At 68.6% G+C, this 115343-nt stretch carries 100 protein-coding genes and 4 tRNA genes (1 of these 104 running past the window's edge); 68 read left to right on the forward strand and 36 right to left on the reverse strand.

Translation table 11 applies throughout. The features are described from left to right. The first annotated feature begins 128 nt into the window (after positions 1-128). From coaE to ACP15J_RS00620, 4 genes are all read left to right on the forward strand, one after another. Positions 129-731 (forward strand): dephospho-CoA kinase, encoded by a 603-nt coding sequence (gene coaE, locus ACP15J_RS00605; RefSeq protein WP_424935944.1) that lies wholly within the window; start codon positions 129-131, stop codon positions 729-731. Between the two features lie 302 nt (positions 732-1033). Beyond that, a complete protein-coding gene (locus tag ACP15J_RS00610) occupies positions 1034-1591 on the forward strand; it encodes a hypothetical protein (RefSeq protein WP_424935943.1) in 558 nt (185 codons plus the stop codon). 79 nt (positions 1592-1670) lie between these two features. Continuing rightward, positions 1671-3749 (forward strand): excinuclease ABC subunit UvrB, encoded by a 2079-nt coding sequence (gene uvrB, locus ACP15J_RS00615; RefSeq protein WP_424935942.1) that lies wholly within the window; start codon positions 1671-1673, stop codon positions 3747-3749. Between the two features lie 158 nt (positions 3750-3907). After that, complete coding sequence (locus ACP15J_RS00620; RefSeq protein WP_424935941.1) at positions 3908-5932, forward strand: glycosyltransferase; 2025 nt, start codon at positions 3908-3910, stop codon at positions 5930-5932. A gap of 18 nt (positions 5933-5950) precedes the next feature. Here ACP15J_RS00620 and ACP15J_RS00625 read toward each other — a convergent pair whose 3' ends face one another. Continuing rightward, positions 5951-6199: a hypothetical protein gene (locus tag ACP15J_RS00625; protein ID WP_424935940.1), complete on the reverse strand. Its 249-nt coding sequence runs from the start codon at positions 6197-6199 to the stop codon at positions 5951-5953. 43 nt (positions 6200-6242) lie between these two features. On the opposite strand from ACP15J_RS00625, the gene ACP15J_RS00630 reads away from it, so the two are divergent. The 11 genes from ACP15J_RS00630 to ACP15J_RS00680 all read left to right on the forward strand — a co-directional run bounded on the left by ACP15J_RS00630 (position 6243) and on the right by ACP15J_RS00680 (position 18243). Continuing rightward, entirely contained in the window at positions 6243-6683 is a 441-nt protein-coding gene (locus ACP15J_RS00630) for a MarR family winged helix-turn-helix transcriptional regulator (protein ID WP_424935939.1), read from the forward strand. Positions 6684-6732: 49 nt separating this feature from the next. Beyond that, entirely contained in the window at positions 6733-9675 is a 2943-nt protein-coding gene (gene uvrA, locus ACP15J_RS00635) for an excinuclease ABC subunit UvrA (RefSeq protein ID WP_424935938.1), read from the forward strand. Further along, positions 9675-11681 (forward strand): excinuclease ABC subunit UvrC, encoded by a 2007-nt coding sequence (gene uvrC, locus ACP15J_RS00640; protein ID WP_424935937.1) that lies wholly within the window; start codon positions 9675-9677, stop codon positions 11679-11681. Before uvrA ends, uvrC begins: the two co-directional genes overlap by 1 nt. A gap of 25 nt (positions 11682-11706) precedes the next feature. Continuing rightward, a complete protein-coding gene (gene rapZ / locus ACP15J_RS00645) occupies positions 11707-12579 on the forward strand; it encodes an RNase adapter RapZ (RefSeq protein ID WP_424935936.1) in 873 nt (290 codons plus the stop codon). An 86-nt stretch (positions 12580-12665) separates the two neighbouring features. Continuing rightward, positions 12666-13643, forward strand: coding sequence for a DNA-binding protein WhiA (gene whiA, locus ACP15J_RS00650; protein ID WP_424935935.1), 978 nt, complete (start codon positions 12666-12668; stop codon positions 13641-13643). A gap of 152 nt (positions 13644-13795) precedes the next feature. Continuing rightward, positions 13796-14422: a superoxide dismutase gene (locus tag ACP15J_RS00655; protein ID WP_424935934.1), complete on the forward strand. Its 627-nt coding sequence runs from the start codon at positions 13796-13798 to the stop codon at positions 14420-14422. Positions 14423-14523: 101 nt separating this feature from the next. Beyond that, positions 14524-15534 carry a type I glyceraldehyde-3-phosphate dehydrogenase gene (gene gap, locus ACP15J_RS00660; protein ID WP_424935933.1) on the forward strand — a complete coding sequence of 337 codons (1011 nt, stop codon included), beginning with the start codon at positions 14524-14526 and terminating at the stop codon, positions 15532-15534. Positions 15535-15543: 9 nt separating this feature from the next. Continuing rightward, on the forward strand, positions 15544-16770 hold the full coding sequence (locus ACP15J_RS00665; protein ID WP_424980819.1) for a phosphoglycerate kinase: 1227 nt from the start codon (positions 15544-15546) through the stop codon (positions 16768-16770). Further along, positions 16761-17567 (forward strand): triose-phosphate isomerase, encoded by an 807-nt coding sequence (tpiA, locus tag ACP15J_RS00670; RefSeq protein ID WP_424935932.1) that lies wholly within the window; start codon positions 16761-16763, stop codon positions 17565-17567. Before ACP15J_RS00665 ends, tpiA begins: the two co-directional genes overlap by 10 nt. A 74-nt stretch (positions 17568-17641) precedes the next feature. Continuing rightward, complete coding sequence (gene secG / locus ACP15J_RS00675) at positions 17642-17890, forward strand: preprotein translocase subunit SecG (RefSeq protein WP_424935931.1); 249 nt, start codon at positions 17642-17644, stop codon at positions 17888-17890. Beyond that, entirely contained in the window at positions 17890-18243 is a 354-nt protein-coding gene (locus ACP15J_RS00680) for an RNA polymerase-binding protein RbpA (RefSeq protein WP_424935930.1), read from the forward strand. The genes secG and ACP15J_RS00680 overlap by 1 nt, the downstream gene beginning before the upstream one ends. Positions 18244-18346: 103 nt before the next feature. Here ACP15J_RS00680 and ACP15J_RS00685 read toward each other — a convergent pair whose 3' ends face one another. Both ACP15J_RS00685 and ACP15J_RS00690 read right to left on the reverse strand, forming a co-directional pair. Then, positions 18347-19570 (reverse strand): hypothetical protein, encoded by a 1224-nt coding sequence (locus ACP15J_RS00685; RefSeq protein WP_424935929.1) that lies wholly within the window; start codon positions 19568-19570, stop codon positions 18347-18349. Positions 19571-19713: 143 nt separating this feature from the next. Beyond that, positions 19714-19784: transfer RNA gene (locus ACP15J_RS00690), tRNA-Gly, on the reverse strand. A gap of 99 nt (positions 19785-19883) precedes the next feature. Here ACP15J_RS00690 and ACP15J_RS00695 point away from each other — a divergent pair. The 10 genes from ACP15J_RS00695 to clpX all read left to right on the forward strand — a co-directional run bounded on the left by ACP15J_RS00695 (position 19884) and on the right by clpX (position 29265). Beyond that, positions 19884-19957, forward strand: a tRNA-Pro gene (locus ACP15J_RS00695). Between the two features lie 68 nt (positions 19958-20025). Next, positions 20026-21525, forward strand: a complete 1500-nt coding sequence (gene tig / locus ACP15J_RS00700) for a trigger factor (protein WP_424935928.1) — start codon at positions 20026-20028, stop codon at positions 21523-21525. A gap of 64 nt (positions 21526-21589) precedes the next feature. After that, positions 21590-22075, forward strand: a complete 486-nt coding sequence (locus ACP15J_RS00705; RefSeq protein ID WP_424935927.1) for a tetratricopeptide repeat protein — start codon at positions 21590-21592, stop codon at positions 22073-22075. Positions 22076-22155: 80 nt separating this feature from the next. Continuing rightward, the gene (locus ACP15J_RS00710; protein ID WP_116242966.1) at positions 22156-22746 is read left to right on the forward strand and encodes an ATP-dependent Clp protease proteolytic subunit; all 591 of its coding nucleotides are present in this window, start codon (positions 22156-22158) and stop codon (positions 22744-22746) included. A gap of 13 nt (positions 22747-22759) precedes the next feature. After that, entirely contained in the window at positions 22760-23410 is a 651-nt protein-coding gene (locus tag ACP15J_RS00715; RefSeq protein ID WP_424935926.1) for an ATP-dependent Clp protease proteolytic subunit, read from the forward strand. A gap of 190 nt (positions 23411-23600) precedes the next feature. Next, a complete protein-coding gene (locus ACP15J_RS00720) occupies positions 23601-24551 on the forward strand; it encodes a sugar-binding transcriptional regulator (RefSeq protein ID WP_424935925.1) in 951 nt (316 codons plus the stop codon). Continuing rightward, the gene (gene deoC / locus ACP15J_RS00725) at positions 24548-25549 is read left to right on the forward strand and encodes a deoxyribose-phosphate aldolase (RefSeq protein WP_424935924.1); all 1002 of its coding nucleotides are present in this window, start codon (positions 24548-24550) and stop codon (positions 25547-25549) included. The genes ACP15J_RS00720 and deoC overlap by 4 nt, the downstream gene beginning before the upstream one ends. 34 nt (positions 25550-25583) lie before the next feature. Further along, a complete protein-coding gene (locus ACP15J_RS00730; protein WP_424935923.1) occupies positions 25584-27026 on the forward strand; it encodes an aldehyde dehydrogenase family protein in 1443 nt (480 codons plus the stop codon). Then, complete coding sequence (locus ACP15J_RS00735) at positions 27023-27874, forward strand: aldehyde dehydrogenase family protein (protein ID WP_424935922.1); 852 nt, start codon at positions 27023-27025, stop codon at positions 27872-27874. Before ACP15J_RS00730 ends, ACP15J_RS00735 begins: the two co-directional genes overlap by 4 nt. A gap of 122 nt (positions 27875-27996) precedes the next feature. Beyond that, positions 27997-29265, forward strand: coding sequence for an ATP-dependent Clp protease ATP-binding subunit ClpX (gene clpX, locus ACP15J_RS00740; protein ID WP_424935921.1), 1269 nt, complete (start codon positions 27997-27999; stop codon positions 29263-29265). A 66-nt stretch (positions 29266-29331) separates the two neighbouring features. On the opposite strand, the gene ACP15J_RS00745 is transcribed toward clpX, so the two are convergent. From ACP15J_RS00745 to ACP15J_RS00755, 3 genes are all read right to left on the reverse strand, one after another. Then, complete coding sequence (locus tag ACP15J_RS00745) at positions 29332-29832, reverse strand: GyrI-like domain-containing protein (protein ID WP_424935920.1); 501 nt, start codon at positions 29830-29832, stop codon at positions 29332-29334. Positions 29833-29907: 75 nt separating this feature from the next. Then, positions 29908-31962, reverse strand: a complete 2055-nt coding sequence (locus ACP15J_RS00750) for a M3 family metallopeptidase (RefSeq protein WP_424935919.1) — start codon at positions 31960-31962, stop codon at positions 29908-29910. A gap of 9 nt (positions 31963-31971) precedes the next feature. After that, entirely contained in the window at positions 31972-32907 is a 936-nt protein-coding gene (locus ACP15J_RS00755; protein ID WP_424935918.1) for a LysR family transcriptional regulator, read from the reverse strand. An 87-nt stretch (positions 32908-32994) separates the two neighbouring features. Here ACP15J_RS00755 and tdh point away from each other — a divergent pair, with 87 nt between their 5' ends. Next, complete coding sequence (gene tdh / locus ACP15J_RS00760) at positions 32995-34038, forward strand: L-threonine 3-dehydrogenase (protein ID WP_424935917.1); 1044 nt, start codon at positions 32995-32997, stop codon at positions 34036-34038. A 35-nt stretch (positions 34039-34073) separates the two neighbouring features. Then, positions 34074-35252, forward strand: coding sequence for a glycine C-acetyltransferase (locus ACP15J_RS00765; protein ID WP_424935916.1), 1179 nt, complete (start codon positions 34074-34076; stop codon positions 35250-35252). A 35-nt stretch (positions 35253-35287) separates the two neighbouring features. On the opposite strand, the gene ACP15J_RS00770 is transcribed toward ACP15J_RS00765, so the two are convergent. After that, the gene (locus ACP15J_RS00770; RefSeq protein WP_424980858.1) at positions 35288-35503 is read right to left on the reverse strand and encodes a hypothetical protein; all 216 of its coding nucleotides are present in this window, start codon (positions 35501-35503) and stop codon (positions 35288-35290) included. Continuing rightward, the gene (gene valS / locus ACP15J_RS00775; RefSeq protein WP_424935914.1) at positions 35503-38109 is read right to left on the reverse strand and encodes a valine--tRNA ligase; all 2607 of its coding nucleotides are present in this window, start codon (positions 38107-38109) and stop codon (positions 35503-35505) included. The genes ACP15J_RS00770 and valS overlap by 1 nt, the downstream gene beginning before the upstream one ends. 177 nt (positions 38110-38286) lie before the next feature. Here valS and ACP15J_RS00780 point away from each other — a divergent pair, with 177 nt between their 5' ends. Genes ACP15J_RS00780 through ACP15J_RS00795 form a run of 4 tightly spaced genes read left to right on the forward strand, consistent with a single transcriptional unit; the run spans position 38287 to position 43337 of the window. Further along, positions 38287-39894, forward strand: a complete 1608-nt coding sequence (locus ACP15J_RS00780) for an ABC transporter substrate-binding protein (protein WP_424935913.1) — start codon at positions 38287-38289, stop codon at positions 39892-39894. Between the two features lie 49 nt (positions 39895-39943). After that, complete coding sequence (locus ACP15J_RS00785; protein ID WP_424935912.1) at positions 39944-40909, forward strand: ABC transporter permease; 966 nt, start codon at positions 39944-39946, stop codon at positions 40907-40909. Then, positions 40906-41730, forward strand: a complete 825-nt coding sequence (locus tag ACP15J_RS00790; protein WP_424935911.1) for an ABC transporter permease — start codon at positions 40906-40908, stop codon at positions 41728-41730. Before ACP15J_RS00785 ends, ACP15J_RS00790 begins: the two co-directional genes overlap by 4 nt. Beyond that, positions 41727-43337, forward strand: a complete 1611-nt coding sequence (locus tag ACP15J_RS00795; protein ID WP_424935910.1) for an ATP-binding cassette domain-containing protein — start codon at positions 41727-41729, stop codon at positions 43335-43337. The genes ACP15J_RS00790 and ACP15J_RS00795 overlap by 4 nt, the downstream gene beginning before the upstream one ends. On the opposite strand, the gene ACP15J_RS00800 is transcribed toward ACP15J_RS00795, so the two are convergent. Continuing rightward, positions 43272-43919, reverse strand: coding sequence for a pentapeptide repeat-containing protein (locus ACP15J_RS00800; protein WP_424935909.1), 648 nt, complete (start codon positions 43917-43919; stop codon positions 43272-43274). The two genes, ACP15J_RS00795 and ACP15J_RS00800, sit on opposite strands and share 66 nt — an antisense overlap. 353 nt (positions 43920-44272) lie before the next feature. Here ACP15J_RS00800 and ileS point away from each other — a divergent pair, with 353 nt between their 5' ends. From ileS to ndk, 4 genes are read left to right on the forward strand one after another with little or no spacing between them, the layout of a single operon-like run. Beyond that, positions 44273-47641, forward strand: coding sequence for an isoleucine--tRNA ligase (ileS, locus tag ACP15J_RS00805; protein ID WP_424935908.1), 3369 nt, complete (start codon positions 44273-44275; stop codon positions 47639-47641). Further along, a complete protein-coding gene (locus ACP15J_RS00810; RefSeq protein WP_424935907.1) occupies positions 47638-48993 on the forward strand; it encodes a bifunctional folylpolyglutamate synthase/dihydrofolate synthase in 1356 nt (451 codons plus the stop codon). Before ileS ends, ACP15J_RS00810 begins: the two co-directional genes overlap by 4 nt. Then, positions 48990-49391 carry a DUF4233 domain-containing protein gene (locus ACP15J_RS00815; RefSeq protein ID WP_424935906.1) on the forward strand — a complete coding sequence of 134 codons (402 nt, stop codon included), beginning with the start codon at positions 48990-48992 and terminating at the stop codon, positions 49389-49391. The genes ACP15J_RS00810 and ACP15J_RS00815 overlap by 4 nt, the downstream gene beginning before the upstream one ends. A 43-nt stretch (positions 49392-49434) precedes the next feature. Further along, complete coding sequence (gene ndk / locus ACP15J_RS00820; protein ID WP_424935905.1) at positions 49435-49851, forward strand: nucleoside-diphosphate kinase; 417 nt, start codon at positions 49435-49437, stop codon at positions 49849-49851. Positions 49852-49974: 123 nt separating this feature from the next. Here the strand turns inward: ndk and ACP15J_RS00825 are convergent, their stop codons facing one another. Next, a complete protein-coding gene (locus ACP15J_RS00825; RefSeq protein WP_424935904.1) occupies positions 49975-50589 on the reverse strand; it encodes a vitamin K epoxide reductase family protein in 615 nt (204 codons plus the stop codon). 299 nt (positions 50590-50888) lie between these two features. On the opposite strand from ACP15J_RS00825, the gene ACP15J_RS00830 reads away from it, so the two are divergent. Then, a complete protein-coding gene (locus ACP15J_RS00830; protein WP_424935903.1) occupies positions 50889-53429 on the forward strand; it encodes an Rne/Rng family ribonuclease in 2541 nt (846 codons plus the stop codon). On the opposite strand, the gene ACP15J_RS00835 is transcribed toward ACP15J_RS00830, so the two are convergent. Further along, positions 53403-53666 carry a DUF4031 domain-containing protein gene (locus tag ACP15J_RS00835; protein ID WP_424935902.1) on the reverse strand — a complete coding sequence of 88 codons (264 nt, stop codon included), beginning with the start codon at positions 53664-53666 and terminating at the stop codon, positions 53403-53405. The genes ACP15J_RS00830 and ACP15J_RS00835 overlap by 27 nt on opposite strands. 242 nt (positions 53667-53908) lie before the next feature. Here ACP15J_RS00835 and rplU point away from each other — a divergent pair, with 242 nt between their 5' ends. From rplU to rsfS, 9 genes are all read left to right on the forward strand, one after another. Then, positions 53909-54217 (forward strand): 50S ribosomal protein L21, encoded by a 309-nt coding sequence (gene rplU, locus ACP15J_RS00840; protein WP_424935901.1) that lies wholly within the window; start codon positions 53909-53911, stop codon positions 54215-54217. 19 nt (positions 54218-54236) lie between these two features. After that, on the forward strand, positions 54237-54494 hold the full coding sequence (rpmA, locus tag ACP15J_RS00845; protein WP_424935900.1) for a 50S ribosomal protein L27: 258 nt from the start codon (positions 54237-54239) through the stop codon (positions 54492-54494). 73 nt (positions 54495-54567) lie between these two features. Then, positions 54568-56091: a GTPase ObgE gene (obgE, locus tag ACP15J_RS00850; RefSeq protein WP_424935899.1), complete on the forward strand. Its 1524-nt coding sequence runs from the start codon at positions 54568-54570 to the stop codon at positions 56089-56091. Then, a complete protein-coding gene (gene proB / locus ACP15J_RS00855; protein ID WP_424935898.1) occupies positions 56088-56879 on the forward strand; it encodes a glutamate 5-kinase in 792 nt (263 codons plus the stop codon). The genes obgE and proB overlap by 4 nt, the downstream gene beginning before the upstream one ends. Positions 56880-57004: 125 nt before the next feature. Then, the gene (locus ACP15J_RS00860; protein WP_424980859.1) at positions 57005-58264 is read left to right on the forward strand and encodes a glutamate-5-semialdehyde dehydrogenase; all 1260 of its coding nucleotides are present in this window, start codon (positions 57005-57007) and stop codon (positions 58262-58264) included. 49 nt (positions 58265-58313) lie between these two features. Continuing rightward, positions 58314-58541: a hypothetical protein gene (locus ACP15J_RS00865; protein ID WP_197219825.1), complete on the forward strand. Its 228-nt coding sequence runs from the start codon at positions 58314-58316 to the stop codon at positions 58539-58541. Between the two features lie 9 nt (positions 58542-58550). Further along, the gene (gene nadD, locus ACP15J_RS00870; RefSeq protein ID WP_424935896.1) at positions 58551-59147 is read left to right on the forward strand and encodes a nicotinate-nucleotide adenylyltransferase; all 597 of its coding nucleotides are present in this window, start codon (positions 58551-58553) and stop codon (positions 59145-59147) included. After that, the gene (locus tag ACP15J_RS00875) at positions 59144-60649 is read left to right on the forward strand and encodes a hypothetical protein (RefSeq protein ID WP_424935895.1); all 1506 of its coding nucleotides are present in this window, start codon (positions 59144-59146) and stop codon (positions 60647-60649) included. The genes nadD and ACP15J_RS00875 overlap by 4 nt, the downstream gene beginning before the upstream one ends. Continuing rightward, a complete protein-coding gene (rsfS, locus tag ACP15J_RS00880; protein WP_424935894.1) occupies positions 60649-61023 on the forward strand; it encodes a ribosome silencing factor in 375 nt (124 codons plus the stop codon). Before ACP15J_RS00875 ends, rsfS begins: the two co-directional genes overlap by 1 nt. Before the next feature lie 92 nt (positions 61024-61115). Here the strand turns inward: rsfS and ACP15J_RS00885 are convergent, their stop codons facing one another. The 4 genes from ACP15J_RS00885 to ACP15J_RS00900 all read right to left on the reverse strand — a co-directional run bounded on the left by ACP15J_RS00885 (position 61116) and on the right by ACP15J_RS00900 (position 64731). After that, positions 61116-61961 (reverse strand): hypothetical protein, encoded by an 846-nt coding sequence (locus ACP15J_RS00885; RefSeq protein ID WP_424935893.1) that lies wholly within the window; start codon positions 61959-61961, stop codon positions 61116-61118. A gap of 17 nt (positions 61962-61978) precedes the next feature. Beyond that, a complete protein-coding gene (locus ACP15J_RS00890) occupies positions 61979-62899 on the reverse strand; it encodes an ABC transporter ATP-binding protein (RefSeq protein ID WP_424935892.1) in 921 nt (306 codons plus the stop codon). Between the two features lie 102 nt (positions 62900-63001). Further along, a complete protein-coding gene (locus ACP15J_RS00895) occupies positions 63002-64588 on the reverse strand; it encodes a hypothetical protein (protein ID WP_424935891.1) in 1587 nt (528 codons plus the stop codon). Between the two features lie 70 nt (positions 64589-64658). Continuing rightward, positions 64659-64731 (reverse strand) — tRNA-Ala (locus ACP15J_RS00900). 193 nt (positions 64732-64924) lie between these two features. Between ACP15J_RS00900 and ACP15J_RS00905 the strand changes: the two genes are divergently transcribed. Continuing rightward, the gene (locus ACP15J_RS00905; protein ID WP_424935890.1) at positions 64925-66049 is read left to right on the forward strand and encodes an NAD(P)-binding domain-containing protein; all 1125 of its coding nucleotides are present in this window, start codon (positions 64925-64927) and stop codon (positions 66047-66049) included. Here the strand turns inward: ACP15J_RS00905 and ACP15J_RS00910 are convergent. The 3 genes from ACP15J_RS00910 to ACP15J_RS00920 are packed head-to-tail and all read right to left on the reverse strand — an operon-like array spanning position 66018 to position 69246. Beyond that, positions 66018-67283 carry a threonine/serine exporter family protein gene (locus tag ACP15J_RS00910; RefSeq protein WP_424980820.1) on the reverse strand — a complete coding sequence of 422 codons (1266 nt, stop codon included), beginning with the start codon at positions 67281-67283 and terminating at the stop codon, positions 66018-66020. The two genes, ACP15J_RS00905 and ACP15J_RS00910, sit on opposite strands and share 32 nt — an antisense overlap. Positions 67284-67327: 44 nt before the next feature. Next, positions 67328-68206 carry a 3-methyladenine DNA glycosylase gene (locus ACP15J_RS00915; RefSeq protein ID WP_424935888.1) on the reverse strand — a complete coding sequence of 293 codons (879 nt, stop codon included), beginning with the start codon at positions 68204-68206 and terminating at the stop codon, positions 67328-67330. A gap of 11 nt (positions 68207-68217) precedes the next feature. Continuing rightward, on the reverse strand, positions 68218-69246 hold the full coding sequence (locus ACP15J_RS00920; RefSeq protein WP_424935887.1) for an App1 family protein: 1029 nt from the start codon (positions 69244-69246) through the stop codon (positions 68218-68220). Positions 69247-69398: 152 nt separating this feature from the next. Between ACP15J_RS00920 and leuS the strand changes: the two genes are divergently transcribed. The 4 genes from leuS to holA all read left to right on the forward strand — a co-directional run bounded on the left by leuS (position 69399) and on the right by holA (position 76471). Then, on the forward strand, positions 69399-71981 hold the full coding sequence (leuS, locus tag ACP15J_RS00925) for a leucine--tRNA ligase (RefSeq protein ID WP_424935886.1): 2583 nt from the start codon (positions 69399-69401) through the stop codon (positions 71979-71981). A 176-nt stretch (positions 71982-72157) separates the two neighbouring features. Next, positions 72158-72835, forward strand: coding sequence for a ComEA family DNA-binding protein (locus ACP15J_RS00930; RefSeq protein ID WP_424935885.1), 678 nt, complete (start codon positions 72158-72160; stop codon positions 72833-72835). Beyond that, positions 72832-75294: a ComEC/Rec2 family competence protein gene (locus tag ACP15J_RS00935; RefSeq protein ID WP_424935884.1), complete on the forward strand. Its 2463-nt coding sequence runs from the start codon at positions 72832-72834 to the stop codon at positions 75292-75294. The genes ACP15J_RS00930 and ACP15J_RS00935 overlap by 4 nt, the downstream gene beginning before the upstream one ends. Before the next feature lie 127 nt (positions 75295-75421). Continuing rightward, on the forward strand, positions 75422-76471 hold the full coding sequence (gene holA, locus ACP15J_RS00940; protein ID WP_424935883.1) for a DNA polymerase III subunit delta: 1050 nt from the start codon (positions 75422-75424) through the stop codon (positions 76469-76471). Positions 76472-76508: 37 nt separating this feature from the next. Here holA and ACP15J_RS00945 read toward each other — a convergent pair whose 3' ends face one another. Together ACP15J_RS00945 and rpsT are read right to left on the reverse strand one after the other, a co-directional pair. Beyond that, positions 76509-77213: a hypothetical protein gene (locus tag ACP15J_RS00945; RefSeq protein ID WP_424935882.1), complete on the reverse strand. Its 705-nt coding sequence runs from the start codon at positions 77211-77213 to the stop codon at positions 76509-76511. 192 nt (positions 77214-77405) lie between these two features. Beyond that, positions 77406-77666, reverse strand: coding sequence for a 30S ribosomal protein S20 (rpsT, locus tag ACP15J_RS00950; protein WP_424935881.1), 261 nt, complete (start codon positions 77664-77666; stop codon positions 77406-77408). A 354-nt stretch (positions 77667-78020) separates the two neighbouring features. Between rpsT and ACP15J_RS00955 the strand changes: the two genes are divergently transcribed. Continuing rightward, positions 78021-79199, forward strand: coding sequence for an MFS transporter (locus ACP15J_RS00955; protein WP_424935880.1), 1179 nt, complete (start codon positions 78021-78023; stop codon positions 79197-79199). On the opposite strand, the gene ACP15J_RS00960 is transcribed toward ACP15J_RS00955, so the two are convergent. The 5 genes from ACP15J_RS00960 to ACP15J_RS00980 form a co-directional block, all read right to left on the reverse strand. Next, positions 79144-79896 (reverse strand): alpha/beta fold hydrolase, encoded by a 753-nt coding sequence (locus ACP15J_RS00960; RefSeq protein ID WP_424935879.1) that lies wholly within the window; start codon positions 79894-79896, stop codon positions 79144-79146. The two genes, ACP15J_RS00955 and ACP15J_RS00960, sit on opposite strands and share 56 nt — an antisense overlap. A 70-nt stretch (positions 79897-79966) precedes the next feature. Continuing rightward, a complete protein-coding gene (locus tag ACP15J_RS00965; RefSeq protein WP_424935878.1) occupies positions 79967-81676 on the reverse strand; it encodes an ABC transporter family substrate-binding protein in 1710 nt (569 codons plus the stop codon). Between the two features lie 102 nt (positions 81677-81778). Then, entirely contained in the window at positions 81779-83833 is a 2055-nt protein-coding gene (locus tag ACP15J_RS00970) for a dipeptide ABC transporter ATP-binding protein (RefSeq protein WP_424935877.1), read from the reverse strand. Beyond that, complete coding sequence (locus ACP15J_RS00975) at positions 83830-84750, reverse strand: ABC transporter permease (protein WP_424935876.1); 921 nt, start codon at positions 84748-84750, stop codon at positions 83830-83832. Before ACP15J_RS00975 ends, ACP15J_RS00970 begins: the two co-directional genes overlap by 4 nt. A 1-nt stretch (position 84751) precedes the next feature. Further along, a complete protein-coding gene (locus tag ACP15J_RS00980; RefSeq protein ID WP_197220494.1) occupies positions 84752-85735 on the reverse strand; it encodes an ABC transporter permease in 984 nt (327 codons plus the stop codon). 300 nt (positions 85736-86035) lie between these two features. Here ACP15J_RS00980 and lepA point away from each other — a divergent pair, with 300 nt between their 5' ends. Genes lepA through hemW form a run of 4 tightly spaced genes read left to right on the forward strand, consistent with a single transcriptional unit; the run spans position 86036 to position 90277 of the window. After that, complete coding sequence (lepA, locus tag ACP15J_RS00985; protein ID WP_197220493.1) at positions 86036-87889, forward strand: translation elongation factor 4; 1854 nt, start codon at positions 86036-86038, stop codon at positions 87887-87889. A 3-nt stretch (positions 87890-87892) separates the two neighbouring features. Then, positions 87893-88396 carry a DUF1990 family protein gene (locus tag ACP15J_RS00990; RefSeq protein ID WP_424935875.1) on the forward strand — a complete coding sequence of 168 codons (504 nt, stop codon included), beginning with the start codon at positions 87893-87895 and terminating at the stop codon, positions 88394-88396. A 10-nt stretch (positions 88397-88406) separates the two neighbouring features. Then, a complete protein-coding gene (locus ACP15J_RS00995; protein WP_424935874.1) occupies positions 88407-89060 on the forward strand; it encodes a DUF1990 family protein in 654 nt (217 codons plus the stop codon). Further along, entirely contained in the window at positions 89060-90277 is a 1218-nt protein-coding gene (hemW, locus tag ACP15J_RS01000; protein WP_424935873.1) for a radical SAM family heme chaperone HemW, read from the forward strand. Before ACP15J_RS00995 ends, hemW begins: the two co-directional genes overlap by 1 nt. A gap of 37 nt (positions 90278-90314) precedes the next feature. Here hemW and ACP15J_RS01005 read toward each other — a convergent pair whose 3' ends face one another. After that, positions 90315-90506 (reverse strand): hypothetical protein, encoded by a 192-nt coding sequence (locus ACP15J_RS01005; protein WP_424935872.1) that lies wholly within the window; start codon positions 90504-90506, stop codon positions 90315-90317. A gap of 48 nt (positions 90507-90554) precedes the next feature. Between ACP15J_RS01005 and hrcA the strand changes: the two genes are divergently transcribed. The 8 genes from hrcA (at position 90555) to era (ending at position 97671) form a co-directional block, all read left to right on the forward strand. Then, positions 90555-91589, forward strand: a complete 1035-nt coding sequence (hrcA, locus tag ACP15J_RS01010; protein WP_424935871.1) for a heat-inducible transcriptional repressor HrcA — start codon at positions 90555-90557, stop codon at positions 91587-91589. Positions 91590-91638: 49 nt separating this feature from the next. Next, positions 91639-92742: a molecular chaperone DnaJ gene (gene dnaJ, locus ACP15J_RS01015; RefSeq protein WP_424980860.1), complete on the forward strand. Its 1104-nt coding sequence runs from the start codon at positions 91639-91641 to the stop codon at positions 92740-92742. Positions 92743-92744: 2 nt separating this feature from the next. Next, the gene (locus tag ACP15J_RS01020; RefSeq protein ID WP_424935869.1) at positions 92745-93473 is read left to right on the forward strand and encodes a 16S rRNA (uracil(1498)-N(3))-methyltransferase; all 729 of its coding nucleotides are present in this window, start codon (positions 92745-92747) and stop codon (positions 93471-93473) included. Positions 93474-93554: 81 nt separating this feature from the next. After that, positions 93555-93902 (forward strand): HIT domain-containing protein, encoded by a 348-nt coding sequence (locus ACP15J_RS01025; RefSeq protein ID WP_424935868.1) that lies wholly within the window; start codon positions 93555-93557, stop codon positions 93900-93902. Between the two features lie 40 nt (positions 93903-93942). Next, a complete protein-coding gene (locus ACP15J_RS01030) occupies positions 93943-94992 on the forward strand; it encodes a PhoH family protein (protein WP_424980861.1) in 1050 nt (349 codons plus the stop codon). Next, complete coding sequence (gene ybeY, locus ACP15J_RS01035; RefSeq protein WP_424936065.1) at positions 94986-95453, forward strand: rRNA maturation RNase YbeY; 468 nt, start codon at positions 94986-94988, stop codon at positions 95451-95453. The genes ACP15J_RS01030 and ybeY overlap by 7 nt, the downstream gene beginning before the upstream one ends. Beyond that, complete coding sequence (locus tag ACP15J_RS01040) at positions 95450-96745, forward strand: hemolysin family protein (protein ID WP_424935866.1); 1296 nt, start codon at positions 95450-95452, stop codon at positions 96743-96745. The genes ybeY and ACP15J_RS01040 overlap by 4 nt, the downstream gene beginning before the upstream one ends. Beyond that, entirely contained in the window at positions 96742-97671 is a 930-nt protein-coding gene (gene era, locus ACP15J_RS01045) for a GTPase Era (RefSeq protein ID WP_424935865.1), read from the forward strand. The genes ACP15J_RS01040 and era overlap by 4 nt, the downstream gene beginning before the upstream one ends. A 39-nt stretch (positions 97672-97710) precedes the next feature. Here era and ACP15J_RS01050 read toward each other — a convergent pair whose 3' ends face one another. Together ACP15J_RS01050 and thrC are read right to left on the reverse strand one after the other, a co-directional pair. Beyond that, positions 97711-99507, reverse strand: coding sequence for a DUF2207 family protein (locus ACP15J_RS01050; RefSeq protein ID WP_424935864.1), 1797 nt, complete (start codon positions 99505-99507; stop codon positions 97711-97713). A 54-nt stretch (positions 99508-99561) separates the two neighbouring features. Beyond that, positions 99562-100974, reverse strand: a complete 1413-nt coding sequence (gene thrC / locus ACP15J_RS01055; protein ID WP_424935863.1) for a threonine synthase — start codon at positions 100972-100974, stop codon at positions 99562-99564. A gap of 257 nt (positions 100975-101231) precedes the next feature. Between thrC and leuA the strand changes: the two genes are divergently transcribed. From leuA to ACP15J_RS01070, 3 genes are all read left to right on the forward strand, one after another. Next, on the forward strand, positions 101232-102986 hold the full coding sequence (gene leuA, locus ACP15J_RS01060) for a 2-isopropylmalate synthase (RefSeq protein ID WP_424935862.1): 1755 nt from the start codon (positions 101232-101234) through the stop codon (positions 102984-102986). 91 nt (positions 102987-103077) lie between these two features. Beyond that, positions 103078-103151, forward strand: a tRNA-Ile gene (locus ACP15J_RS01065). A gap of 515 nt (positions 103152-103666) precedes the next feature. Then, entirely contained in the window at positions 103667-104632 is a 966-nt protein-coding gene (locus ACP15J_RS01070; RefSeq protein ID WP_424935861.1) for an alcohol dehydrogenase catalytic domain-containing protein, read from the forward strand. A gap of 145 nt (positions 104633-104777) precedes the next feature. Here the strand turns inward: ACP15J_RS01070 and ACP15J_RS01075 are convergent, their stop codons facing one another. The 5 genes from ACP15J_RS01075 to ACP15J_RS01095 form a co-directional block, all read right to left on the reverse strand. Further along, a complete protein-coding gene (locus ACP15J_RS01075) occupies positions 104778-105392 on the reverse strand; it encodes a TetR/AcrR family transcriptional regulator (protein WP_424935860.1) in 615 nt (204 codons plus the stop codon). A gap of 55 nt (positions 105393-105447) precedes the next feature. Continuing rightward, positions 105448-107520: an MDR family MFS transporter gene (locus ACP15J_RS01080; RefSeq protein WP_424935859.1), complete on the reverse strand. Its 2073-nt coding sequence runs from the start codon at positions 107518-107520 to the stop codon at positions 105448-105450. A gap of 255 nt (positions 107521-107775) precedes the next feature. Continuing rightward, positions 107776-108429 (reverse strand): hypothetical protein, encoded by a 654-nt coding sequence (locus ACP15J_RS01085; RefSeq protein ID WP_424935858.1) that lies wholly within the window; start codon positions 108427-108429, stop codon positions 107776-107778. Between the two features lie 89 nt (positions 108430-108518). Further along, positions 108519-109775, reverse strand: a complete 1257-nt coding sequence (locus ACP15J_RS01090) for an alpha/beta fold hydrolase (RefSeq protein WP_424935857.1) — start codon at positions 109773-109775, stop codon at positions 108519-108521. Then, positions 109775-111775, reverse strand: coding sequence for a DUF262 domain-containing protein (locus tag ACP15J_RS01095; protein WP_424935856.1), 2001 nt, complete (start codon positions 111773-111775; stop codon positions 109775-109777). Before ACP15J_RS01095 ends, ACP15J_RS01090 begins: the two co-directional genes overlap by 1 nt. A gap of 205 nt (positions 111776-111980) precedes the next feature. Here ACP15J_RS01095 and ACP15J_RS01100 point away from each other — a divergent pair, with 205 nt between their 5' ends. Both ACP15J_RS01100 and ACP15J_RS01105 read left to right on the forward strand, forming a co-directional pair. Continuing rightward, positions 111981-112754, forward strand: coding sequence for a hypothetical protein (locus tag ACP15J_RS01100; RefSeq protein ID WP_424935855.1), 774 nt, complete (start codon positions 111981-111983; stop codon positions 112752-112754). Between the two features lie 211 nt (positions 112755-112965). Beyond that, the gene (locus ACP15J_RS01105; RefSeq protein ID WP_197220705.1) at positions 112966-113469 is read left to right on the forward strand and encodes a DUF3145 domain-containing protein; all 504 of its coding nucleotides are present in this window, start codon (positions 112966-112968) and stop codon (positions 113467-113469) included. Between the two features lie 193 nt (positions 113470-113662). On the opposite strand, the gene ACP15J_RS01110 is transcribed toward ACP15J_RS01105, so the two are convergent. The 3 genes from ACP15J_RS01110 to ACP15J_RS01120 all read right to left on the reverse strand — a co-directional run. Further along, on the reverse strand, positions 113663-114904 hold the full coding sequence (locus ACP15J_RS01110) for a beta-ketoacyl-[acyl-carrier-protein] synthase family protein (RefSeq protein ID WP_424935854.1): 1242 nt from the start codon (positions 114902-114904) through the stop codon (positions 113663-113665). Between the two features lie 82 nt (positions 114905-114986). Further along, positions 114987-115235 (reverse strand): acyl carrier protein, encoded by a 249-nt coding sequence (locus tag ACP15J_RS01115; protein ID WP_197220148.1) that lies wholly within the window; start codon positions 115233-115235, stop codon positions 114987-114989. A 64-nt stretch (positions 115236-115299) separates the two neighbouring features. Further along, a protein-coding gene (locus ACP15J_RS01120; protein ID WP_424935853.1) for a beta-ketoacyl-ACP synthase III crosses the window boundary here: on the reverse strand, positions 115300-115343 show its 3' portion. It continues 955 nt past the right edge of the window; 44 of the gene's 999 nt are visible here — the last part of the coding sequence; its start codon lies beyond the right edge, outside the window; the stop codon is at positions 115300-115302.

Raw genomic sequence — 115343 nt, forward strand, 5'->3', positions numbered from 1 at the left:
AACGCCTCCCCCGTCGGCGGGCGGCCCGGCGGGCGGGGGCGGCCCCCCGGGGGGGGCGCCCCGCTCCGCGCGTCCAGAGGCTTCCGGACGTCCCGGCCCGCAGAGGCGACCGTGCCAGGATGGTTCCCATGCCTCTCATCGCGCTGACCGGCGGTATCGCGTCGGGGAAGTCCACGATCGCCGCCCGGCTGGCGGCGCAGGGGGCTGTGATCGTCGACGCGGATCGGATCGTCCGGGAGGTCCAGGAGCCTGGAACTCCCGTCCTCGCGCGTATCGCGGAGGAGTTCGGCCCGGAGGTGATCCGGGCCGACGGATCGCTGGACCGCGCCGGGCTCGGCGCGCGCGTCTTCGGCGATCCCGACGCTCTCGCACGGCTCAACGCCATCGTGCATCCGGCCGTGAGGGCAGAGTCCGCGCGCCGATTCTCCGAGGCCTTCGTCAGGGACCCGGGCGCGGTCGTGGTCTATGACGTCCCGTTGCTCGTGGAGGCACGTGTCGATGACCCGTGGGACCTCGTCGTGGTCGCCGACGCGCCGGCCTCTGTGCGGGAACGGCGCCTGGTGGAGATTCGCGGGATGGACGTCTCTGAGGCGCGCAGGCGCATCGCTGCGCAGGTGACTGACGCACAACGTCGCGCGATCGCCGACATCGTGATCGACACCTCTGGATCCATCGCCGAGACCGAGCGTCAGACGGACGAGCTGTGGCGAGTCCTTCGCGGCGGGGACTGACTTTGCTGTCGGTCTCCACAGATCTCGCGAGGGATACGGCGGCTGTCTCGGTGATCCTACGATCTCAGAAACATTCTGACGTATATGTATAGGGTCTATACTAAACCTGGTACAGTGAAGCTGCTGGGGAGCGACCCGCCTGCTGGGACAGGCGTGGGCTCGGGCCTTTCACGGCTGTAAGAGCGAGGCTCGCGGCGGTGTCTCATCCGTCGCCCGATGGTGTGCCCGGCATCCCCATCCCCCTGTAGCGGAGCGCGAGCACCCGAAAGCCCGCTCCGCTGCGCCTACCCAAAGGAGCCCCCATGGCGGAGCTGAACCTTCTCCCGCGCCGGACGATCGTGAAGGGCGTGGTGTGGTCCGTGCCCGTGATCGCCGCCGCGCTCGCCGTGCCGTCCGCGACGGCGAGCGGCCCCGGCCAGCCGCGCAGCGTCGGCTCGCTGGTGGAGTCCTCGCCGAACATCAAGGACACGGTGCTCTCCGCATCGTCCTCGCGCGTGGAGTCCTGCTTCCCGAGCGACGTCTTCAGCGCCGACTTCTCCTTGACCGCGACGGTCACCTACACCGGCGGCGACCCTGCGTTCAGCCTCGCCGGAAGCACGGTCACTTCCGCCGGAGCCGTGTGGCGGATCGTCTCGGCGACGCGGAAACAGGTCACGATGACCGCCACGCAGCGGGTGTCCTGCTACGCCGGCATCACGGGCTTCGACCTCGCGTACAACGCCGAGGGCTGCGTGCCCTCGCTGAACACGGTCGCGCTCGACATCTCCGGCGTGAGCATCGACGGCGAGCGGCAGATCGACGACCTCATCTCGGCGCTCGACGGGGGTGCCGTCGTCGGCCCGCGGGTGCACGACGCCTGAGCGGGCTCGCGGCGATCGGGGTGGGCGTCGGGCTCTCGGCGCCTGCCCCGATGTCGGTGGACCGTCCTAGGCTGAAGGGATGCAACCTACGCGCAGCGTCCGTCCTTTCGAGGTCGTCAGCGAGTACGCCCCTGCGGGGGATCAGCCGCAGGCGATCGCCGAGCTGGCGGCCCGGATCAATGCGGGGGAGACCGATGTGGTGCTCCTTGGCGCCACGGGTACCGGGAAGTCGGCCACGACGGCCTGGCTCATCGAGCAGGTGCAGCGTCCCACGCTCGTGCTGGCACACAACAAGACGCTGGCCGCGCAGCTCGCCAACGAGTTCCGCGATCTCATGCCGCACAACGCGGTCGAGTACTTCGTCTCGTATTACGACTACTACCAGCCCGAGGCATACGTCCCGCAGACCGACACCTTCATCGAGAAGGACTCCTCGATCAACGCCGAGGTGGAGCGCCTGCGCCACTCGACGACGAACTCGCTGCTCAGCCGGCGAGATGTCGTCGTGGTCTCGACGGTGTCCTGCATCTACGGCCTCGGAGCCCCGGAGGAGTACCTTCGCGCGATGGTGGCGCTGCAGGTCGGCGAGCGGTATGACCGCGACGCCCTCATCCGGCAGTTCATCTCGATGCAGTACAACCGCAACGACGTGGACTTCTCGCGTGGCAACTTCCGGGTCCGGGGCGACACGATCGAGATCATCCCGGTCTATGAGGAGCACGCGATCCGGATCGAGCTCTTCGGGGATGAGATCGAGGCGCTCTACTCGCTGCACCCCCTCACCGGCGAGGTGATCGCCCGACTCGACGCCGTGCCGATCTTCCCCGCCTCGCACTACGTCGCGGGCACGGACGTGGTCCAGCGCGCCATCGGGACGATCGAGACCGAGCTCGCCGAACGCCTGGCCGAGCTGGAACGTCAGGGGAAGCTGCTCGAGGCGCAGCGTCTGCGCATGCGCACGACGTTCGACCTCGAGATGCTGCAGCAGCTCGGCTTCTGCTCGGGGATCGAGAACTACTCCCGACATCTCGACGGCCGCGAGGCCGGCGAGCCTCCCCACACGCTGCTCGACTTCTTCCCCGACGACTTCCTGCTCGTCATCGATGAGTCCCATGTGACAGTGCCTCAGATCGGGGCGATGTACGAGGGCGACGCCTCTCGCAAGAGGACACTGGTCGACCACGGCTTCCGGCTGCCGAGCGCGATGGACAACCGCCCGCTGCGCTGGGACGAGTTCACCCGGCGGATCGGTCAGACCGTCTACCTCTCGGCAACGCCGGGCAAGTACGAGATGGGGATCGCCGACGGCATCGTGGAGCAGATCATCCGTCCCACAGGGCTCGTCGACCCCGAGATCGTCGTGAAGCCCTCGAAGGGCCAGATCGATGACCTCCTCGAGGAGATCCGTCTGCGTGTGGAGCGCGACGAGCGCGTGCTGGTGACGACGCTGACGAAGAAGATGGCGGAAGAGTTGACGGACTTCCTCGGCGAGCACGGGGTCAAGGTCCGTTATCTGCATTCCGATGTCGACACGCTGCGCCGGGTGGAGCTCCTGACCGAATTGCGGGCCGGCGTCTACGACGTGCTCGTCGGCATCAACCTGCTCCGCGAGGGGCTCGACCTGCCTGAGGTCTCGCTGGTGGCGATCCTGGACGCCGACAAAGAAGGCTTCCTCCGCTCCGGGACCTCGTTGATCCAGACGATCGGACGTGCCGCGAGGAACGTCTCGGGCCAAGTGCACATGTACGCCGACAACATGACCGACTCGATGCGCAACGCGATCGAGGAGACCGAGCGTCGACGCGAGAAGCAGATCGCGTACAACAAGGCCAACGGGATCGATCCGCAGCCGCTGCGCAAGCGGATCGCGGACATCACCGAGGTTCTCGCCCGGGAAGGGGCCGACACCGCGGAGATGCTGTCGGGACGGGGGAAGGCGGGAAAGAGCGGCAAAGGCAAGTCGCCGACGCCGAACCTGCGACGGGAAGGCATCGCCGCCGAGGGGGCAGAGCAGCTCGAGGCGACCATCGCCGACCTGTCCGGCCAGATGCTGGCGGCCGCGGGCGAGCTCAAGTTCGAGCTCGCGGCCCGGCTTCGCGATGAGGTGCAGGATCTGAAGAAGGAGCTGCGCGCCATGGAGCGCGCCGGTCACGCCTGAGCACGACCTCCCGAGGTGACGGCGGCCGAATGGTCGGTTTTCTCTCGTTTTATGGCGGTTATCAGTCATTGCGGGGTGAACTGACCTCCGTCGTCGCCGTCAACGGCTAGCGTCAGACGCCTGGGGAACGCGGCTTTATGCCGCACAGGGGGAATGACGTGTCTGCAAGAAGGGGGAGTCCTGTCGCGCCCGCGATCAGGACAGCGCTGCGGGAAGAGACGGAGCCGCAGCGGGCGGCGACGCGGTCTGGCGGCCCGAACGAGGCGACTGCGCACGACACGCTCGGCGCGCTCGTCGCGAACGGAGTGCTCAGCGAAGCGGAGATCGAGCGGGCGGTCCGGGCGAGCGAGAACGACGGTCTTGCGCCGGCGATGCACCTGTTGCATCAGGGGGCGATCACACGCCCTCAGCTCTACCGGATCATGGCCCGGCGCTGGGGGAGGGAGTTCGTCGACCTGGTGGAGGAGCCCGCGGATCCGCGGTTGATCCGTGCCGTCCCGGCGGAAGCGCTCGTCGGCGAGCGGTGGACGCCGTGGCGCCGCACGGCGGACGGTGTCCATATCGCGGCCGCGGCCGAGCCCGATGCCGCGATGCTCGCGCGCGCCTCGTGTGCCGTCGGGGCGCCGATCGCGGGCGCTGTGATCGCGACCGACGCCGCGGTGGAGGAGTCCATCACCCGTGCGATCGGCCCGCACCTCGTCGACGAGGCGGCGAACCGGTTCGCTGACGAGCAGCCGGAGGAGTCCGCCCGGTCGGGGCTGCGCGTCTGGCAGCGTCTGCTTCCGCTTTTCTTCCTTCTCGCCGTCTCGTCGACGTTCCTGGCGGGACCGGCCACCGGGCTGACCGTCGTGCTCGTCGTCGTCAACCTCGCACTGTTCGGCATGGTCGCGGTGAAGGTCGTAGCCGGTCTCGGAACGATCTGGGTGCGAGTCCGGCGAGGTCGTGGCGAATGGAAGCGTCTTCTCGTCGCCCGTCGTCGGGACTCGGCCCTTCCGGTGTACACGATCCTCGTACCGGCCTATCGTGAGGCCAACGTGATCGGGAAGCTGCTCGCCTCGATCGATCGGCTCGACTATCCGCGTTCGAAGCTCGACGTGATCCTCCTGCTGGAGGCGGATGACGACGAGACGCAGCGCGCCGTACGCGAAGGGAGCCTGCCGGCTTACGTCCGTACCCTCGTCGTGCCGCCCGGCGTGCCACAGACCAAGCCACGTGCCTGCAACTACGGTCTGCGCTTCGCTCGGGGCGAGTACCTGGTCGTCTACGACGCTGAGGACCGTCCGGAGCCCGGTCAGCTCCGCCACGCGGTGGATGCATTCGAGCGTCCGCTGCGCAACCGGCGTGACACGCGTCCGATCGGTGCGCTGCAGTGCGGCCTGCACTACTTCAATGCCCGTCACAACGCGCTGACCCGACTCTTCGCGGTCGAGTATGCCTTTTGGTTCGACGCGATGCTCCCCGGGCTGCAGCGCCTGCGTCTGCCGGTCCCGCTCGGCGGGACGTCGAACCACTTCCGGGTGGATCTCCTGCGCGAGATCGGCGGCTGGGACGCCTACAACGTGACCGAGGACGCGGATCTGGGCCTCCGCGTCGCCTCGCGGGGGTATCGGATCGACGTGCTCGACTCCGTGACCTGGGAGGAGGCCTGCGCGCAGGTGCCCGCCTGGGTCCGACAGCGCACTCGGTGGATCAAGGGGTACATGATGACCGGCGCGGTGAACAGCCGCCACCCCGTCCGATGGGTCCGGCGCAACGGGGCCAGGGCGCTCGCCTCGCTGCTGCTGCTCATCGCGGGGACGCCTGTGGCCTTCCTCGCCTATCCGCTGCTGTTGCTCGCGTCCGCCGCCATGCTGGTCCCGCCGATCGCGCAGGCGGTCTCGCTGCCGTCCTGGTTCGTCGTCTCGGCGTTCGCGGTCGCGGCGGCGTCCCACGTGCTCATGATCGGTGCGTCGATGCACAGTGCGTGGCGTCGGCACGACGCCGGCGTCGCCCTGGCCGCCCTTCTGGCTCCTGTGTACTGGCTGCTGCACTCGCTCGCGGCCTATCGTGCGCTGTGGCAGTTGTATGTCTCTCCCTTCCACTGGGAGAAGACGCCGCACGGGCTGACGGCGAGCGACGAGGAGGGAGCGGTCGAGCGAGAGCTCCATGAGCGGCTGCGAGGGGATCTGGCACTCGCCCCGTGAACTGCGGGCTCCTGTCTCTCAGGGGCAATGCATGAGCGGCTTGGGGCCAGAGCGGTCGATCTCGTGCGCCGTCATCGGCGCGCCGCAGAGCGGGCAGGCGCGTTGGGCGCGCTCCTCCGCCGAAGGCGGCGGTGTCGCCTCGTACGGGCCGACGGAGGCGGGACCGGCGAAGCGGATGAGGGTGGTGTTGAACCAGGCGTAGAGGCCGCCGGCCTCCCTGATGCGGTCCCGGAGCGGTGGTCGGGGAATGTCCTCTGGTGCAGCCATATCATTAGTGTACTAATTATTAGGGTAGAGGTACCATCAATGAGTGGAATCGACTCCGGACGAGCTGTTGCGCCTCGAGAACCAGCTCTGCTTCGCGTTGGTGACGGCCGCGCGGAACGTCGTGGCGGTCTATCGTCCGATCCTCGAGCCGCTCGGGCTCACCCACCCGCAGTACCTCGTCATGCTCGCGCTCTGGGAGGAGTCGCCTCGATCGCTCGGTGACCTGGCGGACGCTCTCGCGATGGAGCCGGCGACGGCCTCGCCGCTCGTGAAACGGCTCGAGGCCGACGGCCTGATCGAGCGTCGTCGCAGCAGCGCCGACGAGCGACGGCTCGACATCGCGCTCACCCCTGCGGGGCACGGACTGCGCGAGAGTGCGCGCGCTGTTCCGGCCCAGGTGATGACCCGTCTGGGAATGTCCGTTTCCGAGGTCGAAGGCGTCCGCGACGGTCTGCGGCGCTTCGCCGGTCGCGTCTCGCTTTGAGGCGTGCAGGGCCGGAGCCGATGTCGGTGGCCCCTCATAGACTTGTCTGGTGCCCATCGTTCCCGTCGCCAGTCCAGGAAAACTCAGTGTCCGCGGTGCCCGCGTGCACAACCTCAAGAACGTCGACCTCGAGATCCCGCGTGACTCGCTCGTCGTCTTCACAGGCCTCTCCGGCTCTGGGAAATCGAGTCTCGCATTCGACACGATCTTCGCCGAGGGGCAGCGTCGCTACGTCGAGTCCCTGAGCGCCTATGCCCGACAGTTCCTCGGGCAGGTCGACCGGCCGGACGTCGACTTCATCGAGGGACTGAGCCCCGCCGTCTCGATCGATCAGAAGTCGACCAACCGCAACCCGCGTTCGACGGTCGGCACGATCACCGAGATCTACGACTACATGCGACTGCTCTGGGCACGCATCGGCGTGCCCCACTGTCCCGAGTGCGGGGAACGGATCCAGCGGCAGACCGTTCAGCAGATCGCGGACCAGCTCATGGAGCTGCCGGAACGCACCCGCTACCAGATCGTCGCGCCCGTGATCACGCAGAAGAAGGGCGAGTTCGTCGACCTGTTCCGCGAGCTCGCGGCCAAGGGGTACGCCCGCGCGATCGTCGACGGTGACATGGTCCAGCTCGCCGAGCCGCCGGCACTGAAGAAGAGCTACAAGCACGACATCGCCGTCGTCGTCGACCGTCTGGTCGCGTCTCCCGACATCCTGGGGCGTGTCACCGACTCGGTCGAGACCGCGCTCGGCCTCGCCGGCGGGGTGATGCAGGTCAACTTCGTCGACGAGAGCGGCGATGATGCCTGGCAGTCGTTCTCCGAGAAGCTCGCCTGCCCGAACGGACACGCGATCACGCTCACCGAGATCGAGCCGCGGACGTTCTCGTTCAACGCGCCGTTCGGCGCCTGCCCGGCCTGCTCCGGTCTCGGGACGCGCATGTCGGTGGACGTCGACCTCATGCTCGGCGACGAGGACCTCTCGATCCGTGAGGGCGTGATCCTGCCATGGACCACGCAGGGGAAGGGTCTCTTCCAGTACTACGAGCGTCTGCTCGAAGGGCTCGCTCGTGATCTCGACTTCTCTCTGGACACCCCGTGGAACAGGCTGCACTCGGACGTGCGTGAGGCTGTCCTCCGCGGTGAGAACTACAAGGTCACGGTGAAGTGGAAGAACCGTTACGGCAGGGAGATGCGCTACTCCTCAGGCTTCGAGGGCGTCGTGCCGTACATCGAGCGGCAGTACCTGCAGGCTGAGAGCGACACACAGCGGAGCCGCTGGGGGGAGTACCTGCGCGAGGTTCCGTGCCCGGTCTGCAACGGCGACCGGCTCAAGCCCGAGGTGCTTGCGGTCCAGGTGCACGGGCACTCGATCGCGGAGGTCTCGCACCTGAGCCTCGCCGAGGCGAGGGAGTTCATGCAGCGGCTCGACCTGACCGAGCGCGAGGCCAAGATCGCAGCGCAGGTGCTGCGCGAGATCCGGTTGCGCCTCGACTTCCTGCTCCAGGTCGGGCTGTCCTATCTCAACCTCAGCCGATCCGCCGGCTCGCTCTCCGGCGGCGAGGCCCAGCGCATACGGCTCGCGACACAGATCGGCTCCGGGCTCACCGGCGTGCTGTACGTGCTGGACGAGCCGTCGATCGGGCTTCATCAGCGCGACAACCGCCGGCTGATCGAGACGCTGCTCACCCTCCGAGATCTCGGCAACACCCTGATCGTGGTCGAGCACGACGAAGAGACGATCGAGGCGGCGGACTGGGTCGTCGACATCGGCCCCGGCGCGGGTGTCGGCGGCGGACTCGTCGTCCATTCCGGCCCTTACCCGGCGCTTCTGGGCGACACCGCCTCGATGACAGGGGACTATCTGGCAGGGCGGCGATCCATCCCCACGCCCGGCCGGCGGCGCAAGATCGACCGAAAGCGGATGTTGAGTGTGGTCGGCGCGAAGGAGAACAACCTCCGCAACGTCACCGCGGACTTCCCGCTCGGTGTGATGACAGCGGTCACCGGCGTGAGCGGGTCGGGCAAGTCGTCGCTCGTCAACGACATCCTCTATCAGGTGCTCGCGTCGCGTCTGAACGGCGCCCGCACGGTGCCGGGCAAGCACACCAGGGTGACCGGACTCGACAACCTCGACAAGGTCGTCCATGTCGACCAGGCGCCGATCGGGCGCACGCCGCGGTCCAATCCGGCCACCTACACCGGGGTGTTCGATCGCATCCGCACCCTGTTCAGCGAAACCCCCGAGGCGAAGGTGCGCGGCTACCAGCCGGGCCGGTTCAGCTTCAACGTCAAGGGCGGCCGTTGCGAGGCATGCTCGGGCGACGGCACGATCAAGATCGAGATGAACTTCCTCCCCGACGTCTATGTCGACTGCGAGGTCTGCCACGGCAAGCGGTACAACCGTGACACCCTGGCGGTGCACTACAAGGGCAAGAACATCGCCGAGGTCCTGGAGATGCCGATCGAGGAGGCGGCCGAGTTCTTCGAGCCGATCCAGGCCATCCATCGCTACATGAAGACCCTCGTCGACGTCGGCCTCGGCTATGTCCGCCTGGGGCAGTCCGCCACGACCCTCTCCGGCGGCGAGGCCCAGCGGGTGAAGCTCGCCACGGAGCTGCAGCGTCGGAGCAACGGCCGCAGCATCTACGTGCTGGACGAGCCGACGACCGGCCTGCATTTCGAGGACGTCCGCAAGCTGCTCGAGGTCTTGAACGGTCTCGTGGACAAGGGGAACACGGTGATCGTGATCGAGCACAACCTCGACGTGATCAAGTCGGCGGACTGGGTCATCGACCTCGGCCCCGAGGGAGGCTCGGGAGGCGGGCAGATCATCGCGACCGGCACCCCTGAGCAGGTCGCTCGCGTGGAGGAGAGTCACACCGGCCGGTTCCTCGCCGAGATTCTCGCACCGAGTGGGCGTCGGCCCGCCGCCGCGACGGCGAGGAGCGTCGAGGCCGAGGTGGGAAGCGACCGCGCGCGCAAGGCGAGCTGATGGCCCAGGAGCTTCCCTACAAGCCGCGAGCGGGGGAGATCCCGACCGACCCCGGCGTCTACCGATTCCGGGACGCGCAGGGGCGCGTGCTCTACGTCGGCAAGGCGAAGAACCTGCGCCAGCGGCTGTCGAACTACTTCGCGCCGTTGCGGACATTGCACGAGCGCACCAGGCGCATGGTCACGACGGCGACCTCTGTGGAGTGGACCGTCGTGCCCACCGACGTCGACTCGCTCCAGCTGGAGTACATGTGGATCAAGGAATACGATCCGCCTTTCAACGTGCGCTACAAGGACGACAAGTCCTACCCGTTCATGGCCGTTACCCTCGGCGACGAGGCTCCGAGGGTGCTCGTGACCCGGAATCGGCGGATCCCCGGGGCGAAGTACTTCGGGCCGTTCCCCAAGGTGTGGGCTGTGCACGAGACCATCGACCTGATGATCAAGGCGTTTCCGATCCGCACGTGCAGTGACGCCAGCTACAAGCGGGCGATGCAGACAGGCCGCCCGTGCTTCCCTGGGCAGATCGGGAAATGCGGCGGCCCCTGTTCCATGACCGTCACGATCGCGGAGCACCGCGCGATGGTGGATGACTTCGTCGCTTTCATGGAGGGCGGCGACGAGCGTTTCACCCGGGAGCTCACCCGACGGATGCGTGAGGCGTCGGCGGCCATGGACTACGAGAACGCCGCGCGGTATCGCGACAAGCTCGCCTCGATCGAGGCGGTGCTCGGGAAGAGCGCTCTCGTGCTCCCACAGGACGAGGACGCCGATCTTCTCGGGATCGCCGAGGACGAGCTCTCCGCGGCGGTCCAGCACTTCGTGATCCGCGCCGGACGCGTACGCGGTGTCAGGGCGACGACGATCGAGAAAGAGATCGACATCTCCGGGGGCGAACTGGTCGATCAGCTGCTCCAACGCGCCTATGGCGATGCCGAAGGGGAGGATGTGCCGCGGCGGGTGATCGTGCCGACGCTGCCCGACGACGCCGCAGAGCTCGAGGAGTGGTTACGTGACCGTCGGGGGAGGAAGGTCGAGATCGTGGTCGCGCAACGGGGACAGCGCGCCGAGCTCATGCGCAATGCGACGGTGAACGCGCAGCAGGCGCTCATCCGGCACAAGACAAGGCGGTCGAGCGACTACGTCACCCGGACGCAGGCGCTCACGGACCTTCAGGACGCGCTCGGGCTCGACGAAGCGCCGTTGCGGATCGAGTGCTACGACATCTCTCACCTCGGCGGCACGAACGTCGTGGGCTCGATGGTCGTGTTCGAGGATGGTCTGCCGCGCAAAGACCAGTACCGTTCCTTCGGCGTCGCGGAGACCACCGACGACACCGATTCGATGTACCAGGTGCTACGTCGCCGCCTTGCGCATCTCGACGCACCGGACGGCATGGTCACCCTTCCTGCCGAGCCGCTCCTCCCAGCGAGACCTGGAGCGGTGGAACAGACGGCTGGCGAGGCGGATACGGCAGGTGCCGAGGCGCAGGACGGTGAAGCGGTCGTCGGCGCTCGGCGTCGACGGTTCGCCTATCCGCCGCAGCTCCTTCTCGTCGACGGCGGACGACCCCAGGTCGAGGCTGCGGCACGGGCTCTGCGCGACGCAGGGCACACCGAGATCGGTCTATGCGGCATCGCCAAGAGACTGGAAGAGATCTGGCTCCCGGGAGAGGAGTATCCGGTGATCCTGCCGCGGACGAGCGAGGCGCTCTACCTGCTGCAGCGCCTCCGGGACGAGGCTCACCGTTTCGCGATCACGCATCAGCGCAAGAGGCGTAAACGTGACATCACCACGGTGCTCGCCGAGGTGCCCGGGCTCGGCGCGGCACGGATCAAGGCGCTGCTGCGTCATTTCGGATCGGTCTCGGCCCTGCGGAGGGCGACGCCGGAGGAGATCCAGCAGATCCCGGGCATCGGACCTGCCCTTGCGGCGAACGTCCATGCGCATCTCGTCTCGGGGGCGATCTCCTCAGGGGCGGCCTCCTCGACGCCCGGCGCTCGATAGGCTGTTGTCGAGCGAGGGAGGCTGCATGAGCGTCGGCGACCAGGGGGAGTTCCTGATCGTTACCGGGATGTCGGGTGCCGGGCGCTCGACGGTGGCGAACGCGCTCGAGGATCTCGGGTGGTACGTCGTCGACAATCTCCCGCCGCAGATGCTCCGTCCGCTGCTGGACCTCGCAAACCTCGGGGGCGCGGCCCTGCCCCGGGTGGCCGCGGTGGTCGACGTCCGAGGGCGGAACCTCTTCGACGACTTCCCCGGCGCGGCCAGGGCGCTCAGAGAGCACGGCTCCGTGCGCATTCTCTTCCTCGACGCCTCCGACGACGTCCTCGTCCGGCGTTTCGAGTCCGTCCGGCGTCCGCACCCGCTGCAGGCGGACGGGACCATCCTGGACGGGATCCGTATCGAACGCGCTCGCGTGGCGCCGTTGCGCGAGGGGGCCGATATCGTCATCGACACCTCGGCGCTCAACATCCACCAGCTCGCCACCAAGGTGATGGAGCTGTTCGTCGAGGAAGGTGCCGCGCGCCACCGCCTGACGGTCATGAGCTTCGGATTCAAGTACGGGCTCCCCGCCGACGCCGATCTCGTGGCGGACATGAGGTTCCTGCCCAATCCGTTCTGGATCGACGAGCTTCGTGACTCGACGGGGCGGGACGAGTCGGTGAGCGAGTACGTCCTGTCCCGCGAAGGCGCCCAGGAGTTCCTCGATGCCTACGTGCATGCCCTCGGCCCCGTCCTGGCGGGGTATCAACGGGAGAACAAGAGCCACTCCACGATCGCTGTGGGCTGTACCGGGGGCAGGCATCGCTCGGTCGCGGTGGCGGAGGAGCTCGCACGGCGGCTCGCCTCGGCGCCGGGTGTCGCGGTGACCGTCCGCCACCGCGATCTCGGCCGGGAGTAGCGTCGTCGTCGTGCGTACGCGGGGCCCGGGACGAGTAGGCTAGTCCTTCGCGTCGCGACCCGACGCCAGGAATGCGAAGGAGTCTCGTGTCACTCACCACCGACGTCAAGGCAGAGCTGGTCAGCATCCGCAACGCGCCGCCGTCGGTGCGCGTCGCCGAGGTGACGGCTGTGCTGAGGTTCGCCGGAGGACTGCATTCGATCGCCAACCGGGTCGCTGTCGAGGCGGAGGTGGACGCGGAGCTGCTTGCTCGCCGTGTGGCCAGGGACCTCGCCGAGATCTTCGGCGTCCGTCCTGAGATCGCCCAGGTCCAGGGGGCCTCCGGTGGCGAGGGCGCCCGATATGCGGTCCGCGTGATCGCCGCCGGAGAGACGCTCGCGCGTCAGACCGGACTGCTCGACCAGCGCCGCCGCCCGGTCCGGGGTCTCCCGAACCGGCTCACCACGGGCTCGCGCGAGGAGTTGTCGGGTCTGTGGCGGGGAGCGTTCCTTGCTGCGGGCTCGCTCAGCGAGCCAGGGCGTTCCGCGGTGCTGGAGGTCGCCTGCCCGTCCTCGGAGGCCGCGATGGCCCTCGTCGGCGCCGCGCATCGCCTGGGCGTCTCGGCCAAGGCCAGGGAGGTGCGAGGGATGCCGCGCGTCGTGGTCAGAGAGGGGGAGGCGATCCGTTCGCTCCTCAGCCTGATGGGCGCGGAGCGGACCGCTGCGGCCTGGGAGGAGATGCGTCAGCGCCGCGAGGTCAGGGCCGGGGTGAACCGTCTCGTGAACTTCGACGATGCGAACCTGCGACGTTCGGCGCAGGCAGCCGTGGCGGCCTGCGCCAGGGTCGAGCGCGCCCTCGAGATCCTCGGCGACGAGGTGCCAGACCATCTCCGTACAGCGGGGGAGCTTCGGCTCGCTCATCGCGACGCGAGTCTCGACGAGCTCGGCCATCACGCTGACCCGCCGCTGACCAAGGACGCGGTGGCCGGCCGGATCCGCCGCCTGCTGGCCATGGCGGACAAACGTGCCGTGGCGGACGGCGTCCCCGGCACGGAGTCCGCGGTCCCGGCGGGCATCGAGGTCTGAGGCCTCGGTCGTCTCCGGAGCGGGAGGTCTTCGAACCGCCCCGCCAGGAGCGTTCCTCACTAGGATAGGAGGCGTCCGCCTCGCCTTGCCGCTCGGCGAAGCGAGGGACCGGCAAAGCGCCGCGTGCGCGGCGCGGATTGGATGAATTCGACATGGCGATCTACACGCTCCCCGACCTTCCCTATGACTTCGCGGCGCTCGAGCCGCACATCAGCGGCAAGATCATGGAGTTGCATCACGACAAGCACCACGCCGCATATGTGAACGGCGCGAACACTGCGCTGGAGCAGCTCGCCGAAGCCCGCGAGAGCGGAAACCTGGCGAACGTGAACAAACTCGAGAAGGACCTCGCGTTCAACCTCGGGGGTCACGTGAACCACTCGATCTTCTGGACCAACCTGTCGCCGACCGGCGGTGGGCAGCCCGAGGGCGAGCTCAAGGCGGCCATCGACGAGTTCTTCGGCTCGTTCGAGAAGTTTCAGGCGCACTTCACCGCCGCGGCGACGGGTATCCAGGGGTCGGGCTGGGCTGTTCTCAGCTGGGACCCGATCGGCGCCCGCCTGATCATCCAGCAGCTCTTCGACCAGCAAGCGAACACCGCTCAGGGCACGGTTCCCCTCTTCCAGCTGGACATGTGGGAGCACGCCTTCTACCTGGACTACCTCAATGTGAAGGCCGATTATGTCAAGGCGGTGTGGAACATCGTCGACTGGGGGAACGTGGCCCAGCGACTCCAGACAGCTCGCGAGAAGACGAACGGTCTGCTGGTACTGTCATAAGCAAGACGGGCGTCCCGATGGGCGAAACGCCCGTCGGGACGCCGTTGTCCATCCCTTCTCTGAACACAAAGCGCAGCGCGCACGAGAATCAGGAGACCTGAGTGTCTGTCAAGATCGGCATCAACGGCTTCGGCCGAATCGGACGCAACTACTTCCGCGCGGCCCTCGAGCAGGGCGCGGACATCGAGATCGTCGCGGTCAACGACCTCACCGACAACAAGACCCTCGCCCATCTGCTGAAGTACGACTCGGTCGGCGGCGTCCTCGGGGCGAACATCAGCTACGACGACGACAGCATCACCGTCGACGGCAAGCAGATCAAGGCGTTCGCGGAGCGGGACCCCGCGAACCTGCCCTGGGGCGAGCTGGGTGTGGACATCGTCATCGAGTCGACCGGCTTCTTCACCAAGGCGGAGCTGGCCAAGAAGCACATCGACGCCGGTGCCAAGAAGGTGCTGATCTCCGCGCCCGCCACGGGCGACGACGCGACCATCGTGATGGGCGTCAACGAGGAGACCTACGACCCGGCGAACCACCACATCATCTCCAACGCCTCCTGCACCACGAACTGCCTCGCGCCGCTGGCCAAGGTGTTCAACGACGAGTTCGGCATCGTCCGCGGCTTCATGATGACCGCGCACGCCTACACGGCCGACCAGAATCTGCAGGACGGTCCGCACGGCGACCTGCGCCGCGCGCGCGCCGCCGCGATCAACATCGTCCCGGCCTCGACCGGCGCGGCCAAGGCCATCGGCCTGGTCCTGCCCGAGCTCAACGGCAAGCTGAGCGGCTCCTCTTACCGTGTCCCGGTACCTACCGGATCGATCGTCGACCTCACGTTGATCACGGACCGTGACGACCTCACGGCCGAGCAGGTCAACGCGGCCTACAAGAAGGCTGCCGGCGAGGGGCGCCTCGCCGGGTACCTGCAGTACAACGAGGACCAGATCGTCTCCAGCGACATCCAGGGCAACCCGTTCTCGTCGATCTTCGACTCGACTCTCACCAACGTCTCCGGCAACCTCATCAAGGTCTCCAGCTGGTACGACAACGAGTGGGGATACTCGAACCGACTGGTCGACCTGACCGAGTACGTCGCCGAGCGTCTCTGAACTCGAACCATGACCCTGCGCACCCTCGACTCCCTCGCGGAGGCAGTCGGTACGCTCGACGGCACGCGCGTCATCGTCCGTTGTGACCTCAACGTCCCTCTCCGGGACGGGGTCATCACGGACGATGGCCGCGTCCGTGCGTCGCTGCCGACTCTGAACGTTCTCGTCAACGCCGGCGCACGTGTGATCGTGTGCTCGCACCTCGGTCGTCCCGACGGCGTTCCTGACCCCCGGTACAGCCTCGCGCCGGTGGCGCAGCGTCTGTCCGAGCTCCTCGGCAAGCCCGTGGCGTTCGCGCGTGACACGGTGGGGGAGTCGGCGCAGGAGGCGGTCGCCGCGCTCGAGGACGGCGGGGTCGTCGTCCTCGAGAACCTCCGATTCAACCCTGGCGAGACGGTGAAGGACGACGCTGAGCGACGGGCGTTCGCCGAGCAGCTCGCCGCCCTCGGCGACGCGATGGTCTCCGACGGCTTCGGCGTGGTGCATCGCAAGCAGGCGAGCGTCTACGAGCTCGCGCAGATCCTTCCTTCGGCCGCCGGGCTCCTCATCGAGACCGAGCTGGATGTGCTCGACCGGCTCACCGAGAACCCCGAACGGCCTTATACCGTCGTTCTCGGCGGGTCGAAGGTGTCGGACAAGCTGGGTGTCATCTCGCACCTCCTCCCGCGTGTCGACCGCCTGCTCGTCGGCGGAGGCATGCTGTTCACCTTCCTTGCCGCTGAGGGCCATGCGGTCGCGTCGAGCCTTCTCGAGAAGGACCAGCTCGACACCGTGCGCGGATACATCGCCGAGGCCGGGGAACGCGGCGTGGAGCTCGTGCTCCCCACCGACGTCGTCGTGGCTGAGAGGTTCGCCGCGGATGCCGCCCACGAGGTCGTGGCCGCGGACGCCATCGAGCAGAGCGCGTTCGGTGCGGCAGGCATCGGTCTCGACATCGGCCCCGACACGGCGGCCCGTTTCGCCGAGGCCATCCGAGGGTCCCGAACCGTCTTCTGGAACGGTCCGATGGGCGTGTTCGAGTTCCCCGCGTTCGCGTCCGGCACGAAGGCGGTCGCGGAGGCGCTGGCGAGCGTCGACGGTCTCGGCGTCGTCGGCGGGGGCGATTCCGCCGCCGCGGTGAGACAGCTCGGCTTCGCCGACGATCGATTCGGCCACATCTCGACGGGCGGGGGCGCCAGCCTCGAGTTCCTCGAGGGCAAGAGACTACCCGGGCTGACAGTCCTCGGATGGGAGTGAACGTGGTGACCACGAACAAGCGCACACCGCTGATCGCCGGCAACTGGAAGATGAACCTCGACCACCTCCAGGCGGTGGCGTTCGTGCAGAAGCTGCACTGGACGCTCAAGGACGCCAAGCACGAGGACGACTCGGTCGAGGTGGCGGTGTTCCCGCCGTTCACGGACCTGCGCAGCGTGCAGACGCTGATCGACGCCGACAAGATCCCCTTCGCGCTCGGTGCGCAGGACCTCTCGGCGCACGACGCCGGTGCGTTCACAGGCGAGGTGTCCGGCGCGTTCCTCGCCAAGCTCGACGCGCGATACGTGATCATCGGTCATTCCGAGCGGCGCGAGTACCACGCAGAGAGCGACGAGGTCGTCGCCGCGAAGGTCAAGGCCGCCCTCAAGAACGCTCTTGTCCCGGTGATCTGCGTCGGGGAGACGTCCGAGGATCTGGAGAGGTTCGGTGCGAGCGCGGTCCCTGCGGGCCAGCTGGAGGCCGCGCTCCAGGGGCTGCCCTCGTCCGCGGAGATCGTCGTGGCCTATGAGCCGGTCTGGGCGATCGGCTCGGGACAGGCAGCGACCCCGCAGCAAGCGCAGGACGTGTGCGCCGTGCTCCGAGGTGTCGTGGCGAGGACGTTGGGGGAGGAGACCGCGGCGCGGACCCGTATCCTCTACGGCGGGTCGGTGAAGGCGGCGAACATCGCCGGTTTCATGCGCGAGCCCGACGTCGACGGCGCCCTCGTCGGAGGTGCGAGCCTGGTCGTGGACGAGTTCGCGTCGATCATCCGGTTCCAGAAGCACGTCGGAGTGTGAGCGGACGGCCTTCCGCGCCCTCCGTCGTATAATCGATCCTTACGCGGGCTCCGAGTCCGAGCGAAAGGCAATCCGTGGATATTCTCCAGTTCGTCCTGCAGGTGCTGCTGGGCATCACCAGCGTGCTGCTGACGCTGCTCATCCTCCTCCACAAAGGACGCGGCGGCGGCCTGTCCGACATGTTCGGCGGCGGCATGACCTCGGCTGTCGGCTCGTCCGGGCTCGCGGAGCGGAATCTGAACCGCTTCACCATCGTCCTGGCGCTGGTGTGGTTCGTCTCCATCGTCGCCCTTGGGCTCATCACGAAGCTGGAGGTGCTCTGATGGCTGCCGGCGGAAACGCGATCCGGGGAACCAGAGTCGGCTCCGGGCCGATGGGGGAACAGGATCACGGCTACCACGCGGACCGGATCGCGGTCTCTTATTGGGATGGTCTCGGCAACGAGACGATCCGTTACTTCGCAGCGGGTCTTCCCGAGGAAGAGATCCCCGAGGTCATCGACCACCCGCACTCCGGGCTGCCCGCCGGGCGCGACAGGAGCAACCCTCCGGCGATCGCCAAGGCGGAGCCATACAAGACGCATCTGGCTTACGTGAAGGAGCGTCGCACCGACGAAGAGGCCGAACAACTTCTCGAGGACGCGCTCCAGCAGTTGCGCGAGCGTCGCGGGCAGTAGCCGCCCCGCCCATCGATCAGGCCCCCGTCCGGAATGGCGGGGGCCTGATCGTGTCGCCGTGAGGATCGACGACGATGTCGGCTCCGGGGCGGAGCGGGCGGGATCACCGGCAGGTGGCCGCCGTGTCGACGAGTGTCTGCGGCGGATGGCCGTAGAGCCACACGCCATTCGCGTCCTCTGTCTCGCCTTTCCCAATCGCCCACGCGGTGGCCCAGCTCTCGTTGGCCGCTCTGTCCTTCCAATCGAACAGGGCATGACACTTCGCGGAGATCGCGTGACCGACCTCATGGACGACGAGGGCACGGGAGCTGTCGGCCGGCCAGATCTCGGCGACGGAGTTCGAGAGCGTGATGGTCGCGAACCCGCCGGCGCCGTCGCCGGCGTTCCAGGACGTCAGGCCGCCGATGCCGTCGGCTCCGCCGAAGCCGTTGACCACGGGCGCCCAGTCGAAGTCGAGGAGCACCCCGCCGGCGATGGAGCGCGCGAAGTCCTCGATCTCCAGGCGCGTCGGCATGAGCGGCCCGGCCTTCTCTGCGAGTTCGGCCTCGTGGGAAACGCGGACGCGCGCCACGGCGGACTCCAGGGACGTGAACGCCGTCGCCGTGTCCTGGCCGACCTCTGTGGCGCTTCTCGCCAGTGCGGCCGCAGCCTTGCGGAGCGCGATGACATCGCCGGTGCGGGCGGAGACGAAGCGGGCCTCGAGCGTGGTGGCCCGTTCGCTCACCGTGATCACGGCGGAGGACACGCTCATGCGGAGCGCTTCGACGGCGGCCTTGAGCGCATCCCCTCTGTCGCGTATCGACTGAGCGTTCTTCTCTCTCGCCCCGGCCTCATGATCGAGCCGTGCGGCTTCTGCGGCGAGTTCCCAGGGGACGAGAGGGCGGGCACCCGTGTCCGCCGTCGGCGACGGTCGGAGACGCCCGGCCTCGGCGCGGAGCTCTGTGACCCGAGCGGAGGCGTCGTTCACCGAGACGCGTTCCTCGGACGTGACCAGTGCCTCGTCGCCGCTCGCTCCGACGCGAGAAGCGACAGGGACGAGGGCGTCCGCCTCCTTCTGAGCCGCATCGAGTCGCGCGGCGGACGAGCGTTCTTGCGTCGAGGCGGCGTCGTATGCCGCTCGGGAGTCGTCGTAGGCGGATGAGGCGGTCACCTGGACGAGCCCGACCCCCACCGCGACGACGAGCGCGACGATCAGCGCGATCGTGATGGCGTGACCGGGGCCGCGTCGGGCACGGCGGCCTGTCGCGGTGACGCCGCTCGAGAAATCGCCCGGCAGAGCGCGTCGTCCACCGGGGAGGGCCGAGGGCGGCGGGGCGTTGTCGGTCATCCGGGACTCCGGTCGGGCGGAACGCGTGACGTGCGCTCCGACGGGCTGTGGATGAAGCCTAGGGGAGGCCGCAGGGCGGACCGGCAGCGATGTTCCGTCTCCCGACCGTGTTTGTCTTTCGAGACAGAAACGGCCGTACGCAGAGGGGGCGACGGGAATCGAACCCGCACAACCAGTTTGGAAGACTGGGACTCTACCATTGAGCTACGCCCCCGGATCCTCGGATCGGGACGTCTTCGATTATAGCGGACGGTCGAGGCTGCTCCTGTCCGTTAGACTCGACGGGGCCGTTCCCGCGTGCGCGGGTCCTACCCGGGGCGTAGCTCAGCTTGGTAGAGCGCCCGCTTTGGGAGCGGGAGGTCGCAGGTTCAAATCCTGTCGCCCCGACGTTGGTCACACCACGTCGCAGCCGCGCCACGATCCGCGCGGGTCATTCACAAGGAGAACACACCAGCATGGCGAACAGCACCGTCGAGAAGCTTGCCCCGACCCGGGCCAAGCTCTACATCACGGTCACCCCGGAAGAACTCAAGCCCAGCCTCTCGCACGCGTACGAGCACATCGCCCAGGACGTGCAGATCCCCGGTTTCCGCAAGGGCAAGGTTCCCGCTCCCATCATCGATCAGCGCATCGGCCGCGGTGCGGTCATCGAACACGCCGTGAACGAGGGGCTGGACCGTTTCTTCCAGGAAGCCGTCGTGGAGCACAAGCTCCGCATCGTCGGGCGTCCTTCGGCCGAGGTGGTCGAATGGCCGAACGAGAAGGACTTCTCGGGCGATCTCAAGGTCGAGGTCGAGGTGGACGTCCGTCCGGAGATCGAGACCCCGTCGTTCGAGGGCATCACCGTCACCGTCGACGCGGTGGAGACCGATGAGGCAGCGCTCGATGAGGAGCTGGACCGCCTGCGTGCCCGCTTCGGCACGCTCGTCCCCGTGGATCGCCCCGCCGCCAAGGGCGATTTCGTCGAGCTCGACCTCGTCGCCGCGATCGACGGCGCCGAGATCGATCGCGCCGAGGGCGTGTCCTATGAGGTCGGCTCTGGTGAGCTCCTCGAGGGCATCGACGACGCGATCGACTCTCTCACCGCCGGCGAGGACACGACCTTCCGCTCGACCCTCGTCGGTGGCGACCACGAGGGACAGGAGGCCGAGGTCTCTGTGACCGTCAAGGCCGTCAAGGAGCGTGAGCTCCCCGAGGCCGACGATGACTTCGCTCAGATCGCGAGCGAGTTCGACACCATCGCCGAGCTCCGCGAGAGCCTGCGCGAGCGTGTCGGTCAGCAGGGGGTCTTCGCGCAGGCGTCGGCCGCGCGCGACAAGCTCGTCGAGACGCTGCTCGAGAAGATCGAGATCCCGGTTCCGCCGAAGCTCATCGAGGACGAGGTGCACAGCCACCTCGAGGGCGAGGGGCGCCTGGAGGACGATGAGCACCGCGCCGAGGTGACGGAGGCCAGCGAGAAGCAGTTCCGCACCCAGGTCCTGCTCGACGCCATCGCCGAGGACGCGAACGTCCAGGTCTCGCAGGAGGAGCTCAGCCAGTACCTCATCCAGTCTGCGGCGCAGTACGGCATGGCTCCCCAGGAGTTCGTCGAGGCGCTGCAGTCTGCGAACCAGCTCCCCGCACTCGTCGGCGAGGTGGCGCGCAACAAGGCTCTCGCGATCGCTCTCGGCAAGGTCACCGTGGTCGACACCGCGGGCAAGCCGGTCGATCTGAGCGGTTTCGTCGCGGACGTGACCGGCGAGTCCGAGGATTCGGCGGAGGAGGCTCCCGCTGAGGAGAAGCCGGCGAAGAAGGTCCCGGCGAAGAAGACTCCTGCGAAGAAGCCGGCGGCGAAGAAGGCCGAGGCGGAGAAGGCCGACGATGCGGTGGCGGAGAAGCCCGCCGCGAAGAAGGCCCCGGCCAAGAAGCCGGCCACGCGCAAGACCCCGGCGAAGAAGGCCGACGACGCCGAGTGACTCGACGGAAAGGGGCGGATGCATCGGCATCCGCCCCTTTCCCGTCTCCCCGGAGGAGGACCCGATGAGCGAGACGGACGACTGGCAGGACAGGATCGATGCGGTGTGGGCCGATGACGCACTGAGCGACGGAGAGCGGATCGTGCGGATCGACGCCCTCGCGAGCGAGCGCGCCGCCGACGACGCAGTCGCGCTCTTCGAACGAGCCAGCGCCAGGGACTCGGCCGGCCGTGAGGGGGATGCCGAGGTGCTGTATCGTCGCGCGCTCACCCGCGGGCTGGAGGGGAGGCGCCGGTCCGAGGCGCGCATTCAGCTGGCGAGCACGCTACGCAACCTCGGGCAGATCGAGGAGAGTCTCCGTATCCTCGACGAGGAGCGTCGAGGCGGTGAGCTCGCGGATGCCGCAGCAGCCTTCTACGCCCTCGCGCTCGCGTCGTCCGGGGACCCGGCCTCTGCCGCATCGGTTGCCCTCGAGACGCTCGCTCCTCACCTGCCGCAGTACACGCGCTCGGTCGCGGCATACGCGCGGGAGCTGCGCGCGGCGCGCTGATATGCCGACGGCGAACACGGCCGAGGCGTCGATCCGGCGCCGGTAGATTCGAAGCACCGAACACGGAAACAGGAGCGGAAATGGCTGAACCCCTGGTCGCGACGAGCGTCTTCGACAGGCTGCTGAAGGATCGGATCATCTGGCTGGGCTCAGAGGTTCGTGACGAGAACGCCAACGAGATCTGCGCGAAGATCCTCCTTCTCGCCGCGGAGGATCCCGAGAAGGACATCTATCTCTACATCAACTCGCCCGGCGGGTCGATCACCGCGGGCATGGCGATCTACGACACGATGCAGTTCGTCCCGAACGACATCGTGACCGTCGGCATCGGCATGGCCGCCTCGATGGGGCAGCTTCTGCTCACGAGCGGCACCAAGGGCAAGCGCTACATCACGCCGAACGCCCGCGTGCTCCTGCACCAGCCGCACGGCGGCTTCGGCGGCACTGCCAGCGACATCCAGACACAGGCGCAGCTCATCCTCTCGATGAAGAAGCGTCTTGCCGAGATCACGGCCTCGCAGACCGGCAAATCGGTCGAGCAGATCAATGAGGACGGTGACCGCGACCGCTGGTTCACCGCGGACGAGGCACTGGAGTACGGATTCGTCGACCACATCCGCGAGCACGCCAGCGACGTCCATGGCGGCGGCGGGACCGGCGCGGACAAGTAAGGCAGGAGCACACATGTACACACCCACTTTCCGCGCTGCCGGCAACCTGCCCTCGAGTCGTTATGTGCTGCCGCAGTTCGAGGAGCGCACGGCATATGGCTTCAAGCGCCAGGACCCCTACAACAAGCTGTTCGAGGATCGCGTGATCTTCCTCGGCGTGCAGGTGGACGACGCCTCGGCCGACGACGTGATGGCGCAGCTGCTCGTCCTGGAGAGCCAGGACACCGATCGTGACATCACGATGTACATCAACTCGCCCGGTGGCTCCTTCACGGCGATGACGGCGATCTACGACACGATGCAGTACGTCGCGCCGCAGATCCAGACGGTCGTGCTGGGCCAGGCGGCATCCGCCGCCTCGGTGCTGCTCGCGGCCGGCGCCCCCGGCAAGCGGCTCGCACTGCCGAACGCGCGCGTGCTCATGCACCAGCCGGCGATGGGTGAGGCCGGTCACGGGCAGGCGTCGGACATCGAGATTCAGGCGGCGGAGATCCTCCGGATGCGCACCTGGCTCGAGGAGACCATGGCGCACCACACCGGCAAGCCGGTTGAGCAGGTGAACCGCGACATCGATCGCGACAACATCCTCTCCGCGTCGCAGGCCAAGGACTACGGCATCGTCGACCAGGTGCTCACGAGCCGCAAGCGCGCCTCGCTCAGCTGAGCGCTCTCTGCGACGAAGGGCGGCCCGGATTCCCGGGTCGCCCTTCGTCGTCTTCCCGCCGACTCGGGACTGTCGAGATGCCGGGGACGCGTCGACGGAGACGTGACAGCGGATGCGCGAATGAGCACGGAAAGATTGCTCATTCGCGCAGGCTGCTGCACCTTCGCGCGTTCCGGCGTATTCTCGAGTCATGCCGACGCCCGCCGATGAGAAAGAGCTTCTCGCCGTGCGCGTCGCCGAGCTCTACTACGACGAGGATCGGACCCAGGACGAGATTGGCGCGCTACTGCAGATCTCTCGCTGGAAGGTCGGGCGTCTGCTGGCACAGGCGCGGGCGGACGGGATCGTGCGGATCGAGATCGTGCATCCCCGCGCCCGCCGGCTGGGCGCCGAACGGGCGCTCCGTGAGCGCTTCGACCTCGCCGACGCCGTCGTTGTGCCGGTCGGGGGGAGCGAGGAGGAGACGCTCGACCGCGTCGCGCAGGCGGCCGCAGACCATCTCGGATCACTCCGGCCGATGCCGAAGACCCTCGCGGTGAGCTGGGGGCGCACACTCACGGCGATCGCCGAGCGTCTGCCGGAAGGCTGGGCACGCGGAGTGACCGTGGCGCAGATGAACGGCGGGGTGAGCGTGAACCGGCGGCCAGGCGGGGCAGCGTCCTTGGCGGCGACGATCGCCCAGCGCGCGAACGGTCAGGTGGCGCTGTTGCCGAGCCCAGCGATCCTGGAACGGCTGGAGACCAAACAGGCGATCGAGAACGACCGCACCGTCGCCGGCGTCCTGGAACAGGCGGCCCAGGCAGACGCCTTCCTCTTCACCGCCGGAGCGTGCGACGCGGCCTCCGCGCACGTGCAGAACGGCTATCTCGACGCCGAGGACATCGGCGAGCTCGCCCGACGCGGCGCGGTCGGTGACGTCCTCGGCCGCTATATCGACGCCGACGGGCACATCGTCGACCCCGAGCTCGATGCGAGGACGGTGGGACTCGGACTGGATCGGCTGCGCGCGGCGCGAACATCGATCTTCGTGACCGCTGGCCGAGCGAAGCACGACATCGCTCGTACGGTGGTGAGGACCGGGCTGTGCACCATGATGGTCACCGACGAGGAGACCGCCTTGACCCTGATGGAGGAGAAGTGACGACGACCGACCTCAATCGCAGAACGGCTGTGGACGTGCTGGGCGGTGAGCCCGATGATCACACTCTGCGCCGGTTCCTCCACGGACTGCCAGGGGTGGACGCGGTCGGCCTCGAGCAGCGCTCGGCGGCGCTCGGCACTCGATCGATCAAGACGACCTCGAAGGCCTGGGCGCTGGACACGATCATCCGCCTCACCGACCTCACGACCCTGGAAGGGGCCGACACGCCGGGCAAGGTGCGCTCGCTGGTGTCGAAGGCGAAACAGCCGGATGCCGCAGACCCGACGTGCCCGGCGGTCGCTGCCGTCTGCGTGTACGGCGACATGGTCCCTGCGGCCGTCGACGCCCTGGGGGCCGGGCACGGCGACCCCGACGACGGGGGGATCTCGGTGGCTGCAGTCGCGACGGCGTTCCCGAGCGGACGCGCCTCGCTCGAGATCAAGCTCGCCGACACCCGCGACGCCGTCGCGAACGGTGCCGACGAGATCGATATGGTGATCGACCGCGGTGCCTTCCTCGCGGGGAGCTACGGAAAGGTCTTCGAACAGATCGTGCGAGTGAAGGAGGCCTGTCGGCGCGGGGACGGCACCTCGGCGTCGTTGAAGGTGATCCTCGAGACCGGTGAGCTGAACACCTACGACAACGTCAAGCGCGCGTCCTGGCTCGCGATCCTCGCCGGAGGAGACTTCATCAAGACCTCCACCGGCAAGGTCCAGCCGGCGGCGACCCTTCCGGTCACCCTTCTCATGCTGGAGGTCGTGCGCGACTGGCACCGTCTGACGGGCGAGCGGGTCGGAGTGAAGCCGGCCGGGGGGATCCGTACGTCGAAGGACGCGGTGAAGCATCTCGTTCAGGTCGCGGAGACGGTCGGCGAGGAATGGCTCCAGCCGCACCTGTTCCGGTTCGGCGCGTCGAGTCTGCTCAACGACGTCCTCCTGCAACGGCAGAAGCTGGTGACCGGCCGCTACTCCGGCCCCGACTACGTGACGATCGACTGACGCCGACGAGCAGAAGCCACAGTAAGGACACAAGATGGGTTTCCTGGATTACGCACCCGCTCCGGAGGCACGGAGCATCCTGAGCCTGCGCGACGAGTACGGCCTCTTCATCGACGGCGATTTCGTCGAGGGACGCGGAGCATCCTTCGCGACGATCTCGCCGGCCGACGAGTCGCACCTCGCCACGATCGCGAACGCCTCCGACGAGGATGTGGACGCGGCGGTCGCCGCCGCACGCCGAGCACACACCAAGGTCTGGTCGAAGATGTCGGGCCGCGATCGGGGGAAGTACCTGTTCCGCATCGCGCGTCTCGTCCAAGAGCGCGCGCGCGAGTTCGCCGTCGCGGAGAGTCTCGACAACGGTAAGCCGATCAAGGAGAGCCGCGACGTGGACGTGCCTCTGGTCGCCGCATGGTTCTTCTATTACGCGGGCTGGGCCGACAAGCTGGAGTACGCCGGAGCGGGCCCCGCCCCCCGTCCCTACGGCGTCGCCGCCCAGGTGATCCCCTGGAACTTCCCGCTCCTGATGCTCGCGTGGAAGATCGCCCCGGCGCTCGCCGCAGGCAACACCGTCGTGCTGAAGCCTGCCGAGACCACACCGCTGACGGCGCTGATCTTCGCCGAGATCCTGCAGCAGGCCGATCTGCCCGCCGGCGTCGTGAACATCGTCACCGGCGCAGGCGCCGCCGGTGCGGCGCTGGTCCGACACCCCGATGTCGACAAGGTCGCCTTCACCGGCTCGACCGGTGTCGGTCGCGAGATCGCGCGGACGGTCGCCGGCACCGGCAAAGGCCTCACGCTGGAGCTGGGCGGCAAGGCGGCGAACATCGTGTTCGACGACGCCCCGATCGATCAGGCGGTCGAGGGGATCGTCAACGGCATCTTCTTCAACCAGGGGCATGTCTGCTGCGCCGGGAGCCGTCTGCTCGTCCAGGAGTCCATCCACGACGAGGTGATCGACCGGCTCAAGAGCCGGCTGTCGACCTTGCGGTTGGGAGACCCTCTCGACAAGAACACCGACATCGGCGCGATCAACTCCGCCGAGCAGCTGGCGCGCATCCGCGAGCTCAGCCGGGTGGGGGAGGACGAGGGAGCCGAGCGCTGGACCGCAGACTGCGTGATCCCGGAGAAGGGCTTCTGGTTCGCGCCCACGATCTTCACCGGTGTCGAGGCGTCGCACCGGATAGCTCGTGAGGAGGTGTTCGGTCCGGTCCTCTCGGTGCTGACCTTCCGGACGCCTGCGGAGGCGATCGCGAAGGCCAACAACACGCCCTACGGTCTCTCGGCCGGGATCTGGAGCGACAAGGGGTCGCGGATCCTCGCGGTGGCTGACCGTCTTCGTGCCGGGGTGATCTGGGCCAACACGTTCAACCGATTCGACCCGTCCAGCCCGTTCGGCGGCTACAAGGAGTCCGGATACGGCCGCGAGGGCGGCAAGCACGGCCTCGCCGCCTATCTGAAGGGAGCCGCGGCATGAGTGCGCGCCTGACCGTCCCCAAGACCTACAAGCTGGCGATCGGCGGGGCCTTCCCGCGGAGCGAGTCGGGACGCACCTATGAGGTGCGATCCGCCAAGGGCGCGTTCCTCGCGAACGCAGCCAAGGCCTCGCGGAAGGACGCGCGAGACGCCGTCCGCGCGGCGCGCGCAGCCCAGCCCGGCTGGGCCGGCGCCACCGCCTACAACCGTGGTCAGGTGCTCTACCGCGTCGCCGAGGTGCTCGAAGGGCGCCGGGCGCAGTTCGCCGACGAGATCGCCGCGCAGCAGGGCGTCTCCGTCGCCGCCGCGGCTGCGCAGGTCGAGGAGGCGATCGATCTCTGGGTCTGGTACGCCGGGTGGTGCGACAAGTACGCGCAGGTCGCGGGCAACCTCAACCCGGTCGCCGGCGCCTACTTCAACATCTCCGCGCCGGAACCGACCGGGGTCGTCGCCGTCATCGCTCCTCAGGACTCGGCGCTGCTCGGTCTCGTCTCGGTCATCGCACCGGTGCTCGTCACGGGCAACGCTGTCGTCGTGGTGGGGAGCGAGGAGCATCCGCTGTCGGCGATCAGCCTCGCCGAGGTCCTCGCGACGAGCGACTTCCCCGGAGGCGTCGTCAACGTGCTCACCGGCTCGCCCGCGGAGCTCGCTCCTTGGCTTGCGGCGCATGCTGACGTGAACGCCCTCGATCTCGCGGGCGCTGGCGGGATCGACTGGGTGGACCTGCAGATCGCCGCCGCCGAGACCCTCACGCGCGTCCTCCCGCCCGGCGAGGTCGTCGCATCACCGCAGCGGATCGCCGCGTTCACCGAGGTCAAGACGGTCTGGCATCCGAAGAGCATGATCTGACGAGCCGGTTCCCGGAGATCTCCTGGCCTCCCGTATAGGAGTGAGATCGTGGCGATCCATCCGTGCGTCGGTGCCAGAGGTTAGGCTCGAATCCGGAACATCGGTCTCGAAGGAGGACGCGCATGGCTCGCATCGGTGAAAGCGCCGACCTCTTCAAGTGCTCCTTCTGCGGAAAGAGCCAGAAGCAGGTCCAGCAGCTCATCGCCGGCCCCGGGGTGTACATCTGCGACGAGTGCGTCGAGCTGTGCAACGAGATCATCGAAGAGCGCATGGCAGAGTCGGCCGGCGGAGCGGTGGCGGAGTTCGATCTTCCCAAGCCCCGTGAGATCTTCGCCTTCCTCGAGGAGTATGTCGTGGGGCAGGAGCCCGCGAAGAAGGCGCTCGCTGTGGCCGTCTACAACCATTACAAGAGGGTGCGTGCGCGGGGCACGCTGCAGGCGGCGGAGCAGAAGGCCGACGAGGTCGAGATCGCCAAGAGCAACATCCTCATGATCGGGCCGACCGGCTGCGGCAAGACCTACCTCGCCCAGACCCTCGCCAAGCGACTCAACGTGCCGTTCGCGGTCGCCGACGCCACGGCTCTCACCGAGGCCGGCTACGTCGGGGAGGACGTCGAGAACATCCTCCTCAAGCTCATCCAGGCCGCTGACTACGATGTCAAGCGCGCGGAGACGGGCATCATCTATATCGATGAGATCGACAAGATCGCTCGCAAGGCGGAGAACCCCTCGATCACCCGCGACGTGTCGGGCGAGGGTGTGCAGCAGGCGTTGTTGAAGATCCTTGAGGGCACTGTCGCCTCGGTGCCGCCCCAGGGCGGCCGCAAGCATCCGCACCAGGAGTTCCTGCAGATCGACACGACGAACGTGCTGTTCATCGTCGCGGGCGCCTTCGCCGGCCTGGAGGACATCGTCTCTGCTCGCGTCGGCAAGCACGGGGTGGGCTTCGGCGCGCCGTTGCACGACAAGGGCAAGGATCTCGACCTTTTCGGCGAGGTGCTCCCCGAGGATCTGCACAAGTTCGGCCTGATCCCCGAGTTCATCGGTCGTCTCCCTGTCGTGGCGTCGGTCTCTCCTCTCGATCAGGACGCGTTGATCGACATCCTCACCGGGCCGCGGAACGCGCTGGTCAAGCAATATGAGCGGATGTTCCAGCTCGACGGCGTCGAGCTGGAGTTCGAGGAGGACGCGTTGCGCTCGATCGCGGACCTCGCGGTCGAGCGCAAGACGGGCGCGCGAGGGCTGCGTGCGATCCTCGAGGACGTGCTCGGACCGATCATGTTCGAGATCCCGTCCGCCGACGACGTCGCGAAGGTCATCGTCACTAAGGCAGCGGTGGACGAAGGGGCACCGCCGACGGTCGTCCTCGCCCGCAAGCGCAAGAGCGCCTGACTCGAACATGGGAGTGCCCCGTGGTCGTTGCGCCGTCCTGCGCTGAACGCCGTCGGACGGCGCCGATCAACGCATGACGGGCAGGATCAGGTCGGTCCGCAGTTCTTCGACCGCGGTCGTCCGAGGATCAGACACGTAGACCTCGATCCAGACCCCCGCCGGACGTCGTCCTTGGACGGCAGCGGCGGCGAACAGTTCCGCCCACGCAGCGCCGAGCCCGTCGTAGGAGCCGATCACGGTACGCGCGAGGGCCGGTCCGCTGGGGAGCTCGGCCGGCTCCACCGCGACATCGCCGACCGCGATCGGGGCGGTGAGCGGGGTCTCGATCGGGAAGGCGACATCGAGGTCGAACACCTCTTGGGGGTCGCCGCGGAAGATCGCCACGGCGGGTCCGGAGGGTGCTACCGCGCCGTTGCCGATCGTCTGTCCGAGTGCGGCATAGGAAGGGTCGAAGACGGTTCCGAGGTCTGCAAGATGCAGGCTGTGGTACCGCACTGCGGCGAGCGGGACGGGGGCGAGGTCGAGCGGATCGGCGGCGCCGAACGGCTCCTCGGAAAAGACGGACATCGGTTCTCCTCCCGTTCTCTCGGCGAGCCTCGCCGGCGGAGCCCAGCATAGACGGCGGCGGTCTCACCCGCGATGTCAGACGTCGCTCAGACCACGGCGCTTCAAGAGCGGGCCGATCTCCGGGTCGTGTCCGCGGAAGTCGCGGTAGGCGTCGCGGGGGTCCTTCGCGCCGCCTACTCGCAGCAGGCGTTCACGGAAGCGGTCGCCGTTCGCGCGAGTGAGCCCGCCGTTCTCCCGGAACCACTCGACCGTGTCGGCGTCGAGCACCTCGCTCCAGATGTAGGAGTAGTAGCCTGCGCTGTAGCCGCCCGCGAAGACGTGGGCGAAGGCGGGTGCGGAGTATCGGGTCGGCACCGCGGGATCGTCCAGTCCGATGTCCGCGAGCGCTGTGGCCTCGAAAGCCTGCACGTCATCGATCTCGCCTCCCGGTGCGACGGAGTGCAGGGCCTGGTCGAGCCATGCCGCCGCGAGATACTCGCTCGTGAGGAAACCCTGGTTGAACGCCTCGGCCTCCCTCAACCGATCGATGACGTCGGCGGGCAGGGGAACGTCCGTCTCGTGGTGTCGTGCGTAGGCGGTCAGGACCTCTGGCCAGAGGAGCCACATCTCGTTCACCTGGCTGGGGAACTCCACGAAGTCCCGGAACACCCTCGTGCCGGCGAAGTGCGGATAGGTCACGGTGGCGAACAATCCGTGCAGGGCGTGACCGAACTCGTGGAAGAGGGTGGTGACCTCGTCGAGCGTGAGGAGCGTCGGTTCGCCCTCGCCGGGCCGGGCGACATTGAGGTTGTTGACGACGACAGGTGATGTTCCCCGGACCCGGGACTGCTCGACGAGCGCGTTCATCCACGCGCCGCCGCGTTTGCTGTCGCGAGTGTAGAGGTCGAGGACGTACAGGCCGAGCGGCGCACCGTCCTCCTCGAACACCTCGAACGCGCGAGCGTCGGGGTGGTAGAGCGGGAGGTCTCGCCGCTCCGCGAAGGTGATCCCGTAGAGACGGGTCGCCGCGGTGAACACACCGTTCCACAGCACCCGCTCTGCCTCGAACCAGGGGCGCAGTGCCGTGGTGTCGATGTCGTACCGCGTCGTGCGCAGCCTCTCCGTGTAGAAGGCCCAGTCGTGTGCCTCCAGGACGAAGGGCTCCGGCTCGGTCTCCTCGATGACGGCTTGTCGCTCTGCTCGCTCGGTCGCTGCGTTGGCCGCTGCCGGTGCGGCGAGCTGCCGGAGCATGCGCTCGACGGCCTCGGGCGTGCCCGCTGTCTCATCGGCGGTGACGGCGGCGGCATGCGAGGCGAAACCGAGCAGCCCCGCTCGTTCCGCGCGCAGGGCGACGATCTCGGCGACGATGGCGCGGTTGTCGTTGGCGTTCCCGCGTGCGCCCCGAGCGCGGGAGGCCTCCATGATGCGCCGCCGGCTCGCCCGATCGCGGAGGACGGCGAGATAGGGGTGGCCGGTGAACAGCGGAAGAGCGATCAGGTGTTTCCCTTGGAGTCCCCGGTCGGAGGCGGCGCGGGATGTCGCCGAGAGCTCGCCCTCCGACAACCCGTCAAGTTGCGTGGCGTCGTCGAACACGACCGCGAGGTCGTTGGTGTCGGCGAGGAGGTTCTTCTCGAAGGTCGTGCTCAAGGTGGAGAGACGCTGGTTGAGCTCTGTCAGGTGTGCCTTGGCGGCATCGTCGAGTGCCGCGCCGGCAAGCGTCATCTCCCGATGCCATCGGGCAAGCAGATAGCGCTGCTCCGGGTCGAGGCCCAGATTGTCTCGGTGCGTGGCGAGCAGGGAGATCCGTGCGTAGAGGGCGCTGTCGAGAGCGATCGCGTCCTGGTGCGCGGACATGAGCGGGGCGAGCTCCTCCTCGACATCCTGGATCTCTGGTGTCGCATCCGCGGAGCTCACGGTGTAGAAGGCGGCGGACACGCGTTCGAGAAGAGAGCCGCTGCGCTCGAGCGCCTCCATCGTGTTGGTGAACGTGGGCGGATCGTCCTGGGCGCCGATCGCGTGCACCTCATCGCGCTGTGCGGCGAAGGCGGCGCGGAACGCCGGAAGATAGTGCGACGGACGGATCGCGGCATAGTCGGGAAGACCGTAGGGGAGCGGCGACGGGGCGAGGAGCGGGTTCGCATCGGCGGTCATCCCCTGAGCCTACGTCTGTGGCGATGGACGCGCGCCGTCAGATGTGAGGGTCGCCATCACCCGGCCGAGCGCCTCGGCGACCAGGCGTACGGAGCGTCGGCGGAGGTTCTCCGGGCGGGCGAGGACGTCGATCATGCGGTTGGTGCTCACCCCGCGGAGCGGACGGCGGACGACCCCGGTCACATCGGCGCCGACCGACGTATAGCGGGGGAGCATGCCGACCACGCCGCCGGCCGCGATGACCGACGCGGCGACGCCGTAGTCGTTGATGCGATGCACGATCTCGATCGGCCGGTTGGTGACGGCGGAGATGGCGCGCAGGACGTCGTCCGGGGAGTATCCGGCGCGGCTCGTGACCCATCTCTCCCTGACGATCTCGTCGGGGGAGAGCCCCTCCTTCGCGGCGAGCGGATGCGAGGGCGGGAGGGCGACGTCGAGCGGCTCGGTGGCGAGCGGCACCGAGCGCACGCCGTTGCGAGGCCAGGGAGCGCTGTGCTCCATGCGATGGGCGAGGACGAGGTCGTATCTCGACGTGAGCCCGGGGAAGTCCGACTGCGCGACGTCCTCGTCCGTGAAGCGGACGACCGGGATGTCCTCGCCGTGGCCGAGCTCGCGCACCAGCGGTCCGAACAGCGCCTGGGCTGCACTGTGAAAGCCGCTGACCGTGACCACACCCGTCGACGAGGCCTCGAACTCATCGACCGCCGTGCGCGCGGCGGCCATGGCGTCGATCGCTGTCGCCGCGGCGTCGGCGAGGACCACTCCGGCGGGGGTGAGCGCCAGCGACCGTCCTTCCTTCCGGGTCAGCGGCGTGCGGATGCCCCGTTGCAGGGCGGCGAGCTGTTGGGACACCGCGGATGGCGTGACGTGCAGGACCTCGGCGACGGCGGTCACGCTGCCCAGTGCGCCGAGCTCGCGGAGGATCTGCAGTTGGAGGAGTTGCATGCGGCTATCCAACCATGAAGCAACTCTGAAGGGTCATTCCAGAAAGCAGCTCTTGATCTACACGGTTGGGAGGAGTCTGATCTAAGCATGAAGGCTTTGTACAAAGCGGGCCCGCAGGCGGGCCTCGCGCTCGTCGAGCGCCCTGATCCGGTCGCGGGGCCTGACGAGGTCGTCATCCGCGTTCTGCGCACCGGCATCTGCGGCACCGACCTGCACATCCTCCGCTGGGACGAATGGGCGGACTCCGAGGTGGGGTCGCCGCTGATCCCGGGCCATGAGTTCTACGGCGAGGTGGTCGAGGTCGGACCGCTCGTGCACGACGTCGCTGTCGGCGATCGCGTGTCGGGAGAGGGGCACATCGTCTGCGGCATGTGTCGCAACTGCCGTGCCGGACGACGTCAGATGTGCATCCGCACCGTCGGGCTCGGGCTGCACCGCGATGGCGCGTTCGCGGAGTACCTCTCGCTCCCAGCCGCCAACGTCTGGGTACACCATCCCGATGTCGAGCCGGAGCTCGGGGCGATCTTCGATCCGCTTGGCAACGCCGTTCATACGGCCCTCGCCTTCCCCCTCGTCGGCGAGGACGTGCTCGTGACCGGATGCGGGCCCATCGGGCTGATGGCCATCGCCGTCGCCAGGCACGCGGGCGCGCGGTTCATCACGGCGACCGATGTGAGCGCTCCGCGCCTGGAGCTCGCGCGGACCATGGGGGCGGACCAGGTGGTCGACGTGTCCACGCAGGACGTGCGGGACGCCCAGCGGGCGCTCGGGATGAAGGAGGGATTCGACGTCGGGTTCGAGATGAGCGGCGCGGCCTCCGCCCTTCCCGCGATGATCGAGAACATGAACCATGGAGGCAGGATCGCGATGCTCGGACTCCCCAGCGCCCCTTTCGGCGTGGACTGGGGCAAGATCGTCACCCACATGCTGACCATCAAGGGGATCTACGGGCGCGAGATGTTCGAGACCTGGAACGCGATGGGCGCCATGTTGCAGACGAGCTCGACTCTGCGCGCCGCGATCTCGCGCATCATCGCCGACGTGATCCCGGCGCGGGACTGGGCGCAGGGCTTCGCAGCAGCGGCGGCTGCGGGGACGGGCAAGATCGTCCTCGACTGGACCCGGCTGTAAGAAGAGAAAATCCTGCACGAGCGGAGGAGAGACAGATGTACGGAGCATTCCAGGATCACCTGGCCGCGGAACTGGCAGGTATCGATGAGGCAGGCCTCACCAAGCGCGAGCGTGGCATCCGCGGGCCGCAGAGGGCGGAGATCGTCGCCGATGGCGCAGAGGTGCTGAACTTCTGCGCCAACAACTACCTCGGTCTCGCCGACGACCCTCGGATCCTCGAGGCGGCGAAGGAAGCGCTTGACGAATGGGGGTACGGCCTCGCGAGCGTGCGCTTCATCTGTGGCACTCAGGATCAGCACCTGGAGCTCGAGCGTCGGCTGGCGGGGTTCCTCGGCACGGACGACGCCATCCTCTACTCGTCCTGCTTCGATGCGAACGGCGGGGTCTTCGAGACGCTCTTCTCGGCCGAGGACGCGATCATCTCGGACGAGCTCAATCACGCGTCGATCATCGACGGGATCCGGCTGTCCAAGGCACGTCGGCTGCGCTACAAGAACCGCGACATGTCGGCCCTGGAGGCGCAGCTGCGTGCGGCGGGCGACGCCCGCTTCCGCGTGGTCGTGACGGACGGCGTCTTCTCGATGGACGGTTACATCGCGCCGCTCTCGGAGATCTGCGACCTTGCCGAGCGCCACGACGCGCTGGTCCTCGTCGATGACTCGCACGCGGTCGGGTTCATCGGAGAGCACGGTCGCGGCACGCCGGAGCTGTGCGGCGTCGAAGGGCGCGTCGACATCTACACGGGAACGTTCGGCAAGGCTCTGGGCGGCGCGTCGGGCGGATATGTGGCCGCACACCGGGACATCGTCGCGCTGCTGCGCCAGCGGTCCCGGCCGTATCTGTTCTCGAACACGCTCGCCCCGTCCATCGTCGCAGGGACGCTCGCTGCCCTCGATCTGGTGGAGGGCTCGGGCGCCCTTCGGGCGCGGCTGGCAGAGAATGCCGCGCTGTTCCGACAGCGGATGGAGGAGGAGGGCTTCGAGCTCCTTCCCGGGGAGCACCCCATCGTCCCGGTGATGTTCGGCGACGCGGCGCTCACCGCACGGATCGCGACGGAGATGCAACGTCAGGGCGTGTACGTCACGGCGTTCAGCTTCCCTGTCGTCCCTCGCGACCTCGCCCGGATCCGCGTGCAGCTCTCGGCCGCGCACACGGCCGAGCAGGTCGAGCGCTGCGTCGCGGCCTTCGTCGCGGCCAGGGCGGCTGTGGCCTGAGCGGGGCAGCGGTCCCGCTTCTCGTCCGCCGAGCGTCAGTCCTGGAACGGGCGGACGACGACCTCTCCGGAGGCGTTCCGCAGGACCTCCCACCCGGCGTCGAGCTCGGCCAGCGGCCGTCCCTCGAGCCAGGTGAGGGTCCAATGCCCCCCGAGCCCCTTGGCCTCGACCTCGGCGATGGCGGGGCGGAGAGCGGCGGGGACGGAGGCGGGCGGCTCGGAGCCCGCGGCCCAACGGGTGCCCAGCTGCATCATGCCCCCTCGGTCGCGGCGGGCTCGCTCGGCGCCAGTTCGATCGCGGTCACGAGCAGCTGCTCGGCCTCGACGAACCCGAGGTCGGCGATGCGGCCGACTGCGCGCAGGTCGTCCGCCGCGGCGCGCAGCGCCTCGACCTTCGCGGCGGGCGCGGCGATCGTCGCCGATGACACCGGGGTCTTCTGAGAGGCCTTGGCCTCGGTCTTCGCCCGGCGGATCCCGATCAGCGCCTCGCTGGCCGTGGCGAGGATCGCGGGGTCGCCGCCGGAGGCAAGAGGCTCCGGCCACGCGGCCGTGTGCACCGATCCCTCCTCGTACCAGGACCACGCCTCCTCGGTCGCGAACGACACGACCGGAGCGAGCAGCCGCAGCAGGGTGGAGAGCGCGAGGCGCAGCGAGAGCGCGGCCGAGGCCTGCCCGACGTTCGTCCGGTCATAGGCCCGTTCCTTGACGAGCTCCAGATAGTCGTCGCAGAACGTCCAGAAGAACGCCTCCGTGACCTCCAGAGCGCGGGCCTGGTCGTAGCTCTCGAAGGCCTTCGTGGCCTCGCGCACCACATCGTCGAGTGCCGCGAGCATCGAGGCGTCCAGCGCGTGGGTGACGCGGGCCCCCTCCGGCACGGGGAACGAGAGCACGAACTTCGCGGCGTTGAGGATCTTGATCGCCAGGCGGCGTCCGATCTTCACCGGCGTCGGGTTCTGCGGGTCGAAGGCGGCGTCCATGCCGAGGCGGCTTGAGGCCGCCCAATAGCGGACCGCGTCGGAGCCGTGCTTGTCGAGGATGTCGGCGGGGGTGACCACGTTGCCCTTCGACTTGGACATCTTCTTGCGGTCGGGGTCGACGATGAAGCCGGAGATCGCCGCGTTCGCCCAGGGAGAGCGGTCGTCCTCGAGCGTCGAGCGGAGCATCGTCGAGAAGAGCCAGGTGCGGATGATGTCCTGCCCCTGCGGTCGCAGGTCGAAGGGCGCGACGACCCGCCACAGCTCCTCGTCGCGCTGCCAGCCGCCTGCCAGCTGCGGTGTGAGCGACGACGTCGCCCAGGTGTCGAGGATGTCCTGCTCCGCATCGAAGCCGCCGGGGATCCCGCGCTGCTCGGCGGTGAACCCGGCCGGCACATCGACGGTGGGATCGATCGGAAGCGACGCCGTGTCCGGCACGATCACGCGGGCGTAGTCGCGCTCGCCGTCCTCGTCCAGTCCATACCAGAGCGGGATCGGGACGCCGAAGAACCGCTGACGGGACACGAGCCAGTCGCCGGTGAGGCCGCCGACCCAGTTCTCGTACCGCACGCGCATGAAGTCCGGGTGCCAGGAGAGCTCCTGCCCGTGCGCGATCAGCTTCTCGCGGAGGTCCGCGTCACGCGCGCTGTTGCGGATGTACCACTGCCGCGTCGAGACGATCTCCAGGGGGCGGTCGCCCTTCTCGAAGAACTTCACGGCGTGGGAGAAGGGCTTCGACACGGAGATCAGCTCGCCGGACTCCTCGAGGAGCTCGATCATGCGCTTGCGGGCGCTGAACACGGTCTTCCCCGCGAGCTCGGCGTATGCCGCCTTCGCCGTCTCGGTCGTCAGCGCCTCCGGCGCCCCGGCGAGTACGCGCCCGTCGTGCCCGAGGATCGTGCGGTTGGGGAGGTCGAGCTCGCGCCACCAGACGATGTCGGTGACGTCGCCGAAGGTGCAGACCATCGCGATTCCCGAGCCCTTGTCGGGCTGCGCGAGATGGTGCGCGAGCACCGGGACCTCGACGCCGAACACCGGTGTGCGCACGGTCGTGCCGAAAACGGCCTTATAGCGCTCGTCCTCAGGGTGCGCGACGAGCGCAACGCAGGCCGCGAGCAGCTCGGGGCGCGTGGTCTCGATCTCGATGTCTCCGGAGCCGTCGGTGCGGTGGAAGGCCAGACGGTGGAAGGATGCCTGCTGATCGCGGTCCTCGAGCTCGGCCTGGGCGATCGCTGAGCGGAAATCGATGTCCCACAGCGTCGGCGCCAGGGACTGGTACGCCTCGCCGCGCTCCAGGTTGCGCAGGAAGGCGAGCTGGCTCTGTCGGATGGTCTCGTCCGAGATGGTGCGATAGGTCTGGGTCCAGTCGACGCTCAGGCCGAGCTGACGGAACAGATGCTCGAAGTGCTTCTCATCCTCGACCGTGAGCCGCTCGCACAGCTCGATGAAGTTCCGACGACTGATCGGGATCTGGTCGGCGGCGCGACTGGACTTGTTGTCGCCGCCCTCGAACGGCGGCGTGAAGTCGGGGTCGTAGGGGAGCGAGGGGTCGCAGCGCACGCCGAAGTAGTTCTGCACCCGGCGCTCGGTCGGCAGGCCGTTGTCGTCCCAGCCCATCGGATAGAAGACCTTCTTGCCGCGCATCCGCTCGAAACGGGCCTTCACGTCGGTGTGCGTGTACGAGAAGACGTGGCCGATGTGCAGGCTGCCCGACGCCGTCGGCGGTGGGGTGTCGATCGAGTAGACGCCGTCGCGACCGGCGGCCGCGGCGCCGGCGCGGTCGAACAGGAACGTGCCCTGCGCGCTCCACCGCTCTCCCCACTTGTCCTCGAGACCTTCGAGGGCGGGCTTGTCGGGGATCGGGTTCTGCGACGGCTCGGACATGAGGTCTCCTTGAGCGATGTATGCGGCACCGTGTGAGCGTGCCTGAGTATGGGTTCGGGCCAGTCTAGCCGTCTCCTCGGGCACCGGCTTCCGGCGCGCTCCCTGTCGAGGTCTAGATCGACCGCGTCTAAGAACGACCGATACGATGGAAGCCCGTCCCGATCTCCGAGGTCTCTCATGCCCGTTCTCTCTGTGCGCCGGCTCCTCGCCGCTGCCGCGCTCGCCTCCGCTGCCGCGCTCGCTCTCAGCTCCTGTGCTCCCGGTCCCGCCCAGGGCAGAGACGACCTGGTCTGGGGTGTGGACGGAAGCCTGCTCTCCTCCGGTCATATGGACCCGCAAGTCAGTCAGCTGGACATCTCCGCCGCCGTGCAGCGGTCGGTGCTCGACTCCCTCGTGTTCCAGAACGCCGACGGCAGCCTCGTCCCCTGGCTCGCCAAGAGCTGGAGCGTGAACGACGACAGCACGGCGTACACGTTCGAGCTCCGTGACGACGTGACCTTCCACGACGGGACGCCTTTCGACGCCGAGGCGGTGAAGGCGAACTTCTCGCGCATCATGGACCCCGCCACCGCCTCGACGCAGGCGGCGAGCATGCTCGGCGGCGAGCTCTATGCCGGCACCGATGTCGCGGGCCCGCACACGGTGGTCGTGCGCTTCTCCCAGCCCTATGCTCCCTTCCTGCAGGCCGCGAGCACGGCGCAGCTGGGCTTCTACTCGCCGAAGGTCCTCCGCGACCGCGCCGACGAGCTGAAGGCCGGCGGGCCGGGCGTCACGGTGGGGACAGGGCCGTACAGGATGACCGAGTACACGCCCGACCAGGAGATCGTCTACTCGCGTAATCCCGACTACGCCTGGGCGCCGGAGGGCCAGAAGACTCCGAAGGCGGAGACGCTCCGGGTGCGGATCCTCCCCGAGGCCTCCGTGCGCGCCGGGGTCGTGACCTCGGGAGAGGCCGACCTCGTCAGTCAGATCCCGCCGAACCTCGTGGCCGAGGTGAAGGGTGCGGCGACCGTGGAGACACGGGAGGAGCCAGGACTGCCGTACTCGCTCCTGCTCAACGAGAAGCACGGGGTTTTCGCAGATCAGAGGGTGCGTGAGGCGTTCTCGCGTGCCGTCGACGTGGAGGCCGCGGTCGAGAAGATCTTCTTCGGGCAGTTCCCACGGGCATGGAGCATCCTCGGGCCGACGACGCCGGGATACGACGCGTCGCTCGAAGGGACGTGGTCGTTCGACCGGAAGCGTGCCGACGCGCTGCTCGACGAGGCAGGCTGGACCCAGCGTGACGCCGATGGAATCCGTACGAAGGACGGCAAGCGCCTGTCTGCGCGGTGGATCGCATGGACGCCGGTGCCCGACGACCGCGCCGCGCTCGCGAACGCGATCCAGTCCGACCTCAAGGCTGTCGGATTCGAGGTGGTGCGCGAAGTGCTGGAGCCCGGGGCCTACAACGCGCAGTACGCGCCGAGGACCTTCGACCTGACCGACTGGAGCTTCTCCGGCGTCGACCCCGACCTGCTGCGCAGCCACCTGTCCACGGACGGCTTCCAGAACGCCTCGCAGGTCAGCGACCCGCAGCTCGACGCTCTTCTCGCGCAGGGCGTGGCCACGACCGACACCGCTGCGCGCACCGCCGTGTATGAGAAGCTCCAGCGGTGGAACGCGCAGCACGTCGCGATCGTGCCGCTCTACGTTCCCTCCGCCATCACGGCAGTCGGGCCTCGGGTGGCGGATCTGAGCTTCGACCTCTACGGGCGGCCGCTCTTCTTCGGCGTCTCAGTGAAGTGAGCCGGCGCGTCCTCGGCGAGGACCGGCCAGGCAGGGCCACGGAGGGAAGATGAGGACCGTGCGGCTCATCGGAGGCATGATCGCGTCCGTGGTCATCGTGCTGTGGGGAGCGGCGACCCTGTCGTTCCTCGCCTTCCGGGTCCTGCCGGGCGATCCGGTGAGCGTGATGCTCGGACCGCAGGCGCAGGTCGGCGAGGCGGTCAAGGAGCGGATCAGGGCCGATCTCGGACTCGACCGTCCGCTGCTCGACCAGTATCTCGGCTACCTCGGCGGGCTCCTGCGCGGCGATCTCGGCACCTCGTACCAGCTTCGTCTTCCGGTCTCCGAGGTCATCGGGCGGCAGCTGGGAGCCTCCCTGCAGCTGACGGCGCTCGCACTGGTCCTCGCGCTCGTCCTCGCCATGACCGGGGCTGTGCTTGCCCGAGGGCGAGCTGCGCGCGGGGCGATCGCCGCGCTCGAGCTGATCGTGCTCTCCTCGCCCGTGTTCTGGATCGGGCTCCTGTTGCTGGGCGTGTTCGCCTTCGGGCTCGGCTGGTTCCCGGTCTCCGGATCTCGCGATCCGATGTCGCTCGTGCTTCCCGCCGTGACTCTCGCGCTGCCGGTCGCGGCGATCCTGGGCCAGGTGCTCCGCGAGGGGGTCGAGGCCGCGGAGCGGCAGCCGTTCGCCCTGACCGTGCGAGCGCGCGGCGCGGGGCATGCCCGGCTCACCCTGCGGCACACCCTCCGCCATGGCGCGGGGGGCGCGATGACTCTCGCCGCATATTTCGTGGGCTCGCTTCTCGGCGGAGCAGTCCTGGTCGAGACCGTCTTCGCCCGGCCGGGTCTCGGACGAGTCACCCTCGCCGCGATCACCGACCGTGACCTCCCCGTCGTCGCGGGCGTGATCCTGCTGAGCGCGCTCGTGTTCGTCATCGTGAGCACGGCGGCCGAGCTTCTCGCGCCGATCGTCGATCCCCGGCTCCGCGCCGGCTCCGGTCTTCGCGTCAGACTCACGCGTGCGGAGGGAAGGCGATGACTGCGACGTGGCGGCGCGGACGGGGAGCGTTGATCGCGCTCGCCGCGACCGTGCTGTCGGTCATGGTCCTGGCGGCGCTGTTCCCGGATGTTCTCGCTGTGGCGGATCCGCTGCAGACCGATGTCCGCCAGGCGCTCCTCCCTCCGAGCACGGAACACTGGTTCGGGACTGATCAATCCGGGCGCGATGTCTACGCCAGAGTGGTGCACGGAGCGGGACGGTCGCTCGGCATCGGCGTGCTCGCGACCGGCCTCGCCCTCGTGATCGGCATGCTCCTCGGCACCGCCTCAGGCGTCGCGCCGCGCATTCTGGATGTGGCGACGATGCGCGCCAACGACGTCCTCCTGGCCTTTCCTGAGTTCCTGCTGGCCCTTGTCGCCGTGGCTCTCCTCGGCCCAGGGGCGGTGAACGTCGCGGTCGGCGTCACGCTCGCCGCGATCCCCGTCTACGTGCGGCTCGCGCGGACGCAGACGCAGGCGCTGCGCGGTTCTGAGCATGTCGAGGCCGCACGGATCCTCGGAGTCCCGCCGGTGCGCGCCTTCGTGCGTCACGTCGCGCCCGGAGTCTTCGGCTCCCTCAGCGTCCTCGCGACGATCGGCCTCGGGACGAGCATCCTCGCTGCAGCCGGTCTCAGCTTCCTCGGCCTCGGGCCGGCGGAGCCCTCGCCGGAATGGGGGCTTATGCTCGCCGGTGGCCGGAACGTCCTCGGGCAAGCGTGGTGGATCTCGTTCTTCCCCGGGCTCGCGATCACCGCGACCGTTCTCGCCTCGTCCTACCTCGGCCGGGTCCTCCGAGCGCGGGCGGAGGGGAGGAGCGCATGAACGCCGTCGCCGAGGGACAGGTCGCAGCACGCCTGCGGGTGCAGGGGCTGTCGGTGCGGATCGCGGGGCGGCTCGTGGTCGACGACGTCTCGTTCGCCGTCGGGCCCGGTCACTGCCTCGCCCTTCTCGGCGAGTCCGGCGCTGGCAAGTCGCTCACGGCCCGCGCGCTTCTCGGACTCCTTCCGGACGGGGCAGAGAGCGATGCGGAGGTTCTCGACATCGACGGCGTCGACGCCAGCCAGCTCGGCGATCGGACGTGGCGAGCGCTGCGAGGCGCGCGCATCGCCCTCGTGTCGCAGGACGCGCTGGTCTCGCTCGACCCCTTGCGCAGGGTCGGCGCCGAAGTCGCCGAGCCTCTGGAGATCCATCGGCGGGGGAGCGGCCTGTCCCGTGGAGCGCGATCGGAGCGGGTGCGCGCGCTCCTCGCGGCCGTCGCCGTCCCCGACCCGGCGCGTCGTGCGCGGCAGTATCCGCACGAGCTGTCGGGCGGATTACGACAGCGGGCGCTGATCGCCTCCGCTCTGGCGGCATCACCGGCCGTCCTCGTCGCCGATGAGCCGACGACCGCGCTCGACGCCACCGTGCAGGCCCGCGTGCTCGACCTGTTGCGGCAGATCGCAGACCGGGGTACGGCGGTCGTCCTTGTGAGTCACGACATCGGGGCGGTGCGCCGGATCGCAGACGACGTCGTCGTGATGAAGGACGGTGCCGTGGTCGAGCGCGGGACGGCGGAACAGGTCCTCACCGCGCCGGCAGAGGACTATACGAAGGAGCTGGTGCAGGCAGGAGTCCTCGCGCCGCGGGCGGGGAAAGCCGTCGCCGACGGGATCCTCCTACGGGCGGCCGGGGTCGGCAAGAGCTTCGATCGGCCGGTGCTGCAGAACGTCTCGTTCGTCCTCCGTCGCGGCACGACGCTCGGCGTCGTCGGAGAGTCCGGGTCGGGGAAGACGACCCTCGCGCGCATTCTCGTCGGTGTGGAACGCGCGGATGCGGGGCGGCTTGAACGGTCAGGACCTGTGCCACGGGTGCAGCTGGTACCGCAGAACTCGCTCGGCGCCTTCGACCCGCGATGGAGCATCGGACGATCCTTGCGTGAGGCGCTGGAGGCCGGCGGCGTTCGGCGACCTCTGCGTGCGGATCGTGTCGCCGCTCTGCTCGCAGAGGTCGGCCTGGACCCAGAGCTCGCGGGACGCCGTCCGATCCAGCTCTCGGGAGGACAGCGACAGCGCGCCGCGATCGCACGGGCGCTCGCCGCGGATCCCGAGGTGCTCGTGCTGGATGAGCCGGTCTCCGCGCTCGACGCGACGGTCCGTGCGCGGATCCTGGGCCTCCTCGACCGGCTCCAGCGAGACCGTGGGCTCACGATGGTGCTGATTTCTCATGATCTCGATGTCGTCGCGGCCGTCGCCGACGACGTCCTCGTGCTCCGCGACGGGGCCGTCGTCGAGCAGGGGCGTGTGGCGGAGATCTTCTCCGCCCCCCGGCATCCTTTCACCCGTGCGCTCATCGAGGCGGGTGTCGGCGCGGGGCGCAGGCGGAGCTCAGTCGCGGACGTCGATCCCGGTCGCGGCGGCCAGGACGCCGGCGAGCAGCTCGATCTGCCGTGAGCTCATCGTCGTTCCCTTGAGGCTCAGCACGTCGAGATAGGAGAGCGCATCGAGACCGCGCAGGTCGACATCCGTAGCGCGGAGGCCGCGCACGTCGACCTCGTCGGCACGGCAGCCGGTGAAACGCACGCGCGAGAGCATGGCGAGCGGCATGTCGAGGGCACGGATCGTCGAGTCAGCGACATCGGCGTCCTCGACACGGGCGCCGCCGAAGGTGAGGTAGTCGATCCGCACGTCGCGGATCTCCAGTTCGCCGATCCGCGCGTCGGTGAGGTCGAGCGTGCCGATACGCCCTCCCTCGATCCGTACCCGGCGGAGCGAGGCGTCGCGAAGCACGAGGGCCGGGGCTTGCGGTTCCCGGACGCTCACGTCCATGAGGGTGGCACCGGCGAGGTCGGCGTGATCGGCGGCGCCGTGCAGGACGCACTGCTCGAAACGCGCGTGCGCGAGGTCGCCGTCGGCGAGCGCGATGCGCTGGCCGACGTGGTCCCCGTGACGCATCCCGAGGACGTCTTCGAGGTCGTGGGGGAGATCGGGCGGAGAGACACGTGGCGGGCGGGGCTTCTCGACGGAGCGGACCATGCCCCGACCATACGCGGGACCGCGGACGCCGCATTCGTTCGAGATGCGGTGGGGAGAACGGACGGTCGTGCGAATCCGTGGCCTGCACGGGGACAGGGGCGGGTCTTGCCGTATGCGCCTGACGTGCGCGCGCGGGGAAGCGCGTAGAATGGCGCGAACAGGCGTCGATCCGGCCATCACCGAGGAGCCTTCGGAAGAACGGCGGGGTGACCCGTCCAGTAGAACCGAACGGGGCAGGCCCGTCACAGCCGCAGTGAGAGTGGCGCCGGACACCCGGCGCACGCGGGGTGGTACCGCGGCTCGCAGAGTCGTCCTCGCAGCATCCCGCCCGCCACCGACCACTGCGAGAGACGATGACCTACCCTCGGCCTTCGACGAATCCCGGCGCCGCCTTCGGGCCCGCCGCTGTCACGCCCAGCCCGCGTTTCCCGGAGATCGAGCGCGAGGTGCTCGATTTCTGGAAGTCGGACGACACGTTCCGTGCGTCGATCGCTCAGCGCGAGGGCGCGGACGAGTGGGTGTTCTATGACGGCCCGCCGTTCGCGAACGGCCTCCCGCACTACGGTCATCTCCTCACCGGCTACGCCAAGGACCTCTTCCCGCGCTTCCAGACCATGCGTGGCAAGAGAGTCGACCGCGTCTTCGGCTGGGACACGCACGGTCTGCCCGCCGAGCTTGAGGCGATGAAGCAGCTCGGGATCACCGAGAAGAGCGAGATCGAGGAGATGGGCATCGACGTCTTCAACGCGAAGGCGCGGGGCTCGGTTCTCGCCTACACGAGGGAATGGGAGGACTACGTCACCCGCCAGGCGCGGTGGGTCGACTTCGAGCGTGGCTACAAGACGCTCGACCTCGGGTATATGGAGAGCGTGCTCTGGGCGTTCAAGACGCTGTACGACAAGGGGCTCGCCTACGAGGGGTACCGCGTGCTCCCATACTGCTGGCGCGACGAGACGCCGCTGTCGGCGCACGAGCTCCGGATGGACGACGACGTCTACCAGACACGGCAGGATCCCTCGGTGACGGTGACGTTCCCGCTCACCGGTGCGAAGGCGGAGGCGCTGGGGCTCACCGGCGTCAGGGCGCTCGCCTGGACCACCACACCGTGGACGCTGCCGACCAACGCCGCGCTCGCCGTCGGCCCGGAGATCGCGTACGCCGTCCTGCCGTCCGGTCCGGCGGGAGCCGCCGACGTGCACGCGACGGACGCCGACGACGCGGTGGTGGAGTCCTCCGCGCATCGATACCTGCTCGCGCGGGATCTCATCGGGGGCTATGCAAAGGACCTCGGCTACGCCTCTGCCGAGGAGGCGCTCGCCGCGGTCGAACGGGTCCTCCCCGGCACCGAGCTCGCGGACGTCGCCTACGATCGCCTCTTCGACTACTACGCCGACACGGAGACGTGGGGCACGCGGAACGCATGGCGGATCCTCGTCGACGACTACGTGACCACGACCGACGGCACCGGCATCGTGCACCAGGCCCCTGCCTACGGCGAGGACGACCAGCGCGTCGCGGGCGCGGCGGGGATCCCGACCATCCTGTCCCTCGACGACGGCGGACGCTTCCTCCCGCAGGTGACCGACGTCGCCGGCATGCTGTGGATGGACGCGAACACTCCGCTCGTCCGCCTCATTCGCACGGCGGGGCGCCTGCTCCGCCTGCAGAGCTACGAGCACTCCTACCCGCACTGCTGGAGGTGTAGGAACCCTCTCATCTACAAGGCGGTTTCGAGCTGGTTCATCCGGGTGACGGACATCAAGGACCGCATGCTCGCGAACAACGAGCAGATCACCTGGGTGCCCGAGAACGTCAAGCACGGGCAGTTCGGCAAGTGGCTGGAAGGAGCTCGCGACTGGTCGATCAGCCGCAACCGCTACTGGGGTTCGCCGATCCCGATCTGGAAGAGCGACGACCCGGAGCACCCGCGCGTCGACGCCTACGGCTCGCTGGAGGAGCTGGAGCGTGATTTCGGCGTGCTCCCTCGCAATCCGGACGGCGAGATCGACCTGCACCGTCCGTACATCGACGACCTGACCCGTCCGAACCCGGACGACCCGACGGGCAAGAGCACCATGCGGCGCATCGAGGACGTCTTCGATGTCTGGTTCGACTCGGGTTCGATGCCCTACGCCCAGGTGCACTACCCGTTCGAGAACCGGGAGTGGTTCGACGCCCACGCCCCGGCGGACTTCATCGTCGAGTACATCGGGCAGACGCGCGGCTGGTTCTACGTCATGCACGTCCTCTCCACGGCGCTCTTCGGCCGCCCGGCGTTCACCGGGGTGAGCTGCCACGGCATCGTGCTGGGCTCCGACGGCTACAAGATGTCCAAGTCGCTGCGGAACTACCCGGACGTGTCCGAGGTCTTCGACCGCGACGGATCCGATGCGATGCGCTGGTTCCTCATGTCCAGTGCCGTGCTCCGTGGCGGCAACCTCTCCGTCACGGAGGAGGGTATCCGTGCCGGAGTACGCGAGTTCATCCTGCCGCTCTGGAACTCCTGGTACTTCTTCGCGACGTATGCGAACGCCGCCGGCGGGCCGGACGGCGAGGGCTACGAAGCGAAGTGGCGGACGGATTCGGCCGACGTGCTCGATCGATACATCCTCGCCCGTACGGGGGACCTCGTTCGTGACGTCCAGGCCGACCTGGAGGGGCTGGACTCGACGACCGCGGCCGGGCGCCTGCGCGACTTCGCCGAGGTGCTGACCAACTGGTACATCCGTCGTTCCCGCGATCGCTTCTGGGCGGGGGTGACGGAGGATATCGCGAGCCGGGAGGCGTTCGACACGCTCTACACCGTGCTCGAGACGCTCTGCCGTGTCGCGGCGCCCCTCGTCCCGCTGATCGGCGAGCGGGTCTGGCAGGGACTGACCGGCGGACGCAGCGTGCATCTGCAGGACTGGCCGGACGCCGCGCTCTTCCCACGCGCCGATGAGGTGCGCGACGCGATGGACGCGGTGCGTGAGCTCTCCAGCGTCGGGAACGCGCTGCGTAAGAAGGAGAGGCTCAGGGTGCGGCTGCCCCTCGCACGGCTGACCGTCGTCTCGCCGGACGCCGAGACGCTCGCACCGTTCGAGGACATCCTGCGTGAGGAGCTGAACGTCAAGGAGGTCGAGCTCGTCACGCAGTCGGAGGCCACGGCGGCGGAGTACGGCATCAGCCATCGCCTGAGCGTCAACGCGCGTGCCGCCGGTCCACGTCTCGGGAAAGAGGTGCAGAAGGTGATCCACGCCGCGCGCTCCGGCGAATGGGGCACGCAGGGCGGCGTGGTCACGGCCGGCGGCATCGCGTTGGAGCCCGCCGAGTACGAGCTCGTCCTGGAGACAACCGGGCGTCCTGACGGCGAGGCGCTCGCGGTCGTCCCGACCGGCGGATTCGTGCTCCTCGACACCGCCACGACGCCGGAGCTCGAGGCCGAGGGGCTCGCACGCGACGTCATCCGCGCTGTGCAGGAGACCCGGAAGAACGCAGGCTTCGACGTGAGTGACCGGATCCGTCTCCAGCTGCGCTTCGACGATGACGACGACGCGCGGGCGGTGCGGCTGGCCTTCGAGGTCGCTGGAGTCGCCGAGGAGACGCTCGCGGTCGAGCACGCCGTGCTCGGGGTCGGGCAGGGGCTAGCCGCTGCCGAGCACACTGCGCAGATCCCGCAGGGCACCTATGCCAACCGCGGCGCGTTCGCGGTGGCCGTGAGCCGGATCGGGGGCACGTCGTGAACGATGACAGGGAGCGCGCGGACGCCGTGTACTCCGCGCTGCTGGAGAGGGCGGGCGAACGCTGGGTCCAGCCGCGCAAGGAGCGCACCGCGCGACTGCTCGAGCTGCTCGACGACCCGCAGAAGACGTATCGGGTCGTACACCTCACCGGGACCAACGGCAAGACGTCGACCGCGCGGATGATCGAGAGCCTGGTTCGTGCGCACGGACTGCGCACCGGCCTTTTCACCAGCCCGCACCTTGAGCGTTTCACCGAGCGGATCATGATCGACGGGGCGCCGATCGAGGATGCCGCCGTCGCGGACGCCTGGGAAGAGATCGAGCCCTTCGTCGGGATCGTCGACGCCGAGCTCGAGGGGGCAGGGGATGCGCCGTTGACCTTCTTCGAGCTCCTCACGGTGCTCGCGTTCGTCGCCGCCTCCGACGCCCCCGTCGACGTGCTCGTGCTGGAGGTCGGCATGGGCGGGGCCTGGGACTCGACGAACACGGCCGACGGCGACGTCGCGGTGTTCACGCCGATCGCCCTGGACCACGCAGACCGCCTCGGCGACACGATCGAGAAGATCGCAGGCGTCAAGGCCGGGATCGTCAAGGACGGAGCCTTCGTCGTCTCCTCCCGGCAGACCGCCGAGGCGGAGGAGGTGTTGCGCCGTGCGGCGAGCGAGCACGGCGCGACGATCGCCTTCGAGGGAGACGAGTTCGCGCTGGTCGAGCATCGGCTTGCCGTCGGCGGACAGCAGGTCACCGTCCGCGGGCTCGCGGGGGAGTACCGGGAGGGGTATCTTCCGCTTTACGGCGCTCACCAGGGACTCAACGCCGCGCTCGCGATCGCCGCCGTCGAGGCGCTGATCGGCGGCGGGGAGCGGCCGATCAGCGACGACGTCCTCGCGGACGGGCTTCACGGTGCGACCTCGCCCGGGCGGCTCCAGCTCCTGGGCGTCGCCCCGACCGTCGTCGTGGACGCGGCGCACAATCCGCACGGCGCGAACGCCCTCGCCCTTGCCCTGGCCGAGAGCTTCGACTTCGACGAGTGGGGAATCGTCCTGGGCGTCCTCTCCGACAAGGACGCCGCAGGCATCGTCGCGGCCCTTGCCCCGTCGGCCGCTCGCGTCTTCGCGACCGCCCCGGAGTCGGAGCGGGCTTCCGACGCGGATGCGCTGGCCGACCTCGTCGAGGCCACAGGCACGCGGGTGACCGTGCATCCGTCGCTCGCTGACGCCGCGGACGCCGCACGTGAGTGGGCCGCGTCAGCGGAAGGTCGTGCGGTGGCGATCGCCGGATCCGTCGTGCTCGCCGGGGAGGCGATCGCGCTGGCCGCGGAAGAGGACTGGAAGAGCGGGTGGCACGCATGAGCGCGGATCCTTCCCCGGTCCGGCGTCCGCGGGGTCTCGCGGAGAAGCTCGGTTCGATCGTGCTCGGCTTCGAGGCGATCGTGGTCGCGCTCGGCGGGTTGACGATCTATGGTCTTCGGGTGCTTCCCGAGGACGTCGAGCCGTGGTGGGCGATCGTCGGAGGCGGCGTGGTCGCCGTGACGATGATCGTCACGGCGGGGCTGCTGGCGAAGCGGGCCGGTGTCGTGCTGGGATGGGTCCTGCAGGCCATCGTGCTCGCTTCGGCCTTTCTGGTGCCCGCGATGCTGGTGATCGCGCTCATCTTCGGCGGGATGTGGGCCTATGCGATGATCGTCGGCGGACGTGCGGACCGCGCGGCCGCGCATCGGCCCTCCGGCCACGAGCCCCTGCAACCCTGACAGAAACATCGCGCGCACCGCGCGCAGACAGAGAGTGAGAGACATGCCCACCGAAGAGACCCTCGTCCTCGTCAAGCCCGATGGCGTCGCCCGCGGCCTGACCGGCGCCATCCTCGCCCGGATCGAGGCCAAGGGCTATGCCCTCGTGGACATCCGTCTCGTCGAGCCCGATCGTGAGGTCCTCGCCCGGCACTACGCGGAGCACGAGGGCAAGCCGTTCTACGAGCCGCTGTTGGAGTTCATGATGTCAGGACCGAGTGTCGCGATCCGTCTCGCCGGCAATCGTGTCATCGAGGGGTTCCGCTCGCTGGCCGGGACCACCGACCCGACCGTGGCCGCGCCCGGCACGATCCGCGGCGACTTCGGCCGTGACTGGGGGCTCGCGGTGCAGCAGAACCTGGTGCACGGTTCGGACAGCCCCGAGTCCGCGGCGCGCGAGCTCGGCATCTGGTTCGGCTGAGCACGGCGATCCGACACCATCGAGCGGCGACCTGGAGCGATCCGGGTCGCCGTCTTTCTCGTCTCGGCAGAGGCGCTCTCGGCTGAGGGCGCCGTATCCGGGCCGCGCGAAGGCGGACGAGGGTCAGCCGAGGACACCGCCGAAGAGCTCACCGAGGACGTCCAGGCCGGTGAACTGGGCGAGCGCGATGATCAGCGCGTACGCGAGGACCGACGCGAGCGGAATCCAGACCACGAGGCGCCCCGCTCGTTCCTGGCCCTTCTCGGACACGGGAAACGTTCCGTTCCGGAAGAGCTGCAGGATCGTCGCCAGGAAGGTCGGGATCGTGACCGCCCAGGTGAGCATGCACCACGGGCAGAGCGTGCGGATCTCGTAGAGGCTCTGCGAGATCAGCCAGCAGATGAAGGCGAAGGCGAAGGAGATCCCGAGGCCGAACAGACCCCAGAACCATCGCGGGAATCGAGCACCGGCGAGAAGGGCGACGCCGACGACGAGCGGCGCCATCCAGCCGGTGAGGCCGATGACGGGGTTGGGGAAGCCGAAGACCGATCCCTGCCACGAGTCGAGGTTCGCGCCGCACTGCACAAGGACGCTGAAGTTGCAGCTGAGGGCCGCATCAGGGTTCTGCAGCTGGGTGATCTTGTCCAGGGTGAGCTGGAACGCCGCCCACCACCCGACGACGCTGGCGACGATCAGCCAGATGGCGAAGCCGACGGGGCGGGTGTGCTGCGCGGTCATGGAGAGGATTATCGCAGGCGTTCGCTATGCGCACGGTGGGGCGTCGTCGAAGGGGCTGAAGGGCGTCGCGAAGCCCGACAATCGCGTCGGATGCCACGATGCGCGGATCGAGGTGCGATAATGGCACGGATGTCCTGCGCAGCCTGCGCCGTCGCCGGCATCGTTTGCAGACTTCGGAGGCCCAGGCCTCCACGCGATCAGAGCGTTCGCCGATCGCAGACCGAGTGAGTACGTGGCACGTGACAGTGCCGCACGAGATTTCACGGCGGTGCAGCCGCCGTGCAGGGAGCACGCCAGAGATGGCCGACGAGAACAATGACAACACCCCTACCCTCGACCTCGATGCGCTGCTGCCGGTAGATCCGGCCGGTGCGGGAGAGACCGAGCCGGACACGCCGGGGGGCTCCGGCGCCTCGCCCGTCGAGGCAGAGGGCGACGCCGGGGAGATGCCGACAGAGGTGACGCGTCCCGAGGAGAGCATCTCCGACGAGCCGGACGCCGCTTCCTCGGCCGAGCCGGAGGCGCAGAACGGGGCGTGGACCGAGAGCGAGACCGCGCCGCCGGCGGCCGAGGTCGGTCCCGAGGACGAGCCGCCGGTGGCCGGGTCCGCCGACGCCGCGCCGGCTGTGTCTGCGAACGGGGCAGACGGGACGTCTGAGGCGGACGGCATCGCCGGCATCGAGAGCTCGAAGGGTGTCTCTGCGCGTGTCGAGACCGTCTCGTCGGAGCAGAAGCAGGAGCCGGTGACGGCGGTCACGCTCGGTCTTCTGCCCGAGGTGTTCGTCTCGCGGGTCTCGACGCAGCTGCATTTCTATGCCCCCGAGGTCGCGCCCTTGCCGGCCCGTCCGTCGAAGGACATCGAGGAGCCCGCGGGCGCCGGGCGTCGCGGCCGTCGCCGCCGCGGTGGAGGAGAGGGCGACGAGCCCCGTGAGGATCAGCCCCGCCAGCGTCAGCGCGTCGTGGAGTACGTCACCGAGCCGCAGCGGATCAAGGGGTCGACCCGTCTCGAGGCGAAGAAGCAGCGCCGCCGCGACGGCCGTGATGCCGGGCGCCGTCGTCCGGTCGTGACCGAGGCCGAGTTCCTCGCCCGTCGGGAGGCGGTCGACCGTGAGATGGTCGTCCGGTCGAAGAACGGGCGCACGCAGATCGCGGTGCTCGAGGACAACGTGCTCGTGGAGCATTACGTCGCCCGGAATCAGGATGCCTCACTCATCGGCAACGTCTACCTCGGTCGCGTGCAGAACGTGCTCCCGAGCATGGAGGCCGCGTTCGTCGACATCGGTCGCGGACGCAACGCCGTGCTGTACTCGGGAGAGGTGGACTGGGACGGCGTCGAGACCGGCAACCAGCCACGGCGCATCGAGCTCGCGCTCAAACCGGGCGACAGAGTTCTCGTCCAGGTCACCAAGGACCCTGTGGGACACAAGGGTGCGCGCCTCACGAGCCAGATCTCGCTCCCCGGACGGTACCTCGTGTACGTGCCGAACGGGTCGATGAACGGCATCTCTCGCAAGCTCCCCGACACCGAGAGAGCGCGCCTGAAGCGCATCCTCAAGGAGGTCCTCCCCGAGTCCTCCGGCGTGATCGTGCGCACAGCGGCGGAGGGGGCGACCGAGGAACAGCTGACCAGGGACGTCCACCGCCTGACCGCGCAGTGGGAGCACATCCAGAAGCAGGTCGAGACGCAGCAGGCGCCCGCTCTCCTCCACGCCGAGCCCGATCTGCTCGTGAAGATCGTCCGTGACGTCTTCAACGAGGACTTCACGAAGATGCTGATCCAGGGTGCCGATGCGGGCCGTACGATCCGCACGTACCTCGAGAGCGTCGCCCCCGACCTCCTCGAGCGTGTCGAGGCCTACGAGGACGACGTCGACCCGTTCGACGCGTTCCGGATCACCGAGCAGATCGAGAAGGCGCTGGATCGCAAGGTCTGGCTGCCCTCGGGCGGCTCGCTCGTGATCGATCGCACCGAGGCGATGACCGTGGTCGACGTCAACACCGGCAAGTTCGTGGGCTCGGGCGGGAACCTCGAGGAGACCGTCACCAAGAACAACCTCGAGGCGGCCGAGGAGATCGTCCGCCAGCTGCGTCTGCGCGATATCGGCGGGATCATCGTCGTGGACTTCATCGACATGGTGCTCGAGTCCAACCGGGACCTCGTCCTCCGTCGTCTCGTGGAGTGCCTGAGTCGCGACCGTACGAAGCACCAGGTCGCCGAGGTCACCTCGCTCGGACTCGTGCAGATGACGCGCAAGAAGCTGGGCCTCGGCCTCCTGGAGACCTTCAGCGAGGCGTGCGAGGTCTGTGCGGGGCGTGGCATCATCGTGCATCACGACCCCGTCGTGAAGCATCGCGCCGCGGCATCCGGCGGCTCCGGCCGCCGTCAGCGCGGCGGGAACGGCAACGGCCAGCAGCAGGCGCCACAGGCTCCTGCCGCGAGCGGCAACGGGGGGACGCACGGCATCCCCGAGGGTGCGAAGTCTGCGCTCGCGCAGATCGCCGCGTCGACCATCGTCGCGGCCCCCGAGAGTGACGAGGTCACGGCCGTGGCCGTGCTGCCGCCTGCCGAGGCTGCTGCCGCTGACCGGCCGAAGAAGTCCCGCAAGAAGCGCTCCGAGCGCAAAGGACCGCGCACCGAGACCGAGCAGCTGCTGGACTCGGTGCTGGACGCGCTCCCCGAGCCGAAGGCGCCGGGGCAGGGACGCAGCAGGCGCCGGGTGACCACCGCGGCGTTGTCCGCGGGAACCGCGGTCGTGCACGCTTCGGACGGCGCGGACGGAGCGGCGTCGGCAATCGGCTCCGACCCGGCCGCTTCAGCGGTCGCGTCTGGGGACGCGTAATCCTGAGGCGATCAACCTCCGCACGAGCTGTTTGCTGGTGACGTGTTCCGCGCCGCCGGCGATCAGCCCTGCCACGGCCTCAGCGGGGACGTCGTAGTGGTCGAGATCGAAGGACCGGCGGGGGAGGTCGTGTGCCGTGGCGAAGGCGTGCAGCTCATCGATGCTCTCATCGCTGACCAGATGGGCCCAGAGCCTGCCGTGTGCCGGCCATACCGGCTCGTCGATGAGGATCGTCATCCCGCGATCCTACGCGCGGGTCGGAGGGTAGGACGCGGACCGCGACACGGGTCGTCGACTTTGCAGGACTCCCGGAACATCCGGTAAAGTAGCTCCTTGGTGCACCGTGCCGTCTGTCCCACTCGGGCGCGCGGAAAGCCATCGCGCCCGCCACTGCGGTTCCCTCTGCTGTGGCGCGAAGCAGGCACAGTCTTCCCGTGAGAGTACGGAGCTGCAGGGCTCCCCAATGAAACAGGTGTGAAGTGGTTTACGCAGTAGTGCGCGCCGGCGGTCGGCAGGAGAAGGTCGAGGTCGGCACGATCGTCCAGCTTGACCGTCAGAAGGCTGCCCAGGGCGAGAAGATCGAGCTGCCGGCTCTTCTCCTCGTCGACGGCGACAAGGTCACCACCGACGCCGCCGCGCTCGCGAAGGTGAAGGTCACCGCCGAGGTCATCGGCAACCTCCGCGGCCCGAAGATCGTCATCCAGAAGTTCAAGAACAAGACCGGCTACAAGAAGCGCCAGGGTCACCGTCAGGACCTCACGCGCGTCAAGATCACCGGCATCAAGTAAGCACGGAAGAGGCTGAGAGATGGCACACAAAAAGGGCGCGAGCTCGACCCGCAACGGGCGTGACTCCAACGCGCAGCGACTCGGCGTGAAGCGCTTCGGCGGACAGACCGTCAACGCCGGCGAGATCATCGTCCGCCAGCGCGGCACGCACTTCCACCCCGGCGTCAACGTCGGCCGTGGTGGCGACGACACGCTGTTCGCTCTGGCCGCAGGCGCGGTGCAGTTCGGCACGAAGGGCGGCCGCAAGGTCGTCAACATCGTCGCCGGCGCCGAGTAAGCAGCACAGCGAGACATCCGGACGGGGCGGGCTTCGGCTCGCCCCGTCCGCGTATCCCCGAGGAGATTCCGACATGGTCACCTTCGTCGACACCGTGACGCTGCACCTGCGCGCGGGCAAGGGCGGCAACGGCTGCGTGTCGGTGCACCGGGAGAAGTTCAAGCCGCTCGGGGGGCCGGACGGCGGCAACGGCGGGGACGGCGGCGACGTCGTGCTTCTCGCCGACCCTCAGGTGACGACATTGCTGTCTTATCATCACTCGCCGCATCGCTCGGCGGGAAACGGCGGCTTCGGAATGGGTGACCACCGTTCGGGCGCGATGGGGGAGGAGCTCGTGCTCCCTGTGCCGGTGGGAACCGTGGTGAAGTCTCCCGTCGGCGACGTCCTCGCCGACATGATCGTCCCTGGCGAGCGTTTCGTCGTCGCGCCGGGAGGACGAGGAGGGCTGGGGAATGCGGCGCTCGCCACACCCAAGCGCAAGGCCCCCGGCTTCGCCCTGCTCGGCACGCCGGGTTTCGAGGGCGATGTCGTCCTCGAGCTCAAGACGGTGGCCGACGTGGCCCTGGTCGGCTTCCCCTCGGCAGGCAAGTCGAGCCTGATCGCGGCGCTCTCAGCGGCCAGGCCCAAGATCGCCGACTACCCCTTCACCACCCTTCACCCCAACCTCGGCGTCGTTCAGGCGGGCGACGTCCGCTACACCGTCGCCGATGTCCCGGGGCTCATCGAGGGCGCAAGCGAAGGCAAGGGACTCGGCCTCGACTTCCTCCGACACGTCGAGCGCTGCTCCGCGCTCCTGCACGTGCTCGACTGCGCGACGCTCGAGCCTGGCCGTGACCCGCTGACGGATCTCGACGTCATCCTCGCCGAGCTTGCCGCCTACGAGGTTCCGGAGGGGCAGGTCCCGCTCCGGGACCGCCCTCAGCTCGTCGCGCTGAACAAGATCGACGTCCCCGAGGCGCGCGACCTCGCCGACCTCGTCCGGCCGGAGCTCGAGTCCCGCGGCTTCCGTGTGTTCGAGATCTCCGCCGCCTCGCACGAAGGGCTGCGTCCGCTCACCTTCGCACTCGGCGAGATCGTCGAGGAGCACAGGACGCTGCAGGCGGTCGAGGTGCCGAGGGAGCGGATCGTGATCCGGCCCAGGGGAGCGGTGAAGGACTTTGAGATCCGTGTCGAGGGCGGCACATACGGCAACATCTACCGGATCCTCGGGGAGAAGCCGGTGCGCTGGGTACAGCAGACCGACTTCCAGAACGAGGAGGCGGTGGGCTTTCTCGCAGACAGGCTGGAGAAGCTCGGCGTCGAGGACGAGCTCTTCCGGCTCGGCGCGACGGCCGGCTCCACGGTCGTGATCGGCCCCGGCGACAGCATCGTGTTCGACTGGGAGCCATCGATGACCTCGGCGGCCGAGCTCATCACCGCGCCGCGAGGCCTGGACTCCCGGTTCGACCCGAACACCCGTCGGACCACGAGCCAGCGGCGCGAGCGTTACCACGAGCGCATGGACGCGAAGGCCGCTGCCCGTGCCGAGCTCGAGGCCGAGCGCCTCGCGGCCAAGGAGGCCGGTCGCGGTGCCGAGCGTCCAGAGGGCGAGGCGTGAGCGCGCACACCCGCGGCGAGCTCGCGTCGGCGGAGCGGATCGTCGTGAAGGTCGGCTCCTCGTCGATCAGCGGCGAGTCGGCCTGGCGGATCCCGGTGATCGTCGACGCCCTCGCGGCCACACATGCGCGCGGAGCGGAGGTCGTCCTCGTCTCCTCCGGCGCGATCGCGTCCGGGATCCCCCTCCTTCAGCTCGACGCCAGGCCGACCGACCTCGCCACGCAGCAGGCGGCCGCCGCCGTCGGGCAGAACGTGCTCGTCTACCGCTACCAACAGGCGTTGCAGCCGCACGGGATCGTCGCAGGGCAGGTCCTGCTCACCACGGGCGACCTGGAGCATCCGACGTCCCGGAGCAATGCCCGTCGCGCGATGGAACGGCTGCTGGGTCTGCGTGTGCTGCCGATCGTGAACGAGAACGACACGGTCGCGACGCAGGAGATCCGGTTCGGCGACAACGACCGGCTCGGAGCGCTCGTGGCGCAGCTGATCGGTGCTGATGCCCTCGTGCTTCTCAGCGACGTCGATTCCCTGTACACGAAGCCGCCGTCGGACCCGACGGCCGAGCCGCTGGACGTGATCCCCGCCGGCGCGGACCTCTCCGGGCTGGAGTTCGGCGCCAGCGTCGTGAACGGCGTCGGCACAGGCGGAGCGGCGACGAAAGCGTCAGCCGCACGCCTTGCCTCGGCATCGGGGGTCGGAGTGCTGGTCACCAGCGCCGACCTGGTGGCGCAAGCCCTTGCCGGCGACCAGGTCGGGACCTGGTTCGAGCCGGTCTCCGCGCTCGCCTGACCTCCGTTGCGCAGGTCCGTCGCGCTGCGTTCCCATGGTCCTTGCGCCGTTCTCGAGGGCCGAGCCCTCGCTATGCTGGCGGGATGACCGCCGACTCCGTCGTGACCGCCTCCGCATCCGTCGATATGTCCGGCGCGATCGACGATCCGACGACGCGGATGCGTCGGGCCAAGGACGCGGCCCGAGAGATCGCCCGGCTCACGAGCGGGGACAGGGCTCGCGCGCTGGAGGCCATCGCTCTCGGCCTCGAGCAGCGGACGGAGGAGATCGTGGCCGCCAACGCCACGGATCTGGATCGCGGGCGGGGGGAGGGCATCGGTGACGCTCTCCTGGATCGGCTCCGGCTCGACGAGCAGCGGATCGTGGCGCTGGCGGCCGCGGTCAGGGACATCGCGCGTCTTGCCGATCCGGTGGGCCAGGTCGTGGGCGGGCACCGACTCCCCAACGGCGTCGCGCTGGAGCAGGTGCGGGTGCCGTTCGGCGTCGTCGGCGTCATCTACGAGGCCCGTCCGAATGTCACCGTGGACATCGCCGCGCTCGCCCTCCGCTCCGCGAACGCCGTGGTTCTCCGTGGCGGGAGCGCGGCGCGCGCGTCCAACACGGTGCTCGTCGGGATCATGCGCGACGCGCTGGCGGGTGTGGGGGTCACGCCGGAAGCCGTCCAGACCGTCGACGACTTCGGCCGTGACGGCGCTCATGCCCTGATGCAGGCTCGCGGGCTGATCGACGTCCTCGTACCGCGCGGCAGTGCAGCGCTCATCGAGACGGTGGTGACGGAGTCCACCGTGCCGGTGATCGAGACCGGTGCGGGCAACGTGCATGTCGTGCTCGACGAGACCGCCCCCGAGGACTGGGCGCGAGAGATCGTGGTGAACGCGAAGGTGCAGCGCCCGAGCGTCTGCAACGCCGTGGAGACGGTCCTGGTCCTCAGAGCTGCGGCAGAACGGCTGATCCCGGGGATCGTCGATGCTCTGGACGCCCATGGCGTGACGGTTCACGGTGACCAGACGGTCGCCGCGCTCGCGTCGGGGATCGTCCCGGCGACCGAGGAGGACTGGGCGACGGAGTATCTGAGTCTCGACCTCGCGATGCGCGTGGTCGACTCGCTCGACGAAGCGCTCGATCACATCCGTTCCTACAGCACGGGACACACGGAGGCGATCGTCACCACCGACTCCCGGAACGCCGACCGTTTCCTCGCCGAGGTCGACTCCGCCGTGGTGATAGTCAACGCATCCACCCGTTTCACCGATGGCGGTGAGTTCGGCTTCGGGGCGGAAGTGGGCATCTCGACCCAGAAACTCCATGCCAGAGGGCCGATGGGATTGACCGAGCTGACCAGCACGAAGTGGTTGGCGCGCGGAAGCGGGCAGACCCGGGCCTGAGGACTAGAATGGAGGCGCGTACCCCGCCCGGTCACCCCTTGGAGAATCGATGAACCTCGCTGCCCACCTCGCGCTGGTCGCGTCCGAAGCCGAGTCCCACGGAGGGAACGTGGCGCTGGAGACGGTCGTCTTCGGGATCATCGCGGCCGCCGTGTTCGCTCTCCTCGGGCTCGTCACCTTCTCATACCGCAATGTCGCCAACCGTCACTCGGCCAAGGCCGAGGCATGGGCCGCCGAGCACGGCAAGGACGGTCACGGAGCGGGGCACGGCCACTAGGTCGCGAGAATGACGACGTCGCGCGCACCTCGCATCGGTGTGATGGGGGGAACGTTCGACCCGATCCACCACGGCCATCTCGTCGCTGCCAGCGAGGTCGCGCACTCCTTCGGGCTCGACGAGGTCGTCTTCGTCCCCACGGGCCGCCCCTGGCAGAAGAGCGACGTCACCCCCAGCGAGCATCGCTATCTCATGACGGTGATCGCCACCGCATCCAATCCGTCGTTCACGGTGAGCCGCGTCGACATCGATCGCGAGGGGCCGACCTACACGATCGACACGCTGCGGGACCTCAAGCGGGAGCGCCCGGACGCGGAGCTCTTCTTCATCACGGGCGCGGATGCCGTGGCGCAGATTCTCAGCTGGAGGGATCATGATGAACTCTGGGATCTGGCCCATTTCGTCGCTGTCTCCCGACCAGGGCACGTCCTCAGCACGGACGGGCTCCCGAGCGACGACGTGAGTCAGCTGGAGGTTCCGGCCCTGTCGATCTCGTCGACAGACTGTCGCGCACGGGTCGAGGCCGGCAATCCCGTCTGGTATCTCGTCCCGGACGGTGTTGTCCAGTACATCGCGAAGCATCATCTGTATCGGAGCAAGGCATGAGCACATCGGATCAGCACGGAGGGGCCCCGCTGACGCGCAAGCAGCTGCGGGAGGCGCGTCTCACCGGTGCGACCGCGGTCATCACCGAGGAACAGGCGCACGAAGCCCGCGCCGCCCGGCGGGAGCGCGATCGGGCCGACGCCGCAGCCACGCCGGCGACCCCGCCACCGTCCTCGCAGGACGCCGCCCCCCTGATGCCCTCGGCGTCCGACGCGGCGGAGCCGTTGTTCGCCGGAAGTCCCGCCGATTCCACCGCGCCGGCCCCGCCCGTCGTCGCCGCGGGCACGGCACCGGAGGTCTCCTCCGCGGCGCCGGACGAAGGGGCGAGGCGACCGCTGACCCGCCGTGCCGTCCGCGAGCGGGTCCGTACCGCCCCCGTCCCTGTCGCCGACGCGGATGGCGCGGACGACGCCGTGCCGGTGGACGCCGGTGAGCGGCCCGCCGCATTCCTTCTCCCTCCAGACACCCCGGCCGAGGCGGAGACGGGAGTCCCCGAGAGCGTAGACGCGGACGCGGAAGAGCAGGTCGAGAACGTCGACGCCTTGCCACCTGTCTCGGCGTTCCTCTCCTGGTCGGTGGAATCCGAGGAGCCCCCGGCGGTCGAGAGCTCCTCGGTTTTCGAGGCGGTGCGTCGTCGTGACGCCCGAGCGGGCTCGACACCGGTTCCGACGGCCACGGCCCCTGCCGTTGATCCGGCGCAGGACACCGCTCCCGGACACGCGGAAGAGGACCCCGTCCTGCCAAAGGCAGCGGTCGATCCTGCATCACCTGTCCGTTCCGCCGCTGCGCCCCTCTTCCCCGCCTCGTCGGCCACCGATCCGGTCTTCCCGGCAGACGACGAGCGGACGTCCGCACCGGCGGATCGAACCCCGCCGGTGGAGGAGCACTCTTCGTCGTGGACGGAGCGCATTCCTCCGCGGCCTGAGCGGATCCCTCCGAGGGAGGAGCCGATCCTGTCCGCTCCGGAGCCCCGCGGTCGCGTCACGTCGTCGCCGGTCGTCACCGAGGGCTTCGGGGCCGCGGTCCTCGACTCCGGCGAGAACGCAGGGGAGGTGAGCCGCCCTACGCCCCGCTCCTTCGACGATCTGCTGTCGACCGACAGCGCCGGGTCGCAGCATGCGGCCCCGAACGCGTTGATCTTCCAGCAGCCGGGCGGCCCCTCCCTCTCCGGTCCGGTGGCTTCGACGGGCGAGATCCTCGTGACCGGGAGCTATGAGCTGCCGGAGGGGCTGGGATCTCAGGGGCATGCGAAGGGGACGGCTGACGGCAAGGAGGTCGACGCGTTGCTCATCGACGGCGAGCTTCCTCCGGCGTCTTCGCCGACGCCCATCGCCGCCAGCGCCGCGATCAGCACCATCAAGCCCGCCGGTGAGGTGATCCGCCCTGCGGAGCCGGAGAAGAGCAACCGGCTGATGGTCGCTCTCACGATCACGGCGGGAGCCCTCGCCGTCGCACTGGTGGGTGCGTTGATCGTCGCCATCACGACAGGAGCCTTCTCTTGATGCAGTCCTCTGCGGCGGCGAACGAGATGCTCAGGATCGCGGCCGAGGCCGCGGCGTCGAAAGGTGGGGAGGATCTGATCGCTCTCGATGTCTCGGAGCCGCTTCCTCTCGTCGACGTGTTTCTCCTCGTGACCGGCAACAGCGAGCGCAACGTCGCTGCGATCGCCGATGAGATCGAGGATCGTCTCGTGGCGGCAGGGCACAAGCGCGTCCGTCGTGAGGGACGCGCCGAGGCTCGCTGGGTGCTGCTCGACTTCGGCGATCTCATCGTCCACGTCTTCCACGAGCAGGAAAGGGTCTACTACGGTCTGGAGCGGCTGTGGAAAGACTGCCCGGTCCTTCCGGTCCCGTCCGTTCAGGGTGCCACCGACTGACCGGCGTCCTTCTCCTCGGCACGGGAACACCGAAGGCCCTGCGCTCTCTGCGGAGACAGGGCCTTCGGCATGGCGGCGTCCTATGGGCGGCCTCAGGCGTCGCGTCGGGCGACGGCTGCGGTGCCGATCGCCAGCGCCGCGGCGGGCCAGGTGATCGTGATCAGGATGTCCCGTGCCAGGACGTCGCGAACGGCGTCGATCGGCTGGGTCAGTGTCGCGGTCGCGTGCGAGAACATCAGGTCGGAGAGGACCCGCGCCCACTCCTGCTCGGCCGCGAGCGTCAGCAGCACGGGAAGGACGAGCAGCAGCACGAGCACGATCGTGATGGTCAACGCCTCGGAACGGACGATCGCGGCCACGCCGAGACCGAGCACGCTCGTGAGGGCGAGCACCGCGGCACCCCCGACGACGATCGGAAGGAGGACGCCGAGGTCGAAGGCGATCGTGCGACCGCCGACGACGAAGACCACAGCCGACGCGGCGAGAGAGAGCACGAGCAGAATGACCCCGAGGACGAAGATCGAGACGAAGAGCGTGGCCGCCTTGGCCAGCATCGTCCGCACACGGCGAGGGGCCGCCGCGAACTGCGTGCGGAGTGAGCCGGAGGAGTGCTCCTTGGCGTAAAGGCCCGCACCGGTCATCGTCGCGGCGATCTGCGCGAACAGCAGACCGATGGTGGCAAAGGAGAAGAACGGTGCCTCCGTCAGGCCGGAGGCAGAGAAGCTCAGGGTCGCGAGGAACGAGAGCGCGAAGGAGAGACCGCCGCCGATCAGCAGGACGACATGGGTGGAGCGCAGGCTGAAGAGGGCGATGGTCTCGGCGCGGACGAGACGTCCGAAAGTGATCCGGGCGGGGCCGGCCTGGGAGCGGTAGGGCGGGACGACGGCGCCCGCGGTGGTGGACGGTCCCGGCGTGGCGGGTGAGCTGAGAGAGGTCATTTTTCGTTCGCGATCGTTCAGGCCGCTGCGGTGGCCGGGTGGGTGCGGTATTCGACGGCGTTGTCGGTGAGGGCCAGATAGGCCTCTTCGAGGGATGCCCGTTGAGGGGAGAGCTCGTGGAGATCGAGGTCGAGAGCGGCCGCGTGGCGGGCGATGCGTGCGGCGGGTATCCCCTCGACCTCGAGTGCGCCGTCGTCGGTCGTCGTGACGATCCCGCCCTCGGCGCGGAGCCGCTCGGCGAGCGTGGCCGGGTCGGAGGCGTGGACGCGGATGCGATCGCGACCGGCGGATCCCAGGAAGTCGGAGATGGGGGCGTCGGCGAGGATCCGTCCCCGACCGAGGACGATGACGCGATCTGCGGTCTGGGAGACCTCGCTCATCAGATGGGAGGAGAGCAGGACGGTGCGTCCTTCGGCGGCGAGGGAGCGGACGAAGGAGCGGATCCAGAGCACTCCTTCGGGGTCGAGGCCGTTTACCGGCTCGTCGAGGAGGATCGTGTGCGGGTCGCCGAGGACGCTCGCGGCGATTCCGAGGCGTTGCCGCATGCCGAGGGAGAACCCGCCGACGCGGCGACGGGCGGCGGGGGACAGGCCGGTGAGGTCCAGCACCTCGTCCACCCTGGCGTGGCCGATCCCGTTGGTCGCGGCGAGCATCCGAAGATGAGCGCGGGCGGTGCGGCGGGGGTTCACCGCCGATGCGTCCAGCAACGCGCCGACCTCGGTCATCGGGGCCGAGTACGTCGCGAACGGGCGTCCGTTCACCTGCACGCGGCCCTCGTCAGGCCGGTCCAGACCGAGGAGCATCCGCATCGTGGTCGACTTCCCCGCACCGTTCGGTCCGAGGAACCCCGTGACCGTCCCGGGCTGCAGCACGAACGAGACGTCGTCGACCGCGGTCTTCGCCCCGAAACGCTTGGACAGGTGTTCTGCCGTGATCATATGACCGAGTCTATGAACCAAGGGGACGGGTGCTCATCCACCCAGCGGATGATTTCTCGATCCCCCGGTCGGAGGAGGAGACCGCAGGCTCTTCAAGCGGCATCATCGGCCGCAGGGAATGCGGTACAGGCGGGTGGCGGGGATGTCGATACGGGAGCTCTCGTCGGCCTCGCGATAGCAAGAGGCGACGGGCGTCGGGAGTGAAGACGGGTCCTCGCGCCGGGGAGAGGAGACCCCTACCACCCAGAGCGCCCGGTCCGTGTCGACGGCGATGTCAGCGTTCTCCCCGCTCCAGGGCACGGTACGGAGCGGATCCACGCTGGTCACGATCCGGAGGGCGAGAGGCGCCCGCGGACCCCGGACCGAGTCGGCCTCGATCTCCTGGACGAAATCATCGTCCCCGGCGGAGAGTGCGAAGCCCAGCGCGACTCCTCCCTGACCATAGCGCTGCTGGACGATGAGGAGATCGCCGACGCGGGCGTCGGCCTGGATATGCGAGACGGCCGCCGGAAAGTCGTCTCTCGGGGATGGCGGCGTCGTCAGTACAGAGACGGTGTGCCAGCCCGTCGCTCCGACGAGGCCGATCGCCAGAGCCCCGGCGAGGAGGCGTGCGACGAGAAGGTCCGGTGCATGTCGTCGTCGACGGACCGGATCGCGGCGCGCGCGAGTGACGGCCCCGACCGCCGCGCCGGCGAGGAGCGCGACTCCTAGAGAGATCCAGAGCAGATAGCGCCAGCTCACCGCCGGCTGCACGATGACGGAGACGAGGACGAGGATCACGACCGGTGTCGCGACGAGCGCCACGGCCAACGCGGCAGGACGGCGAGGCGATGCCACGACCACCGTGAGCAGACCCATCAATACCATCACGGCGATCATGGTCACCGGAGCGGCGAAACCTCTGCCGGTCATTCCCGCGGCCTTCGCGACAGCCCACGACACCGTGTCCGCGTCGATCGGCGCGACCCACTCGATCTGTCCGCCCTGCGATCGCGCGCTCCCCAGCAGAAGCAGCGTCGCCGCCGCCCAGGGCGCGCTTGCGGCGGTCCAGGTGAGCAGGGCGCGCCGGGAGCGGGTGAGGAGCATTGTCGCGACGATCGCCGTCGCTGCGAACGGCTGCATGAGCACGGCGAAGACTCCGGTGACCGCATATCCGGTCCAGGCGCCGATCCGTGCCGATGGCCCGAGGTCTTCGCAGAGCGCGCGGTCGAGGAGGAGCGTCGCCAACGAGACGGCGCAGAGCGCGAGCGTGTACGGTCGGGCGTTGGCTGCCTGGGAGAGCGCCGCTCCGTTGACGGCGAGCATTGTGCCTGCCGTCACCGCTGCTGCCCGCCCCCACCAGCGCAGAGCGAGGGCGCCGAGCGCCGCGACGGCGCCGCCGAAGGCCAGCGCCGACCAGATCCGCATGCCGGTGTCGAGACCGGTGAGGCCGGAGAACAGGTGGACGAGCGCGTAGTACGGAGCGATCACGGCATCGACGTGCGAGGTCGCGGCCATCATGTCGCCGATATCCAGCGCTGCGTACTGTCGAGTCGCGTACTCGTCCCGCCAGAGGGGCTGCATCGCGCTCAGCCACGCCGCGAGTGCCAGCGCCAGCGCGACGGGACCGGCCACCGAGAGGGCCGAGGTCCATCGGGCGGCATGCGGGAGGGGTCGCTGCCCGCTCCATCCTCGCTGTTCGGCCTCCACGATCCCTCCATGGTGTGCGTCGGATGTGCCCTGACGCGAGAAAACCCCCGGTCTCCCGAGGGTTTTGACGTGGACCTGAGGGGACTCGAACCCCTGACCCCCTGCATGCCATGCAGGTGCGCTACCAGCTGCGCCACAGGCCCATGTGCTGCTCGCGGACTTCCGCGACAACTTGTTCAGCGTACTACATGCGTCGAGAGCGGCGCCAATCCGTCTCCGGGAACGCGGAGCCGGGCGTGTCATCGCCGAGCAGCTGCCGAGGCACCGCTGCCTCGCCACGCCGCTCTGCCCCGGTACGGCGGAACAGTGCAGGACGGCGCGGCGTTGCACCCTCGTGTGAGCACCCTCCAGAGCATCGTCATCGGCGCGGGGCAGGCGGGGCTCTCCGCCTCCTATCACCTGCGTAGGCTCGGCGTCGATCATGTCGTGCTCGATGCGAATGCCGCCCCCGGCGGTGCATGGCAGCATCGCTGGGACGCCTTGACCATGACAGACGTGCATGGCGTCGCCGAGCTGCCGGGCGCGACCCGTCCTCCGCGGGACGGGCGTCGCGCCAACCAGGTCGTCCCCGATTCCTTTGCGCATTACGAGCGGACGCATGCGCTCCCTGTCATCCGTCCGGTGAGAGTGGACAGGGTGACCGACGACGAAGGTGTCCTCGTGGTCCATGCCGATGCCGGAGAGTGGAAGGCCAGGACGCTCGTCAACGCGACGGGCACCTGGACCCGGCCCTTCGTTCCCCACTACCCGGGCGCCGGGAGCTTCCTCGGAGAGCAGCTCCACACGGCGCACTATCCAGGGCCTGAGCATTTTCGGGGCCGTCGCGTCCTGGTGGTCGGCGGAGGGGCCTCGGCTGTCCAGTTCCTCGGCGCGCTGGCACCGATCGCCGAGACGACGTGGGTCACTCGACGCGAGCCGGTGTGGCGCACCGACGACTTCACACCCGAGGCGGGAGCGGCGGCCGTCGCGCTCGTGGAGCAGCGGGTCGCCCAGGGGCTGCCGCCGGAGAGCGTCGTGAGCGTCACCGGGCTCGCACTGCGCGCACAGGAGCGCGAGGCGGAACGTCTGGGGGTCTACGCGGCTCGCCGACCGATGTTCGCACGGATCGAGCCGGACGGGGTGCGGTGGTCGGACGGCTCGTTCGTGCCGGTCGACGTGATCCTCTGGGCGACCGGGTTCCGGCCCGCGATCGGGCACCTCGCCCCTCTGCGCTTGCGCAGCGCGGCGGGCGGGATCCCGCTCGACCACGCGGGCCGGGGCACGACTGCGGCGACGGACGCGCGCATCCAGCTTGTCGGCTACGGCCCGTCGGCGAGCACGATCGGCGCCAACCGTGCGGGGCGGACGGCCGCCCGAGGCGTCCGCCAGTTCCTGGCGGCGTCCGAGGCGCCGGTCATGATCTGGAAGCCATCGGGTGCACAGGACGCGGTCAGCGAGCGTCGAGCGTCAGGTGGCGGCTGATGCCGGTGGCATCGGCGGCGAGGGCTCCGACCTTCGTGCCGATGCAGAGGCTCACGAAGATGAGCGGCGCCGCGGCGAGGGCCTGCGCGTCGAAGGACGCGAGTGCGACGAGCCCTACTGTCCCCGGGACGAGCAGGAGGAAAGCAGGCTGGAAGGAGACGGTTGCCGGGACCGCGAGCGTCGCGCGCTCGACCACCCGTGCGGCGAGGAAGAGGAGCGCGGCGGTCACACCGGTTGCGATCGTGCTCCCTGTCATCGGCGACAGCAGCATGAGCGCGGAATAGGTGCCGATCATGATCAACACGGTCGCCATGGTCAGGCGGAACCCTGAGCCGAAGGAGAGACCGACCCCGACGGCCAGCACGACCACTCCGATCCAGGAGAGCCAGAGCGGCGGTACGGCCGCCCATCCCGGCTGGCCGACCACTCGCGCTGTCTCACCGACGAGAGCCGCCGACTCGGGATCGATGCGCAAGCCGGTGATCGTGGCGCCGGCGAAGATCCCCGCGGCCATGAAGGCGAGCAGGATGAGTCCGTAGATCAGTCGTGAGGCGCCGGTGACGATGTCTGCCGCTGTGAGTTCCAGGAGGGCGTTGGTGATCAGTGCGCCGGGAACAAGGATGGCGATCGGTGCGCAGACGGCGAAGAGCGGGACGTTCCCGATTCCGAGGACCGCCGCCGCGGTGCCCACGGCGACCGTGGAGAGGAACGCGACGACGAACGGCACCACCGCAGCGGCCGAGCGGAAGCGCTCGGCCATGACGATGATGCTGCCGACGACGGCTCCGACGAGAAGGACGAGTGCGATGGACCACCACGGGCAGCGGAAGAGCACCCCGAGACCGGCGGACAGAAGCGCTCCCCCGAGGACGCGCTGCAGAGCGGGATGACGGCGACGGATCGCCCGGATCCGGTCGATGTGGTGCGGGGTCGCGTGGAGGCCGATCCGTCCGGCCTCCACGCGACGCGCGAGACGACTGGCGTGGGCCGCCTGGCGGAAGGACAGGTCGCGACCGGTCGCAGTGCTGATTGTCGTCGACCCCGGGATCCCAGTACGGCTGACGAGGACCTGCTGTGGCAGGACCGCGAACTCCAGCCGTTCCTCGGCGGCCGTGACCGTGCTCGCCCGTTCCAGGGTTCCGCGAACGTCCGTGACCGAGACTCCTCCGTCCAGGAGGAGGGCGCCGAGGGCGCCGAGGACGACCTCGGCGGACGAAGAGACGGAGCTAGGCATCAGAGAGATCGTAGAGCTCCGACGGCCCGCGCACGATGACGTTCTCAGTGCCCCGGAGTCGAGGGCGCGCCGAGCCAGGCCGTCAGGACAGCACGACGCAGGGCGTTCGCGCGCGCCGCGAAGTCTCGTTGCCGGCGCACGTACTCAGCTTTTCCTTGGGTGGTCTCGATCGGTACCGGGCGCACGCCCCAGGCCGACAGATCGTAGGGCGCGGCCTCCATGTCGAGCAGACGGATGTCGCGCGCGAGCTCGAAGGCGTCGAGCAGGAGCTCACCGGGAACGAGCGGCCCGAGCTTCATCGCCCACTTGTAGACGTCCATCCCCGCGTGCAGGCATCCGGGCTGCTCCGACATCGGCTGGGACTCGCGGGTCGGGGCGAGACGGTTGCGTTGGGCCGCGTCGGGGGTGAAGAACCGGAACGCGTCGAAGTGGGTGCAACGCAGGTCATGCGTTTCGACCACGGCGTCGGTGCCGGCAGCGCCCAGCCTGAGCGGCACGGGGTGACGATGCTCCTCGGCGCGGTAGACCATCGCCCACTCGTGCAGACCGAAGCAGCCGAACTGCCCGGGGCGTGCGGCCGTCCGGCGCAGGATCCGTTCGATCAGCGCGGCGAGCTCGGGCTTCTCGTCCGCGAACGCCGCGGAGTCGGGCGCGGCAGAGCCGCCTGCCGCACCCGGGGAATACCACCGCCAGGAGACTCGCTCCCCGGCGTCGGTCAGTTCGACTCCTGCACCGGGATGCCAGCGCCGCAGCTGCGACGGGCGATACGAGTAGTAGGTGAAGAGGAAGTCCCAGACCGGATGCCTCTCGCCCCTTGCCGTGCGCTCGCGATGGGCCGCGGTGAGCCGGTCCGCGCGCTCCGCATGAGACTCGGCGCGCGCGTGCCATTCGGCGGCCGCGAGGACGGTGCGATCCAGGGACATGAGGCGACCGCTCAGCGGACGATCCCGGCCTCGACGAGCTTCTCCAGGATTCCGGCGCCGTCTTCGGCGCTCACCCAGGGCACGGCCTCCTCGGAGTGGTCGTCGACGACAGCACGTCCGCCGGCGAGCACGGCCTCGGCGGGAAGGAGCCGACGGATGGCGATACCCGCGACCGCGTCCGGATGCTCGGCGAGGAACTGTGAGTAGATCGCCTCGTCGTGCTGTCCGTCGTCGCCGATCAGCAGCCACCGCACTCGGGGGAACTCGGTCGCGAGCCGGCGCAGGTTGGCGAGCTTGTGCTCCTTGCCGCTGCGGAACCAGCGGTCGTGGGTCGGACCCCAGTCGGTGAGCAGGATCGCGCCGGCCGGGAAGAGATGCCGGGTGAGGAAACGAGTCAGGGTCGGCGCGATGTTCCAGGCGCCGGTGGAGAGGTACACCATCGGCGCGCCGGGGTTCTCACGCATCACGCGTTCGAGCAGCACCGCCATACCCGGCACGGGAATCCGCGCGTGCTCGTCCACGACGAAGGAGTTCCACGCCGCGACCAGAGGCCGGGGAAGGGCAGTGACCATGACGGTGTCGTCGACGTCCGAGACGACCCCGAAGGCGACGTCCTCCCGGACGACGAAGACCCTGGCCTCGACCGGCTCCTGTCCCTCCACCGACATCGTGACGACCTGCCAGCCGGGGGTGAGGTCCGCCTCGATCCGGCAGTCGACCACCCCGCCACGATCAGCGGTGACCTCATGCGTGTGGCCGCCGATCGTGATCCGGACCGTCGAGAAGCTCACCGGGATTCCGACGAAGCTGCGCCAGCCGCGCACACTCGCGTACTCGCCGCCCGGTGTCCGGTGTCGTGGGCGGACGATCAGCACGCGCCCCAGCACACGGACCCAGCCGTGCCCGCCGTATCCGGGGAACGGAAGGACGCTCGCCGCGCGACCGCGCCGGCGAGCACGCCGTTCGCGCCATGCGTGGAAGCGGTGCTCCAGGCGGGCGAACCAGTGGATCCGCTCGGATCGGGGACGAGGAGAGGACATCGCCCCTCAGTCTTTCATGCGATGGCGACCGTCGTCGACGAACAGGAGGCCGTGTGCAGCGGAGGGCGGCGGCGAGTGCCGGCTTCGGGCTGGGATAGTCTGGAATCTCCCTCGATCCGGGGTTTTCCGCCTTGCAGAGATAGGTCCTTTCGTTGTCTGAGAAGCCGTCGCCCCCCGCCGCCGCGCCCGTCGAAGAGCCCCTGTCGGCCCACGCGCTCCAGGCGAAGTGGCAGAGGTACTGGACGGAGAACGCGACCTTCGAGGCCGGGGGAGCCGAGGACGCCCGTCCCCGCAAGTACGTGTTGGCGATGTTCCCCTATCCGTCGGGTGATCTGCACATGGGGCATGCGGAGAACTATCTCTACTCCGACATCGTCGCGCGCTTCTGGCGACACCGTGGGCACAACGTGCTCAACCCGGTGGGATGGGACTCCTTCGGCCTGCCGGCCGAGAACGCCGCGATCCGCCGTGGCGCCGACCCCCGCGAATGGACCTACCAGAACATCGCTCAGCAGAAGGAAGGGTTCAAGGCCTACGGGGTCTCCTTTGACTGGAGCCGTGAGCTGCACACCTCTGACGAGGAGTACTACCGCTGGAACCAGTGGCTGTTCCTGAAGCTGTACGAGCGGGGGCTGGCCTACCGCAAGAAGAGCCCGGTGAACTGGTGCCCGAACGACCAGACGGTGCTCGCGAACGAGCAGGTCGTCGACGGCCGGTGCGAGCGCTGCGGGGCCGAGGTCGTGAAGAAGAACCTCACGCAGTGGTACTTCCGGATCACGGACTATGCCGATCGCCTGCTCGACGACCTGAACCAGCTCGAGGGCTTCTGGCCGCACAAGGTGCTGCAGATGCAGCGGAACTGGATCGGACGCTCGGTCGGTGCCGACGTGGACTTCGTGATCGAAGGTCGCGAAGGTGTGGTGACGGTGTTCTCCACCCGTCCGGACACCCTGCACGGTGCGACCTTCTTCGTCGTGGCCCCGGACTCGGACCTGGCCGCTGAGCTCGCCGCTTCGGCCTCTCCCGAGGTGCGGACGCGTTTCCAGGACTACCTCGCACAGGTGCAGAAGACGAGCGAGATCGATCGGCAGTCGACGGATCGGCCCAAGACCGGCGTGTTCCTGGAGCACTACGCGATCAACCCGGTGAACGGGGAACGGCTGCCGATCTGGGCTGCCGACTATGTGCTGGCCGATTACGGGCATGGCGCGGTCATGGCCGTGCCCGCGCACGATCAGCGCGATCTCGACTTCGCCAGGGCGTTCGACCTGCCGGTGAAGGTGGTCGTCGACACGACCGCGCCGATCACCGGCGCCGTGCCGACGATCGAGGTGGACGAGGACGGCGCTCCCATCGGCCCCGCGGATCTGCTCGACGATCACCATCCGGCGAAGACCGGGGTCGCGCTCACCGGCGAAGGCCGGATGATCAACTCCGGCCCGTTGGACGGGCTGTCCAAGCGCAACGCCATCGCCCGTGCGATCGAGACGCTGCAGGCCGCGGGCACGGGGCGGGCGGCGAAGAACTATCGCCTAAGGGACTGGCTGATCTCGCGTCAGCGCTTCTGGGGGACTCCGATCCCGATGCTGCATCGAGAGGACGGATCGATCACCCCCGTCCCTGAGGAGAGCCTGCCGGTGCGCCTCCCGAGCGTCGAGGGACTGGACCTCGCTCCTCAGGGGACATCGCCTCTGGGAGCTGCCGAGAGCTGGGTCCGCACGGTCGACCCTGCGACGGGGGAGCCTGCGCTGCGCGACCCGGACACCATGGACACGTTCGTCGACAGCTCCTGGTACTTCCTGCGCTTCCTCTCCGCGCAGAGCGACACGGTGGCGTTCGACCCTGCCGAGGCACGCCGCTGGGCGCCGGTGGACTCCTACATCGGCGGTGTCGAGCACGCGATCCTGCACCTGCTCTACGCCCGGTTCATCACCAAGGTGCTGTTCGACATGGGGCTGATCGACTTCACGGAGCCGTTCTCCAGTCTGATCAACCAGGGCATGGTGATCCTCGACGGCGCCAAGATGTCCAAGAGCAAGGGGAACCTCGTCCTCTTCCAGGAGGAGCTGGAGGCTTATGGCGCCGACGCGCTGCGTGTGGCGCTGGCCTTTGCCGGGCCGGTGGAGGACGACAAGGACTGGAACGACGTCTCCACCACCGGCGCGCAGAAGTTCCTCGCCCGCGCGCTGCGCATCGCGCACGAGGTGGAGGCGCCGGTCGGCGCCGTGTTCGACGGCGGGGATGCGACGCTCCGCCGCGCCACCCACCGTCTCTTGGCCGATGCTCCCGCTCTCGTCGAGCAGACCAAGTTCAACGTCCTCGTCGCACGTCTCATGGAGCTGGTCAACGCCGTGCGCAAGACGATCGACTCCGGCGCAGGAGCGGCAGATCCGGCGGTCCGCGAGGCGACCGAGACGCTGGCTGTCATGCTCGATCTGGTCGCGCCCCACACGGCCGAGGAGATGTGGGAGGCTCTGGGGCACGAGCCCTCGGTCGGTCTCGTCCTCTGGCAGCAGGCCGATCCCGTTCTGCTGGTCGAGGACACGGTCACCACCGCTGTGCAGGTCAACGGCAAGGTCCGTGCGACGCTCGAGGTCCCGGCGCGCATCGGCGACGAGGAGCTGGAGGCGCTCGCGCGCGCCGACGAGAAGGTCCAGCGGGCTCTTGCGGGCAAGCAGATTCTCCGGGTCATCGTTCGCGCGCCGAAGGTCGTGAGCTTCGCCGTCAAGGGATGACCTGCCAGGACCGGCTCGTGCGCAGGCGTCACGATGGTCGCCTGCGGGCGCCGGCAGGACACCGGAGTCCTGTCGGAAGGATTTTTGACTCCTGCACCGTGAACACGGCGGGGCCGTTGTCCTCGGATCGTGCGGACGTGTCTCCGCTCTGAGAAGCGGATGGCTAGCGTCGCAGGATGGCAGCCGGATCCGACCCTCCCCTCTCCGGCGCCGCCGATGAGGCGGTCGAGGGTGGACTCGGCGTGCGCTCGGCGCGGCCTCGGTGGCGCCTCGGCATCGGTGCGGCGATCGTGCTGGCTCTCGTGGTGCTGTCCGGAACCGTCGGCGTCGCGCTCTGGCGGGCGCAGCAGAGTCCTGCCGAGACGATCTCCGGGGCCGCACCGACGGCCGTGGCGGGCTCGGGCACGGCCGTCTCCCTCGTCTACGTGCACGTCCTCGGCGCGGTGGTCAGGCCGGGCCTCTATGCCCTGGACGAGAATGCGCGAGTCGCCGAGGCGGTGGCAGCGGCGGGCGGCACGGCTGACGGTGCCGATCTGCGGAGCGTCAATCTCGCGCGGGTGGTGACAGACGGCGAGCAGATCGTCATCGGGGCGGAGGGCTCGGGTGAGGAGCCGTCCGGAGGCGCCACGCTCCCGGGGAGCGGAGGAACGGGAACCGCAGGCGGCATCGTGGACCTCAACTCGGCGGATGTCGCGACTCTCGACACGCTGCCGAGGGTCGGTCCGGCGATTGCCGCGCGGATCATCGAGTGGCGTGAGGCGAACGGGCGGTTCACCTCGGTCGACGATCTGCTGGCGGTCCCCGGGATCGGCGACAAGCTGCTCGCCGGGATCAGGGACAGAGTGCGTGTATGACGGAGGAGCGTGACGGACACGGAGCTCTCGCGGCCCTGACGAGGACCGGGGGACGCCGGGACCTCCGCATGTTTCCTGTCGCGATCGCCGCCTGGGCGGCGGCGATGATCGTGACGCTCTGCCCGGCGTCCGCATCCACGGCGGCGCTGGCCGGCGGGGCGCTGGCCGGCGGGGCGGCGCTCGTCCCCGCGGTCGCTCCGTGGGTCGCCCGGGTGCTCGGCGGGGTTCGGCCCGGGTGCGCACAGCGCTTTCGAGCGCGGCGGCTTCCCGTCTCCGTCCTCCGATGGCTCGGGCTGACCGTGGTCTGCGCGGCCGTTGTCGCGGGCGTCGCGACGATCGTCTGGACAGGGCTCCCCTCCCGTGAGGCCGCTCGGAGCTGGAGTGATCGAGCAGTGACGGCAGAGCTCCGCATCACCTCGATGCCGGCTCTCGGGGCGGACGGCCGCACGTGGGCAGACGCGGAGACCGTACGACTGGGGGCGCAGGGCGAGAGACACGAGGTGCGGGTGCCCGTTCGGGTCGGCATGAGATCCGACGACGGGCGTACCCGGATCGCCCCGGGAAGCGAGCTACGCATCGACGCGCGGACGGTCGACGCGGACGAAGGTGAGAAGGCGGTCCTTGTCCTCTTCGCCGACGGCACGCCCGAGGTGCTGTCGGGCGGTCCGCCGGTCGCGAGGATCGCCGCGGACGTGCGCGAGGCTTTCGTGTCCAGGGCGGAGCGACTGCCGGCCCCGGGCGCGGGCCTGCTCCCTGGCCTCGCCGTCGGCGACACCAGGCTGGTCGGCGAGGAGCTCGACACGGCGATGGTCGCCAGCGGTCTCTCCCATCTGACGGCCGTGTCCGGCAGCAACTGCGCGTTGGTGACCGCCGCCGGGTTCTGGGCGGTCGCGTTCGCCGGGGGAGGACGGCGAACGCGCGTCCTCCTCGCCGGCGTCATGCTCTCCGCCTTCGTCGTCCTGGTGACTCCCGAGCCCAGCGTGGTCAGGGCCGCGACCATGGCGGGCCTCGCGATGCTCTGCCTGCTCCTCGGCCGGCCGAGGGCCGGCCTTCCGGTGCTTCTCCTCGCGGTCACCGTGCTGCTGGTCCTCGACCCGTGGCTGAGCACGTCGCCCGGGTTCGCGCTCTCGGCGACGGCGACCGCGGGCCTGATCCTGCTCGCTCCGCCGCTCGTGCGGGGTCTGGAGCGATGGATCCCCGCCCCGCTGGCGACCGTCATCGCCGTCCCGCTCTCGGCCCAGCTCGTGTGCGCTCCGATCATCGCGCTCTTCGCAGACCGACAGTCACTCGTCGGCGTCGTGGCGAATCTCCTCGCGGCGCCGGCCGCTCCGGTGGCCACCGTGCTCGGGCTCCTCGCCTGCTTGGCCTTGCCCCTGCCGCCGGTCGCCGATCTCCTCGCGGCGACCGCCTGGCTGCCCTCGGCATGGATCGCCGCGACGGCGCAGACGACGGCGAGCATGCCGTTCGCCACGGTCGGCGTCGGTGCCGGCGTCCCTGCCGCGCTGATCATGGCGGTGCTCGGCACGGCCATGGTTCGCGTGATCGTCCCGCGCGTTCCTCGGAGCGACGGAGCTGGCGCTTTCTCGGCACGGCGAGCCGTCGGAGCGCGCGTGGTCGGCATCGCGTCCGGCGCGATCGTTGCCATCGCCGTCGGTCTCGGAATCGGCCAGGTCGCCGTGGAAGGTCCGATCGGGTGGCTGTCCAGACCGCAGGACTGGGCCGTCGCCGCATGTGATGTCGGGCAGGGCGACGCGGTCCTCGTCCGCAGCGCGGGGCAGGTCATGCTCGTCGACACGGGGCCGGAGCCGGAGGCGCTGCGTGCGTGCCTGGATCGTCTCCACGTCGATCGACTGGATCTGCTGGTGCTCACGCACTTCGACCTCGACCATGTCGGCGCGGCACGGATCCTCGTGGGGCGCGTGGGCACTGTGATGCACGGCCCGCCGACGGGCACCGCCGACGAGCGCCTCATCCGGACGCTGCACGACGGCGGAGCGCGGGTCCTCGCCGCCGAAGCCGGGCAACAGGATGCGCTGGGGGACGCGCGATGGCGTGTGCTCTGGCCGAAGCCGGGAGAGAGGGCCTTCGCACCGGGGAATGACCAGAGCGTCGTCCTCACGGTCGAGGGCGGGGGAGTGCCGTCATCGATCTTCCTCGGCGATCTGTCGGCATCGGCGCAGGCCGCGCTGGGACGGCGGGCGCGCCTGAGCGAGACGGCAGTGGTGAAGGTCTCGCATCACGGTAGCGCCGATCAGGACCCTGGATTCTATGAGCGGCTTGCGCCATCGCTCGCCGTGGTCTCGTCGGGCAAAGACAACAGCTACGGACATCCGAGGGCAGAGACGCTGGCGCTTCTCGAACGCTTGGGAGCGAGGACGATCCGCACGGACGAGTCGGGCATGACGCTCGTCAGCGCAGCGAACGGCGCGCTGCGCGTCTGGACGGAACGATCGCCCTAGGGATCGAGTCCGGGGCGCGCAGCTCCGCGATCTCGGCCCGAGCGACGGGATGGCCCAGGTGCTCACCGACCGACTGAGGCTCTGCGGGCGTCAGCCGCGCGTCGGCACCCGCCGGTAGTCTGGATGCATGTCCGCATCCCGCACCTCCGCCGCGCGTGGTGGGAAGAGCGGGGCGAAGGCGCCGGCCGTTCCGCAGGTTTCCTGGCGAGAACCCCGTCCCGCGCCGATCGTGCTGGTCTCGGGGCCGGAGGAGGTCTGCGCCGAGCGGGCGATCGCCGGCGTGCGCGACTACCTCCGCGCCGAAGACCCCGCTCTCGAGGTGAGCGACGTCCGTGCCGACGACTACGCGGCAGGAACACTCCTGGCGATGACGTCGCCCTCTCTCTTCGGTGAGCCGCGGCTCGTGCGCGTGGCCGGTGTCGAGAAGGCGAACGACGCTTTCATCCAGGAGGCGGTCTCCTACCTCCAACATCCGCAGGAGGGCGCCACGGTGATCCTCCGCCACACGGGGGCCTCGGTCCGCGGCAAGAAGCTGCTCGATGCCGTCCGTGCAGGGACCGGCGGCGGGATCGAGATCCCGTGTCCGGCGATCAAACGGGACGGCGACAAGTTCGACTTCGCCGCCGGCGAGTTCAAGGCAGCGCAGAAGCGCATCGCCCCGCAGGCGCTCCGCACCCTGGTCTCCGCGTTCTCTGACGATGTCACCGAGCTCGCCGCGGCGTGTCAGCAGCTGATCGGCGACGTCGAGGGAGATGTCACGCCCGAGGTGGTCCAGCGATACTACGGCGGCCGGGTGGAGGTGTCGGCGTTCGTGGTCGCCGACACCGCGATCGCCGGTCGCTATGGCGAGGCGCTGGTCGCGCTTCGCCATGCCTTGGCCTCGGGAGCAGATCCGGTGCCCCTGGTCGCCGCGTTCGCGATGAAGCTCCGCACAATGGCTCGCGTCGCCGGATCACGCGAGCCCAGCGCCGCCCTCGCTGCCCGACTGGGGATGAAGGACTGGCAGGTCGACCGGGCCAAGCGCGATCTCGTCGGCTGGAATGAACGTTCTCTCGGGCTCGCCATCCAGGTGACCGCCCGGGCGGATGCCGAGGTCAAGGGCGCGGCAAGGGATCCGGTCTTCGCGCTGGAGCGCATGGTCACGGTCATCGCGACTCGTCGTCCGTTCGCAGGCTGACTCCGGACGGGGTCGGCGAGACGATCGAGAGCCGGGTTCAGTTCTGGACCGCAAGCGGCTTCCACTCCCAGCTCTCTCCGGAGCCGCACCGGAAGTCTTGGACCCTGCGGGTCGCGCTCTCGCTGGCGGGGATGGTCATGAGGCTCACGGATGCGGTCCACATGGTCGGGGCGAAGCCTGCGAGGTTGTCGCTCGACTTCGGATAGGACGCGGTGAAGGTCCCCACGCTCAAGTCCGCGCCTGTCCGGAGCCTGTCCTCCCCGGTGCCGGAATCGCCGTAGGTGCCCGTGAACGACAGGCGGCCCGCGTAGTAGAGGGTGAGGAGCGTACGGGTCCCGACCGGTTGCCCGCCGTGGAGAGTCACGCTCAAGGTAAGCGCTCGGTTCGAGCTCAGCAGCTCGTCCGGGGCGAAGAACGAACCTGTATAGGTCACCACGTAGGCATCGGACTCCTCGCGGACCTCGACTCTGTCCGGGTGCCCGAGATCGGGACCGGATGTCGGATCGGGGCCGACACTCGGCGCCATGACGGGCGCGGTGGCTGTGCTGCCGGTGAAGGAACAGCTCGCGACGCCAGGCTCGACCGAGACCTGCGCCGCCTGTCGCGCGGCAGCTGCCGCCTCGGCTCGCTGAGCCTCCGCCCTGGCCTCCCGTTCCGCGGCGGAGATCCCGCCTCGATGCTTCGAGAGCGAAGGTCCGGCAGCGGCGGTAGGGCCAGCGCATCCGGCCACGAACATGGACAACAGGACAACCGAGACGACGGATGCGAGGACTCTCTGCCGCATATCTCCCCCTGATCTGCGTATGGCTCTATCTTTCCACCTCGCGAGAGGAGTCTTCTCCACTCGGGTGGATCCCGTGCAGAAGACGGGCGGATGTCGTGCAGAACGACGAAGGCCCGTCACCGTAGGGTGACGGGCCTTCGTGACGGCAGCTCAGAGAGCGGCGACCTGCTTGGCGATCGCCGACTTGCGGTTGGCTGCCTGGTTCGAGTGGATGACGCCCTTGCTGACGGCCTTGTCAAGCTTCTTCGAGGCCTTCTTCAGTGCGGCCTCGGCAGCCGACTTGTCGCCGGCGACGATCGCAGCACGGGTCTGACGGACGACGGTCCGCAGCTCGCTCTTGACGGCCTTGTTGCGCTCGCGCGCCTTCTCGTTGGTCTTGTTGCGCTTGATCTGCGACTTGATGTTTGCCACGTGCGGGAAACCTTCGTTCGAGTGATGGATGGTGTGCCGCGGACGAGAGAGGGTCGTCCGGCGGCGTCGTGAGGGAAACTCCCACACGCAAGCCAATCACCGAGTCTATCAGGTTCCGCCGTGACGTGATCCCGACGGGCCCGGCGCGTCGATGAGGTGCGCGGACAGAGAACAGGTGCATGCTGAGCGCAGGACCCGAAGGAGCCGTCCGTGAGCGAGATCCCCCTCTCAATCCCTCTGCACCGATGCGGCGCGTCGTCTGCGCGGCGGCTGGGCTCGTGAGCCGGTCGTGAACGCCGATATCGGATCCTCCAGAAGGGTCGGCCTGCTCTGGTTCGCCCCGTTCGCCATCGCGTGGCTCGCGATCTGGACCGTTCAGCTGACGCCGGTGCAGCTGCTTCTCCCGCTTCAGCTGGACACCGACGGGGACTGGATCGCCGGCGTGGTCGGAGCCGGCGTCGTGCTCTCCGCGGGCGGCGTGGCCGGGGTGATCGCCGTCCGATCGCCGGAAGACTCTCGGACCGCACGGGCCTGCGCCGGGGACGACGGCGCCCCTGGGCGGTGGGGGGCTCTCTGCTGTCGGCGGCCGGGCTGCTGCTCGCCGGAGTCTCGACCGGCCCCTGGGCCGTCGGCGGGTCGTGGGCCGTGGTCTCGGTCGGCCTGTCGGTCGCCAGCACCGCCTACACCGCTCTCATCGCGGACCAGCTCACGGTCCAGCGCGGTGCGGCGTCCGCGGTCGCGAGCTCCGCACAGGCGGTCGGCGTCGTCATCGGAGTGGGGGCCGTCGTCCTGCTGGAGCTCAGCGTTCCCGCCTCCTACACGCTCCTGGCGGTGCTCATCGCCGTCCTCGGAACCGGGGCTGCCCTGATGCTGCCGGACCCGGAGCCGGCACGCCTCCCCGGGCCTCGGGGCGGAGCCGCCCGTCGGGCTTCCTCGCTGCGTAACCGCGATCTCGGCTGGATGATCGCCGGGCGTTTCGTCGTCAACGTCGGCAACGCCCTCGGCACCTCGCTCCTGCTCTTCTTCCTGCTGTACGGGATCGGGGTCTCTGCGGCCGAGTCGCAGGATGACCTCCTGGTCCTGACCGTCGTCTATACCGTCTTCGTGGTCATCGCATCGGTCGTTGTGGGGACGGTCTCCGATCGCTCAGGCCACCGGCGGCTGCTCACAGTGCTCTCCGCCTTCGTGCAGGCGGTGTCAGGCGTCGTGATCCTCATCAGCTCCGACCTGGTAGCGACCTCGATGGCTGCGGCCCTCATGGGAGCCGGATACGGCGGCTATATGGCGGTGAGCCTGGCCTTCTCCACCGATCTGCTCCGCGACCCCGACGATCATGCGAGAGACCTCGGGCTCGTGAACGTCTCTGCGAACCTCGGCCAGCTCGTCGGCCCCTTGCTCGGCGCGGGGCTGGTCGCCCTCGTCGGGGGGTTCTGGCTGCTCTTCACCGCAGCCGTCGTTCTGTCCGCTGTCGGCGGCGTCATGGCTCTGGCGATTCGCTCCCGCACGGCGAAGGAGCCGTCTCGACCGTCGTGAGCGCGAGGTCGAGGACCGCGTTGAAGACCCGCGGGTACATCGCGGTCACGAGGTGAGTCGCCCGGGGGACGACGATCAGCTCGGCACGCGGTGCGAGCGCCATGAACGTGCGCTCGTGGGTGCGCAGCTGGTCGAACTGGCCGTTGACGAACCAGGTCGGGGGGCGCAGGCGACGCACGGCGCGCAGGAGGTCGAGGGTCGCGAGGCTGCGCAGAGCGGCGTCCTGGACCGTCATCGCGTATCCACCCGCGCCGAAGTCCTCGCGCGTCTCGGCGGGCAGAGTGGCGGCGATCACCTGCTCGCTCAGCCACACGCCCCGGTCCGGGAGGGAGTTCATCGCCCCGGCGAGGAGCCGGTAGGCGGCGAGTCCCATGCCGCGGGGGAGCGCCGTGCAGGAGGCGCCGACGAAGGCGTGCACAGGCGGCGGTTCCTCCGCGCCCACATAGACGGTGGAGAGAAGGCCGCCCATCGAATGCCCGACGAGGAGGACCGGTCCGTTCCGCGCGGCGGAGCGGACGGCGGCGTCGATCGTGCGGAAGGCCTCGGCGAGGGTGAAGACCTCGTCCATTCGCGCGCCGTGTCCCGGAAGGTCGATGGCGACGGCTGGGTTCCCACGCTGCTCCAGGTGGGCGACCTGCGATCGCCACATGGTCGCGGAGGTACGGATCCCATGCACCAGCACCACGCTCACGACCACGAGGGTCAGTCTATGAAAAACGGGGTCGACGGGAGAGAGCCGCCGACCCCGTTCCGGGCACAGGAGGGATCTACTTCTCCCAGCCCACGTTCTCGACCGGCGTGACGCCGAAGAGATCGAGGCCCACGTAGGGCTCGGGGGTCAGGTTGGCCAGACCCTTCTTGGCCGTGACGATCCACGGGCCGTTGTAGAGCGGGATGATGCCCCAGGTGTCCTTGACGATCTCGGACTCGAGCTTCATCGCGGCGCTGGTCCATGCCTCCGGGGTCGTCTGCGACTCGACCTCGTCCTTGACCCTCTTGTCGATCTCCTCGCTGCCGGTGCCGGACAGGTTGAGGCTGCTGTCCGAGCAGTAGAGCTGGCAGAAGTTCGAGGGACCGAACGGGTCGCCATCGGTGAACTGGAGCGAGAACGCGTCCCAGTTCTTGGTCGTGAAGTCGGTCGAGAAGTCCGCACTCGGGCGCTGTTCGATCTTCATGTCGATCCCGATCGCCTTCTGCTGCTGCTGGAGCGCCTTGAGCATGGCGAGGATGGTGGGGCTGTCGTTGTGCGTGGGGAAGACGATGGAGAGCTTCTCACCGTCCTTCTCGCGGACACCGTCCTTGCCCTCCTTCCAGCCGGCCTCATCGAGGAGCTTCTTGGCGGCGTCGACGTCGAACGTCAGACCGGCCTCCTTGAACGTGTCCTCGAACCCGTCCTGGAAGCGGTAGTTGTTGAGCGTGCCGACCGGCTCCTCGGAGTAGTCGAGTCCGTTCCAGATGACCTGCTTGAGCTGGTCGACGTTCGTCCCGAGGAAGAACGCCTTGCGGACGTTGACGTCCTTGAACTGCGGCTTGTCCGCGTCGACCAGAAGAACGGTCTTGGAGGTGCGGACGGCACGGTAGGTGACGACGTCCTTCATGTCGGAGACCTGGGCGAGGAAGTCCTTGTTCGGGGTCTCCACCGCATCGATCTCGCCGTTCTTGAAGGCATTGATGCCAGCGGTCGAGTCGAGGCCGGTGAAGGTCACCTTGTCGAGCAGCGGCTTCTCACCCCACCACTTCTCGTTCGGCTCGAAGGTGGCGGTCTGCCCCTTCACGTCGTAGCCGGTGATCTTGTACGGGCCGGCTCCCCATTCCGGACGCGCGTTCTCCAGGAAACCGGTGTTGAAGACGTCCGGCGTGGTGACGGCCGGGTGGAGGATCGTGGAGAACACGGACTTCGGCCATGCGAACTCCTGCGCGAACGTCACGATGACGTCCTTGTCCGTCTCTCCCTTGGTCACCGACTCGATGTCCTTGTACTTGTCGGTGGAATTTACCTGGAACGCCTCGTTCGTGCCGTTGTTCGCCTTCCACGTCGCCTCGAACGCGGTCCAGTCGATCGGCGTGCCGTCATTCCATGCGGCCTTCTCGTTGACCTTCATCGTGATGACGGTCTTGCCGTTCTCTGTGCTGATGTCCCATTTGTCGAGGTACGCCGGGTTGGGCTTGACCGTGCCATCAGGGTCGATGAGGAGGACCTGGGGCGTGTACCACGCGGCAAGGCGAGTGGTGTCAGCCGTCGCATCGCTGTTGAACAGGTTCATCTGCGGAGTGATCTCATTGATGCGGAACCGGACGGTGCCGCCCTGCTTGAGGTTCTCCCGCGGCTGCGGATTGTAGTCCGCCTGCTTGACCTCGGCGGATGTGGTCGCGCCGCCGCCGTTGCCGCTGTTGCCGCCCGACGCACAACCGCTGATGGCGAGTGCGAGGGCGCCGCCGAGGGCGACGACGCCCATCAGCTTCTGGTGCCTTTTCATGGTGCTCCTTCGTTGCCTTTCGGCTCTTTCAGGGGTTGGGGGAAGGATAAACCTGCCGCCGGACCGCGCTCGGTGAGGCAACGCAACCGTTACCATTCCGAGTCAACGGAAATGACAGGCGTTCCTGTGCGACGCGACGCCGGTGAGCGCCGGATGCTCGTTCTCGCAGCGCTTCTGCTGATCGGACGGGAGCAGCTTGTACAACGGGCAGCGCGAGGTGAAAGGACATCCGTCGGATCGGTCGGTCGGACTCGGCAGATCGCCCTGGAGGACGATCCGCTCGCGTGTGCGCTCGATGTCCGGATCCGGAATCGGGATCGCCGACAGCAGTGCCTGGGTGTAGGGGTGCTGCGGGTCGTCGAAGACCGCATCGACATCGCCGTGCTCGACGAACTCTCCGAGGTACATCACGGCGACCCGGTCGGCGATGTGGCGGACGACCGACAGGTCGTGGGCCACGAAAAGATAGGACAGGCCGAGCTTGACCTTCAGTTCGTCGAGCAGGTTGATCACGCCGGCCTGGATCGACACGTCCAAAGCCGAAACCGGCTCGTCGAGGACCACGATCTTCGGGTTGGTCGCGAGCGCCCTGGCGATGCCGATGCGCTGTCGCTGGCCGCCGGAGAACGCGCCCGGGAAGCGGTTCGCGTGTGCGGGGTCGAGCCCGACGAGGTCCATCAGCTCGTCGACGCGGACGTCGGCCTCGTCTCGCGGGACGCCGATGGCCCGCAGAGGCTCGGCGATGACGTCGGTCACCGTCATCCTCGGGTCGAGGGCGCCCATCGGGTCCTGGAACACGATCTGGATGTCGCGTCGGAGCTGGCGCTCGCCCCTGCCGCCGCGAACCTGAGAGACGGGCGTGCCCGCGATCGTGATCTCGCCGTCGGTCTGTGCGACGAGATCCATGATCTGCAGCAGCGTCGTGGTCTTGCCGCAGCCGGACTCGCCGACGATGGCCATGGTCTCGCCCTGACGGATGTCGAAGGTGAGGCCTTTGACCGCGTGCACCTCCCCGACCTTGCGCTTGAGGAATGCGCCCTTCAGTAACGGGAACGACTTGCGCATGTTCTGCACGTCGAGGGTCACGGGACGCTCCGCGCGAGGCACGCTCTCGATCGCCGCGACCGGGATCTCCGGGACCGGATACACCGGCGCTCCGCCGATGAGGCCGTCCTCGATCTCGTCCGCGCGGATGCAGGCGACGAGATGTGCGTCGCCTCCGCCGGTGTCGACGGGCCGCAGCGGGGGCTCGCCGTTCCTGCAGGCCTCGACCGCGATGGGGCAGCGGTTTGCGAAAGGACATGCGTCCGGGAGACCGATGAGGAGCGGAGGGGCGCCCTTGATCGGGACGAGCGGCTCCTTCTCGGCCTTGTCGATGCGGGGGATCGCGCCCAGGAGCCCGATCGAGTACGGCATGCGCGTCTGATGGAAGACCTCCCTCACCGGCGCCTGCTCGACCGGCCGACCCGCGTACATCACGAGCACGTCGTCGGCTGTCTTGGCGACGACGCCCATGTCGTGCGTGATCATGACGACTGCGGCGCCGGTCTCGCGCTGTGCGGTGCCGATGAGATCGAGGATCTGAGCCTGGATCGTCACGTCGAGAGCAGTGGTGGGCTCGTCGGCGATGATGAGCTTCGGGTCGTTGGCCATCGCGATCGCGATAACGACGCGCTGACGCATGCCGCCGGAGAACTCGTGCGGGAAGGACCTCATCCGTCGTTCCGGGCTGGGGATCCCGACGAGCGTCAGCAACTCGATCGCGCGGGCCGTGGCCTCGGCCTGCGACATGCTCTTGTGCACGGTCAGCGCTTCGATGAGCTGGTCGCCGATCGTGAAGACCGGTGTCAGTGAGGTGAGCGGATCCTGGAAGATCATCGCGATGCCGTTGCCTCGTAGCGCCGACATCTGCCGGTCTGTCTTGCCGACGAGCTCCTGCCCGTCGAACATGATCGATCCGGTGACTCTGGCGTTGTCGTCGAGGAGCCCCATGATCGCGAGCGAGGTCACGGACTTCCCCGAGCCTGACTCGCCCACGATGCCGAGCGTGCGGCCAGGGGCAAGGTCGAAGGACACGCCGCGGACGGCGTCCACGCGGCCCGCTTCGGAGGCGAAGCTGACCTTGAGGTCTCGAACGGAGAGCAGGGGAGCGGTCATGCGCGGCCTCCTGCCGCCGAGGTGGGGTCGAGGGCGTCGCGCAGGCCGTCGGCGATGAGCGCCATCGAGACGGTGAGGAGCGTGAGCGCTGCGGCGGGGAAGTAGAACAGCCACGGCGCGCTGGTGATCGTGTTCGCGCCGGTTCCGATCAGCGATCCGAGCGAGACGTCGGGGATCTTCACGCCGAAGCCGATGAAGGAGAGGCCGGTCTCGGCCATGACGGCCGTGACGACGCCGAGGGTGAAGTTGATCACGAGGAGCGACCCGATGTTCGGAAGGAGGTGCCGCAGGACGATCCTCATGCCGGGGACACCCATGTACCGCGCCGCGTGGACGTACTCGCGCTCGCGCAGGGAGAGGGCCATGGTCCAGATCACTCGTGCGGGGAAGAACCAGCTCGTGAAGATCATCACGAGCGAGATGATCCGCCAATCGCCTCCGGCGCTGTTGGAGACCAGCGCGAGAATGAGGAAGGTCGGCACGACCATGAAGAAGTGGATGACGACAAGAGCGATCCGCTCCGTGAAGCCGCCGAAGTACGCCGCGGCGGTCCCGACCACCGCCGAGATCACAGTGGTTCCGATCGACACCGTCAGAGCGATCATCAGCGATCGCTGAGTTCCTACCGCGACCTGTGCGAAGAGGTCGTTGCCGGCGGTCGTCGTCCCGAACCAGTGGTCTGCGGACGGCGGCGTCCCCAGGTTCAGGAAGTCGAGGTAGACGTGGTCGTACCGTGCGACGAGAGGGCCGACGATCGAGAAAAGCACCAGAAGGAGGAAGATGACCACGCCGACGACCGCCGGCTTGTTGCGCATGAAACGGCGGTAGTACAGCTCGAACGTCGACATCCGCCTGCGAGGGAGGCGGGCGGCCGTCGTGTCGGGGCCGACGGGCGGCTGGATGGATGTGGCGCTCATGTCAGCTCACCCTCACTCGCGGGTCCAGGACCACGACGGCGATGTCGGACAGGATGGCGCCGATCGCGGTCAGCACGGCGCCGAAGGCGGCGACCGCCACGACGCCGTGGATGTCGTTCTTGCTGATGGTGTCGATGAAATACCGACCCATCCCGTGCCAGCCGAAGATCGACTCGGTGAGGATCGCACCGGTGAAGACGGCGGGGATGCTGAAGGCGAGCTGGGTCGCGACGGGGATGAGCGACGTGCGCAGAGCGTGCCTGCGGATGGCCTGCTGCTTTGTGAGGCCCTTCGCACGCGCCGTGCGCACGTAGTCGGCCTTGATGTTGTCGAGCAGGAGCGAGCGCTGGAGGAAGTGATAGCTCGCGTAGCTGACGACGACGAGGGCGATCGTCGGGAGCGTGAGATGCTGCAGCTTGTCGAGGAGAGTGGGGAAGAACCCTTCGACATCGTCGCTGCTGGCCCCGGTGACGTAGAAGACCCTGGCGCCGACCAGGTCGTTGAACCCGATCGCGAGGAGGACGATGCCGAGGGCCGCGACGACGATGTTGATGTTCATCGTGATGATGGAGGTGGCCTGACCGATGCGGTCGCCGAGCCGATACTGCCGAGACGCCGTGTAGACGCCGAGGGCGATGCCGAGGACGGCGGCGATGATGGTCGCCCCGAGCACGAGCTCCGCCGAGACCCACATACGGTAGGAGATCTGCTCGTTGACGGATTGGCCGACCGGGCTCACCCCCCAGTCCCAGTGCAGGACGATGTCGGTGAGCCACGTCCACCAGCGTTGGAGAAGCGGGACGGAGTCGCTGAGGTTGCGGGGCTCGAGGACGTTGGAGATCTCGTCCTGGGTGAGCGGGGGGCGACGTCCCACATAGTTGCTGCGCGGATCGAGGAAGGACCACGCAAGGAAGTAGGTCAGATTGGTCGCCACCGCGATCATGAGGAGCCAGCCGAGGAGACGGCGGAGCAGGTACTTGATCAAGATGGTGTTCTTTCTCTTTCACAGACGCCGCACGGGGTCTCCGACGCAACGCTGGGTCCGACGTCATTCAAACATCATCGACCCGCGGTGGTGAAGCGGGCGGAAGCGAGTCCCGTGAGACGGAAGCCCATCTCTTGAGGAACCGAGTCCCGACGTGGCAACGTCGCGAGACTATCACCGCGGCCGGACGAGCGCGGGTTAGGGAGACCTCATCCGATCCCTCGACCGCCGGGGCGCATCGGGCGAGGGGGAGGCGAGGGCACCGGGAATCCTCGATCGCTCCCGTAGAATCGTCCGGACATGTCACCACGCGCCCTCACTCCGCTTCAGCCTGCCGCGACGCCGCCGGCGCAGATCCGGAACTTCTGCATCATCGCTCACATCGACCACGGCAAGTCGACCCTTGCCGACCGCATGCTCCAGATCACCGGGGTGGTCGCAGAGCGCGACATGAGGGCGCAGTACCTCGACCGGATGGACATCGAGCGCGAGCGCGGCATCACCATCAAGAGCCAGGCGGTCCGGATGCCCTGGCAGATCGAGGGCGAGACCTTCGCCTTGAACATGATCGACACTCCGGGGCACGTCGACTTCACCTACGAGGTGTCGCGCTCGCTCGCCGCCTGCGAGGGCGCGATCCTCCTCGTGGACGCGGCGCAGGGAATCGAGGCGCAGACGCTGGCGAACCTCTATCTGGCGCTGGAGAACGACCTCACGATCATCCCGGTCCTGAACAAGATCGATCTGCCCGCGGCGGAGCCGGAGAAGTATGCGAAGGAGCTTGCGGACCTCATCGGGGGGAGACCGGAGGACGTGCTGCGTGTGTCCGGCAAGACGGGGGCCGGTGTCGAGGACCTGCTCGATCGCCTCGTGCAGGAGATCCCCGGTCCGACCGGAGACGCGGACGCGCCCGCGCGGGCGATGATCTTCGACTCCGTCTATGACGCCTATCGCGGCGTCGTCACGTATGTCCGGATGGTCGACGGCAAGCTGGAACCGCGCGAGCGGATCCAGATGATGTCCACCGGCGCCAACCACGAGCTGCTCGAGATCGGCGTGTCGAGCCCAGAGCCCACCCCGACCAAGGGACTCGGCGTGGGCGAGGTCGGCTACCTCATCACCGGGGTGAAGGACGTGCGCCAGTCGAAGGTCGGCGACACCGTCACGAACGCCCGCAAGCCTGCGGCCGAGGCGCTGGCGGGCTATACCGACCCGAAGCCCATGGTCTTCTCCGGCATCTATCCGATCGACGGCAGCGACTACGCGGAGCTTCGCGAGGCGCTCGACAAGCTCAAGCTCTCGGACGCGTCCCTGCAGTACGAGCCGGAGACCTCGGTCGCCCTCGGGTTCGGCTTCCGCTGCGGCTTCCTCGGCCTTCTGCACCTGGAGATCATCACCGAGCGCCTGTCGCGGGAGTTCGGCCTCGACCTCATCACGACGGCGCCGAGCGTGATCTACGAGGTGCTCACGTCCGACACCGGCGAGACCGTCACGGTCACGAACCCGAGCGAGTACCCGGACGGCCGTATCGGCTCCGTCTCCGAGCCGATGGTCAAGGCAGCGATCCTCCTCCCGAAGGATTACGTGGGAACGGTGATGGAGCTCTGCCAGTCTCGCCGCGGGTCGCTCCTGGGCATGGAGTACTTCTCCGAGGAGCGTGTGGAACTGCGCTACAACATTCCACTGGGCGAGATCGTCTTCGACTTCTTCGACCAGCTGAAGTCGAAGACACAGGGGTACGCGTCGCTCGACTACGAGCCCGCGGGCTCCCAGGAGGCCGACCTCGTCAAGGTCGACATCCTGCTCCAGGGTGAGAAGGTCGACGCCTTCAGCTCGATCGTGCATCGTGACAAGGCCTACAGCTACGGCACGATGATGGCCGAGCGGCTGCGCAAGCTCATCCCTCGGCAGCAGTTCGAGGTGCCGATCCAGGCCGCGATCGGTGCCAGGATCATCGCGCGAGAGACGATCCGCGCGATCCGCAAGGACGTGCTCGCCAAGTGCTACGGCGGCGACATCACCCGAAAGCGCAAGCTCCTGGAGAAGCAGAAGGAAGGCAAGAAGCGCATGAAGATGGTCGGCCGCGTGGAGGTCCCCCAGGAGGCGTTCATCGCCGCGCTGTCCGGCGACGTCGAAGGCAAGGACAAGAAGTAGCTCATGCGCCTCCCGGCGTACGGGCGCGGGACGACGCGGATGCCGATCCTCGATCCGCCTACCGGGATGCGGACGCACGAGGTGTCGACACCCGTCCCGCCGCACCGACGGGCCGCCGTCGCCGAGCTGGTCTCGTCCTGGGAGCTCAAACGGCGGGTCGGCTTCGGGGCACCAGCCGGACAGCCGACGCCGGACGCGGAGGGAATGCTCTCCCTCCGGGTGCTCGGCATCCTGTTCCGTGAGCCGGTGCGCGTGGTCTGGGCGGGTGAGGCGGGCTTCGGGTACGAGACGCGCCGGGGGCATCCGCTCTACGGGGAGGAGTCCTTCGAGCTGACGGAGGACGGCCTGTTCACCGCTCGATCGTTGTCGTGTCCCGCCTCACCGATGTGGCGGCTCCTCGGCCCGTTGCTGAGGGCGATGCAGCGGCGGACGATGGCGGGATACCTGCGCGAGGTGACGGCCGTCTCGGAGGGAAGCTTTGCCGTCTCGTCAAGGAAGGGACAGTAGGGTGGAACGCATGCGTCGCGGGACATTCCGAGAAGGCACGGTGGACTACGCCGCGGTCGGGGCCACTCATGCCCCGGATCTCATGCAGTATCCGCCGGAGCGGAGCATCCCCGCTGAGCAGTCTTGGCGTATCGGCAGCGGTGAGGAGCGTTTTCGCACCGCGAGCGACGCCTTGCTCTCCTGGACCGCGCAGCGCGCGGCCGGTCTCCAGCTCGAGGATCTGCGGCCGGCCTCGGGTCCCGGGTATGCAGGGGTCAGCTTCGACGCGGAGGGAACGCCGATCGCTCCGAGCAAGAGCGCGATCGAGCAGCGTACCGATGGCGAGGGCACTCCCTTCGCCGGCGCGGGGATGACGCTGCGCGTCCGCGGCAGGGTCGCCGGTTTCAACGCGGACGCAGAGCTGCGTGTGATCTCGGTGAGCGAGGAGGCACGTCGGGTCGGCTTCGTGCTGGGAACCGTGGGCGGCTCGGTGGTGAGCGGCGAGGAGTCGTTCGACGTCGACTGGCGCGAGGAGTCGGACGAGGTCTGGTTCACCGTCCGTGCCTTCGACGCGCCCAACACGCTCCTGTACCGGGTGCTGCCGGCTCTGGTCCGTCGCCGGCGCAGGGAGCTCTTCGCCCGTTACCTGCGGGGGATCTCTCCGCTCTACGCGACCCCCGCCTGATGGCCGGGTCCCTTCCGTCGGGGGATCCCGCTCCGCGCGACGGGCGTCTGCCCGAGGACCTGTTCGTCGACATCACCGCGCCGTTCTCGGCCTATCTGCACGTGCCTTTCTGCCGGGTCCGCTGCGGATACTGCGACTTCAACACCTACACCTCCTCGGAGCTGCGCGGGGCGAGCCAGGACGAGTACGCGGACACGCTGCTCTCGGAGATCGCGATCGCCCGCGACGTGCTCGCGGAGCGCGGTGCACTCCGCCCGCTCGACACGGTGTTCTTCGGCGGTGGCACCCCGACTCTGCTGCCCCCAGGCGACTTGGCCCGGATGCTGAAGGGTGCGATCGACGCGTTCGGCATCCGCGAGGGGGCGGAGGTGACGGTGGAGGCGAACCCGGACACCGTGACCCCGTTGGTCGCAGACGAGCTGGCGCGTTCAGGGGTGACGCGCCTCTCCGTCGGGATGCAGTCCGCGGTGCCGTCGGTGCTCGCCGCGCTGGATCGCACGCATCGCCCGGAGAACGTCCGCGGAGCGGTGTCTGCGGCACGTGACGCGGGGCTCGCGGTGAGCGTGGACCTCATCTACGGCGCTCCGGGAGAGAGCCTCGCGGACTGGCAGGAATCGCTCGACGCCGCGGTCGCTCTCGCCCCCGACCATGTGTCGGCGTATGCCCTGATCATCGAGGAGGGGACGAAGCTCGCACGTCAGATCAGGCGCGGTGAGGTCCCCGCCCCCGACGACGACCTGCAGGCCGACATGTACGAGCTCGCCGACGCCGTGCTCGCCGGCGCAGGGTTCGACTGGTACGAGGTGAGCAACTGGGCACGGACGCCTGCTCAGCGTTCACAGCACAACATGGCCTACTGGCGAGGGACGGACTGGTGGGGTTTCGGTCCGGGGGCGCACAGCCACATCGCCGGCCTGCGGTGGTGGAACGTGAAGCATCCGGCGGCATACGCGGCGCGGCTGGGAGCAGGCGACTCCCCGGCAGCAGGCACCGAGCGTCCTGCGCCGTCGGCCCGCGCACTCGAAAGGGTTCTTCTCCGGTCTCGCATGGCGGAAGGGCTTCCGCTCGACGCGCTGCCCGACACAGCCCGTGGCCGTGTCGCCGGACTCATCGCGGACGGTCTCGTCATCGGGACGGAAGCCCTGCGAGGGCGGATCGTCCTGACCCTGCGGGGTCGTCTCCTCGCCGACGCGGTCGTCCGCACCCTCACCGACTGAGTCATCGCCCGATCTCGGATCAGGATCAGGATCAGGATCAGGGCAGCAGCTCGAGGCTCGTCGTCCGGCGTCGCGGGACGGTCGCGGTCTCGTTGCCGAACAGCCGGATCGAGAGGGCGTCGTCGAAACATGGCCAGCCGAGCTCGCCGCTGCGGATGAACCGGGAGAAGGGCGGGCGCGTCCCCGTCGGAGACCGGTAGAATTGGCACTCGACAGGATGGAGTGCCAATCTGTCATCGACAGGAAACGTCGCGGTCCGGCGAGCAGAGGAGGCGAGATGGTCACCGAACGGGGTCTCCAGGTCCTCCGCGCGATCGTCGAGGACTTCGTCGAGACGAACGAGCCGGTCGGGAGCAAGTCCATCGTCGAGCGCCATGCGTTCGGCGTCTCGGCCGCGACCATCCGCAACGACATGGCTCAGCTCGAGGACGAGGAGCTCATCGCGGCTCCGCACACGTCATCGGGACGGGTGCCGACCGACAAGGGCTATCGCGTCTTCGTCGACCATCTCGCGCAGCTCCGCCCGCTCTCGACCGCGCAGCGGAGTGCGATCACCGCGTTCCTGACGGATCCAGCCGATCTCGACGACCTGATGGTGCGCACGGTTCGGGTGCTCACTCGGCTGACGGGCCAGGTCGCGCTGGCCCAGTACCCCTCCTTCGCCCGTGCCCACGTCACGCATGTGGAGCTCGTCGCTCTTGCCCCGAACCGGCTGCTCGCCGTGCTCGTCACCGATGCCGGCGGCGTCTCGCAGCGTCTCATCCCGCTGCCGCTCGACCTCGGCGAGGCCGAGCTCGCCGCGTTGCGTGCGCGAATGACCGTTCTGCTCGTGGGACGGTCGGTGCGCCGAGGGCTCGAGCGAATCGACGAACTGCAGGACGCTCCGGAGGGGACCGCGCTGGCGTTGGCGCAGACATGTGCATGTCGAGCGATCAAGGAGGAGCTGGAGGAGTTCCGTCAGGAACGGCTGGTGATGGCGGGGGCCGCGACCCTCGCCCGTCGTGAGCACGACTTCCGGGGCAGTATCCACCCGCTTCTCGAGGCCATCGAGGAGCAGGTGACGCTCCTGCGTCTGATGAGCGAGATGGTCACGGACGAGCAGGGACTGGCGGCGAGCATCGGTGCGGAGAACGAGGCGTTCGGCATCCCGGAGGCCTCAATCGTGGCGAGCAACTACGTCACCCCCAGCGGGACGGCACGCGTGGGCGTCATGGGGCCGACGCGCATGGACTATCCGAGCAATCTCGCCGCGGCGCGGGCGGTGGCCCGCTACCTGTCGCGGTTGCTCGACGAGGACGAGGCGGGCCGCTGAGCGGTGCGCGGAGGCCGGCGCGGGAGACGCCGGCGAAGGAAAGGTGACTGTGGCGGACCACTACGAAGTCCTGGGCGTCTCGCGCGAGGCGAGCGAGGACGAGATCAAGAAGGCCTACCGTCGACTGGCGCGACAGCTCCATCCCGATGTGAATCCGAGCGAGGAGGCCGCGGAGCGTTTCAAGCTCGTGACCCATGCCTACGATGTCCTGAGCGACCCCGAGTCGCGCCGTCGATACGACATGGGCGGGGACGAGAGCGGCGGCTTCGGGGGCTTCGGCGGTTTCGGCGACATCTTCGAGACGTTCTTCGGAGGCGGGGGCGGACGTTCGGCCCGTCCGCGCTCACGTCGAGAGCGTGGACAGGACGCCCTCGTGCGCATCACGCTCGATCTCGACGACGTCGTCTTCGGGGTGCACCGTGACATCGAGGTGGACACGGCCGTTCTCTGCGAGACCTGCCATGGCTCGTGCTGCCAGGAGGGGACCTCGCCGGTCACCTGTGACATCTGCGGAGGCTCCGGCCATGTCCAGCAGCAGGTGCGGAGCCTTCTGGGCACCGTGGTCACCACGCAGCCGTGCGGATCCTGCGAGGGCTACGGCACGACGATCCCGTACCCGTGCGCGACCTGCGGTGGCCAAGGACGGGTCCGTTCGCGGCGGACGGTGGGGCTGGACATCCCGGCGGGAGTCGAGACCGGTCTCCGCCTGCAGCTCCCCGGCTCCGGCGAGGTCGGCCGAGCCGGTGGTCCGAACGGCGACCTCTACGTCGAGGTGACCGTCGCCCCGCATCCGTCCTTCAGCCGTGACGGCGACGACCTGCTGGCCACGCTCGAGGTCGCCATGACCGATGCCGTCCTCGGCACCTCCGCTCAGATCGACGCGCTCGACGGCGCGGTCGACCTGGAGATCCGTCCCGGCGTGCAGTCCGGAGACGTGCTGACCATCAAGGGCCGTGGTATCACCCCGCTGCGCGGCAGTCAGCGCGGCGACCTTCGCGTGGGGGTCCAGGTGGTCACTCCGACACGGATCGACGGCAAGCAGCGCGCTCTCATCGAGGACTTCGCGAAGCGAGCCAAGGCGCCCGCGCCCAAGCTCGCCGAGTTCCACCAGGGGCTCTTCTCCAAGCTGCGCGACCGGTTCCGGAACGGCTGATCGTGGCGCTGCACTTCCTCACGGCGGACGCGGCCGGGGCAGAGCCGGGGGACGTCGTCACCTTGGGCGGTGCCGAAGCGAGGCACGCCGCGGTCGTGCGGCGGGTACGGGCGGGAGAGCGGGTGACTCTCGGCGACGGAGGTGGAGTCTGGCTCGGCGGCGTCGTGGAGACGACGGGGCCGGGGAGCGTGGCTGTCCGTGTCGAGACCCGTGAGCTGCGCCCGGCGCCGACATCGAGGGTCATTCTCGTCCAGGCGCTCGCGAAGGGCGACAGGGACGAGCGGGCGGTGCAGGCGGCGTGCGAGCTCGGCGTGGACGAGATCGTTCCCTGGCAGGCCGCACGCAGCGTCTCCCGGTGGGACGGGACGAAGGCGGCGAAGGGTCGCGAGCGCTGGGCGACGATCGTCCGGGAGGCGGCGAAGCAGGCGCATCGCGCCTGGGTGCCAGAGGTCTCGGCCGTCGAGACCACGGCGGACATCGCCAGTCGTGCGGCATCGCAGCGGGTCCTCGTCCTCGATCCCGCCGCGACGACACGTGTGAGCACGCTGCAGGACGACGGGCGCGACGTCGTGCTCGTCGTCGGGCCGGAGGGCGGCATCGCGACCGAGGAGCTTGAGCGGCTCTCGGCCGCAGGCGCCGAGCGCATGCTGCTCGGTGAGACCGTCCTGCGCACCTCGACGGCGGGTCCCGCTGCCCTTGCCGCCCTCAACGTGCTCCGGGGCCGCTGGTGACGTGCGCGCCGGCGAGCGGGGCCAGGCGCTGACGGCGTTCTCCGCCCTGTCGGAATCGGCGCGATCGCTAGGATGGAACGCATGTCAGATCCTTCGATCTTCACGCGCATCCTCACCGGGGACATCCCCGGTGAGGTCCTGCTCGACACGGACCGGGTGTTCGCCATCCGGGACATCGCCCCGCAGGCGCCGCTGCACGCGCTCGTGATCCCGAAGACCGAGGACTACAAGGACGTGACCGAGCTCGCCGCGGGCGACCCGTCCCTGCTCGCCGAGATCGTCGCAGCCGCGAAGCGGATCGCGGTCGAGCACGCCAACGGGGAGTATCGTCTGATCTTCAACAACGGCGCCAGCGTCGCACAATCCGTCTTCCACGTGCACGCTCACGTGCTCGGCAACATCGAGGAGAACAAGCTCGTTGGCTTCTGACAGGGAGAACGACAGGGGCGGTGCGCCCGTCATCGAACGCATGCACGCCGACGGCGTGGCCATGGTGCAGTTGCTCGGCCCGCAGGATCGTCTGCTCCGCGTGCTGGAGAGGGAGCACCCTGCGGTCGAGGTGCTCGTGCGAGGCAACGAGATCACCCTGCGCGGGGACGCCGGTCCGGTGGCCGCCGCGAAGGCTCTTGTCGAGGAGCTGCTGGCGATGACCAAGGCCGGCCACGACCTCCTGCCCGGCGACGTCTCCAGCTCTGCCCGCCTCCTCCGGCGCGATGACGGACCGCGCCCGAGCGAGGTGCTCGGTGAAGCGATCCTCTCCTCCCGAGGACGCGTGATCAGGCCCAAGACGCTCGGGCAGAAGGAGTATGTCGACGCGATCGAGGAGAACACCATCGTGTTCGGCATCGGTCCCGCCGGCACGGGAAAGACCTACCTCGCGATGGCGAAGGCGGTCCAGGCGCTCCAGCGCAAGGACGTGGAGCGGATCATCCTCACCCGCCCGGCCGTCGAGGCAGGGGAGCGCCTCGGCTTCCTCCCCGGCACGCTCACCGACAAGATCGACCCGTATCTGCGTCCGCTCTACGACGCGCTGAACGAGATGATGGATCCGGAGATCGTGCCGCGCCTCATGGCGACGGGCACGATCGAGGTCGCGCCTCTCGCCTACATGCGCGGACGCACTCTAAACGACTCCTTCGTGGTGCTCGACGAGGCGCAGAACACCACGCCGGAGCAGATGAAGATGTTCCTGACGCGGCTCGGCTTCGGCACGAAGATGGTCGTCACCGGCGACATCACACAGGTCGATCTCCCCCAGGGGGCCTCCGGGCTGCGTCTGGTGACCCGTGTGCTCCAGGGCATCGACGACATCCACTTCTCCCGTCTGACCAGCGATGACGTCGTGCGCCACACACTCGTCGGGCGGATCGTGGATGCCTACAGCGAATATGACGAACAGCGCACGGCGGCGCGCGTCGAGCGTGAGCAGGCGGCGGAGTTCGCCAACCGCGCCGAACGCCGTGCCGGGCTCCGTTCCGGACCGCGCGACCGCCAGCAGCCGAAACGAGGACGATCGTGATCGAGATCAACAACGAGTCGGCGATCGACGTCGACGAGACCGTCCTGCTGCGGCTGACCGAGCACAACCTGGCGCAGCTCAACGTGAGCCCGGACGCCGACGTCGCGATCGTCCTCGTGGACGAGGGAGCGATGGAGGCCCTCCACGTGCAGTGGATGGACGAGCCGGGACCGACCGACGTGTTGAGCTTCCCTATGGACGAACTGCGCCCGGGGACGATCGACCGTCCGACGCCCCCCGGGCTGCTCGGCGACATCGTGCTCTGCCCCCAGGTGGCCGAGACCCAGGCGGTCGCGGCCATGCACACCCTGATGGACGAGCTGATCCTGCTCACGACCCACGGGCTGCTGCACCTCCTCGGCTTCGACCACGCGGAGCCGGATGAGGAGAGGGAGATGTTCGGTCTTCAACGTGAGCTGATCGCGAGCTTCGCGGACCTCGAGCGCCGCAGAGATCGATGACCGGGACCGCGTTTCTGCTCCTGGGCGGGGCGGTCCTCCTGGTCGCCTTCGGGGGTCTCATGGCTGCGATCGACGCCGCCTTCTCGGTGACCTCGCGCGCGGGCATCGCCGAGATGGGCGCGACGGGACGCAACGCTGTGGCGCTGCGCCGCATCGCCGACGACCCCGACCCGCACGCGAACGCGGTCGCGTTCATCCGCGTCCTCGCCGAGACCGCGGCAGCGGTGCTCGTGACCGTCGCGTTCGTGCTCCTCATCGATGAGATCTGGTGGGCGATGCTGGCTGCGGCCGTGCTGATGACGGGCATCACGTTCGTCCTCGTCGGCGCGAGCCCCCGCTCTTTCGGGCGCCTGCACGCGGATGGCATCCTGCGGACCTGCGCTCCGCTCATCCGCGGACTCCGGCTCATCCTGGGCCCCCTCGCCCAAGGCCTGGTCGTGCTCGGCTCTCGGGTGACGCCGGGGACGGGGCGGAGCTCCTTCGCCTCGGAGGAGCAGCTGCTGAGCATGGTCGACGAGGCGGCCTCGAACGACCTCATCGAGGCGGACGATCGGGACCTCATCCACTCGGTCTTCGACTTCACCGACCAGTTCGTCCGCGCGGTGATGGTCCCGCGGACCGACATGGTGACGGTCGACGCGGAGGCCACGGCCGGCGAGGCGATGACTCTCTTCCTCGATCGTGGCGTGTCGCGGGTGCCGGTCGTCGACGACGACGCCGACGACGTGGTGGGCGTGCTGTATCTGAAGGATCTCGCGCAGTTCGCCTTCCGGGAGGAGAACGCGTGGCGCGCGGTCCCGGCGCGGACGATCGCGCGACCGGCCGTCTTCGTGCCGGAGTCCATGCGCGCGGAGACGCTGCTCCAGCAGATGAAACGCGACGCGGTGCACGTGTGCATGGTCGTGGACGAGCATGGCGGGATCTCCGGGCTCGTGACGATGGAGGACCTGATCGAGGAGCTCGTGGGCGAGATCTCGGACGAGTACGACCAGCAGATCGCCGAGGTCGCCGAGATCGCTCCTGGCCGGTTCCGGGTGAGCGCTCGGCTCGGACTCGAGGACGTGGGCGACCTGTTCGGCATCGAGCTGGAGGACGACGAGGTCGACTCCATCGGCGGACTCCTCGGCAAGGAGCTCGGACGTATCCCGCAGCCGGGCTCCGCCGTGAACGTGCGAGGACTGATGCTCATCGGCGGGGCCTCCCGGGGCCGGGGGCGAGGAATCGCGACGGTCCTCGTGGAGCGCGCCGAGCCGCCGGCGGGCGAGGACGAGGGACAGGAGCGAGACGGATGAGCAAAGCGTCACAGGAGGAGCCGACCATCGGGAGCCAGCCGGGGCGCAGCGGCTTCGTCACTTTCGTGGGGCGCCCGAACGTGGGCAAGTCCACGCTCACGAACGCGCTCGTGGGTGAGAAGATCGCGATCACGAGTGAGAAGCCGCAGACGACGCGGCGTGCGATCCGTGGGATCGTGAACCGCCCGGACGGACAGCTCGTCATCGTGGACACCCCCGGCATCCATCGTCCGCGGACGCTGTTGGGCGAGCGGCTGAACGACCTCGTCGAACAGGTTCTGGGCGATGTGGACGTGATCGGCTTCTGCGTGCCGGCGACAGAGAAGGTCGGCCCCGGCGATCGGCGTATCGCCGCCTCGCTCGACGGCTACCCACGCGCAAAGAAGATCGCGATCGTCACGAAGGTCGACGCCGCGGACCGCGACCAGATCACCGAGCGGCTCATGGAGGTCGATGCGCTCCGCGAGGACTGGGCGGCGGTGATCCCGTTGTCGGCCCTCACACGTGTACAGCTCGACGTCCTCTCCGACGAGGTGCTCGCGCTCATGCCGGAGGGGCCGAGGCTGTACGACGCTGACGTCGTCACCGACGAGTCGACCGAGGATCGCATTTCGGAGATCATCCGCGAGGCGGCGCTCGAGGGCGTTCGCGACGAGCTCCCGCACTCCATCGCCGTCGTGGTCGACGACATCGCGCCGAGGGAGGGATCCGACCTCGTCGACGTCCACGCGAGCATCGTGGTCGAGAGGGACAGCCAGAAGGCGATCATCATCGGACGAAAGGGGGCACGACTCCGCGACGTCGGCGCACGTTCCCGGCTCGGCGTCGAGGAGCTTCTCGGGACCCGCGTCTTCCTGGGTCTGCACGTTCGCGTGGCGAAGGAATGGCAGCGGGACCCGAAGCAGCTGGGCCGCCTGGGGTTCTGAGCCGTCCTGGGTGATCCGGTTCCCGGGCCCCGTCGTTGGTCAGCGTCCTCCCGAGAACCCGCCGCCTCCGCCGCCACCGGAGAAGCCGCCGCCGAAGGAACCGCTGGAGCTCGATGAGGAGGCTGCCGTCGGCGTGGGTGTGAGGGTCTCACCCATCCGAGCCAGTGACGAGCTGACCGCGCCATATGCGTACCCGCCGTACCACGTCGGCTCCTGGCGTTCACGCTCGTACGCGACCGAGAGCGCCTGGGCCCATTCCCGCTCGAGCCCGAACAGCATCGCGTAGGGGAGCAGGCGCTCGTAGACGACGATCACGTCGGCACCGTCGTACCGACGTCGCTCCGCCCCGGAGTAGGACTGGAGCATCCGGATGCGATCCGCCTCGGCCAGCCGGATGTACTCGCGCACTCCCTGGAGGTATTCGTACGACTCCGCGCCCTTCGGCGTGAGGACGCGCTGCTTCTGGAGCAGCACGAGCGCGAGGACCAGGAGGGCCGCTGTCAGGAGGGCCGAGACGACGAATGCCGCGATCGCCGCCCTCCGGCCGACGACCATCCCCGGAACGCTGAGCCCGACGCTGAGGAGCCCGACCAGGACGCCGAGCATGCCGAAGACCGGAGACATCGGTGATCGTCGGCGGATCATGAGCCCTCGTCCCTCTGCCGCAGCGCGGGAGGCCGGGGTGAGTACGGTGAGCCGCCCGACGACGTCGTTGTCGGGGACGGCCAGAGGGAGCTGGTCGCCCGGCACACGGCGGGGGAAGAGCGCGGCGATCGTGGCGGAGTCGAGAGGGTCCGGAGCGACGGCGGGGTCGACCAGGGTGAGCGCGGGCTTGCCGGCCTGATCCTCGATCCGGAGTGCGCCCCGGACGCCGAGATGGACGATCTCCGATTGCAGCTGCCTGCCTTCGAGGCCCAGCACCGGGGCGGCGAGAAGCGGCGGAAGGTCATCCGGTACGTCGTACTGGGCGACGACGATCCCCTTCCCCTGGGCGCGATGACGCCGACGGAGCCTCGCCCGCGCGCCGAAGCCGCCGCCCAGGGCGAGGACGACGCCTCCTCCGGCGATTCCGTAGGGCACCACGTCCGTCATCGCGTCGGGCTGCTTCGCCGGCGAGGGGAGCACCGTGCCCTGCGCGAACGCGAACGCGACCGTCATTCCCTCGCCCGGGAGGAGGTTCGTCGCGGAGACCGAGAAGGCGCCGGGGTCGGCGGCGGTCGGCGCGATGTCGCAACGTCCCTTGGCCCCGGCGAACCCCTGATAGCACCGGTGGTCGCCGGTCAGTCGCTCCACGAGCGCGCCTTCGAAGCGGATCCGGCCCGTGAACGACTCGATGGGCTGGGTGCTGTCGAGCGGGAGGAGGTCCCAGTAGAACTCGTCCACATCCGCATCGTCAGGCTGGTGGAAGACGTCGCGCATCGTGTACTCGATGACATAGGTCGTGAGACCGTGCCGGTAGCTGTCGTCGCCGAGGGAGAGCATCAGGACGTCGTTCTCGGAGTCGGTCTCGTAGGGCACCTCACGTCCGTCGCCGTCGCGGATCGAGAGGACGGTAGGGGAGATGGGCGCTCCGTCGTATCGCTCGGCGAGGCCACGGACGATCCCGCGGTTCTGATCGGTCTCAGGAAACCGCGCGACCAGGGTCTCGGTGACGTGCATCGCCGCCCGCCCCGCGGCGTCGAGCCGCACGACGTAGTCGGCGTCCCACGAGGCGTACGAGAAGTCGTCGACGCCGGCCGCTGCGGACGGCGCGACGAGGAGGGACGCGGACACCAGGAGAGGCCCGAGTGCGACGGAGAGGGCGGCGGCGAACGTGGGGCGGAGTCGGGCCGTCATGTCAGTCAGGCTAACGTGCGGTGCGGCGTGCCTCCGCTCCGTGCGGCCTGCGGGTCAGTGCAGCGCATGCTCCCGGATGAAGGCGCGAAGCGCGCCCTCGTCGTCGGCGATCTCGGTGACGTGCGGGGGAGCGGCGAGCATGGCCGCGACCTCGTCGTCGAGGGGGAGGTCGATCCCGATGGCCTCTCGGATGGTCTCGGCGAACTTCTGCGGCTTCGCGGTCTCGAGCACGAGCATGGGGATGCCGGGCTCGACGTGGGCGCGCGCGACGGTGACACCGTCCGCCGTGTGCGGATCGATCACCTCTCCGGTCGCGTCGTAGACGGCCCGGATCGTCGCGAGACGGTCGGCGTGAGTGCTGGTGCCGCTCACGATCCCGAACTCGGCGGCGAAGCGTGGCTGTTCTGCGGAGAAGTCGACGCTGCCCCGGTCGTCGATCTGCGTCCAGGCCTCGACGACGCGCGCGGGATCCCGATCGACCAGGTCGTACAGGAACCGCTCCAGGTTGGAGGCCTTCGAGATGTCCATCGACGGGCTGGAGGTCGCGAGCGTCTGCGCGGCGGCCCGCGGACGGTAGACCCCGGTGCGGAAGAACTCGTCGAGGACGTTGTTCTCGTTGGCGGCCAGCACGAGCCGACGGACCGGCAGTCCCATCCCTCGGGCATAGTAGCCGGAGAGGATGTTGCCGAAGTTCCCGGACGGGACGGTGAATGAGACTTCTGTCGGTGTCGCTGCGCCGCTGTCGGTCGCCCGAAGCCACGCCCAGAAGTAGTACACGATCTGCGCGGTGATGCGCGCGAGGTTGATGGAGTTGACCGCGCCGAGGTGCTGGGAGCGCTTGAAGTCGAGATCGCCGGCCAGGCGTTTCACGAGGTTCTGGCAGTCGTCGAAGACGCCGTCGACGGAGAGGTTGTGCACGTTGTCATCGGCGATCGAGTACATCTGCGCACGCTGGAAGGGGCTCATCCGCCCCTGAGGTGAGAGCATGAAGACCGAGACGCGCTCCTTGCCACGCAAGGCGTGCTCGGCCGCAGAGCCGGTGTCGCCGGAGGTCGCTCCGAGGACGTTGAGCACGCCGCCCCGACGCTCGAGTGCATACTCCAGCGCCTCCCCGAGGAACTGCATCGCTATGTCCTTGAAGGCCAGAGTCGGCCCCTCGGAGAGCCCGACGAGGGTGATCCCGCCATCGATCGGCCGGAGCGGGACCGACGTGGGGAAGGTGGCCGGGGAGTAGGCGCTCTGACACAGACGGGCGAGATCGTCGCGGGGGATGTCGGTGGCGAACAGGCCGAGGACCTCGGCGGCGAGGGCCGGATAGTCGAGGTCTCGCCAGGACTCCAGCGTCGTCGCGTCGACCTGCGGGAGCTCGGTGGGGACGGTGAGGCCGCCGTCCGCCGCGAGGCCCTCCAGGAGGGTCTCCGTGTAGGTCATCGGCTCCCCGCCGCCGCGGGTGGAGATGTAGATCACGCCTGGCTCCTCGGTCGAAACGCTGCCCGCACGCGCGAACGGCGTGCTGCAACGATTCTTGCAGGCGTGGCAGCACTCGTGGACCATGTGGCCGGTGCGACGTCGTGCTCGGAGAGGGGCGGGTGCTATCATGGCGGCATGCGCGCGGGCGTTCTGCTTCTTCTTCGCCGCCGCGGCGAGTCCCGGATCTAGGGCCTACCTCGTCGCGGTGTTCGCGTTGGCCCGAATCCGCGAATGACGAGAAGAGAACGCCCATCATGAAGAACACTCAGCGCCCCTCGGGCATGCCGATCCGCAAGTATCGTCCGTTCCACGAGCAGATCCGTGTCGATCTGCCCGACCGCACCTGGCCGGATGCCGTCATCACCGAGGCGCCGCGATGGTGCGCCGTCGATCTCCGCGACGGCAACCAGGCTCTCATCGACCCGATGTCCCCCGAGCGCAAGCGCGTCATGTTCGAGCTCCTCGTGCGCATGGGATACAAAGAGATCGAGGTCGGCTTCCCCTCGGCGAGCCAGACCGACTTCGACTTCGTCCGGCAGCTGATCGACGACGGCCTGATCCCGGACGACGTGACCATCCAGGTGCTGACTCAAGCCCGCGAGCACCTCATCGCCCGTACCTACGAGGCGATCGCGGGGGCGAAGCAGGCGATCGTCCACCTCTACAACTCCACGAGCGTCCTTCAGCGAGAGGTCGTCTTCCGCACGGACAGGCAGGGGATCATCGACATCGCCCTCGCCGGCGCGCGTCTCTGCCGAGAGCACGAGAAGCGCATCCCCGAGACGACGGTGTACTACGAGTACTCGCCGGAGAGCTACACGGGAACCGAGCTGGAGTTCGCCGCAGACATCTGCAACCAGGTGCTGGAGGTCTTCGAGCCCACGCCCGAACGCAAGGTGATCGTCAACCTGCCCGCGACGGTCGAGATGGCGACGCCGAACGTCTACGCCGACTCGATCGAGTGGATGAGCCGTCATCTGAACCATCGCGAGAACATCATCCTGTCGCTGCACCCGCACAACGACCGCGGCACGGCGATCGCCGCGGCGGAGCTCGGCTACATGGCCGGTGCCGATCGGATCGAGGGATGCCTGTTCGGCAACGGCGAGCGCACCGGAAACGTGGACCTCGTCGCGTTGGGCGTCAACATGTTCACGCAGGGGATCGACCCGCAGATCGACTTCGGCGACATCGATCAGGTCAAGCGGACCGTCGAGTACTGCAACCAGCTGCCTGTGCCGGAGCGCAGCCCGTGGGCCGGTGACCTCGTGTTCACCGCGTTCAGCGGATCGCATCAGGACGCGATCAAGAAGGGTTTCGAGGCGATGGAGACCCGTGCCGCCGCGCAGGGCGTCACGGTCGACGAGATCGAATGGGCGGTTCCCTATCTCCCGATCGATCCCAAGGACCTCGGCCGCTCGTATGAGGCGGTGATTCGGGTGAACTCCCAGTCCGGCAAGGGCGGCGTGGCCTATCTGCTCAAGACGGACCACGCGATCGACCTGCCGCGCAAGCTCCAGATCGAGTTCTCCGGGGTCGTCCAGGCGAAGACTGACGCCGACGGCGGTGAGGTGACCAGCGAGCAGATCTGGTCGATCTTCCAGGACGAGTACCTGCCGGCCATCGACGCGGCGGAGAGATGGGGCCGCTTCGAGCTGCTCGCCACCGAGACCCGCAGCGACATGTCCGGTGCGGTCGAGCTGGATGTCGTGCTCCGCGACGACGAGCAGCGGGTCATGACGTCGGCGCACGGAAACGGTCCCGTCGCGGCGTTCGTCGAAGTGCTGCGGGCGCAGGGATTCGACATCACGGTCTATGACTACGTCGAGCATGCTCTCAGCGCCGGGGGAGACGCTCAGGCGGCCGCCTACGTCGAACTTCAGATCGGTGACCAGCGGCTGTGGGGTGTCGGCATCGACGGGGACATCTCGACCGCGTCGCTCAAGGCGATCGTCTCGGGCGTGAACCGATCGATCCGCGCGCGTGATCGTGAGCTCGCTTCCGTCTGAGCACAGAGGAACCCTGCGCGGAAAGGCTCTCAGGCGCAGGATCGCGGTCGTGCGTGCGGGCCGTGGTCCTGCGCCGGTAGGCTGAAGGATGGGGGCGGTGGCCAAGCTGGTCAAGGCAGTGGGCTCATAACCCAACGATCGCGGGTTCGAGTCCCGCCCGCCCCACTCTCGACGGCGGATGCAACCGCGTCCGCGTCCCGGCAGCTTCGTCGCACCGGTCCGCTGCGGCATCCAGGTCGCGGCGGGTCGTGGGGGTGGGATCCGCCCAGCGATCGAGCGGACTGCCGCGTCCAAACGGCTCGGCGGCTGTCGATGCGTTGGCTCGCGCCGTCGGACTCGGCGGTGAGGCGGCGCTGAAGGGGACGGCGGTCGTCGGCTCTCGAACAGCGTGGGCGGCGGCGATGTCGGAGAGCTCTTCCCTGTTGCCGAACTGGGCATAGAGGGATCGCTTGCTCACGCAGGCGCGCGTCGGGATGCGGAGCTTGGGCGCGGTTGCATCACGCATGGCATCGGCAAGGTAACCATCTAGTTATTGACGAAATATGCATCGACGACTACGGTAAACGAACCGGATAGTTATCTACCGTGGCCGGCATGCCGGTCCACGAGACAGGAGATGCGCCATGAAGGCGATCGTCATGACGGGACCGGGGCAGCCGTGGCAGGTTCAGGAAGTCCCGATGCCCGCTGCCGAGCCAGGCCAGGTGCTGGTCAAGGTCCACGCGTCGGGGATGTGTTACACCGACGTGTGGGCGACGCAGGGTGCGGGCGGCGATATCTACCCGCAGACGCCAGGCCACGAGGTCGTGGGGGAGATCGTCGAGGTCGGCGCCGGTGTGCACGGCCGTGAGGTGGGCGACCGGGTCGGGGCGACCTGGGTCCAGCAGGGCTGCGGGCGGTGCGACTACTGCCGGAAGCGGCTTCCGCTGACGGGGCAGACGGCCATGAACTGCGCGGCTCCGCGCCTGACGGGCTTCTCTTCGCAGGGCGGCCACGCGGAGTACATCGCGATCGCGGCGGAGGGTACGGTGCTGCTGCCCGACGGGCTCGACTACGTCGACGCGGCGCCGATGATGTGCGCTGGCTACACCACGTGGAGCGGACTACGGGATGCTTCTCTTCGACCGGGGGAGCGGATCGCCGTTCTCGGGATCGGAGGGCTCGGGCATGTGGCCATTCAGCTGGCCAAGGCGTCGGGCTTCGAGACGATCGCGATCACGCACTCGTCCGATAAGCACGACCTGGCCAAGCAGCTGGGCGCGGACCACGTCGTCGCCAACGGTCAGGAGCTGGCCGAGCTCGGCGGGGCGGACGTCCTGCTGGTTACCACCAATGCTTTCGAGACCGCGGAGGAAGCGATGACGGGTCTGCGGCCGAGCGGGCGTGTGGTCCTCAGCGGGCTTGACTTCACTCGTCCGTTCTCGATCTCGTCGGAGGGCGTGCCGTTCCACATGATGCGCCAGCAGGTCATCGGATCCACCCACGGCGGCCAGCACTACCTCAGCGAGGTCATCGACATGGCCGGCGAGGGCAAGGTCAAGCCGATCACCGAGACCTTCACCCTCGACCAGGCCACCGAGGCGTACGACCGGCTCTCCAGCGGCAAGATGCGCTTCCGCGGAGTCTTCACGCCGCACGGCGCCTGACCAACGATCACTGCCCCGGGCCGGCTCGCACGACCGGTCCGGGGCCTGTGCCGCCGCGAGGTCTTGTGTGGACGACTGATGCGCACGTGCGGCAGTTCGCGGGACATGGCGTGGCGTTCGGCGGAGACGCAGGGTGGGGACACGCTCACCCGTCGGTCGGGCGCATGGAGACCTGCCTCGACGCGACGAGACGGTCCACCGCGTCGAGCAGGCGCTCGGCTCCGGTGCTGTCACCTTCGGCGTGATCGTGGACGAGCACGCTCATGGCGGCCATGGTCAGAGCGACGGCCGCCTCCGCATCGACCGGGTCGGTCCGCTCCTCGGCGAGGGCGACGTACTGGCCGCGGACGGCGCCCATCCACTGCGCGAACGCCGGGAGCAGTTCCGGGCGGCGAAGGAGGAGCTCCTTCATCCGACGTTTCTCGCTGCCGTAGTCCATCGAGGACCCGATGAGCTCGCAGAGAGCGGGGACGAGCGGTCCTTCGGCGGCATGGAAGATCGCCGAGCCCTCCTCGGAGACCACCGACTCCGGCAGGTCGAGAGCTGCGGCCGCCTTGGACGGGAAATAGTTGAAGAAGGTCCGGGAGGAGATGTCGGCTGCCTCGCAGATCTGCTCCACCGTCACACCGTCGAGCCCATGCTCCTCGACCAGATGCAGCGCCGCCTCGTGAATCGCGCGACGGGTGAGCTGCTTCTTCCGTTCGCGTCGTCCTCCCGCTCGTGCGGCGGCGCGTCCGTCCGCGGGATCGCTCCTCGTCATATCTCTATCCTGCCTGCCTGCCGGAGCGGGGTGGTGGTCCCGCCCCGGCGGTGCCTCACGCTTGCTGGACCCGGATGGTGCCGGTCTCGGTGACGCCGGCGGTGTCGGCCTGCTCCTGGAGCGCGGAGCGCTGGCGCAGCGGCGGCACACGGAAGAACCAGCTGAGCACGAACGCGAGCAGGATCACACCGAAACCGATCCAGTAGATGGTCGCGGCCGACGAGGTGAAGCCCGTCATGAACGGCTTCGACAGGCGCGGATCCGCCCCGGTCAGGAAGGACGTGTCGCTCGTCGTGTCGCTCGAGACGCTCGAGGCGTTCGAATCCCCCTCCTCGACCTGCTTCGTGAGCTCCGGTGCGAGTTGACCGACCCAGTAGGTGCGCTGTTCCTTGTCGGACCAGTCGACCTTCACCTCGCCGTCGACCACGGAGGCGTGCGCCTTGTCAGCGACGGTCTGCAGAGCGGTGTTCTCGGCTGCGGGGGTCGCGGCGGCGACCTGCTGGTCGATCACGCTCTGCGCGGCAGCCGGGGGCAGCGCGCCGGCGGAGACCTGTGCCTGCACGGCCGCGGTGATCCTCTCGGCCACGGCCTGTTCGGCCGCGCTCTTCGCCGCTGCCGCTCCGTCGTCGAGCTGGGTCTGGATGGTGCTCTGGATCGGACCGACCACGGGGGTCCACAGCTGCTTCATGATCGCGGCGTTCGCCGGCGCCTCGGCGACGGCGGGATCGAGGGCAGCGTCCAGCGCCGACGTCAGCGTGGACTTGTCGGCCATGCTGTGCACGATGTTCGTCGGGAGCACGCTGAAGAGCACCGAGAGCATGATCGCGGTGCCGAGGGTGCCGCCGATCTGCCGGAAGAAGGTCGCGGCGCTCGAAGCCACACCCATCTCGGTCGGAGCGACGGAGTTCTGGCTCGCGAGCACGAGCGTCTGCATGAGCTGGCCGAGGCCCAGGCCGACCACGAACATGCCGATCATCATGAACCAGAGCGGCTTGTCCGGCGTCATGAACGTCAGGATCAGGAAGCCGATGGCGGTGAAGAGCGTCCCCGTCACCGGGAAGATGCGGTAGTGACCTGTCCTGGCGGTGATCTGTCCGGAGCTCATCGCCGCGATCATGAGGCCGATCACCATCGGGATCGACGCGAGGCCGGACTCTGTCGGGTTCAGGCCGACCACGATCTGCAGATACAGCGGGATCGTCATCATGGCGCCGAACATCCCGAAGCCGACCAGGACGCCGATGACGGTCGCCATCGAGAAGGTGCCGGAGCGGAAGAGCTTGATCGGGATGATCGCGTCGTCCTTCATCGCGTTCTCGATGAGGACGAACGCGACGGCGCCGAGGGCGCCGATCACGTAGCAGGCGATCGCGGCCGGTGAGGCCCAGCCCCAGACGCGGCCCTGCTCGGCCACGAGGAGGAGGGGCACGAGGGCGACGATGACTGCCGTGGCGCCCCACCAGTCGATCCGCGGGCTGGCGTGGGTCCCCACCTTCGGCAGGTGCAGGAAGACGATCACCATGCCGAGGGCGATGAGACCGACGGGGACGTTGACGAGGAACACCCAGCGCCAGCCGTCGATCCACAGGATCTGGGTGGCGCCGGCGAACAGGCCGCCGACGAGCGGGCCGATCACCGTCGAGACGCCGAAGACGGCGAAGAAGTATCCCTGGTACTTGGCGCGCTCGCGCGGAGCCAGGATGTCTCCCATGATGGCAAGGGGAAGGGACATCAGCGCGCCGGCACCGATACCCTGGAAGGCGCGGAAGCCGGCGAGCATCAGCATCGAGGTCGAGAAGGTCGACAGGAGCGAGCCGAGGATGAACACGCTGATGCCGAAGATGAACAGCGGACGCCGCCCGAAGATGTCGGACAGCTTGCCGTAGATCGGGACCGTGATGGTCGATGTGATCAGGTAGGCGGTCGTGACCCAGGCCTGCTGGTCCAGGCCGTGCAGGTCGTCGCCGATCGTGCGGATCGCGGTGCCGACGATGGTCTGGTCGAGCGAGGAGAGGAACATGCCGGCCATGAGGCCGTAGATGACGAAGAGGATCTGCCGGTGCGTCATGATCGGCGAGGATCCTCCTGCGACCGATGCGGTCGCAGGAGCAGCGGTGGCGCTGGACATTCGGGTCCTTCGAGTGGGCGAGGCGGGATGAGACAACGCGAACGCCCGTCGCCGTGGGGCGCTCGGGCGCCCTCATTGGCGGCAACTGTTTTGCAGCTCTGCAAGATTACATCTAAGCAATGTTGCGTGACTGCACTTTCTGAGGAAGTCGCTGAGACCTTGCCGGGAGCGTAGCCGGGCCTCGGCGGCCGAGCGAAGCGGGTCACGAGATCTGTCTCGCAGCCCCACGGATAGTGACGGCCCTCACCGGGGGCGCTAGCCGCCGAAGATCGTGGTGAGGAGCGCCCATCCGCCGTAGCCGGCGAGTCCGGCTGTGGCCGTGCCGGCGACGATGATGCCGGTCACGAGGGCGGTCCGCTGCGACCTGCGGGGTCTGTGGGGTCGACGGCGCAGACGGTGCTCCTCGCGGCGGAGGATGAGCGCGGCACTCTCGGAGGAGGTCTGCGCGGTGCGGGAGCTCTCCAGAGACGCGGGGGAGAGGGGGGATCCGGTCCACTTCTCGACGCTCCAGGCGGTGGCGCGTGCCGCCTGGGTGCGGAGGGCGTCGCTCCAGCCGACGGGGCGCTCTGCCGACGGCGGCCGTGTCGCGGTGTCGAGCCGCTGCACGGTCTGCCGGACGGCGTCGATGTCGCGCAGGCCGGCGTTCGCGATCGCCGCGGCCAGCGCGCGGATCCGGCGGCGCGCACTGCGGCGGAAGCCGGAGTCCGTGGCGGCGGACTGCAGCCGGTGCATCGTGATCCGTGCCTCGACGAGCGTGCGGTGCGCGTCCTCCAGATAGCGGGCGGCGCGAGAGCGTCCGTTCGCGGCGAGGAACTGCGCCTCCTCGCCGAGCCGGTCGACGGCGTCAGCGAAGGCGATGAACGTCCGCTCCTGCTCCTCCTCGGGCAGGCTCAGCGATGTTCCGCTCATTCCTCATCCCTTGCGGTGTCAGTGGACCGACGGTGCCGGTCGAGCCGTCCCGCCAGCTTACGATCCGTCCCTGAAACGTGAGCGAGAGGTCAGCGCATCCGGCGATCGTGCGCGAGATCGATCAGCCGTTCGAGCACAGGGCCCGAACGCAGTCCGTTGTGCTCATGCGCGCTGGTCACCCAGAGGCGGAGGTCCGGCACCAGTCGTGCGGTCTCGAGCGAGAACTCGAGCGGGACGTACACGTCTGTGGCATAGACGGCGGCGGCGCCGCGCGCACCGGAGGCGGCGATGGCGTCCGGGTCGTAGAGCCGAGGCCACGGGAACTCCGCCAGCTCCAGGGCCACCTCTCGCCATGCGCCGAACGCGGGCACGGTCTCGGTCCATTCGCGACGGATGTGCTCGCCCGTGAACAGCGTCGGATCTTCGGCGAAGTCTGTGGGCTCGACACGTTCGGCCGACCAGCGGGTGGCGTGGCCGTTGGCGTAGCTGGACTCGTGGAGGACGTAATACAGCGGGTTGCGGCCGCCGAAGGGCATCGCGTGCGCGAGGTCGTGGCGGAAGGCGTTGGAGGACGGCTCCTGCTCGAGCAGGGACCAGATCGTCTGCCAGCCGTCATTCGTTCCCAACGCCGAGCCCACGGAGCGCAGGCGCGAGGGTGAGACGATCTCACCGTCCGGCAGGACGATGCTCCCCGCCCTTGCGAGATCGGTGAGGCGATGCATCCGATCCCGGTGCGTGGGAAAGCGACGGTAGTACCTCTCCGAGGCGTCGCGCATCTTCTCGTAGCAGAGGGCGTAGACCTCGTCGGGAGAGCGTTCGACGGTGCTCAGCCCACCGGTGATGAAGACGCGGTCCACGGCGCCGGGGAACGCGGTGAGATAGGCCAGCGTGGTAAAGCCCCCGAACGACTGCCCGAGCAGGTTCCACGCGTCGACGTCGAGATGCTCGCGCAGCGCCTCGGCATCACGGACGATCGCGTCCGCCCGCAGATGCGTGAGGCGCTCGGCCGTGGCCGCGGCGCCGCGTTCCAGGTCGTCGTCGCCGATCGGCGTGGATCGTCCGGTGCCTCGCTGGTCGAGCAGGACCACGCGGTAGTGCGCGAGCGCGGCATCGAGCCACGACGGTCCGGTGGGCGAATGGAAGGGGCGAGGCGCCTCATGTCCCGGGCCGCCCTGCAGGAAGACGAGGTGAGGGAGACGTTCACCGCCCGCGCGGGAGACGACGGCGGCGAACACGTCGATCGTCCGGCTGTCGGCGGGGTCGGACCAGACCAGGGGCACCGTGAGCACGTGCTCCTCGATCGTGAGATCCTGCATCTTCCGAGTGCGGGTGGTCGCCGTCGTCATCACATCACGTTCCCGATGTAGGAGTACTTCACGAAGACCTCGGCGGCGAGCCCTGACTCCTCCAAGAGCCCCTGGACTGCGCCCATCATGTACTTGGAGTCCCAGCCCATGTAGAGGAAATGCTCGGCGTCGAGCTCGTCCCACTGCCCGTTCCACGCCTTCTCGCCGTAGATGGGCCCGCCATGCCGTGCGCTGTAGGACAGGACCGCGTCTCGCGTGTCGGTCCACCCGCGGCGGAAGACCCGGTTGAAGAGGTACCTGACGTCGTACACCTCCCAGTGCTCGCCGCGGTACTCGACATACTCGAACTCCCTGTCCCACCCCTGCGGCCATCCTCGACGCCGGACGGCGTCGAGGATCGGGGTGAGGCCGTCGTCGTCGATCCCCACGACCGGCGGACGTCTCCAGATCGAGACGAAGGCATCGGTGAGCCGCGCTGTGCGCTCGGCGATGGCGGCGGTGCCCCAGGACTCCGCGGCGGCGAGCCGCCGCGTCTCCGCGATCCGGCTGTGGCCGTATGCATCGCGCTTGTCGGGGAACGAGGCACCGAAGACCCGCTCGGCCAGGGGCTGTTCCAGCAGCGTCAGATTGCCCAGCGTCGGAGCGAGCGCGCGGTGGCTATTCTGCTCGTCCTCGCCGTATTCGCTCCACGAGCGCACACCGTCACCGGACCACGCATCGTGCGGCACGAGCGGGACGATGTGCTCCACGTCGTGGGCGGCGGGATCCCCGACGCTCTCGATCCGGCCGAGCACGTACGCGGCGTGCGGGAGCTCCCCGTACTTGAGCGCCACGCGCACACGCTCGTCAGAGGGTGTGATCCGGGCGATCGCGCGCACCAGGCTCTCCTGGCCTTCTGCGCGAGCTCGGCAGAGACGGGCGATCAGGCGGTCGGTCGACACGCCGACGACCGACCGCCGCAGGAGCAGTGACTGGATATCCTCGAGAGTCGAGACGAGGGCGTCCTTGTCGATGCGCCCCTGGGCGTAGTCGCGGTAGGCGCTCAAGACCAGCGGATAGGTCGTCCGCCCGAAGGCGTTCACGAAATCGAGCTGGCGACGGATCTCCGGGTCGCGTTCCTGGCTCGGATCGAGCAGCAGGCGGTAGATGTCGGAGAACTCACGCCAGACCTGGGCCTGGGCGCGGAGGTCGTCGAGACCGAGGTGGGGGAAGCCCTGCCGGAACGCGCTGTAGACGCCGTGCTCGCCGGCCACCGCGACCTCGCGTCCGGTCTTCATGATCAGGTAGTGACGCCAGAAGGCGCCGATCATCTCGCCGGTGTTCCGCTCGATCGGCAGCCAGTAGGTCTCCTCGACCTCGAGCTGCTCGGGGTGGGACAGTCCCATGAGCACGTAGTTGTGGATGAGCTCATGATCGCGCAGCGGCTCCCCGGTGGAGTTGAGGCTCTCGAAGATCTGCTGGGCGTTGGCCGCGGCGCCGAGTGTGATCGACACGTGCTCCAACCTCTTGAGCCCGCGCCAGATGAGGGGGGCCTCTTCGGGCTGGATCTGGCTTCGGAAGAAGGCGTAGTTGTCGTCGAAGCGCGATTCACGGTCGTCGTCGCCACGGCGGTCGAGCACGACAGACTCAAACAGATGTGCCCAGGCGTGATGGGGGCGGAGCTTGGTACGGGATGCGTCCTCCTGCCGGACCAGGACCCGCTCCAGCTCTGCGGCCAGCGCCGGGTCCGTCTCCCTGATCGAGTGATGCAGCGCGGCGACGAGCAGCATCAACGTCGTGATCCGCTGCTGGCCGTCGATGAGCACGAGATCGGCGCCGGCCTCGACGGCGTCCTGCGCGGAGAGGATCGAACCGATGAAGTGGCGGTGACCGTCGTCCTCCGCCGCGACCGCACGCACGTCGGTCAGCAGCTGCTCGCAGCCGCCGATGTCCCAGCGATACTGTCGTTGATACACAGGGACGACGATCATGGTCCCCGGGGCGGAGAGCCACTCGATCGTGTTGACGGCGGTCGCCTCGACGTTTGTGGCCGTGCCCATGCTGCTCAGTCGCCTCCGAACCGTTCGATCCTGCGTCGTCGGGCCGGAGCCGCGGCGCCGGAACGGCGCTCGTGACGACGGCTCCAGTGTACGGGGATATTCACGGCGGGCCTCTCCGCAGGCCGCGGGGAGGCGGCTGTTAGGCTGGCCTAAGAAGGGCCTGTAAAAACGTGCTGGCCCCTGTTGAAAGGACATGATTCAGATCATGGGATACATCAAGTCCGCCGCCCTCGAGGACAAGGGTTTCGTCGTCCTCGACAGCTACGCCGAAGAGATCGACCCCAAGGAATGGCTCGACATCGAGTATGTCGACTGGAAGTCCTCCGGAGACACCCGCTTCGCGCCGCTTGCGAGCGCGTTCGGCGACATCGAGTGCAACGGATTCTGGAACCACAAGCCGCCGCGGACCGACAAGGACGGAGTCTGGATCGACTCCCAGACGGCGATCGCCCCGACTCTTACGCGTCGGGCGCAGGAGCCCGGTGCGAACGTCGGCCGCTGCCGGATCATCGAGCTGCAGCCGAACAGCTACGGCGACTGCCTCTACAACCTCCACCAGGATGACAACAACCGTCTGAACCCCGACGGCACCGGCTGGGTCGTCCGGGGCTTCTTCAACCTGACCGATGACAAGGACAGCTACTTCGTCCTCCGCGAGAACCGCACCGACCCGAGCATCGAGTATCGCATCGCGTTGCCCGCCGGTGCGCAGCTGATCGTGGACACGCAGCGCCTGTGGCATGCGGCCACCCACAACGGCACCGAGCCGCGTTATTGCCTGATCACGTCGTGGACCTCCGGTCCGGAGCTCGATGCCTACATCGAGAAGTACCACGGCACCCAGGACGTGCCGAACTACGAGGTCTCCCAGGACGTCCTGGACGCCGGCTATGCGGAGCAGGCGCGTCGCGACGCCGCTCGTGCGGCGTACTACGCGGCCAAGGGGCAGCAGGAGAAGATCGCGATGAGCGAGGCCTGAGCCTCTCGTCAGGGGGCCTCGGTGCTTCGGCATCGAGGCCCCCTTCTGCACCGGTGAACCACCGTGGCGCGAGGCGACCACGGTATGACCGCGGGAGTTACATGCTTGTGATTTCGCCGTCGATCGGTGAGAATAGGCGCATAACCGCATATCCGCCATGCTTCGCGGGTCAGGTCGTTGGGGAAGACGAACCTGATGAAACGGAGACAACATGGCGACTGCACACGCACGCGGAGTGGTCTATGTCCACTCCGCGCCTCGCGCGCTCTGCCCCCACCTGGAGTGGGCCGTGGGTCGCGCTATTGGGCGAGCCGTCAGCTTCGAATGGGCGGAGCAGCCCGTTCTTGACGGTGCCCGTCGAGCGGAGTTCTACTGGGACGGTCCGGTCGGCACCGGAGCCGCGCTCGCGACCGCGATCCGCGGATGGGAGCATCTCCGCTTCGAGGTGACCGAGGACCCGACTCCGCGGAGTGACGGGGGCCGTTGGCTGCACACCCCGAGCCTCGGCATCCACTACGCGCAGACAGACAGCGCGGGCAACATCGTTATCGGCGAGGACCGGATCCGCTACGCGATGGAGATCGCGGCAGGGAACGCCGCAGAGCTGCAGCGTGAGCTCGACGTCGCCCTCGGCGCGGCCTGGGACGAGGAGCTGGAGCCCTTCCGCCACGCGAGTGACGACGCGCGGGTCGTCTGGTTGCACAAGGTCGGCTGAGCAGGATCGTTGTCAACCCCTTCCGCCCCCAGGCCGGAAGCCGAGAACATCACAGGGCGAGGGGCCGGCGAGGCCTGATTACCGGAGACCGGAGGCACGATCCCGGGGACCGGGAAAGGGAATCGCCGCCCCGCAAGGAACGAGGCCCCGGGGATGTGTCCCCGGGGCCTCGAGGTTTCCTTTGCGAGATCGCTCAGCCTTCGTAGTTGGCGAACGCGACGACGGCGTTGTGCCCGCCGAAGCCGAAAGAGTTGCTGATCGCGAGCTGCGGGCCGTCACCGAGCGGCTGCGGCTCGCCGGACAGCCGGAACGGCACCTCCGGGTCCTGTTCGGTGATGTTGATCGTGGGCGGGGCGACGCGGTCGCGCAGCGCGAGGATCGTGAACACGGCCTCAAGAGCACCGGTGCCGCCGAGCAGATGCCCGGTCGACGCCTTGGTCGCCGACACCGGGATCTCATCGATACGCTCGCCGAAGACACGCTTGAGGGCGACGTACTCGTTCGGGTCTCCGACCGGCGTCGAGGTGGCGTGGGCGTTGATGTGGGTCACCTGGTCGGCGCCGCGTCCTGCGACCTCCAGAGCGCGCTGGACAGCGCGTGCGGCGCCATGACCCTCGGGGTCGTTCCCGGTGATGTGGTACGAGTCGGCCGTGACGCCGCCGCCCACGATCTCTGCGTAGATGCGTGCTCCGCGTGCCTTGGCATGCTCCTCGGTCTCGAGCACGAGGGCCGCGCCGCCCTCGCCCATCACGAAGCCGTCGCGGTCGATGCTCCCCGGGCGTGATGCGTGCTCTGGGTCGTCGTTGCGACGAGACAGCGCCTGTGCGGACGAGAAGGCCGCCATCGTGATCGGGTGGATCGCGGACTCCGCGCCCCCGGCGATCACGATGTCGGCCAGGCCCTGCTGGAGATGGTCGTAGGCGTTCACCAGGGACTCGGTGCTAGAGGCGCAGGCGCTCACGACCGTGCGCGCGTAGGCCTTGGCGCCGAAGTGCAGAGAGAGGTTGCCGGCGGCTGCGTTGGGCATGAGCATCGGGACCGTCAGCGGCATGACTCGGCGGGGGCCCTTCTCACGCAGCGTGTCCCAGGCGTCCAGAAGCGTCCACACGCCGCCGATGCCGGTGGCGAAGTCGATGCCGAGGCGTTCCGGGGCGACCTCGGGGGCCCCTGCGTCCTCCCATGCCTCGCGGGCCGCGATGAGCGCGAACTGGGTCGAGGGGTCGAGGCGTTTGGCCTCGTGTCGGGGGAGCACCTCCTCCGGGCGGACGGAGGCCTCGGCGGCGAAGGTCACCGGGATCTCGTACGTCGAGACCCAGTCGTGAGTGAGCGTGTGCGTGCCGGAGACACCGGCGAGCAGGTTCGCCCAGTTCTCCGGGGCGGTGCCGCCCAGAGCGGAGGTGGCGCCGATGCCGGTGACGACGATGCGCGTGGTCATGAGGTTCCTTGTCGGGGAGTCGGAAGAAGGCAGAGTCGGAGGATGCCACGCCCCGCATGCGCGGGGGTGGCATCCGCGGGGGTCACTCCTGGCCGGCGACGATGAAGTTCACGGCGTCGGCGACGGTCTTCAGGTTCTTGACCTCGTCGTCAGGGATCGTCACGCCGAACTTCTCCTCGGCGTTGACGACGATCGTCATCATCGAGATGGAGTCGATGTCGAGGTCATCGGTGAAGGACTTCTCCATCGCGACCTCTGAGGCGTCGATGCCGGTCTCGTCGGTGATGAGCTCAGCGAGGCCCGCGAGGACCTCGTCGGTGGTGAAAGCCATGGCTTTTCCTCTTTCTTGGGTGGTGTTGGAACCGATGAACAGTCTAGAGAAGGGCAGGGCAGGGTCAGGGGAGGACGACCACCTGCGCGCCGAAGACGAGACCGGCGC

This window comes from Microbacterium sp. S308A+, assembly GCF_049800815.1.
Taxonomy (GTDB): Bacteria; Actinomycetota; Actinomycetes; order Actinomycetales; family Microbacteriaceae; genus Microbacterium.

Bases quoted from the DNA above. Each gene is read 5' to 3' on its own strand.
- ACP15J_RS01090 (WP_424935857.1), bottom strand. From the start codon at position 109,775: ATGACGACGGCGACCACCCGCACTCGGAAGATGCAGGATCTCACGATC.
- ACP15J_RS00665 (WP_424980819.1), top strand. From the start codon at position 15,544: ATGACCCTGCGCACCCTCGACTCCCTCGCGGAGGCAGTCGGTACGCTC.
- ACP15J_RS00715 (WP_424935926.1), top strand. From the start codon at position 22,760: ATGTACACACCCACTTTCCGCGCTGCCGGCAACCTGCCCTCGAGTCGT.
- ACP15J_RS00720 (WP_424935925.1), top strand. From the start codon at position 23,601: ATGCCGACGCCCGCCGATGAGAAAGAGCTTCTCGCCGTGCGCGTCGCC.
- coaE (WP_424935944.1), top strand. From the start codon at position 129: ATGCCTCTCATCGCGCTGACCGGCGGTATCGCGTCGGGGAAGTCCACG.
- ACP15J_RS00745 (WP_424935920.1), bottom strand. From the start codon at position 29,832: ATGTCCGTCTTTTCCGAGGAGCCGTTCGGCGCCGCCGATCCGCTCGAC.
- ACP15J_RS01070 (WP_424935861.1), top strand. From the start codon at position 103,667: ATGCCCGCTGCCGAGCCAGGCCAGGTGCTGGTCAAGGTCCACGCGTCG.
- ACP15J_RS01050 (WP_424935864.1), bottom strand. From the start codon at position 99,507: ATGACGGCCCGACTCCGCCCCACGTTCGCCGCCGCCCTCTCCGTCGCA.
- ACP15J_RS00790 (WP_424935911.1), top strand. From the start codon at position 40,906: ATGACTGCGACGTGGCGGCGCGGACGGGGAGCGTTGATCGCGCTCGCC.
- ACP15J_RS00885 (WP_424935893.1), bottom strand. From the start codon at position 61,961: ATGACCTCTCTCAGCTCACCCGCCACGCCGGGACCGTCCACCACCGCG.
- ACP15J_RS01105 (WP_197220705.1), top strand. From the start codon at position 112,966: ATGGCGACTGCACACGCACGCGGAGTGGTCTATGTCCACTCCGCGCCT.
- ACP15J_RS01080 (WP_424935859.1), bottom strand. From the start codon at position 107,520: ATGTCCAGCGCCACCGCTGCTCCTGCGACCGCATCGGTCGCAGGAGGA.
- ACP15J_RS00935 (WP_424935884.1), top strand. From the start codon at position 72,832: ATGACGGAGGAGCGTGACGGACACGGAGCTCTCGCGGCCCTGACGAGG.
- ACP15J_RS00755 (WP_424935918.1), bottom strand. From the start codon at position 32,907: ATGCAACTCCTCCAACTGCAGATCCTCCGCGAGCTCGGCGCACTGGGC.
- ACP15J_RS00875 (WP_424935895.1), top strand. From the start codon at position 59,144: ATGAGCACATCGGATCAGCACGGAGGGGCCCCGCTGACGCGCAAGCAG.
- ACP15J_RS01110 (WP_424935854.1), bottom strand. From the start codon at position 114,904: ATGACCACGCGCATCGTCGTCACCGGCATCGGCGCCACCTCCGCTCTG.
- ACP15J_RS00930 (WP_424935885.1), top strand. From the start codon at position 72,158: ATGGCAGCCGGATCCGACCCTCCCCTCTCCGGCGCCGCCGATGAGGCG.
- ACP15J_RS00680 (WP_424935930.1), top strand. From the start codon at position 17,890: ATGGCTGCCGGCGGAAACGCGATCCGGGGAACCAGAGTCGGCTCCGGG.
- ACP15J_RS00765 (WP_424935916.1), top strand. From the start codon at position 34,074: ATGTACGGAGCATTCCAGGATCACCTGGCCGCGGAACTGGCAGGTATC.
- holA (WP_424935883.1), top strand. From the start codon at position 75,422: ATGTCCGCATCCCGCACCTCCGCCGCGCGTGGTGGGAAGAGCGGGGCG.
- nadD (WP_424935896.1), top strand. From the start codon at position 58,551: ATGACGACGTCGCGCGCACCTCGCATCGGTGTGATGGGGGGAACGTTC.
- tpiA (WP_424935932.1), top strand. From the start codon at position 16,761: ATGGGAGTGAACGTGGTGACCACGAACAAGCGCACACCGCTGATCGCC.
- ACP15J_RS00785 (WP_424935912.1), top strand. From the start codon at position 39,944: ATGAGGACCGTGCGGCTCATCGGAGGCATGATCGCGTCCGTGGTCATC.
- ACP15J_RS00825 (WP_424935904.1), bottom strand. From the start codon at position 50,589: ATGACCGCGCAGCACACCCGCCCCGTCGGCTTCGCCATCTGGCTGATC.
- ACP15J_RS01085 (WP_424935858.1), bottom strand. From the start codon at position 108,429: ATGAGCGGAACATCGCTGAGCCTGCCCGAGGAGGAGCAGGAGCGGACG.
- uvrB (WP_424935942.1), top strand. From the start codon at position 1,671: ATGCAACCTACGCGCAGCGTCCGTCCTTTCGAGGTCGTCAGCGAGTAC.
- rpmA (WP_424935900.1), top strand. From the start codon at position 54,237: ATGGCACACAAAAAGGGCGCGAGCTCGACCCGCAACGGGCGTGACTCC.
- ACP15J_RS00965 (WP_424935878.1), bottom strand. From the start codon at position 81,676: ATGAAAAGGCACCAGAAGCTGATGGGCGTCGTCGCCCTCGGCGGCGCC.
- ACP15J_RS00730 (WP_424935923.1), top strand. From the start codon at position 25,584: ATGGGTTTCCTGGATTACGCACCCGCTCCGGAGGCACGGAGCATCCTG.
- rsfS (WP_424935894.1), top strand. From the start codon at position 60,649: ATGCAGTCCTCTGCGGCGGCGAACGAGATGCTCAGGATCGCGGCCGAG.
- ACP15J_RS00835 (WP_424935902.1), bottom strand. From the start codon at position 53,666: ATGACGATCCTCATCGACGAGCCGGTATGGCCGGCACACGGCAGGCTC.
- hemW (WP_424935873.1), top strand. From the start codon at position 89,060: ATGGCCGGGTCCCTTCCGTCGGGGGATCCCGCTCCGCGCGACGGGCGT.
- ACP15J_RS00780 (WP_424935913.1), top strand. From the start codon at position 38,287: ATGCCCGTTCTCTCTGTGCGCCGGCTCCTCGCCGCTGCCGCGCTCGCC.
- tig (WP_424935928.1), top strand. From the start codon at position 20,026: ATGGCGAACAGCACCGTCGAGAAGCTTGCCCCGACCCGGGCCAAGCTC.
- ACP15J_RS00710 (WP_116242966.1), top strand. From the start codon at position 22,156: ATGGCTGAACCCCTGGTCGCGACGAGCGTCTTCGACAGGCTGCTGAAG.
- ACP15J_RS01115 (WP_197220148.1), bottom strand. From the start codon at position 115,235: ATGGCTTTCACCACCGACGAGGTCCTCGCGGGCCTCGCTGAGCTCATC.
- ACP15J_RS00735 (WP_424935922.1), top strand. From the start codon at position 27,023: ATGAGTGCGCGCCTGACCGTCCCCAAGACCTACAAGCTGGCGATCGGC.
- ACP15J_RS01075 (WP_424935860.1), bottom strand. From the start codon at position 105,392: ATGACGAGGAGCGATCCCGCGGACGGACGCGCCGCCGCACGAGCGGGA.
- rapZ (WP_424935936.1), top strand. From the start codon at position 11,707: ATGAGCGTCGGCGACCAGGGGGAGTTCCTGATCGTTACCGGGATGTCG.
- ACP15J_RS00915 (WP_424935888.1), bottom strand. From the start codon at position 68,206: ATGTCCCTGGATCGCACCGTCCTCGCGGCCGCCGAATGGCACGCGCGC.
- ACP15J_RS00975 (WP_424935876.1), bottom strand. From the start codon at position 84,750: ATGAGCGCCACATCCATCCAGCCGCCCGTCGGCCCCGACACGACGGCC.
- ACP15J_RS00910 (WP_424980820.1), bottom strand. From the start codon at position 67,283: ATGCCTAGCTCCGTCTCTTCGTCCGCCGAGGTCGTCCTCGGCGCCCTC.
- ACP15J_RS00890 (WP_424935892.1), bottom strand. From the start codon at position 62,899: ATGATCACGGCAGAACACCTGTCCAAGCGTTTCGGGGCGAAGACCGCG.
- ACP15J_RS00990 (WP_424935875.1), top strand. From the start codon at position 87,893: ATGCGCCTCCCGGCGTACGGGCGCGGGACGACGCGGATGCCGATCCTC.
- tdh (WP_424935917.1), top strand. From the start codon at position 32,995: ATGAAGGCTTTGTACAAAGCGGGCCCGCAGGCGGGCCTCGCGCTCGTC.
- ACP15J_RS00610 (WP_424935943.1), top strand. From the start codon at position 1,034: ATGGCGGAGCTGAACCTTCTCCCGCGCCGGACGATCGTGAAGGGCGTG.
- ACP15J_RS00920 (WP_424935887.1), bottom strand. From the start codon at position 69,246: ATGTCCTCTCCTCGTCCCCGATCCGAGCGGATCCACTGGTTCGCCCGC.
- ACP15J_RS00685 (WP_424935929.1), bottom strand. From the start codon at position 19,570: ATGACCGACAACGCCCCGCCGCCCTCGGCCCTCCCCGGTGGACGACGC.
- ACP15J_RS00705 (WP_424935927.1), top strand. From the start codon at position 21,590: ATGAGCGAGACGGACGACTGGCAGGACAGGATCGATGCGGTGTGGGCC.
- ACP15J_RS00795 (WP_424935910.1), top strand. From the start codon at position 41,727: ATGAACGCCGTCGCCGAGGGACAGGTCGCAGCACGCCTGCGGGTGCAG.
- era (WP_424935865.1), top strand. From the start codon at position 96,742: ATGAGCAAAGCGTCACAGGAGGAGCCGACCATCGGGAGCCAGCCGGGG.
- ndk (WP_424935905.1), top strand. From the start codon at position 49,435: ATGCCCACCGAAGAGACCCTCGTCCTCGTCAAGCCCGATGGCGTCGCC.
- obgE (WP_424935899.1), top strand. From the start codon at position 54,568: ATGGTCACCTTCGTCGACACCGTGACGCTGCACCTGCGCGCGGGCAAG.
- lepA (WP_197220493.1), top strand. From the start codon at position 86,036: ATGTCACCACGCGCCCTCACTCCGCTTCAGCCTGCCGCGACGCCGCCG.
- valS (WP_424935914.1), bottom strand. From the start codon at position 38,109: ATGTCCGAGCCGTCGCAGAACCCGATCCCCGACAAGCCCGCCCTCGAA.
- ACP15J_RS01030 (WP_424980861.1), top strand. From the start codon at position 93,943: ATGCACGCCGACGGCGTGGCCATGGTGCAGTTGCTCGGCCCGCAGGAT.
- ACP15J_RS00625 (WP_424935940.1), bottom strand. From the start codon at position 6,199: ATGGCTGCACCAGAGGACATTCCCCGACCACCGCTCCGGGACCGCATC.
- ACP15J_RS01040 (WP_424935866.1), top strand. From the start codon at position 95,450: ATGACCGGGACCGCGTTTCTGCTCCTGGGCGGGGCGGTCCTCCTGGTC.
- clpX (WP_424935921.1), top strand. From the start codon at position 27,997: ATGGCTCGCATCGGTGAAAGCGCCGACCTCTTCAAGTGCTCCTTCTGC.
- ileS (WP_424935908.1), top strand. From the start codon at position 44,273: ATGACCTACCCTCGGCCTTCGACGAATCCCGGCGCCGCCTTCGGGCCC.
- ACP15J_RS00860 (WP_424980859.1), top strand. From the start codon at position 57,005: ATGTCCGGCGCGATCGACGATCCGACGACGCGGATGCGTCGGGCCAAG.
- ACP15J_RS00770 (WP_424980858.1), bottom strand. From the start codon at position 35,503: ATGCAGCTGGGCACCCGTTGGGCCGCGGGCTCCGAGCCGCCCGCCTCC.
- uvrC (WP_424935937.1), top strand. From the start codon at position 9,675: ATGGCCCAGGAGCTTCCCTACAAGCCGCGAGCGGGGGAGATCCCGACC.
- hrcA (WP_424935871.1), top strand. From the start codon at position 90,555: ATGGTCACCGAACGGGGTCTCCAGGTCCTCCGCGCGATCGTCGAGGAC.
- leuA (WP_424935862.1), top strand. From the start codon at position 101,232: ATGAAGAACACTCAGCGCCCCTCGGGCATGCCGATCCGCAAGTATCGT.
- ACP15J_RS00800 (WP_424935909.1), bottom strand. From the start codon at position 43,919: ATGGTCCGCTCCGTCGAGAAGCCCCGCCCGCCACGTGTCTCTCCGCCC.
- ACP15J_RS01025 (WP_424935868.1), top strand. From the start codon at position 93,555: ATGTCAGATCCTTCGATCTTCACGCGCATCCTCACCGGGGACATCCCC.
- ACP15J_RS00815 (WP_424935906.1), top strand. From the start codon at position 48,990: ATGAGCGCGGATCCTTCCCCGGTCCGGCGTCCGCGGGGTCTCGCGGAG.
- ACP15J_RS00970 (WP_424935877.1), bottom strand. From the start codon at position 83,833: ATGACCGCTCCCCTGCTCTCCGTTCGAGACCTCAAGGTCAGCTTCGCC.
- ACP15J_RS00655 (WP_424935934.1), top strand. From the start codon at position 13,796: ATGGCGATCTACACGCTCCCCGACCTTCCCTATGACTTCGCGGCGCTC.
- ACP15J_RS01100 (WP_424935855.1), top strand. From the start codon at position 111,981: ATGGGATACATCAAGTCCGCCGCCCTCGAGGACAAGGGTTTCGTCGTC.
- ACP15J_RS00830 (WP_424935903.1), top strand. From the start codon at position 50,889: ATGGCCGACGAGAACAATGACAACACCCCTACCCTCGACCTCGATGCG.
- ACP15J_RS00995 (WP_424935874.1), top strand. From the start codon at position 88,407: ATGCGTCGCGGGACATTCCGAGAAGGCACGGTGGACTACGCCGCGGTC.
- ACP15J_RS01095 (WP_424935856.1), bottom strand. From the start codon at position 111,775: ATGGGCACGGCCACAAACGTCGAGGCGACCGCCGTCAACACGATCGAG.
- ACP15J_RS00750 (WP_424935919.1), bottom strand. From the start codon at position 31,962: ATGACCGCCGATGCGAACCCGCTCCTCGCCCCGTCGCCGCTCCCCTAC.
- ACP15J_RS00865 (WP_197219825.1), top strand. From the start codon at position 58,314: ATGAACCTCGCTGCCCACCTCGCGCTGGTCGCGTCCGAAGCCGAGTCC.